The organism is Nonomuraea sp. NPDC050328 (assembly GCF_044459405.1).
GTDB lineage: Bacteria > Actinomycetota > Actinomycetes > Streptosporangiales > Streptosporangiaceae > Nonomuraea.
Window position 1 is genome coordinate 109741 of sequence record NZ_JBITIW010000005.1, and the last position, 110749, is coordinate 220489.

103 protein-coding genes, 5 tRNA genes and 1 pseudogene (2 of these 109 running past the window's edge) are annotated in these 110749 nt (G+C 72.9%); 49 read left to right on the plus strand and 60 right to left on the minus strand.

Annotated features, from left to right (window positions below; genetic code table 11):
• Window positions 1–79, plus strand: the 3' end of a protein-coding gene (locus ACIBG7_RS20185; protein WP_181613788.1) for an SsgA family sporulation/cell division regulator. Its footprint begins 338 nt before the window's first position; the window shows 79 of its 417 coding nt (coding positions 339–417); the start codon falls outside the window, past its left edge; it ends in the stop codon at window positions 77–79.
• 50 nt (window positions 80–129) lie between these two features.
• On the opposite strand, the gene ACIBG7_RS20190 is transcribed toward ACIBG7_RS20185, so the two are convergent.
• On the minus strand, window positions 130–756 hold the full coding sequence (locus ACIBG7_RS20190) for a DUF305 domain-containing protein (RefSeq protein WP_397337206.1): 627 nt from the start codon (window positions 754–756) through the stop codon (window positions 130–132).
• Between the two features lie 40 nt (window positions 757–796).
• Here ACIBG7_RS20190 and ACIBG7_RS20195 point away from each other — a divergent pair, with 40 nt between their 5' ends.
• On the plus strand, window positions 797–2173 hold the full coding sequence (locus ACIBG7_RS20195) for a beta-propeller domain-containing protein (RefSeq protein WP_357928012.1): 1377 nt from the start codon (window positions 797–799) through the stop codon (window positions 2171–2173).
• Between the two features lie 49 nt (window positions 2174–2222).
• Here the strand turns inward: ACIBG7_RS20195 and ACIBG7_RS20200 are convergent, their stop codons facing one another.
• The 3 genes from ACIBG7_RS20200 to ACIBG7_RS20210 are packed head-to-tail and all read right to left on the minus strand — an operon-like array spanning window position 2223 to window position 4985.
• Window positions 2223–3053: an aminotransferase class IV gene (locus ACIBG7_RS20200; protein ID WP_357928014.1), complete on the minus strand. Its 831-nt coding sequence runs from the start codon at window positions 3051–3053 to the stop codon at window positions 2223–2225.
• Complete coding sequence (locus ACIBG7_RS20205; protein WP_357928016.1) at window positions 3050–4057, minus strand: chorismate-binding protein; 1008 nt, start codon at window positions 4055–4057, stop codon at window positions 3050–3052. Before ACIBG7_RS20205 ends, ACIBG7_RS20200 begins: the two co-directional genes overlap by 4 nt.
• Window positions 4058–4061: 4 nt before the next feature.
• Window positions 4062–4985, minus strand: a complete 924-nt coding sequence (locus tag ACIBG7_RS20210) for a LysR family transcriptional regulator (protein WP_397337207.1) — start codon at window positions 4983–4985, stop codon at window positions 4062–4064.
• Between the two features lie 57 nt (window positions 4986–5042).
• Here ACIBG7_RS20210 and ACIBG7_RS20215 point away from each other — a divergent pair, with 57 nt between their 5' ends.
• Window positions 5043–6308 (plus strand): Rid family hydrolase, encoded by a 1266-nt coding sequence (locus ACIBG7_RS20215; RefSeq protein WP_397337208.1) that lies wholly within the window; start codon window positions 5043–5045, stop codon window positions 6306–6308.
• Window positions 6309–7062: 754 nt separating this feature from the next.
• Here ACIBG7_RS20215 and ACIBG7_RS20220 read toward each other — a convergent pair.
• From ACIBG7_RS20220 to ACIBG7_RS20230, 3 genes are all read right to left on the minus strand, one after another.
• On the minus strand, window positions 7063–7935 hold the full coding sequence (locus tag ACIBG7_RS20220) for a superoxide dismutase (RefSeq protein ID WP_397337209.1): 873 nt from the start codon (window positions 7933–7935) through the stop codon (window positions 7063–7065).
• A gap of 961 nt (window positions 7936–8896) precedes the next feature.
• Window positions 8897–10447: a histidine ammonia-lyase gene (gene hutH, locus ACIBG7_RS20225; protein WP_397337210.1), complete on the minus strand. Its 1551-nt coding sequence runs from the start codon at window positions 10445–10447 to the stop codon at window positions 8897–8899.
• Window positions 10448–10476: 29 nt separating this feature from the next.
• Window positions 10477–11157 (minus strand): ArsR/SmtB family transcription factor, encoded by a 681-nt coding sequence (locus tag ACIBG7_RS20230; protein WP_397337211.1) that lies wholly within the window; start codon window positions 11155–11157, stop codon window positions 10477–10479.
• Window positions 11158–11272: 115 nt separating this feature from the next.
• Here ACIBG7_RS20230 and ACIBG7_RS20235 point away from each other — a divergent pair.
• The 3 genes from ACIBG7_RS20235 to ACIBG7_RS20245 all read left to right on the plus strand — a co-directional run bounded on the left by ACIBG7_RS20235 (window position 11273) and on the right by ACIBG7_RS20245 (window position 11515).
• Window positions 11273–11344: transfer RNA gene (locus ACIBG7_RS20235), tRNA-Gly, on the plus strand.
• Between the two features lie 15 nt (window positions 11345–11359).
• Window positions 11360–11433, plus strand: a tRNA-Cys gene (locus ACIBG7_RS20240).
• Window positions 11434–11440: 7 nt separating this feature from the next.
• Window positions 11441–11515 (plus strand) — tRNA-Val (locus ACIBG7_RS20245).
• Here ACIBG7_RS20245 and ACIBG7_RS20250 read toward each other — a convergent pair.
• Together ACIBG7_RS20250 and ACIBG7_RS20255 are read right to left on the minus strand one after the other, a co-directional pair.
• Complete coding sequence (locus ACIBG7_RS20250) at window positions 11486–12781, minus strand: FAD-dependent oxidoreductase (protein WP_397337212.1); 1296 nt, start codon at window positions 12779–12781, stop codon at window positions 11486–11488. The genes ACIBG7_RS20245 and ACIBG7_RS20250 overlap by 30 nt on opposite strands.
• Before the next feature lie 165 nt (window positions 12782–12946).
• On the minus strand, window positions 12947–13744 hold the full coding sequence (locus tag ACIBG7_RS20255) for a tryptophan 2,3-dioxygenase (protein WP_397337213.1): 798 nt from the start codon (window positions 13742–13744) through the stop codon (window positions 12947–12949).
• Window positions 13745–13891: 147 nt separating this feature from the next.
• Between ACIBG7_RS20255 and ACIBG7_RS20260 the strand changes: the two genes are divergently transcribed.
• The 6 genes from ACIBG7_RS20260 to ACIBG7_RS20285 are packed head-to-tail and all read left to right on the plus strand — an operon-like array spanning window position 13892 to window position 19909.
• Window positions 13892–14353, plus strand: coding sequence for an Lrp/AsnC family transcriptional regulator (locus ACIBG7_RS20260; RefSeq protein ID WP_357928031.1), 462 nt, complete (start codon window positions 13892–13894; stop codon window positions 14351–14353).
• Window positions 14350–15711, plus strand: coding sequence for a dihydrolipoyl dehydrogenase family protein (locus tag ACIBG7_RS20265; RefSeq protein WP_397337214.1), 1362 nt, complete (start codon window positions 14350–14352; stop codon window positions 15709–15711). The genes ACIBG7_RS20260 and ACIBG7_RS20265 overlap by 4 nt, the downstream gene beginning before the upstream one ends.
• Before the next feature lie 41 nt (window positions 15712–15752).
• Window positions 15753–17117 carry an MFS transporter gene (locus tag ACIBG7_RS20270; protein ID WP_397337215.1) on the plus strand — a complete coding sequence of 455 codons (1365 nt, stop codon included), beginning with the start codon at window positions 15753–15755 and terminating at the stop codon, window positions 17115–17117.
• Window positions 17118–17155: 38 nt separating this feature from the next.
• Complete coding sequence (locus ACIBG7_RS20275; RefSeq protein ID WP_357928037.1) at window positions 17156–18160, plus strand: Dyp-type peroxidase; 1005 nt, start codon at window positions 17156–17158, stop codon at window positions 18158–18160.
• Window positions 18157–18954, plus strand: coding sequence for a family 1 encapsulin nanocompartment shell protein (locus tag ACIBG7_RS20280; RefSeq protein WP_357928039.1), 798 nt, complete (start codon window positions 18157–18159; stop codon window positions 18952–18954). Before ACIBG7_RS20275 ends, ACIBG7_RS20280 begins: the two co-directional genes overlap by 4 nt.
• Window positions 18955–18973: 19 nt before the next feature.
• Window positions 18974–19909, plus strand: coding sequence for a LysR substrate-binding domain-containing protein (locus tag ACIBG7_RS20285; protein WP_397337217.1), 936 nt, complete (start codon window positions 18974–18976; stop codon window positions 19907–19909).
• A gap of 127 nt (window positions 19910–20036) precedes the next feature.
• Here ACIBG7_RS20285 and ACIBG7_RS20290 read toward each other — a convergent pair whose 3' ends face one another.
• The 8 genes and pseudogenes from ACIBG7_RS20290 to ACIBG7_RS20325 all read right to left on the minus strand — a co-directional run bounded on the left by ACIBG7_RS20290 (window position 20037) and on the right by ACIBG7_RS20325 (window position 28789).
• Entirely contained in the window at window positions 20037–20885 is an 849-nt protein-coding gene (locus tag ACIBG7_RS20290) for a serine hydrolase (RefSeq protein WP_397337218.1), read from the minus strand.
• Window positions 20882–22429 carry a D-aminoacylase gene (locus tag ACIBG7_RS20295; protein ID WP_357928044.1) on the minus strand — a complete coding sequence of 516 codons (1548 nt, stop codon included), beginning with the start codon at window positions 22427–22429 and terminating at the stop codon, window positions 20882–20884. The genes ACIBG7_RS20290 and ACIBG7_RS20295 overlap by 4 nt, the downstream gene beginning before the upstream one ends.
• Window positions 22426–23355: an LD-carboxypeptidase gene (locus tag ACIBG7_RS20300; protein ID WP_397337219.1), complete on the minus strand. Its 930-nt coding sequence runs from the start codon at window positions 23353–23355 to the stop codon at window positions 22426–22428. Before ACIBG7_RS20300 ends, ACIBG7_RS20295 begins: the two co-directional genes overlap by 4 nt.
• A gap of 15 nt (window positions 23356–23370) precedes the next feature.
• A pseudogene (locus ACIBG7_RS20305) lies at window positions 23371–24159 on the minus strand (ABC transporter ATP-binding protein); the annotation flags it as partial.
• Window positions 24156–25121, minus strand: a complete 966-nt coding sequence (locus tag ACIBG7_RS20310; protein WP_357928048.1) for an ABC transporter ATP-binding protein — start codon at window positions 25119–25121, stop codon at window positions 24156–24158. The pseudogene ACIBG7_RS20305 and the gene ACIBG7_RS20310, both read right to left, overlap by 4 nt.
• Window positions 25118–25948: an ABC transporter permease gene (locus ACIBG7_RS20315; protein WP_357928049.1), complete on the minus strand. Its 831-nt coding sequence runs from the start codon at window positions 25946–25948 to the stop codon at window positions 25118–25120. The genes ACIBG7_RS20310 and ACIBG7_RS20315 overlap by 4 nt, the downstream gene beginning before the upstream one ends.
• Window positions 25945–26994, minus strand: a complete 1050-nt coding sequence (locus ACIBG7_RS20320; RefSeq protein ID WP_397337220.1) for an ABC transporter permease — start codon at window positions 26992–26994, stop codon at window positions 25945–25947. The genes ACIBG7_RS20315 and ACIBG7_RS20320 overlap by 4 nt, the downstream gene beginning before the upstream one ends.
• Complete coding sequence (locus ACIBG7_RS20325) at window positions 26987–28789, minus strand: peptide ABC transporter substrate-binding protein (protein ID WP_357928053.1); 1803 nt, start codon at window positions 28787–28789, stop codon at window positions 26987–26989. Before ACIBG7_RS20325 ends, ACIBG7_RS20320 begins: the two co-directional genes overlap by 8 nt.
• 160 nt (window positions 28790–28949) lie before the next feature.
• On the opposite strand from ACIBG7_RS20325, the gene ACIBG7_RS20330 reads away from it, so the two are divergent.
• The 3 genes from ACIBG7_RS20330 to ACIBG7_RS20340 all read left to right on the plus strand — a co-directional run bounded on the left by ACIBG7_RS20330 (window position 28950) and on the right by ACIBG7_RS20340 (window position 32549).
• Window positions 28950–30512, plus strand: coding sequence for a cation:proton antiporter (locus tag ACIBG7_RS20330; protein WP_397337221.1), 1563 nt, complete (start codon window positions 28950–28952; stop codon window positions 30510–30512).
• Between the two features lie 130 nt (window positions 30513–30642).
• The gene (locus ACIBG7_RS20335) at window positions 30643–31377 is read left to right on the plus strand and encodes an SAM-dependent methyltransferase (RefSeq protein WP_357928056.1); all 735 of its coding nucleotides are present in this window, start codon (window positions 30643–30645) and stop codon (window positions 31375–31377) included.
• Window positions 31374–32549 carry a cytochrome P450 gene (locus ACIBG7_RS20340; protein WP_357928058.1) on the plus strand — a complete coding sequence of 392 codons (1176 nt, stop codon included), beginning with the start codon at window positions 31374–31376 and terminating at the stop codon, window positions 32547–32549. The genes ACIBG7_RS20335 and ACIBG7_RS20340 overlap by 4 nt, the downstream gene beginning before the upstream one ends.
• On the opposite strand, the gene ACIBG7_RS20345 is transcribed toward ACIBG7_RS20340, so the two are convergent.
• Complete coding sequence (locus ACIBG7_RS20345; protein ID WP_397337222.1) at window positions 32539–33213, minus strand: glycoside hydrolase family 25 protein; 675 nt, start codon at window positions 33211–33213, stop codon at window positions 32539–32541. The two genes, ACIBG7_RS20340 and ACIBG7_RS20345, sit on opposite strands and share 11 nt — an antisense overlap.
• Before the next feature lie 164 nt (window positions 33214–33377).
• On the opposite strand from ACIBG7_RS20345, the gene ACIBG7_RS20350 reads away from it, so the two are divergent.
• The 5 genes from ACIBG7_RS20350 to ACIBG7_RS20370 all read left to right on the plus strand — a co-directional run bounded on the left by ACIBG7_RS20350 (window position 33378) and on the right by ACIBG7_RS20370 (window position 38626).
• The gene (locus ACIBG7_RS20350; protein WP_397337223.1) at window positions 33378–34049 is read left to right on the plus strand and encodes a GNAT family N-acetyltransferase; all 672 of its coding nucleotides are present in this window, start codon (window positions 33378–33380) and stop codon (window positions 34047–34049) included.
• A 40-nt stretch (window positions 34050–34089) separates the two neighbouring features.
• Window positions 34090–34590, plus strand: a complete 501-nt coding sequence (locus tag ACIBG7_RS20355; RefSeq protein ID WP_357928064.1) for a hypothetical protein — start codon at window positions 34090–34092, stop codon at window positions 34588–34590.
• Between the two features lie 88 nt (window positions 34591–34678).
• Window positions 34679–36199, plus strand: a complete 1521-nt coding sequence (locus ACIBG7_RS20360; protein ID WP_357928066.1) for a M1 family metallopeptidase — start codon at window positions 34679–34681, stop codon at window positions 36197–36199.
• A gap of 34 nt (window positions 36200–36233) precedes the next feature.
• Window positions 36234–37682 (plus strand): hypothetical protein, encoded by a 1449-nt coding sequence (locus ACIBG7_RS20365; protein WP_397337224.1) that lies wholly within the window; start codon window positions 36234–36236, stop codon window positions 37680–37682.
• 32 nt (window positions 37683–37714) lie between these two features.
• Window positions 37715–38626 (plus strand): SGNH/GDSL hydrolase family protein, encoded by a 912-nt coding sequence (locus tag ACIBG7_RS20370; protein ID WP_397337225.1) that lies wholly within the window; start codon window positions 37715–37717, stop codon window positions 38624–38626.
• A 16-nt stretch (window positions 38627–38642) separates the two neighbouring features.
• Here the strand turns inward: ACIBG7_RS20370 and ACIBG7_RS20375 are convergent, their stop codons facing one another.
• Together ACIBG7_RS20375 and ACIBG7_RS20380 are read right to left on the minus strand one after the other, a co-directional pair.
• Window positions 38643–41999, minus strand: a complete 3357-nt coding sequence (locus tag ACIBG7_RS20375) for a protein kinase (protein WP_397337226.1) — start codon at window positions 41997–41999, stop codon at window positions 38643–38645.
• Window positions 42000–42078: 79 nt separating this feature from the next.
• On the minus strand, window positions 42079–43080 hold the full coding sequence (locus ACIBG7_RS20380) for an alpha/beta hydrolase (protein ID WP_357928073.1): 1002 nt from the start codon (window positions 43078–43080) through the stop codon (window positions 42079–42081).
• A 40-nt stretch (window positions 43081–43120) separates the two neighbouring features.
• Here ACIBG7_RS20380 and nfi point away from each other — a divergent pair, with 40 nt between their 5' ends.
• Window positions 43121–43768 (plus strand): deoxyribonuclease V, encoded by a 648-nt coding sequence (gene nfi, locus ACIBG7_RS20385; RefSeq protein ID WP_397337228.1) that lies wholly within the window; start codon window positions 43121–43123, stop codon window positions 43766–43768.
• Here the strand turns inward: nfi and ACIBG7_RS20390 are convergent.
• Together ACIBG7_RS20390 and ACIBG7_RS20395 are read right to left on the minus strand one after the other, a co-directional pair.
• A complete protein-coding gene (locus tag ACIBG7_RS20390) occupies window positions 43691–44113 on the minus strand; it encodes a hypothetical protein (RefSeq protein ID WP_357928077.1) in 423 nt (140 codons plus the stop codon). The two genes, nfi and ACIBG7_RS20390, sit on opposite strands and share 78 nt — an antisense overlap.
• Before the next feature lie 67 nt (window positions 44114–44180).
• The gene (locus ACIBG7_RS20395; RefSeq protein ID WP_397337230.1) at window positions 44181–44975 is read right to left on the minus strand and encodes a Cof-type HAD-IIB family hydrolase; all 795 of its coding nucleotides are present in this window, start codon (window positions 44973–44975) and stop codon (window positions 44181–44183) included.
• 24 nt (window positions 44976–44999) lie between these two features.
• On the opposite strand from ACIBG7_RS20395, the gene ACIBG7_RS20400 reads away from it, so the two are divergent.
• Window positions 45000–45398: a hypothetical protein gene (locus tag ACIBG7_RS20400; RefSeq protein ID WP_357928081.1), complete on the plus strand. Its 399-nt coding sequence runs from the start codon at window positions 45000–45002 to the stop codon at window positions 45396–45398.
• Window positions 45399–45401: 3 nt separating this feature from the next.
• Here the strand turns inward: ACIBG7_RS20400 and ACIBG7_RS20405 are convergent, their stop codons facing one another.
• Window positions 45402–45671, minus strand: a complete 270-nt coding sequence (locus ACIBG7_RS20405) for a DUF6968 family protein (RefSeq protein WP_357928083.1) — start codon at window positions 45669–45671, stop codon at window positions 45402–45404.
• A 24-nt stretch (window positions 45672–45695) separates the two neighbouring features.
• Here ACIBG7_RS20405 and pcp point away from each other — a divergent pair, with 24 nt between their 5' ends.
• Both pcp and pyrF read left to right on the plus strand, forming a co-directional pair.
• On the plus strand, window positions 45696–46316 hold the full coding sequence (pcp, locus tag ACIBG7_RS20410) for a pyroglutamyl-peptidase I (RefSeq protein ID WP_357928085.1): 621 nt from the start codon (window positions 45696–45698) through the stop codon (window positions 46314–46316).
• A gap of 4 nt (window positions 46317–46320) precedes the next feature.
• Window positions 46321–47124, plus strand: a complete 804-nt coding sequence (gene pyrF, locus ACIBG7_RS20415) for an orotidine-5'-phosphate decarboxylase (RefSeq protein ID WP_397337231.1) — start codon at window positions 46321–46323, stop codon at window positions 47122–47124.
• A 4-nt stretch (window positions 47125–47128) separates the two neighbouring features.
• Here the strand turns inward: pyrF and ACIBG7_RS20420 are convergent, their stop codons facing one another.
• Window positions 47129–48028: an oxidoreductase gene (locus ACIBG7_RS20420; RefSeq protein ID WP_397337232.1), complete on the minus strand. Its 900-nt coding sequence runs from the start codon at window positions 48026–48028 to the stop codon at window positions 47129–47131.
• Window positions 48029–48092: 64 nt separating this feature from the next.
• On the opposite strand from ACIBG7_RS20420, the gene ACIBG7_RS20425 reads away from it, so the two are divergent.
• Complete coding sequence (locus tag ACIBG7_RS20425; protein ID WP_397337233.1) at window positions 48093–48659, plus strand: TetR family transcriptional regulator; 567 nt, start codon at window positions 48093–48095, stop codon at window positions 48657–48659.
• A gap of 19 nt (window positions 48660–48678) precedes the next feature.
• Here the strand turns inward: ACIBG7_RS20425 and ACIBG7_RS20430 are convergent, their stop codons facing one another.
• A complete protein-coding gene (locus tag ACIBG7_RS20430; protein WP_397337234.1) occupies window positions 48679–49677 on the minus strand; it encodes a zinc-dependent alcohol dehydrogenase family protein in 999 nt (332 codons plus the stop codon).
• Between the two features lie 118 nt (window positions 49678–49795).
• Here ACIBG7_RS20430 and ACIBG7_RS20435 point away from each other — a divergent pair, with 118 nt between their 5' ends.
• Complete coding sequence (locus ACIBG7_RS20435; RefSeq protein ID WP_397337235.1) at window positions 49796–50134, plus strand: ArsR/SmtB family transcription factor; 339 nt, start codon at window positions 49796–49798, stop codon at window positions 50132–50134.
• Here ACIBG7_RS20435 and ACIBG7_RS20440 read toward each other — a convergent pair.
• The 10 genes from ACIBG7_RS20440 to ACIBG7_RS20485 all read right to left on the minus strand — a co-directional run bounded on the left by ACIBG7_RS20440 (window position 50131) and on the right by ACIBG7_RS20485 (window position 60993).
• Window positions 50131–51012 carry a ribokinase gene (locus ACIBG7_RS20440; RefSeq protein WP_397337236.1) on the minus strand — a complete coding sequence of 294 codons (882 nt, stop codon included), beginning with the start codon at window positions 51010–51012 and terminating at the stop codon, window positions 50131–50133. The two genes, ACIBG7_RS20435 and ACIBG7_RS20440, sit on opposite strands and share 4 nt — an antisense overlap.
• Entirely contained in the window at window positions 50993–52339 is a 1347-nt protein-coding gene (locus ACIBG7_RS20445) for an ADP-ribosylglycohydrolase family protein (protein WP_397337237.1), read from the minus strand. Before ACIBG7_RS20445 ends, ACIBG7_RS20440 begins: the two co-directional genes overlap by 20 nt.
• Entirely contained in the window at window positions 52336–53475 is a 1140-nt protein-coding gene (locus ACIBG7_RS20450) for an ADP-ribosylglycohydrolase family protein (RefSeq protein ID WP_357928101.1), read from the minus strand. The genes ACIBG7_RS20445 and ACIBG7_RS20450 overlap by 4 nt, the downstream gene beginning before the upstream one ends.
• On the minus strand, window positions 53472–54476 hold the full coding sequence (locus ACIBG7_RS20455) for an ADP-ribosylglycohydrolase family protein (RefSeq protein WP_397337239.1): 1005 nt from the start codon (window positions 54474–54476) through the stop codon (window positions 53472–53474). Before ACIBG7_RS20455 ends, ACIBG7_RS20450 begins: the two co-directional genes overlap by 4 nt.
• A gap of 7 nt (window positions 54477–54483) precedes the next feature.
• Window positions 54484–55596: an ADP-ribosylglycohydrolase family protein gene (locus tag ACIBG7_RS20460; protein ID WP_397337240.1), complete on the minus strand. Its 1113-nt coding sequence runs from the start codon at window positions 55594–55596 to the stop codon at window positions 54484–54486.
• A gap of 3 nt (window positions 55597–55599) precedes the next feature.
• On the minus strand, window positions 55600–56907 hold the full coding sequence (locus ACIBG7_RS20465; RefSeq protein ID WP_357928107.1) for a sugar ABC transporter substrate-binding protein: 1308 nt from the start codon (window positions 56905–56907) through the stop codon (window positions 55600–55602).
• 13 nt (window positions 56908–56920) lie between these two features.
• A complete protein-coding gene (locus ACIBG7_RS20470) occupies window positions 56921–57739 on the minus strand; it encodes a carbohydrate ABC transporter permease (RefSeq protein ID WP_357928109.1) in 819 nt (272 codons plus the stop codon).
• On the minus strand, window positions 57736–58650 hold the full coding sequence (locus ACIBG7_RS20475) for a sugar ABC transporter permease (RefSeq protein WP_357928111.1): 915 nt from the start codon (window positions 58648–58650) through the stop codon (window positions 57736–57738). The genes ACIBG7_RS20470 and ACIBG7_RS20475 overlap by 4 nt, the downstream gene beginning before the upstream one ends.
• On the minus strand, window positions 58647–59654 hold the full coding sequence (locus ACIBG7_RS20480) for a LacI family DNA-binding transcriptional regulator (protein WP_357928112.1): 1008 nt from the start codon (window positions 59652–59654) through the stop codon (window positions 58647–58649). Before ACIBG7_RS20480 ends, ACIBG7_RS20475 begins: the two co-directional genes overlap by 4 nt.
• A gap of 163 nt (window positions 59655–59817) precedes the next feature.
• On the minus strand, window positions 59818–60993 hold the full coding sequence (locus tag ACIBG7_RS20485) for an MFS transporter (protein WP_397337241.1): 1176 nt from the start codon (window positions 60991–60993) through the stop codon (window positions 59818–59820).
• Between the two features lie 68 nt (window positions 60994–61061).
• Here ACIBG7_RS20485 and ACIBG7_RS20490 point away from each other — a divergent pair, with 68 nt between their 5' ends.
• The 3 genes from ACIBG7_RS20490 to mihF all read left to right on the plus strand — a co-directional run bounded on the left by ACIBG7_RS20490 (window position 61062) and on the right by mihF (window position 63138).
• Window positions 61062–62228, plus strand: a complete 1167-nt coding sequence (locus ACIBG7_RS20490; RefSeq protein ID WP_397337242.1) for an ROK family protein — start codon at window positions 61062–61064, stop codon at window positions 62226–62228.
• Window positions 62229–62325: 97 nt separating this feature from the next.
• Window positions 62326–62730, plus strand: coding sequence for a heme-binding protein (locus tag ACIBG7_RS20495; protein ID WP_357928118.1), 405 nt, complete (start codon window positions 62326–62328; stop codon window positions 62728–62730).
• Between the two features lie 102 nt (window positions 62731–62832).
• The gene (mihF, locus tag ACIBG7_RS20500) at window positions 62833–63138 is read left to right on the plus strand and encodes an integration host factor, actinobacterial type (RefSeq protein WP_357928120.1); all 306 of its coding nucleotides are present in this window, start codon (window positions 62833–62835) and stop codon (window positions 63136–63138) included.
• Between the two features lie 111 nt (window positions 63139–63249).
• Here mihF and ACIBG7_RS20505 read toward each other — a convergent pair whose 3' ends face one another.
• Both ACIBG7_RS20505 and ACIBG7_RS20510 read right to left on the minus strand, forming a co-directional pair.
• Complete coding sequence (locus ACIBG7_RS20505; RefSeq protein ID WP_357928121.1) at window positions 63250–63897, minus strand: response regulator transcription factor; 648 nt, start codon at window positions 63895–63897, stop codon at window positions 63250–63252.
• Entirely contained in the window at window positions 63888–65135 is a 1248-nt protein-coding gene (locus ACIBG7_RS20510) for a sensor domain-containing protein (protein WP_357928122.1), read from the minus strand. The genes ACIBG7_RS20505 and ACIBG7_RS20510 overlap by 10 nt, the downstream gene beginning before the upstream one ends.
• Window positions 65136–65290: 155 nt before the next feature.
• On the opposite strand from ACIBG7_RS20510, the gene ACIBG7_RS20515 reads away from it, so the two are divergent.
• Entirely contained in the window at window positions 65291–66610 is a 1320-nt protein-coding gene (locus ACIBG7_RS20515; RefSeq protein ID WP_397337243.1) for an acyltransferase, read from the plus strand.
• Here the strand turns inward: ACIBG7_RS20515 and ACIBG7_RS20520 are convergent.
• A complete protein-coding gene (locus ACIBG7_RS20520; RefSeq protein WP_397337244.1) occupies window positions 66594–67586 on the minus strand; it encodes a DUF4344 domain-containing metallopeptidase in 993 nt (330 codons plus the stop codon). The two genes, ACIBG7_RS20515 and ACIBG7_RS20520, sit on opposite strands and share 17 nt — an antisense overlap.
• A gap of 72 nt (window positions 67587–67658) precedes the next feature.
• Here ACIBG7_RS20520 and ACIBG7_RS20525 point away from each other — a divergent pair, with 72 nt between their 5' ends.
• Complete coding sequence (locus ACIBG7_RS20525; RefSeq protein WP_397337245.1) at window positions 67659–70160, plus strand: DEAD/DEAH box helicase; 2502 nt, start codon at window positions 67659–67661, stop codon at window positions 70158–70160.
• A gap of 125 nt (window positions 70161–70285) precedes the next feature.
• On the opposite strand, the gene ACIBG7_RS20530 is transcribed toward ACIBG7_RS20525, so the two are convergent.
• Window positions 70286–70882, minus strand: coding sequence for a hypothetical protein (locus ACIBG7_RS20530; protein WP_397337246.1), 597 nt, complete (start codon window positions 70880–70882; stop codon window positions 70286–70288).
• Between the two features lie 26 nt (window positions 70883–70908).
• On the opposite strand from ACIBG7_RS20530, the gene ACIBG7_RS20535 reads away from it, so the two are divergent.
• Window positions 70909–71400, plus strand: a complete 492-nt coding sequence (locus ACIBG7_RS20535; RefSeq protein ID WP_357928130.1) for a DUF2087 domain-containing protein — start codon at window positions 70909–70911, stop codon at window positions 71398–71400.
• Window positions 71401–71408: 8 nt separating this feature from the next.
• Here the strand turns inward: ACIBG7_RS20535 and ACIBG7_RS20540 are convergent, their stop codons facing one another.
• Together ACIBG7_RS20540 and dusB are read right to left on the minus strand one after the other, a co-directional pair.
• Window positions 71409–72227 carry a phytanoyl-CoA dioxygenase family protein gene (locus ACIBG7_RS20540; RefSeq protein WP_397337247.1) on the minus strand — a complete coding sequence of 273 codons (819 nt, stop codon included), beginning with the start codon at window positions 72225–72227 and terminating at the stop codon, window positions 71409–71411.
• Between the two features lie 49 nt (window positions 72228–72276).
• On the minus strand, window positions 72277–73380 hold the full coding sequence (gene dusB / locus ACIBG7_RS20545; RefSeq protein WP_357928133.1) for a tRNA dihydrouridine synthase DusB: 1104 nt from the start codon (window positions 73378–73380) through the stop codon (window positions 72277–72279).
• 59 nt (window positions 73381–73439) lie between these two features.
• Here dusB and ACIBG7_RS20550 point away from each other — a divergent pair, with 59 nt between their 5' ends.
• The 4 genes from ACIBG7_RS20550 to sigJ all read left to right on the plus strand — a co-directional run bounded on the left by ACIBG7_RS20550 (window position 73440) and on the right by sigJ (window position 75427).
• Window positions 73440–74072 carry an ACT domain-containing protein gene (locus ACIBG7_RS20550; RefSeq protein ID WP_357928135.1) on the plus strand — a complete coding sequence of 211 codons (633 nt, stop codon included), beginning with the start codon at window positions 73440–73442 and terminating at the stop codon, window positions 74070–74072.
• A 65-nt stretch (window positions 74073–74137) separates the two neighbouring features.
• Window positions 74138–74209, plus strand: a tRNA-Gly gene (locus ACIBG7_RS20555).
• Between the two features lie 37 nt (window positions 74210–74246).
• Window positions 74247–74318: transfer RNA gene (locus tag ACIBG7_RS20560), tRNA-Val, on the plus strand.
• A gap of 149 nt (window positions 74319–74467) precedes the next feature.
• On the plus strand, window positions 74468–75427 hold the full coding sequence (gene sigJ / locus ACIBG7_RS20565; RefSeq protein ID WP_397337248.1) for an RNA polymerase sigma factor SigJ: 960 nt from the start codon (window positions 74468–74470) through the stop codon (window positions 75425–75427).
• 70 nt (window positions 75428–75497) lie between these two features.
• Here sigJ and ACIBG7_RS20570 read toward each other — a convergent pair whose 3' ends face one another.
• Window positions 75498–76067, minus strand: coding sequence for a GNAT family N-acetyltransferase (locus ACIBG7_RS20570; protein WP_357928137.1), 570 nt, complete (start codon window positions 76065–76067; stop codon window positions 75498–75500).
• Between the two features lie 117 nt (window positions 76068–76184).
• Between ACIBG7_RS20570 and ACIBG7_RS20575 the strand changes: the two genes are divergently transcribed.
• Together ACIBG7_RS20575 and ACIBG7_RS20580 are read left to right on the plus strand one after the other, a co-directional pair.
• A complete protein-coding gene (locus ACIBG7_RS20575) occupies window positions 76185–76565 on the plus strand; it encodes a hypothetical protein (protein ID WP_357928139.1) in 381 nt (126 codons plus the stop codon).
• Between the two features lie 48 nt (window positions 76566–76613).
• A complete protein-coding gene (locus tag ACIBG7_RS20580; RefSeq protein ID WP_357928141.1) occupies window positions 76614–77075 on the plus strand; it encodes a pyridoxamine 5'-phosphate oxidase family protein in 462 nt (153 codons plus the stop codon).
• A gap of 10 nt (window positions 77076–77085) precedes the next feature.
• On the opposite strand, the gene ACIBG7_RS20585 is transcribed toward ACIBG7_RS20580, so the two are convergent.
• On the minus strand, window positions 77086–78084 hold the full coding sequence (locus ACIBG7_RS20585; RefSeq protein WP_357928142.1) for an NADP-dependent oxidoreductase: 999 nt from the start codon (window positions 78082–78084) through the stop codon (window positions 77086–77088).
• A 189-nt stretch (window positions 78085–78273) separates the two neighbouring features.
• Between ACIBG7_RS20585 and ACIBG7_RS20590 the strand changes: the two genes are divergently transcribed.
• Entirely contained in the window at window positions 78274–81087 is a 2814-nt protein-coding gene (locus ACIBG7_RS20590; RefSeq protein WP_397337250.1) for a glycoside hydrolase family 2 TIM barrel-domain containing protein, read from the plus strand.
• Window positions 81088–81098: 11 nt separating this feature from the next.
• Here the strand turns inward: ACIBG7_RS20590 and ACIBG7_RS20595 are convergent, their stop codons facing one another.
• Window positions 81099–82085 carry an aldo/keto reductase gene (locus ACIBG7_RS20595; protein ID WP_397337251.1) on the minus strand — a complete coding sequence of 329 codons (987 nt, stop codon included), beginning with the start codon at window positions 82083–82085 and terminating at the stop codon, window positions 81099–81101.
• A gap of 150 nt (window positions 82086–82235) precedes the next feature.
• Between ACIBG7_RS20595 and ACIBG7_RS20600 the strand changes: the two genes are divergently transcribed.
• Window positions 82236–83225, plus strand: coding sequence for a hypothetical protein (locus tag ACIBG7_RS20600; protein ID WP_397337252.1), 990 nt, complete (start codon window positions 82236–82238; stop codon window positions 83223–83225).
• Window positions 83226–83277: 52 nt separating this feature from the next.
• Here ACIBG7_RS20600 and ACIBG7_RS20605 read toward each other — a convergent pair whose 3' ends face one another.
• Entirely contained in the window at window positions 83278–83898 is a 621-nt protein-coding gene (locus ACIBG7_RS20605; RefSeq protein ID WP_397337253.1) for an alpha-ketoglutarate-dependent dioxygenase AlkB, read from the minus strand.
• A gap of 56 nt (window positions 83899–83954) precedes the next feature.
• On the opposite strand from ACIBG7_RS20605, the gene ACIBG7_RS20610 reads away from it, so the two are divergent.
• A complete protein-coding gene (locus ACIBG7_RS20610) occupies window positions 83955–85115 on the plus strand; it encodes an MFS transporter (RefSeq protein ID WP_397337254.1) in 1161 nt (386 codons plus the stop codon).
• A gap of 7 nt (window positions 85116–85122) precedes the next feature.
• Here the strand turns inward: ACIBG7_RS20610 and ACIBG7_RS20615 are convergent, their stop codons facing one another.
• The 4 genes from ACIBG7_RS20615 to ACIBG7_RS20630 form a co-directional block, all read right to left on the minus strand.
• Window positions 85123–85638, minus strand: a complete 516-nt coding sequence (locus ACIBG7_RS20615) for a CGNR zinc finger domain-containing protein (protein ID WP_357928153.1) — start codon at window positions 85636–85638, stop codon at window positions 85123–85125.
• Between the two features lie 9 nt (window positions 85639–85647).
• Window positions 85648–86601: a hypothetical protein gene (locus ACIBG7_RS20620; protein WP_397337255.1), complete on the minus strand. Its 954-nt coding sequence runs from the start codon at window positions 86599–86601 to the stop codon at window positions 85648–85650.
• Window positions 86602–86606: 5 nt separating this feature from the next.
• Window positions 86607–87593, minus strand: a complete 987-nt coding sequence (locus ACIBG7_RS20625; protein WP_397337256.1) for a hypothetical protein — start codon at window positions 87591–87593, stop codon at window positions 86607–86609.
• Window positions 87594–87670: 77 nt separating this feature from the next.
• Entirely contained in the window at window positions 87671–88330 is a 660-nt protein-coding gene (locus ACIBG7_RS20630) for a GntR family transcriptional regulator (protein ID WP_357928158.1), read from the minus strand.
• Window positions 88331–88451: 121 nt separating this feature from the next.
• On the opposite strand from ACIBG7_RS20630, the gene ACIBG7_RS20635 reads away from it, so the two are divergent.
• A complete protein-coding gene (locus ACIBG7_RS20635) occupies window positions 88452–89750 on the plus strand; it encodes an MFS transporter (protein ID WP_357928160.1) in 1299 nt (432 codons plus the stop codon).
• Between the two features lie 63 nt (window positions 89751–89813).
• Here the strand turns inward: ACIBG7_RS20635 and ACIBG7_RS20640 are convergent, their stop codons facing one another.
• Entirely contained in the window at window positions 89814–91130 is a 1317-nt protein-coding gene (locus ACIBG7_RS20640) for an MFS transporter (protein ID WP_397337257.1), read from the minus strand.
• Between the two features lie 160 nt (window positions 91131–91290).
• Here ACIBG7_RS20640 and ACIBG7_RS20645 point away from each other — a divergent pair, with 160 nt between their 5' ends.
• A complete protein-coding gene (locus ACIBG7_RS20645; protein ID WP_357928162.1) occupies window positions 91291–92058 on the plus strand; it encodes a hypothetical protein in 768 nt (255 codons plus the stop codon).
• A 41-nt stretch (window positions 92059–92099) separates the two neighbouring features.
• Window positions 92100–92654, plus strand: coding sequence for a GNAT family protein (locus ACIBG7_RS20650; protein WP_357928163.1), 555 nt, complete (start codon window positions 92100–92102; stop codon window positions 92652–92654).
• Window positions 92655–93533: 879 nt separating this feature from the next.
• On the opposite strand, the gene ACIBG7_RS20655 is transcribed toward ACIBG7_RS20650, so the two are convergent.
• The 6 genes from ACIBG7_RS20655 to glgA all read right to left on the minus strand — a co-directional run bounded on the left by ACIBG7_RS20655 (window position 93534) and on the right by glgA (window position 99732).
• Window positions 93534–93992, minus strand: coding sequence for a hypothetical protein (locus tag ACIBG7_RS20655; RefSeq protein WP_357928165.1), 459 nt, complete (start codon window positions 93990–93992; stop codon window positions 93534–93536).
• 38 nt (window positions 93993–94030) lie between these two features.
• The gene (locus ACIBG7_RS20660) at window positions 94031–94846 is read right to left on the minus strand and encodes a carbohydrate ABC transporter permease (protein WP_357928167.1); all 816 of its coding nucleotides are present in this window, start codon (window positions 94844–94846) and stop codon (window positions 94031–94033) included.
• Window positions 94843–95697, minus strand: coding sequence for a sugar ABC transporter permease (locus ACIBG7_RS20665; protein ID WP_357928169.1), 855 nt, complete (start codon window positions 95695–95697; stop codon window positions 94843–94845). Before ACIBG7_RS20665 ends, ACIBG7_RS20660 begins: the two co-directional genes overlap by 4 nt.
• Window positions 95694–96953, minus strand: a complete 1260-nt coding sequence (locus ACIBG7_RS20670; protein ID WP_397337258.1) for a sugar ABC transporter substrate-binding protein — start codon at window positions 96951–96953, stop codon at window positions 95694–95696. Before ACIBG7_RS20670 ends, ACIBG7_RS20665 begins: the two co-directional genes overlap by 4 nt.
• A 72-nt stretch (window positions 96954–97025) precedes the next feature.
• Window positions 97026–98504 carry an Nramp family divalent metal transporter gene (locus ACIBG7_RS20675; RefSeq protein ID WP_397337259.1) on the minus strand — a complete coding sequence of 493 codons (1479 nt, stop codon included), beginning with the start codon at window positions 98502–98504 and terminating at the stop codon, window positions 97026–97028.
• Between the two features lie 58 nt (window positions 98505–98562).
• A complete protein-coding gene (gene glgA, locus ACIBG7_RS20680) occupies window positions 98563–99732 on the minus strand; it encodes a glycogen synthase (protein ID WP_357928174.1) in 1170 nt (389 codons plus the stop codon).
• A gap of 72 nt (window positions 99733–99804) precedes the next feature.
• On the opposite strand from glgA, the gene glgC reads away from it, so the two are divergent.
• Complete coding sequence (gene glgC, locus ACIBG7_RS20685; protein ID WP_357928176.1) at window positions 99805–101040, plus strand: glucose-1-phosphate adenylyltransferase; 1236 nt, start codon at window positions 99805–99807, stop codon at window positions 101038–101040.
• Window positions 101041–101050: 10 nt separating this feature from the next.
• On the opposite strand, the gene ACIBG7_RS20690 is transcribed toward glgC, so the two are convergent.
• On the minus strand, window positions 101051–101995 hold the full coding sequence (locus tag ACIBG7_RS20690; protein WP_357928177.1) for a Gfo/Idh/MocA family oxidoreductase: 945 nt from the start codon (window positions 101993–101995) through the stop codon (window positions 101051–101053).
• A gap of 124 nt (window positions 101996–102119) precedes the next feature.
• Between ACIBG7_RS20690 and ACIBG7_RS20695 the strand changes: the two genes are divergently transcribed.
• The 4 genes from ACIBG7_RS20695 to ACIBG7_RS20710 all read left to right on the plus strand — a co-directional run bounded on the left by ACIBG7_RS20695 (window position 102120) and on the right by ACIBG7_RS20710 (window position 106778).
• Window positions 102120–103391: a hypothetical protein gene (locus tag ACIBG7_RS20695; RefSeq protein WP_357928178.1), complete on the plus strand. Its 1272-nt coding sequence runs from the start codon at window positions 102120–102122 to the stop codon at window positions 103389–103391.
• Window positions 103392–103444: 53 nt separating this feature from the next.
• Window positions 103445–104512: a GNAT family N-acetyltransferase gene (locus ACIBG7_RS20700; protein WP_357928180.1), complete on the plus strand. Its 1068-nt coding sequence runs from the start codon at window positions 103445–103447 to the stop codon at window positions 104510–104512.
• Between the two features lie 4 nt (window positions 104513–104516).
• Entirely contained in the window at window positions 104517–104945 is a 429-nt protein-coding gene (locus ACIBG7_RS20705) for a protein-tyrosine phosphatase family protein (protein WP_357928181.1), read from the plus strand.
• A gap of 228 nt (window positions 104946–105173) precedes the next feature.
• Window positions 105174–106778 (plus strand): hypothetical protein, encoded by a 1605-nt coding sequence (locus ACIBG7_RS20710; RefSeq protein ID WP_397337262.1) that lies wholly within the window; start codon window positions 105174–105176, stop codon window positions 106776–106778.
• 3 nt (window positions 106779–106781) lie between these two features.
• Here the strand turns inward: ACIBG7_RS20710 and ACIBG7_RS20715 are convergent, their stop codons facing one another.
• The 3 genes in view from ACIBG7_RS20715 to ACIBG7_RS20725 are tightly spaced (at most 12 nt apart) and all read right to left on the minus strand, a layout consistent with a single transcriptional unit that may run on beyond the window.
• The gene (locus ACIBG7_RS20715; protein WP_357928185.1) at window positions 106782–107858 is read right to left on the minus strand and encodes a mechanosensitive ion channel domain-containing protein; all 1077 of its coding nucleotides are present in this window, start codon (window positions 107856–107858) and stop codon (window positions 106782–106784) included.
• A 12-nt stretch (window positions 107859–107870) separates the two neighbouring features.
• Window positions 107871–108866 (minus strand): ribonucleotide-diphosphate reductase subunit beta, encoded by a 996-nt coding sequence (locus tag ACIBG7_RS20720; RefSeq protein WP_357928367.1) that lies wholly within the window; start codon window positions 108864–108866, stop codon window positions 107871–107873.
• Window positions 108866–110749, minus strand: the 3' portion of a protein-coding gene (locus tag ACIBG7_RS20725) for a ribonucleoside-diphosphate reductase subunit alpha (protein WP_357928186.1). It continues 267 nt past the right edge of the window; only the last 1884 of its 2151 coding nucleotides appear in the window; the start codon falls outside the window, past its right edge; its stop codon occupies window positions 108866–108868. Before ACIBG7_RS20725 ends, ACIBG7_RS20720 begins: the two co-directional genes overlap by 1 nt.

The following is a 110749-nucleotide window of genomic DNA, read 5'->3' on the forward strand; positions in this document are numbered from 1 at the left end:
CGAGCTGGTCCCGGCGGGGCGGGAGACCGACTTCATGGACCTGGACGCCGAGCTGACCAACATGCTCTGGCCGTCCTGACCGGCTGAGACGCACCACGGCGAGGCTCCCATCGGGGAGGCTCGCCGTCGTCATGTCAGGGCTCGCATGCGCGCGACCTCGATGCCCTGGTCGGTGTAGACGTCGCGGGCTATCATGAGCATCCGGTGGTCGTTGCCCGCGGCCAGTTCCTCCTCGGCCATCTTCATGGCCCCCTCGTGATGCTTGATCATGAGCTCGACGAACAACCGGTCGAACTCCCGCCCCCGCGCCGCCCGCAACGCGGCGAGCTGCTCCTCGGACGCCATGCCGTACGCCTGGCCGGAGGTGTGCCCGTGCGCGCCGGGGGCGCGCCCGAGGGCGGCCAGCCACTCGGTGAGCAGGCGGATCTCGGGCTCCTGGGTGAGCGCGATGCGCTCGGCCAGGGCCCGCACCGGTTTCGATCCGGTACGGCCGGCAGCCAGCCCCGCCATGTCGAGGGCCTGCCGGTGATGCGGGATCATCCCCTCGGCGAAGCGCACGTCCGCGGCGACCGGCTCGCGGCTGCTGGCGAGCCGTTCGCCAGGGGTGGCGGTACGGCCGGGCGACCCCGGAGCCCCCGGGACGATCACCGGCGGGCCGGTGCCGACGACGCCGGTGGGCTCTTCGGCACACCCGGTGCAGCCAACTGTCAGCAGAACTGTGACAATTACCCAACCGGTCTGGAACCTTCCTGCCATAGCTTCCATAGTGCTGCACTCACGTCGAAGGGGAGCTCAGGTGATCTTCACCAAGGTGTCCGCCGCGGTCTGCGCGGCGCTGCTCGTGCTGAGCGCCTGCGCTCCGGGCGAGTCCGATCCGCCCACGGCCGAGCCGCAGGCCCAGTCGCAGTCGGCGGGGACGAGCGCCCCGGCGGCCAAGGAGATCACCACCAGCCCGAACGTGAAGCTGGTGGCCAACCTGCCGCGGCCCGCGCCGCTCAACGGGCCGCTGGCCTGGAACTCCGACCTGGCCTTCCAGGGCGACTACGCCTACGTGGGCAACTTCGACGGCTTCAGCGTGGTCGACATCGCCGATCCGGCCAAGCCGAAGGTGGTCAGCACGGTCTCGTGCCCCGGCCAGCAGAACGACGTGTCGGTCTACGGGAACCTGCTGATCCTGTCGGTGGACGAGACCCGCACCGACGAGACCTGCACCTCCAAGCACGGCGACGCGTGGGAGGGGCTGCGGCTGTTCGACATCACGGACAAGAAGCAGCCGAAGTACATCTCCTCGGTCGCCACCAAGTGCGGTTCGCACACCCACACGATGGTCCCGGGCAAGGACGGCCAGACGCTGTACGTCTACGTCTCCTCCCCCGGCCCGGCCCCGTCGGTGAAGACCTGCCCGCCGCCGCACCGGATGATCCAGGTGGTGGCGATCCCGCTGCAGGACCCGCGCTCGGCCAAGGTCTCCAGCAGCGAGGACATCTTCCCCGACGGCCAGGAGAGCGGCGGCTTCACCGGCTGCCACGACGTCACCGCCTTCCCGGAGAAGGATCTCGCCGCGGCCGCCTGCTTCGGCGACGGGGTGCTGCTGGACATCGCCGACCCGGCCAAGCCCAAGGTGCTGCAGCAGATCCGCGACACCGAGAACTTCGACCTGTGGCACTCGGCGACCTTCAACAACGACGGCACCAAGGTCGTCTTCGGCGACGAGCTCGGCGGCGGCGGGATGGCCACCTGCGACTCCAGGACGCCGGCCACCAAGGGCGCCAACGCGATCTACGACGTGGTGAACGGCAAGCTGGAGCGGCGCGGCTACTTCAAGATGCCGCGCGAGCAGACGGCACGGGAGAACTGCGTGGCGCACAACGGCTCGCTGATCCCGGTCAAGGGCAAGGACATCATGGTCCAGGGGTGGTACCAGGGCGGCGTCTCGATCTGGGACTTCACCGACTCGGCCGCGCCGCGCGAGATCGGCTTCTTCGACCGCGGGCCGAGCACCGCCGGGACGCCGATCGCGGGCTCCTGGTCGGCGTACTACTACAACGGCTACATCTACTCCAGCGACATCCTGGAGGGCCTGGACGTCATCCAGATCGACGACCCGCTGACCGACCCGGCCAAGCAGGTCAAGATGGACGACTTCAACGTCCAGACGCAGAAGACGTACTGAGCACGCGGTTGAGCCGCGGCCCCGGGACTCCCGGGGCCGCGCAGGCTCGTCACGGGTCGAGGTCGCCGGCGGCGCGCTCGGCGAAGACCTCCATGGCCTTCTTGGTGACCGGTCCGGGGGCGACCGGCAGCAGCGTCTGGTCGACCATCCGGATCGGCTGCACGTCGCGCGTGGTCGAGGTGAGGAAGGCCTCCTCGGCCTCGTAGAGCGCCTGGAGCGGCACGTCGGTCTCCTCGGCGCCGAACCACTCCAGGACCAGCGCGCGCGTCACGCCGGCCAGGCAGCCCGACTCGAGGGTGGGGGTGACCAGCCGCCCACCGTGCACGAGGAAGATGTTCGAGCCGGTGCCCTCGCACAGGTTGCCCGCGAGGTTGCCGAAGATGGCCTCGCCGCCGCCACGGGCCTTGGCGTAGGCCAGGGCCTTGGCGTTGTCCCCGTAGGAGGTCGACTTCACGCCGGACAGCGCGCCACGCTCGTTGCGCGGCCAGGGCACGACGGTGACGTCGGCGGTGGCCGGGAAGGGCGGCTGCTCGTCGACGATGACCACGCTGGTGGCGCCGATCTTGCCGCGGTCGGAGCCGAGCGGGCCGGGGCCGCTGGTGTAGGTGATGCGGATGCGGCCGAGCGTCCAGGCCGGGGCGGAGTCGAGGAGCTGGCCGACGCCGTCGGCGATCGCCTCCAGGTCGGGGGCGGGCAGGTCCATGCGCTGGGCCGACAGGGCGAGCCGGTCGAGGTGCCGGGTGAGGGCGAACGAGCGGCCGTTGACGATCTTGATCGTCTCGAAGACGCCGTCGCCGACCATCAGGCCGTGGTCCCAGACCGAGACCTTGGCCTGTTCCGGGTCGAGGAGTGCCCCGTTGACCCAGACGGGAGTTGTCATGCCGAACCTCCTGAAGAAGAAGCGAGTGCGATGAGTCGCGAGGCTTTCAGCTCGGTCTCGCGCCATTCGCGACGGGGGTCGCTGCCCCAGGTGATGCCCGCTCCGGTGCCGAAGCGGATCTCGTCGCCGGACGTCCAGAACGTCCTGATGCCCACGGCCAGCGCCGCCGCCTGCCGGTCGGCGTCGACCCAGCCCACTGCCCCACAGTAGGGCCCGCGCGGCTCGGGTTCGAGCGCATTGATGATGCGCAGAGCCGAAGATTTGGGCGCCCCGGTCACCGAGCCCGGGGGGAAGGTCGCCGCGAACAGCTCCGGCCAGCCGTACTGCGGGGCCAGCCGGGCGCGGACCGTGGAGACCAGGTGCACCGAGCCGGGGTAGTCCTCGACCGCGCACAGCTCGGGAACCTCGACCGACCCGACCTCGGCGACGATGCCGAGGTCGTTGCGGACCAGGTCGACGATCATCACGTTCTCCGCGTAGTCCTTGTCGAGCAGGTCGGCGGCGGTGACGCCGGTGCCCTTGATCGGCCTGGACTCCACGACCGCGCCCGCGCGCGACAGGTACAGCTCGGGCGAGGCGGACACGACGGCGAGCCCGGGGAGCACGATCGTCGCGGCGTAGGCGGCGGGGTTGCCCTCCGCCAGGCGGTGCGCGAGGGCGAGCGGGTCGGCGCCGCGGCGCAGCGGGGCGCTGAGCACGCGGCACAGGTTGGCCTGGTAGACCTCGCCCTGCTCGATGAAGGCGCGGATCCGCTCGACGCCGGCCTCGTAGGCGGCCTGGTCGAGAGAGCTGCGCCACTCCTCCGGCCTTGGACCGTGCCAAGGCGTCGTGGCAGGCGGCAGCGGCGCCCGCCGTACCTCCTCGAAGCGGGCGCAGGTGACCTTGCCCTCGTAGTCGACGACCACCGCCCACCAGCCCGCGGAGTCGAGCGCCGACAGGTCGGTGGTCACGTCGCGCAGGCCGGTGGCGAGCAGGCCGCCCACGTGGGCGAGACTGTCGTGCACGTGCCTATTGTCCCAGGAAATCCGAGCCGTCTGGGCCTTGCTCCCGCAGGCCCGCCGCCGCCCGCTCCAGCTCGGCGACCAGCTCCAGAGCCGCCGGCAGGGGCCGCTCGGGCAGCGCGGCGTAGACCCGCCGCACCGGCCCGCGGGTCAGGGGCCTGGTCACCACATCAGCCGGTACGGCACGCGCAGCCAGCCTGGGCACCAGCGTGAGGCCCAGCCCGGCGGCGACGAACCCGAACTTCCCCGACCATTCGGCCACCCGGGGACCGCTGCGCGGGGTGAACCCGGCGGCGGCGCAGGCGGCGAGGAGCTGGGTGGGCTGGCCGCGCGGCGCGGCCTCGATCCAGGACTCGCCGGCGAGCTCTGCCAGGTCGAGGCGCTCGCGCCCGGCCAGCGGGTGATCGGCCGGCAGGGCGACGAGCAGTTGGTCCTCGATCAGCTCGACCAGCTCGGCGTCGCCGCTCACCAGGCCGGAGGGGTAGTCGCTGACCACGGCCACGTCCAGCGCCCCCGCGCCCAGCCGCTCGAACAGCCGCCCGCTCAGCGCCTCGGTCAGCCGTACCCGCACCTGCGGCCGGGAGGTCGCGTAGGCCCGGATGGCCTTGGGGACCAGCTCGATGTTGGCCGTCGCGAACGCGCCGACCCGCACGGTGCCGCCCAGGCCGGCGTGGATGGCCGCCAGGTCCTCCTCCGCGCGTTCCAGGCGGTCGAGTACGGCTGTCGCGTGCCGGTGCAGGGCCTCGCCGGCCGGGGTCAGCCGGACGCCCCTGGCCAGGCGCTCGAACAGCGGGCCGCGCGCCTCACGCTCCAGCCCCGCGATCCGGCGCGAGACCGCCGACTGGGTGTAGCCCAGCAGTTCGGCGGCGGCGGTGAACGAGCCGCTGCGCGCGATCTCGTCGAACAACCTCAAGGTATTCGTGTCAATCATGGCTGGCATGAAATCTAGTCGGTTGTGGAATGTCTCGCGAGGGACTTACATGGTGCCGTGATTGCTTTCCTTGGACAGGGGCGCATGGGCGTCCCCATGGCGCGGCGGCTGGCCGGCGCCGGACATGACGTGACGACGTGGCGGCGTGGGGCCGAGCTGCTCCCGGTGGTGGAGGGGGCCGACGTCGTCATCACGATGCTGAGCGACCCCGCGGCGGTGCTGGAGGTGCTCACCGCCGCCCGGCCCGGGCTCCGGCCCGGCTGCACGGTGATCGAGATGTCCACCATCGGCCCCGAGGCCGTGGCCGAGCTGCGCGCGTTGCTGCCCGACTCCGTGCGGCTGGTCGACGCCCCCGTGCTCGGCAGTGTCCAGCCCGCGGCGGGTGGCACGCTCACCGTGCTGGCCGGAGGCGACCTCACCGGGGTGCGGGACATCCTGTCCGTCTTCGGCGACGTGCGCGAGGTGGGGCCCCTGGGGACTGGGGCGGCCATGAAGCTCGCGGTGATGAGCGTGCTTCTGCCCGCCCAGGTGCTGGTGGCCGAGGCGCTGGCCGGGGTGCCCGATCCCGAGGCGCTGCTCGACGTGCTGGCCGCCACTCCCCTGGGCGGCATCGCCGACCGGCTGCGGCAGCCCGCGGCCGATACGCGCTTCTCCCTGGCCCTTGCGGCCAAGGACCTCCGCCTGGCCGTCCGCCCCGCCGACACCCTGGCCGCCGCCGCGCTGCGACGGCTGGAGGAGGCCGAGTCGGCCGGCTACGGCCCGCGCGACGTCACCTCCATCGCCCCCTACCTGGCCGCCCACTCCTCACCGCCGGCCGGCACTCCTGAGGGCTCGGGAGACGTACCTCACGGCTTGGGCGTGGCTCCTGTTGGCTCGGGCGCGGCTCCTCTCCCTTCGGGTGACGACGCCGAGCCGACGACCACGCCTCATCTCGAGCCCCTGAACCCGCCGGACATCCCGGCCACCAACGGCTTCTACTCCCACGCCGTGCGCACCGGCCAGACCCTGTACATCTCCGGCCAGGCCGCCTTCGACGAGAACGGCAAGGTCGTGGGCGAGGGCGACATGGGCGTCCAGGCCGAGGTGGTCTTCTCCAACATCGCCAAGATCCTCGCCTCCCAGGGGGCGGGCTTCGAGGACGTCGCCTTCATCCGCACCTACCTCACCGACATGGACGACCGCGCCGCCTACGGCGCCGTCCGCCGCCGCTACATCACCGGCCCCCCTCCGGCCAGCACCACGGTCGAGGTATCACGCCTTTTCATGCCCGGCTTGCTGCTCGAGGTCGACGTCATCGCCACCCTCCCCACCCAACCCGCCTAACCTTTACCCGCCCAACCTCCCAATGGCTCTCGCCTCACTGGGCCTCACCTCACTGGGCCTCCGCTTCAGTGACCCCCGACCTCCCTGGGCGCCGCGTCAGTGACCCCCGACCTCACTGTGCGCCGCTTGACTGGGCGCCGCTTGACTGGGCGCCGCTTGACTGGCCGCCGCTTGACTGGCCGCCGCCTCCGCGAGACCGCCACCCCCGGCCAGGCCCCCGCCGCGCTGGGCTCCCGCCCGGCTGGGTTCCCCGCCCGGCTGGGTTCCCCGCCCGGCGGGGGCCTCGGCCGGCGGCGCCCACGGGTCCGCCCCGCTGGCTCCCACCTGCCAGCGCCTCCGCCTCCCGCTGCGGCGCCCAACCCGGACCACCCAGCAACCCCGCTCGCCAGCCACCCCATGACCGACTTCCCCTCCCGCTCATCCGCCCCTGGGTGCTGGATGGTTTCGGGTGGCTCGGTCCACGGGTGTGGCTCTGGGTCTACGGCGGGCTCGGAAGCATCGGCGGGCTTGGGCTCGATGGCGGGCCCGGGTTGCGACGACAAGCTCGGGTTCGACGGAGTGCAGACGTTCGGACGGCGGCTCAGGTTCGACGCCGGGATCGGGTCCTCTGAGAGGGCGTGAGTTCGGCTGGTTCGGCTGGCTGGTTCTGCGGGTTCCGCGGGTTGTGCGGGTTCCGCGGGTTCCGCGGGTTCCGCGGGTTCAGCAGGTTCAGCAGGTTCAGCAGGTTCAGCAGGGTCGAAGGTGCGGTGAGGGGTCAGCCGGCGGGGCGCTTGACGGCGACTACGGTGTAGTCGGTCTCCGGGGTGGGGGGCGTGGTGAAGCGGGCGTTCGGCAGGTACAACCGTCCACGGAACGCCGCAACCGTCGTGGGGACGTCGAAGCGCGGGTCGGTGATGCGCGAGACGACCGTCCCCTTGCTCCCGTCCGGCGAGAGTTCGATGACGGCGATGGTGTTGAGACGGTTCTGCACGACGTAGAGGGTGTTGCCACGCAACAACAGCCCGTCGCCGTTGGTCAGGGCCGCACCGCCCAGGTCCACCTCGGTGGTCGCCCCGGTCGAGGGGTTCACACGGAAGAGCTTGCCTGTGTTGGACTGGACGATGAGCAGGCCGGTCCGGTCGGGGGTGACCTCGATGCCGTTGGCGTTGATGCCCGTGCCGTACTGGATGGCTCCGGAGAGCGGGACTGACTGGGCGGAGTCGGGGAGGGCGCCCTTGCGGCCCAGGGTCAGCTTGTAGAGCACAGGGTTGGTCGAGTCGGTGAACCAGACGGTTCCCCGGCTCAGGACGACGTCGTTGATGAAGGAGGGGCCGGTTGCTAGTTGGTAGCTCTTGAGGACCGCGCCGGTGGCCGTGTCCACGACCCGGGCGTTTCCGGCGTTCCCGCCTGAGACGAACAGGCGGTTGCGGTGGTCGCTCTTCAACCCCAGGGACGGGGTGCCCGGGCCCTGGCTGAAGACCGTTCCCTGGCCGGTGCGCAGGTCTGCCCGGTAGAGGGAGCCGGTGGCGCGGGAGCCGAAGTAGGCCACCGGGCCGGGGCCGATGGCGATGCCCTCTGGCTGGAAGCCGTCCGGGAGGGGGAAGGAGGTGGGGAAGGTCTTGGTGTTCTCGGGCTTCTCACGGTCCACCGCTTCAGTTTTGACCGGCTTCGCGTGGGTGTTCCCGGATTGGGTTGCTCCGGCTGGGCCGGTTGCGGCTTGGGTGGTGTTTCCGGGGTGGGCCTGGGCTGGTGTTGCGGCCAGCGCCAGGAGGGTGGCGCAGGCTGCGGTGGTGAGGAGCCTTGGGGTCATTGGTCCACGATCGCTGTCCCGATGTGGTCGGTGGAAGGGTGCGCGGGCAACCTCACAGGCACTTGCCAGCCTCACGTCCTCGCTTGGCCGGGTGCCCAGCCGCATCCTCTCTCGGGTGGGCTGCGCGCCTCGCCCTGGGGGTGTCCGGAGTGGGCTCGCGGGCGGGACCTTTGGCGAGGATTCCTCCGCGCGGGTCCTTGGCCTCGCGGGGCCGCCGTAGGAGCGCCCGAGGGGGCCGGTAGAGGCAACGGCCGGTAGAGGGGCCAGTAGCGGCTGGCAACCGGTAGGGGCGGGAACCGGCAGAGGCCGGTGATCGGTAGAGGCTGGCACCGGTAGAGGCCGGTAGCCGGTAGGGGCCGACGAGGGTGAGGAGGCCAGCCTCATCCAGCTGCAGCCGACCCAGCACGCGAGCCCCGCACACCGAGCCCCGCACGCCGGCCCCGAACGAGGACCTCGCCGCGCGGGGCTCGCGGAACGAGGACCTCGCCGCGCGGGGCTCGCGGAACAGGGACCTCGCCGCGCGGGGCTCGCCGCACGAGGACCTCGCCGGGCGGGGGCACGCGCGGGTCTCGCCACGTCGGCCTTGCCACCCAGCAAGCCCCGCCCCCGCAGCACTGCCACCCGTGCACTGGTGCGGGGGCACTGGTGCGGGGGCACTGCTGTGGGGGCACTGCCGCAGGGCGTCCGCCACGACCGGGGCCGCCCAGGCCCAGCGCCGGTCGGGGCACCGTCGGCCAGGTCCAGGGCCGGTTGGGGCAGTCGTCGGCCAGGTCCAGCGCCGGTTAGGGCATGGCGCCGGCTAGGCCAAGGGGCCGGTGATGGATTCGGCGGCGGTCAGGACGGTGCCGTCGGCGACGAGGTGGACGACGGACTCGATCTCCGGCGCGAGATACCGGTCGGTGCCCGGACCCGGGACGGTCTCGCGGAGGGCGGCGACGACGGCGGCGGTGGCCGGGGCCGGGGTGAGCGGGGCGCGGAGGTCAAGGCCACGGGCGGCGGTGAGGATCTCGACGGCCAGCACCCGGGTGAGGCCGTCCACGGCCCGGCGGAGCTTGCGGGCGGCGCTCCAGCCCATGGAGACGTGGTCCTCCTGCATGGCCGAGGACGGGATGGAGTCCACGCTGGCGGGCACGGCCAGGCGCTTCATCTCGGAGACGATCGCCGCCTGGGTGTACTGGGCGATCATGTGGCCGGAGTCCACGCCGGGGTCGTCGGCGAGGAAGGCGGGCAGCCCGTGGTTGCGGGAGACGTCGAGGAAGCGGTCGGTCCGCCGCTCGGACATGGAGGCCACGTCGGCGGCGACGATGGCGAGGAAGTCGAGCACGTACGCCAGGGGCGCCCCGTGGAAGTTGCCGTTGGACTCGACCCGCCCGTCGTCGAGGACGGCGGGGTTGTCGACGGCGCTGGCGAGTTCCCAGGCGGCGACGTTGGCGGCGTGCGCGACGGTGTCGCGGGCGGCGCCGGCGACCTGGGGGGCGCAGCGCAGGGAGTAGGCGTCCTGGACGCGGGTGCAGTTCTCGGGGTCGCGGTGGCTGGCCATGATGCCGGAGCCGGCCAGCAGGCGGACCATGTTCGCGGCGGCGAGGGCCTGGCCGGGCTGCGGGCGCAGGGCCTGGAGCTCGGGGGCGAAGACGCGGTCGGTGCCGAGCAGGGCCTCGACGCTCATGGCGGCGCTGAGGTCGGCCGTCTTGAGCAGGCGGGTGAGGTCGTCGAGGGCGAGGATGAGCATGCCGAGCATGCCGTCGGTGCCGTTGATGAGGGCCAGGCCCTCCTTGGCGGCGAGTTCGACGGGCTCGATGCCGGCCTGCTTGAGCGCCTCGGCGGCGCTGGTGACCTGGCCGGAGGCGTCGCGCACGGAGCCTTCGCCCATGAGCGCCAGGGCGACGTGCGCGAGCGGGGCCAGGTCGCCGGAGCAGCCGAGCGAGCCGTACTCGTGCACGATCGGGGTGATCCCGGCGCTGAGCAGCCCGGCGAGGGCCTTGGCGGTGGTGGGCCGCACGCCGGTGTGGCCGGTGGCGAGGGTGTGCAGGCGCAGCAGCATGAGCGCGCGCACGACCTCGGTCTCGACCTCGGGGCCGCTGCCCGCGGCGTGCGAGCGCACGAGGGAGCGCTGGAGCTGGGCGCGCAGGGCGGGGTCGATGTGCCGGGTGGCGAGCGCGCCGAACCCGGTGGAGATCCCGTAGGCGGGCACGGGGCTCTCGGCGAGTTCCTCGACCCGCTGCCGGGCTGCCGCGATGGCGGCGACGGCGTCCTCGGTGAGCCGGACCGGCGCACCGCCTCGGGCAACGCGGATGACGTCGGCGAAGCTCAACGGCTCGGGACCGACGTTCACGACTTCGTTGTCGCGCATATCGCACTCTTTCGCTCTCAGGTAACCGGCTAAGGCGATGTTAGCTCCTTACAGGCGAACCATGTCGCGAGCCCCTCCCTACCCCGCTCGGTGACCACCACCGCACGCGGCGAGGATCCGGGTTCGATCCAGCCGGAGGCGAGCATCGCCCTGGTCAGCGCCGCACCCAGGGCGCCGCCGAGGTGGGCGCGGCGTTCGGTCCAGTCGATGCACTCGGGCGCGAAGTGCCGCCGGGCCCGGCGCGCGCCGGGCACGTCCACGTCGAGCTCGGTCAGCACCTGCTCGCCGCGCTCGCTCAGCTCGCCGCCGCGCAGGTAGCCCTGGGCGACCATGCCGTCCAGCAGCCCGACGCCGGCCCGCCCGGCCAGGTGGTCGTAGCAGGTGCGGGCCTCCTCCAGCCGCCGCGCCTCGCGTGACTGCTTGAGTGACCGTACGGCGGGGCGGTTGCTGATCCGCGACAGCGTCTCCAGCACCTCGGCGATCTCGTGCCCGGCCAGCCGGTAGTACCGGTGGCGGCCCTGCCGTACGACCTCGACCAGGCCGCCGTCCAGCAGCTTGGCCAGGTGGGAGCTGGCGGTCGGCGCGCTGACCCCGGCGAGGCGGGCGAGTTCGCCCGCGGCCAGGGCCCGCCCGCCCACCAGGGCGTTGAGCATCGCCGCGCGGGCCGGTTCGGCGATCAGCGCGGCGACGGGTGCGATGTCGGCGTCCATCTCTCGAGCGTAGGCGAGGCACGTTTCGAGCCCGGTCGAAGGATCGGCCCATCCGGTTTGGGGAGTCGGCCGGTTTTCGCTACAGTTCTCTACGTCGCCGCGAACAAGCGGCAACGCGGAAGTGGCTCAGGGGTAGAGCATCACCTTGCCAAGGTGAGGGTCGCGGGTTCGAATCCCGTCTTCCGCTCGGAACTTCCTGCTCGGTGGAGTGGCCGAGAGGCGAGGCAACGGCCTGCAAAGCCGTCTACACGGGTTCGAATCCCGTCTCCACCTCCATGATCCCGGACGATTAGCTCAGCGGGAGAGCGCTTCCCTGACACGGAAGAGGTCACTGGTTCAATCCCAGTATCGTCCACCACGCCACGGCGAGCACGATCGCGCTCGCGACGGCCGCCACCCATCTGTTCTGCCGCGCGATGCGGCGTTCGACCTCCGCGTACGGCACGGTCGTGAACGAGATGAGCTCGTAGCGCGAGACGTACTTCCCGGGGAACAGCCGCTCCAGCAGGTGTTCGGCCTTCTTGCGCGCCAGGAAGGCGCGGGAGGCGACCTTGTCCCGCATCTCCACGAAGTTGTCCAGCGCCAGGCGGGCGATGGTGTCGGCGTTCGGCTTGCGGCGGCGCTCGAACAGGGTCAGCGCGGCGTCGAAGCCGTCCGCCTCCTCCAGGCAGCGGTCGAGCTCGACGCAGTCCTCGAAGCCGCAGTTGGCGCCCTGCCCGTAGAAGGGGACGATGGCGTGCGCGGCGTCGCCGATCAGCGCGACCGTCATGCGCTCGCCGCGCCGTACCCAGGGGGCGGTGTGCACGGTGAGCAGGCTGCCGACCGGGTTGGCGGCGTACTCCTGGGCGAGGTCGGGCATGAGGGCGTGCGCGTCGGGATAGACCTGCGCGAAGTGCGCGGAGACGCGCTCGGGGGTGTCGAGCGCGGCGAAGTCGGTCTTCGGCCAGAACAGGGTGCAGGTCAGCGAGCCGTCCGGGTTGGGCAGGGCGATCATCATGGAGCTGCCGCGTGGCCAGATGTGCAGCGCGCCCGGCTCGAACGGGTGCGGGGCCGGGATGGTCAGCTCCTTGTAGCCGTGGTCGAGCTGGTCGCGGGTGGCGGGCAGCTCGGCCAGGGCGCGGACCGCGCTGTAGGCGCCGTCGGCGCCGATGACCAGCGTGGCCTGCTCGGTCCGGCCGTTGTCGAAGGTCAAGGTGCCCTGGTCGGGGTCGAGGCCGGTGAGCTTGTGGTCGAAGCGCACGGTCACCGAGGGGTGGGCGTCGGCGGCCTCCAGGAGGACGCGGTTGAGGTCGCCGCGGCTGATGGAGTTGATCGCGCGGCGGCGGTCGGCGCTGTAGGGCTGGAAGGTGAGGGTGCCGTCCACGGCGTGCATCATGCGGCCGGGCATCGGGATCGCCTCGGCCAGCACCCGCTTGTCCAGGCCCAGGCGGCGCAGGGCGTCCAGGCCGCGTTCCGACAGGGCCAGGTTGATCGAGCGGCCTCGCTCCGCGCCGGCCTCTCTGGGGTCGGGGCGGCGTTCGTAGAGGGTGACCTGGTGGCCGCGGCGGGCGAGGAAGCAGGCGAGCAGGCAGCCGACCAGGCCGGCTCCGACGATCGCCACCTCCTGGGGGGCTCCATCTCGCATGGCTGGCTCCTTCCCTTCTGGGGTGGGGTCTCACTTGGGTGGGGGGTGAGTTGGCATGCTCGCCGACTTCGGTGCCCGGGGCGGCCGACGGTGCCGGGCGCGGGGGTACAGGTGGATCAAGGAAGAGAGAAAAAGAAGGGAGGAGACCCTGAGGTTCCGGGCCGGTCAGAGGTGGGTGCGGGCCTGCCAGAGGGCGGGGAAGATCTCGCGGCGGAGGTTCTCCTCCAGGAAGCGCAGCCCGTTGGAGCCCCCCGAACCGGGCTTGGCGCCCATGGAGCGGCGGACGGACATGACGTGGCGGTGGCGCCAGTCGGCGAAGCCGGTGGCCAGGTCGAGCAGTGCCTCGGCGAGCTCGTGCAGGTCGGGCCGGTCGGCGGCGTGGATGGCGACCCAGGCCTGCGGCCCGGTGAAGCCCTCGCGCTCCAGCAGGGCCGCGGCGCTGTCGTACAGGCTGGGCCCCTCGAAGGCGGCCAGGAGCTCGGGGTAGGCCGGGCTGCGCCGGTGCGGCCGGAGCATGGCCTCGCTCTTCTCCCCCAGCAGGAACTCCACCTGCCGGTACTTAGCCGACTGGAACCCCGACGCCTCCCCCAGCGCGTCGCGGAAGGCGTTGAACTGCCGCGGCGTGAGCCAGCTCAGCGACGCCCAGGCGGCGTTCAGCGCCTCGACGTGCCGCGAGCTGCGCCGCAGCGTGATGACGGCGGCGGCCGCGTCACCCGCGTCGAGCTGCTCCTGCGCGAGGGTCCATTCGGCGCACAGCAGCCCGAAGTACAGCTCCATCACCTGGGTGGTCACCAGGAAGGCCCGCTCCTCGGGGAGCCCGGTGACCGTGTTCTGCAGCCCGTGCAGGACCTCGGTCCCGACGTAGTCGTCGTACGGCGTGCCCCGCGAGAACTCCAGCGTGGGCCGTCCCTCGTTGGCCGCGGCGCGCTCGGCGCGCTGCTCGGCGTTCACCGGTCTGATCATCAGCTCTCCCTGGTACGGCTCGGCACCCACTATGGTCGTGGCCATCGAGCCGCTTCCGAAGTCCGGACCGATGGCACATCGCCCGTACGGCTTGCCGTTCACAAGGCTCTTGGCGGAAAGGCTTTCACCATGACAGGGAGTGACCGCATGGACGCGATGGACTGGCAGATCCTCGCCGAGCTCCAGGCCGACGCCCGGTTGTCCTACAGCGAGCTGTCGCGCCGGGTGCACCTGTCCTCCCCCGCGGTGGCCGAGCGGGTACGCCGGCTGGAGCAGGCGGGGATCATCGCGGGCTACCACGCGCGGGTGGACGCGGTGGCGGCCGGGCGGCCGGTCTCGGCGATGATCCGGATGAGCTGCTACGGCGCGCGCTGCGTGTTGCGCGACGAGTCGGTGCCGGGGTGGGCGGAGATCCTGGAGATCCACCGGGTGACCGGCGACACCTGCTGCCTGATCCGGGTGGCGACGACCTCGATGGCCGCCTTCGAGGCGCTGATCGACCGGCTGTCGGCCTACGGTCAGCCGTCGAGCATGATGATCTTGTCGAGCCCGCTGGGCTGGCGCGCCCTCTCGTCCCCCGATGGCGCAAGCCGTACCGTCAGAACATGACAGAAGCGGATGTGATCATCGTCGGTGCGGGTCCGGCCGGAGAGAACGTGGCCGGGCGGGTGGCCGCCGGCGGGTTGAGTTGTGTGGTCGTGGAGTCGCACCTGGCCGGGGGCGAATGCTCCTATTACGCGTGCATGCCGAGCAAGGCGTTGCTGCGGCCGATGGAGCTGGCCGACGAGGTGGGCCGGTTGCCGGGGCTGGAGCTCGGGCCGGTCGACGTGGCGAAGGTGCTGGCGCGGCGCGACGAGGTGATCGCCCACCTCGACGACAGCTCCCAGGTCGAGTGGATCACCAAGCAGCCGGCGACCTTCGTGCGCGGCAGCGGGCGGGTCAGCGGCGAGCGCGAGGTCGAGGTGACCGCGCCGGACGGCTCGGTGACGACCGTGCGCGCCCGGCGGGCGGTGGTGCTGGCCACCGGCAGCGTCCCGGTCCTGCCGCCGATCAAGGGGCTGGCCGAGGCCCGACCGTGGGGCAGCCGCGAGGCGACCACGGTCAAGGAGGTGCCCGCGCGGCTGATCGTGCTCGGCGGCGGCGTGGTGGCGTGCGAGATGGCCCAGGCCCTGCACGCGCTGGGCGCCGGGCACACGACGATGATCGTGCGCGGCGGGCGGCTGCTGGAGCGCAACGAGCCGTTCGCCGGTGAGCTCCTGGCCGAGTCGATGCGCGGCAAGGGCATCGAGCTGCTCTTCGGCGCCGAGGCGAGCGAGGTGAGCCGGGCCGCCGACGGCACCGTGCGGGTGACGCTCAAGGACGGCCGCACGCTGGAGGCCGACAAGCTGCTGGTGGCCACCGGGCGCAAGCCCGCCAGCCACGACGGCAGGCCGATCGAGGTGGACGAGTCGCTGCGGGTGCCGGGCAGCGACTGGCTGTACGCCGTCGGCGACGTCAACGGCCGCAACCTGCTCACCCACATGGGCAAGTACCAGGCCCGGATCTGCGGCGACGCGATCGTGGCCCGGGCGCGCGGCCAGGAGCCGTCGGTGCTGGACGAGGCGGACAAGTACGGCGCGCCGCAGGTGGTCTTCACCGACCCGCAGGTGTGCGCGGTCGGCAGGACCGAGGAGGCGGCCCGCGCCGAGGGCTTCGACGTGCGGGTGGTGGAGTACGACCTGGGCCAGGTGTCCGGCGCCCACCTGCTCGGCGACGGGTACCAGGGACGGGCCAAGGCGGTCGTGGACGAGGGGCGCAAGGTGCTGCTCGGGGTGACCTTCGCCGGCCCGGGCGTCGCCGAGCTGCTGCACGCGGCGACGATCGCGGTGACCGCCGAGGTGCCGCTGGAGCGGCTGTGGCATGCCGTACCCGCCTACCCGACGGTCAGCGAGATCTGGCTGCGCCTGCTGGAGGAATACGGCCTCTGACGTGAAGGTCGGCATACCCGTCGCGGGGCATAGGACGAGGCATGTCGGATACTCGGCGGAAAGCCCTGGGCGTCTGTCTCGTCGCGGCCTTCATGACCGGGCTCGACGTGAGCATCGTCAACGTGGCGACCCCCTCCATCGAGGAGGGGCTGCACGCCACGGAGGACGGGCTGCAGTGGATCCTGTCCGGGTACGCGCTGACCTTCGGCCTCTTGCTGGTTCCGGCGGGGCGGCTCGGCGACGCCCGTAGCCGCCGCGCGGTGTTCATGACCGGCGTGGCGCTGTTCACGCTGGCCAGCGCGGCCTGCGGGCTGGCCGGCAGCATGCCGGTGCTGATCGTCGCGCGGCTGCTGCAGGGCGTGGCGGCCGGCGTGCTGAACCCGCAGGTGTCGGGCCTGATCCAGCAGATGTTCCAGGGCTACGACCGGGCCCGGGCCTTCGGCGCGCTGGGCGCGACGATCGGCATCTCGACCGCCGCCGGGCCGCTGATCGGCGGCGCGCTGGTCACCGCCTTCGGCCCGGACCTCGGCTGGCGCTGGGTCTTCCTGGTCAACCTGCCGATCGGCCTGGTGCTGCTGCCGCTGGCCCGCCGGTGGCTGCCCGCGCCGGTCATCGGGCCGCAGCAGAGCATGGACCCGGTGGGCGTGCTGCTGCTCGGCACCGGCGTGGCCGGGCTGCTGCTGCCCTTCATCCAGCAGCACCAGTGGCCGGGGCCGGCCAAGTGGCTGCTCATCCCGGCGGCGCTGGTCGTGCTGGTGCTGTTCGTGCTGTGGGAGCGGTCCTACCGGCGCGAGCCGCTGGTGGACCTGTCGTTGTTCGCCAAGCGCTCCTACAGCCTCGGCAGCGCGGTGGCGCTGCTGTACTTCGCCGGTTTCACCGGCATCTTCTTCATCTACACGCTCTACCTGCAGAGCGGGCACGGCTACAGCGCGCTGGAGGCGGGCCTGGCGATCACGCCCTTCGCGCTCGGCTCGGCCGGGGCGTCGGTGGTGGGCGGGCGGCTGGTGACGCGGCTCGGGCGGCCCCTGGTGGTCGGCGGGCTGCTCCTGGTCGTGGCCGGCATGGGGCTGACCATCCTGGCCACCACGCTGGTGCCCGGCGCCTCGGTGGGCCTGGCGACCGCGGTGCCGCTGCTGCTGGCCGGGATCGGCAGCGGGCTGGTGATCTCGCCGAACCAGGCGCTCACCCTGTCGGAGGTGCCTCCGCTGCAGGGCGGCGCGGCGGGCGGGGTGCTCCAGACCGGGCAGCGGCTGGGCTCGGCGATCGGCATCGCGGCCTGCGGGTCGGTCTTCTTCGGCGCGCTGCGGAGCGGCTGGGGACCGGCCTTCCAGCACGGCCTGTGGGTGGTCACCGCGTTCGTGGCCGCCGCCCTGGTCGTGGCGCTTTACGACCTGCGGGCGCACTGAACGGTTTTCCCATACCGGGACCCGGCAACGGGCGGGATGTGTATCAGCCGTTCCAGCCGCTTCAGGCGGTCCTGACCCCGCTCACCCGCTCGGCGATCTTCCTGGTGGCCACCGTACGGCACGACCGCGAGGCGCACGCGGCGGTCCGCGCGTTCTGCGGCGACCTGCCCGCGCTGGTGCGCACCGTGGGCTTCCGCGACCTGGAGGGCTACCTCACCTGCGTCATGGGCATCGGCTCCGAGCTGTGGGACCGCGCCTTCGGCCTGCCGCGGCCCGCGCTGCTGCACCCGATGCGGGAGGTGCGAGGCGTGCACTACGCCCCCTCGACCCCGGCCGACCTGCTCTTCCACATCCGCGCCGAACGCACCGACCTGTGCTTCGAGCTCGCCCAGCTCATCATGGCCGGCCTGCGCGGCTCGCTGTCGTGGGTCGAGGAGGTGCAGGGCTTCCGCTACTTCGACACCCGCGACCTGCTCGGCTTCGTCGACGGCACGGAGAACCCGCAGGGCGCGCTGGCCGAGGCGTCGGTCTTCGTCGGCGACGAGGATCCCGGGTTCGCCGGCGGCAGCTACGTCACGGTGCAGAAGTACCTGCACGACCTCGACGCCTGGAACGCCGTCTCCGTCGAGGAGCAGGAGCGGGTGATCGGCCGCTACAAGCTCTCCAACGTCGAGCTGCCCGACGACGTCAAGCCTTCCGACGCGCACAACGCGCTCACCGTCATCGAGCAGGACGGCGAGGAGCTGAAGATCGTCCGGGACAACATGCCGTTCGGCAACAGCGGCCGGGGCGAGTTCGGGACCTACTTCATCGGCTACACCCGCACGCCCGAGGTGCTGGAGAAGATGCTGGACAACATGTTCATCGGGGACCCGCCCGGCAACTACGACCGCATCCTCGACTTCTCCACCGCCCTGACCGGCTCGTCATTCTTCGCGCCCGCGCCCGACCTGCTGGAGGAGCTGGCCGACCGGGTCCCGGTCGCCACCGCCGCCGCCGGCTCGCTCGGGATCGGCTCGCTCAAGGGGGAAGCAAGCGTATGAACAACCTGCACCGCGAGCTCGCGCCGATCTCCGACGAGGCCTGGGCGCAGATCGAGGAGGAGGCGGCGCGGACCTTCAAGCGCCACCTGGCCGGCCGGCGCGTGGTCGACGTGCGCGGCCCGGCCGGTCCGGAACTGGCCGCGGTCAGCACCGGCCACCTCAGCACGCTCGCCCCGCCCGCCGAAGGGGTACGGGCCTGGCGGCGCGAGGCCGCAGGACTGGTCGAGCTGCGCCGGCCGTTCGAGCTGAGCCGGCAGGCCATCGACGACGTGGAGCGCGGCTCGGGCGACAGCGACTGGCAGCCGGTCAAGGACGCGGCCAAGGGCCTGGCGATGGCCGAGGACCGGGCGGTCTTCGACGGCTACGCGGCGGCGGGCATCACCGGGCTGATCGCGGCCAGCAGCAACCAGCCGATCGCGCTGCCCGGCTCGGTCGACGGTTACCCCGAGGCCATCGCCCAGGGGCTGAGCGCGCTGCGGATGGCCGGCGTCGACGGCCCCTATTCGGTCCTGCTCAGCGCCGAGGCCTACACCGGGGTGGCCGAGACCAGTGACCACGGCTACCCGGTGCTGGAACACCTCCGGCGGCTGGTCACCGGCGAGATCATCTGGGCGCCCGCGCTGACCGGCGCGCTCATCGTCTCCACCCGCGGCGGCGACTTCGACCTGCACCTCGGGCAGGACGTCTCGATCGGCTACGACAGCCACACCTCCAACACGGTCACGCTGTACCTGCAGGAGTCGTTCACCTTCCTGCCCTACACCGCCGAGGCCGTCGTCCACCTGCGCCCCTAGCAGGGGCTATGGTCGGGCCATGTTGAGCACCACCCGGCTGAAAGTCCTCCTGGAAGTCTTCCGCGCCGGCAGCATCGCGGGCGCCGCCCGCACCCTGAAGCTGTCGCCGTCCGCGCTGTCGCACCAGCTCGCCAAGCTGGAGGAGGAGGCCGGCGTCGGGCTCGTCGAGCGCGGCGCGCAGAGCCTGCGGCTGACCGCCGCCGGGCGGCGGCTGGCCATGCGCGCCCAGGAGGTGCTCGACCTGCTGGAGGCGACCGAGAAGGACCTGCTGGAGCTGGCCAGGGCCGACTCCGGGCACCTGCGGGTGGGGTTCTTCGCCTCCGCCGGGTACCGGTTGCTGCCGCTGGCCCTGGCGCGGTTCGCGGCGCGCCATCCCGGGGTGGAGCTCGACCTGGAGGAGGGGCAGCCGCACGAGCTCATGCCTGAGCTGGAGCGCGGGGAGATCGACCTGCTGGTGGTCTTCGAGCACCCGCTCGATCCCTGGCGGGCGCCCGTGGGGGTCGAGGTGGTGCCGCTCTTCGACGAGCCGCAGCTCGTGGTCGTGCCCGCGGGGCACCCCGCGGGGCGGCGGGATCGGGTACGGCTGGCGGAGCTGGCCGGGGAGGCGTGGATCACCTCCTACGGGACGGGGTCGCCCGTGCTGTCCGTGCTGGAGCGGGCGGCGGCGCTGGAGGGGTTCACGCCGCGGATCCGGTGCCGGAGCGACCACTACGAGGTGACCATCGGGCTGGTGCGGGCGGGGCTGGGTGTGGCGCTCGTGCCCAGCCTGGGGGTGCACGGGGCCACCGGGGTGGAGGTGTGCCGGGTGGTGGGTGATCGGCTGCACCGGCGGATCGGGGTGGCTATGCGGCCTACCAACCCCAATCCGGCTCTTCGCACGTTTGTGGCTTACCTGCGGAATGCGGCCACCCAGCTTCGGGGGGCCCTGCCCGGGCCCGCCCGCTCCACCGGTTGACCGGGCGCCCGGGCTGGGGTCCTTTGGGTAGGGGCGGGCCGCCCGGGCTGGGGTCCTCTGGAGGGGGCGGGCGGGTGCTCGGGCTGGGGTTCTTCGGGGGGTACGGCAGGCGGGCCCGGTCAGTGGGTCATGTGGCTAGGTGGGAGATGAGGAGGCCGGCCTGCCGTACGGAGTCGACGAGGGCGGGTTCGGAGCCGGGCGGGCCGGAGGCGAGCACGGCGTAGGCGACCCGGCGGCGGCCGGTGAAGACGCCGACGTCGGCCCGGGTGCCGACGTCGGTGCCGGTCTTGTTGGCCACCCACACCTCCCCCGGCACCGCGGCCCGCGCCTCGGGGTCGTGCGGGACGAGGGCGGCGGCCAGGCCGCGGTCGGTGTTGGCCGCCATCCAGCCGAGCATGATCCGCGCCCAGGGCGCGTCCCCGGCGGCGAGCGCGGCCAGACGGGCCAGTTCGGCCGCGGTGCCCAGGGCGAAGGCGGGCGGGTGCTCGGGCAGCCGCGGCTCGCGGATGCGGTCGAGCAACCGGGTGCGGGCCAGCCCCAGGGCGGCGGCCCCGGCGTTCACCCGGGCCAGGCCGATGCGCCGCAGGAGCGCGTTGGTCGCGGTGTTGTCGCTGACCGCGGCGGTGAGCAGGGCGAGGTCGGCCACGGTCCAGCGGCGCTGGGACAGGCCGGTGAGCAGGCCGGAGCCGGGGCAGTAGTCCTCGTCCAGCAGGTCCACGGGCTCGTCGGGGGCCAGGGCGCCGGCGTCGAGTCCCATGGCGGTCTCGGCGAGGAGCAGGAGCTTGCCGGTGCTGGCCAGGGGAAGTTCGAGGTCGCCGTTGACGCCGGGGCCGCCGTCCACGGCGACGGCGAGCGTCCCGGGACAGGCGGCGGCCAGCGCCCCGAGTTCCGCGGCCAGTCCACCGAACCACGAGCCAGGCTCGGATCCAGGGTCCAGGTGGGGGGCTGGGGAGAGGTCGGGGTGGGGGGAGGTCATACGCGGAGCACCTTTCCCGGCAGGGCCCCGGTGGGCGCGCCGTCACGGACGACGATCTCACCCGCGACCGCCACCAGGGCGATCCCGGCCGGCGGCAGGAGGGGTTCGGCGTAGGTGGCGCGGTCGGCGACGGCGGCCGGGTCGAAGACGACCAGGTCGGCGTGCGCCCCGTCGCGCAGCACCCCGCGGTCGCGCAGCCCGAAGCGTTCGGCGGCCAGCCCGGTCATCCGGCGCACCGCCTCCGCCACCCCGAGCAGGCCGAGGTCGCGGCCGTAGTGGCCGAGGACGCGGGGAAAGGTCCCGGCCCAGCGCGGATGCGGCCGCCCCGGCTTGGGCACCCCGTCGGAGCCGATCATCGTGTACGGCCGGCCCAGCACCCGCTGGACGTCCTCCTCGACCATGGAGTGGCTGATGATGGTCACCTCGCCCCCGGCCAGCAGCTCGGCGACCAGGTCGAGGGGGTCGAGCCCGCGGTCGGCGGCCAGGTCGGCGATGACGCGGCCCTCGTCGGCGGGCCGGTGCTCGGCGCAGGCGATGGAGATGCGGTCCCAGCCGCCGTTGCCGACGGTGTTCTCCCAGCCGGGCACGCCGTCGGCGATGGCCCGGCGCATGAGCTCGCGCTGGGCGGGGTCGGCCAGGCGGGCGGCGAGCGCCTCGGATCCGCCGTCGTTGGCCCAAGGCGGCAGCATGGCCGACAGCGAGGTGCTGCCGGCGGTGTAGGGGTAGACGTCGCAGGTCACGTCGAGCCCGGCGGCGCGCAGCTCGTCGAGCCGGGCCAGGGTCCGCTCGGTGCGTCCCCAGGCGTGCTTGCCGGCGGTCTTGTGGTGGGAGACGTGCAGCGCGGCGCCGCTGCGCCGGGCGATCTCGACCGCCTCCTCCAGGGCCTCCTCCACGCGGGCCATCTCGTCGCGCAGGTGGGTGACGTACGGCTTGCCGTGCCGGGCGGCGACCGCGGCCAGGGCGACGACCTCGTCGGTGCCGGCGTAGGTGCCGGGGGTGTAGATGAGCCCGGTGGACAGCCCCGCCGCCCCCGCGCGCAGGTCGGCGTCGAGCCGGTCGGCCATCGCGGCCAGTTCGGCGGGGGTGGCGGGGCGGTCGGCCTCGCCGATGACCGCGGCGCGCAGGGTGCCGTGCCCGGCGAGCGCGGCCAGGTGGTTGGCCCGTCCGGCCCGCTCGTGGGCCTCGGCGAAGGCGGGGAAGCCGGTGAAGATCGCGGCCCGGTCGTCGGTGCGTCCGGGCCCGGCGGGGAACATGCTGGAGCCGCAGTTGCCGCAGATCTCCACGGTGACGCCCTGCCGTACCGCGGCCAGGGCCAGGTCGGTCAGCGGCCCGAGCAGGGCCGTGCCGTCGGAGTGGGTGTGCACGTCGATGAAGCCCGGCGCGACGACCGAGCCGGTGACGTCGACCTCGGCGCGGGCGGTGGCGGGCGCGCCGGGCGGGAGGAGGGTGAGCCTGCCGGAGGAGGCGGCCAGGTCGGCGGCGCGCAGGGGCGCGCCGGTGCCGTCCGCCAACTGCCCCCCGCGCAGCAGCAGGTCATAGGTCATGCGAGCACCGGCTCCAGGAAGGTGAGGGTGCCCGCGCTGGCGTCGAGCCGGGCGCGCACGCCGATCGGGTAGGTCTGCTGGGCGATGCCGTGACCGATGTCCGCGCCGGCCAGGACCGGCACGCCGAGGTCGCTGAGCCGGTCGACCAGCATGCGCTCGACCTCGCGCGGCTCGCCGCAGTCGGTGAAGGTGCCCAGGATGATGCCGGCGACGCCGTCGGTGTAGATCGAGCGGCGGAGCTGGGTGATGATGCGGTCGAGCCGGAAGAGCTCCTCGTCGACGTCCTCCAGGAACAGGATCGCGCCGCGCGCGGGCAGGCTGGTGTCGGTGCCGAGCGAGGCGGCCAGCAGGGTCGCGGTGCCGCCCAGGGTGATGCCCTCGGCGACGCCGGGCACGACGGCCTGGCCGTCGAGGAAGGTCAGGCCGGTGACGGTCTCCGGCTTGAACAGCAGGTTGGTGAGGAAGTCGAAGTCGTAGCGGCCCGGCCCCTGGTAGAAGCCGTTGCAGGCGACCATCGGGCCGAAGAAGGAGACCCAGCCGAGCTTCACCGCGATCGCCTCCAGCAGCGCGGTGACGTCGGAGTAGCCGACGACCACCTTGGGCTGGAGCGGGTCGATGCGGGTCCAGTCGACGCGCTCCAGGGTGCGCTGCATGCCGTACCCGCCGCCGGCCAGGAAGACCCCGGCGTAGGCGGGGTCGGACAGCGCCCGGGTGAGGTCGGTGGCGCGCAGGGCGTCGTCGCCGGCCAGGTAGTCGAAGTCGCTGCCGGTGTCGCGGGCGGAGGTGAAGGTGTCCGGCTTGAGGCCGATCTCCTCCAGCGCGCGCAGGCCGAGGTCGAGCTGGACCTGGTTGACCGGGCTGCTGGCGGCCAGCACGGCGACGCGGTCGCCCTCACGCAGGGCACGGGGGCGGCGGTAGACGGTCATCTAGTGGTTCCTCCGCAGGAGCAGGCGGGTGTAGTCGTGGGCGGGCTGGAGCAGGACCTGCTCCACGGGGCCGGTCTCGACGATCCGGCCCTCGCGCATGACCGCGACGCGGTCGGCGATGTTCCAGGCCAGGCCGAGGTCGTGGCTGACGACCAGGGCGGACAGGCCGAGGCTCTGGCGCAGGTCGAGGATGAGCTTGAGGATCTCGCCGCGCACGGAGGCGTCGAGCGAGGCCACGGGCTCGTCGGCGACCAGCACGGCGGGTTCGAGGGCGAGCGCGCCGGCGATGACGACGCGCTGGAGCTGGCCGCCGGACAGCTCGTGGGGGAAGCGGCGGACGAACTCGGCGGGCGGGCGGAGGCCGGCCTTGGCGAGGGCCTCGTGGACGCGTCCCGGGAGGTCGTCCTTCATCCCGTGCAGCCGGGGGCCTTCGGCGACCGCGTCGAAGACGTGCTGCCGCGGGTTGAGCGCGCCGTACGGGTCCTGGAGCACGAGCTGGACGCGGCGGCGGTGGGCCCGCAGGGCTCGGTAGTCCAGCGGGGCGCCCTCGGCCAGGACCTGCCCGGCCGTGGGCTTGACCAGGCCGACCAGGGCGCGGGCCAGGGTCGACTTGCCCGAGCCCGACTCGCCGATCAGCGCGACGATCTCGCCGGGCGCGACGTGCAGGTCCACGCCGCGCAGCGCCTGGAATCCCTGCTGCCCGCGCCGCCGCGCCGGGTAGGCGACCTCCAGCGCGCGGGCCTCCAGGACCGGCGCCGCCCCCTCGGGCGCCGCCGTCGCGGGCGTGTCCACCTCGGCGCTCATGCGGGCTCTCCTTCCGGCACGCGCAGGCAGGCGGCCAGGTGGTCCGGCCCCGCGGGCCGGAGGGAGACGGGTTCGGTACGGCAGGCGTCCCCCGCGTGCGGGCAGCGCGGCGCGAAGGCGCACCCGGGCAACTGCTCGGTCAGCCGGGGCGGATCGCCGGGCAGCCCCGCCGGGGCGTAGCGCGAGGCGGGGTCCCCGATGACCGGGAAGGCCCGGCACAACGCCTCGGTGTAGGGGTGCGCGGCCTGCCCGACCAGGCGCTTGGACGGCCCGATCTCGACCAGCCGCCCGGCGTACATGACCGCCAGCCGGTCGCAGGTCCCGGCCAGCACCGACAGGTCGTGGCTGATCATGATGACCGCGATGCCGGCGTCGCGCACCAGCTCCGACAGCAGCTCCAGCACCTGGGCCTGGACCACGGCGTCGAGCGCGGTGGTCGGCTCGTCGGCGATGATCAGCTCGGGGCGGCAGGCGAGCGCCATGGCGATCATCACGCGCTGGCGCTGGCCGCCGGAGAACTCGTGCGGGAAGTCCCCCGCGCGGGCCGCCGGGACGCCGACCTTGTCCAGCAGCTCGGCGGCCCGCTTGCGGGCCTCGCGGCGCGAGACCCGCTCGTGCAGCAGGATCGGCTCGGCGATCTGCTCGCCGATGGCCCGGACCGGGTTGAGCGCGCTCATCGCGCCCTGGAAGACCACCGACGCCCCGGCCCAGCGCACCGCGCGCAGCCGCGACCAGCGGGCGGTCAGCAGGTCCTCGCCGCGGTAGCGCACCTCGCCGGTGACCCGCGCGCCGGGCGCGAGCAGCCGCAGCAGGCCGAGCGCCATGGTGGACTTGCCCGAGCCGGACTCCCCCGCCACGCCGAGCGTCTGGCCGGCGTCGAGGGTGAAGCCGACCCCGCGCACCGCGCGCACGTCCGGCCGGTAGGTGACCGTGAGGTCTCTGACCTCCAGCAGCGGGCTCATGAGACCATCCGCGGGTTGAGGACGTGCTCGACGGCGCGTCCGGTGAGCGTGAAGCCCAGCACCACCAGCAGGATGGCGATGCCGGGCGGCAGCAGGTACCACCAGGCGCCCGCGGTGACCGCGCCGCCGGAGAAGGCCATCTGCAACATCGCGCCCCAGGTCACGCTGGTCGGGTCGCCGAGGCCGAGGAAGGTCAGGGTGGCCTCGCTGAGGATCGCCGAGGCGACGGTGAGCGTGCTGGAGACCAGGATCAGCGGCAGCACGTTCGGCAGCACCTGGCGCAGCATGATCTGCGCGTTGCCCGCGCCCAGCGCCCTGGCCCGCTCGACGAACGGCCGGGCCTCGACGGCGAGCGTCTGGGCGCGCACCAGGCGGGCGGTCGCCGTCCACGAGGTGACCGCGATGGCGATGGTGATCGAGGCCGCGCCCTGGCCGAGCACCGCCGACAGCGAGATCGCCAGCGGCAGGCTGGGCAGCGCGATGAACCAGTCGGTGACGTGCATGAGCGCGTTGCCGACCCGGCCCGGGTAGTGCCCGGCCAGCAGGCCGACCGCGCTGCCCAGCAGCACGGTGAGCACGGTGGCGATCAGGCCGATGGCCAGCGACTCGCGCGCGCCCCAGATGGTCAGCAGCAGGATCGAGCGGCCCGCCTGGTCGGTGCCCAGCGGGTAGCCGTCGACCGGCGGGGACAGCCGCGGGCCGTCCACGCGGGTGACGTCGAGCTGGTCGGGGCCGATGAACAGCGGCGCGGCGAGGGCCAGCAGGCCGAGGACGGCGAGCACGGCCAGGCCGGCGAGCCCGGCGGGCCGCTTCAGCAGGGCCCTCATGCCGCCCGCACCCGGGGGTCGAGCAGCCGGTAGACCAGGTCCGCCAGCAGGTTCATGATGATCACACTCGCGCTGAAGACGATGAAGGTGCCCTGCAGCAGGGGCAGGTCGGGGATCTTGAGTGCCTCGTAGGTCAGGTGGCCCAGGCCCGGCCAGGAGTAGACCGCCTCGACGGTGATCGCGCCGCTGACCAGGGTGCCGAGGTGCATGAAGATCACGGTGACGCTGGGGAGCAGCGCGTTGGGCACGGCGTGGCGGCGCCGCACCTCCGCGTCGGTCAGGCCCTTGGCGCGGGCGGTCAGCAGGTACGGCGAGCCGAGCTCGTCGATGATCGACGAGCGCATGATGGTCACGTACTGGGCGAAGACCACCAGGACCATGGTGAGGCAGGGCAGCACCAGGTGGTTGGCCACGTCGATCACGTAGTCGAAGCCGGTGGCGTTCAGGGCCGGGTCGCTCATGCCGCCGGCCGGGAAGATCCCGATGCAGAGCACGAGCAGGATCATGCCGAGCCAGAACGTCGGGACCGACCACAGGGTGAGCGAGGCGGCCGAGGCCACCCGGTCGAGGGCGCCGCCGTGCCGCCAGCCGCTGTGCACGCCCAGCCACAGGCCCAGCACGATGGAGACCGCGGCGGCGGTGCCCATGAGGAGCAGGGTGGGGCCCAGGCGCTCGCCGACCAGGCTGGCGACCGGCTGTTGGAACTGCCAGGAGTAGCCGAGCTCGCCGGTGAGGGTGTCCTTGAGGAAGCTCAGGAAGCGCATCCAGACCGGGTCGTCCAGGCCGAGTTGCAGCCGGAGCTGTTCGAGCTGGGCCTCGCTGGTGGGGCGGCCCCGGGTGAGGGTCCGGACCGGGTCGGCGGGCATCAGGTTGAAGATGACGAAGCCGATGACCAGGGTGACCAGGAAGCTCACCGCGGCGGCCACCAGCCGGCCGGCCAGGTAGCCCGGCAGGCCGGCGCTGCGCTTCGACCCCCCGGCCACCCCCTTGGCCGGGGTGGCGGGGGTGGCGAGGGTCACCGGGGCGGCCGGGCCGGGTTCACTCACGGTCGCCTGCCGTACGGCGGCGGGCGACGATCACGCCGCCGCCGGCCAGGAGGAGGACGGCGGCGCCGAGCCCCCACCACAGCCCGCTGCTCCCGCCCGAGGCGGAGGCGGCTGCGGAGCCGGGCTGGGCGGCCGCGGGCGGCGCGGCCTTGAGGTAGCTCCAGAACGACGACTGCACCGGGTAGAGCCCGTTGGCGTCGGGCTTGCCCTCGATGACGCCGGTGACGGTGTCGGTCCGGGCGACCAGCAGCCGGTTGGCGTAGTAGTAGATCTGGTTGACGTTGGCGTCGTAGAGGATCTGCTGCATGTCGCCCACGATCTTGGCCCGCTCGGCGGGGTCGAAGGCGGTGCGCTGCTTGGCGAACAGCTCGTCGTAGGCCTTGTCGCAGAAGAAGGAGTCGGTGTTGCCCGCGCTGCCGTCGTCCTTGGGCAGCACGGCGCAGGTCTGGATGCCGAGCAGGTAGGTCGGGTCGGGCCCGGTGGACCAGGCGTCCATGAGCAGGTCCCAGTCGCCCTTGGCCAGGTCGCTGTTGAGCGCGCTGAAGCTGAGCGACTGGATGGTGGCCTTGATGCCGATCTCCTTGAGCCAGCCGGCCAGGTAGGTCGAGATCGCCGCGTCGGCGGAGTCGTCGGAGTGGATGCCGAAGCGGAAGGCCAGCGGCTTGCCGCTCTTGGGGTCGACGCGGACGCCGTCGGCGCCCTTCTTGTAGCCCGCCTCCTCCAGGATGCGGTTGGCCTCGGCCGGGTCGTACGGGGTGACCTGGGGCGGCGTCCAGTTCCACTGCGGCCAGGCCGGCGGCAGGTAGCCCTGGCCGACGGTGCCGAGGCCGTCCAGGACCTTGTCGACGAGGGTCTTCTTGTCGGTGGCCAGCGCGATCGCCTTGCGCACGACCGGGTCGCCGAGCGCGGGGTGGCCGGTGCCGATCTTCTTGCCGGTGCGGGTGCGCGCGTTGTGGTTGATCTCCAGGCCGTACCAGCCGTTGCCCGCGGTCTGCGCGGTGAGCAGGCCGGGCTGGCCCTGCAGGGCCTTGAACTGGGTGGCGTTGACGCCTTCGACGAAGTCGAGCTGGCCGCTGCGCAGCGCGGCGACGGCGGAGTCGCTGGCCTTGAAGACCTGCTGGATCATCTTGTCGAACTTGGGGCCTCCGAGCACGAACTCCTTGTTGGCGCTGTAGCGGGCGTACTGCTCGGGCTTGTACTCGGTGAGGGTCCAGGGGCCGTAGCCGACGACGGGGAAGGCGTCGTTCTTCTCCGTCTTGATCGTCTTGCCCTCCCAGACGTGCTTGGGCACGATCGGGATGCCGCGCTTGGGGATGCTCACGTAGAGCACGTTCGACTGCGGTTCCTTGGTCTTGATCACCAGGGTGGCCGGGTCGGGGGCGGTGACCTCGGCGAAGTTGCTGACCAGGGAGCCGTTGGCGGTGGCCGCGACCTCGTCCTTCATGATCAGGTTGAGCGTCCAGGCGGCGTCCTCGGCGGTGATCGGCTGCCCGTCGCTCCACTTGAGCCCCTGGCGGAGCTTGAAGGTCCAGGTCAGCTTGTCCTCGGAGGTGCTCCACTCGGTGGCCAGGTAGGGGCCGGGGGTGCCGTCCGGCTCCAGGGAGTTCAGCGTGGGGTAGATCGAGCCGAAGATCTCCAGCGCGCCGTCGTAGTAGGCCAGGAACGGGTTGAGCGTGTCCACGCCGGAGCCGTCCATGAGCACCCTGAGGGTGGTGTCGGCCGGGGCCGCCGAGGCTGGCGCGCCCGCCAGGACCGTGCAGGCGGCGAGGGCGCCGGCGGCCAGGAGTCTGCGCATCGGCTCTCCTTCGGGGAGGTCAGAGGGGGTGGGGTGTGGACGAATGCTGGCGAATTCCGTTCGGCCTCCCAACGTTCGTGAGTGCTTCACGGGCTGAGCATCGAAAACTTCGATGGTGTCTTGCCAGGGGCGGAGAAGCCGCAGGTGGGAGGATGGGCGGGTGCTCGGGCAGCTCGCGGTGGTCCTCGGCCTCATGCTCGCCACCGCCCTGCTCGTCGCGGTCGGCGAGCGCGTCCGCCGGCCGTACCCGGTGCTGGTGCTCCTGCTGGGCGTGGCGCTGGCGCTGATGCCCGGCGTGCCCGACGTGCGCATCGATCCCGAGCTGATCCTGCCGATCTTCCTGCCGCCGCTGATCTTCGCCGCGGCGCAGCGCAGCTCGTGGGGGATGATCCTGGCGCACCGCCGCACGGTCGTCTGGATGGCGCTGGTGCTGGTGCTGGTCACCGTCGCGGCGGTCGCCTGGACCACCTGGCTGGTCATCCCCGGCGTCACCGCCGCGGCCGCCATCGCCTTCGGCGCGCTCACCGCGCCGCCCGACCCGGTCGCCGCCGAGGCGGTCGCCGAGCCGCTGCGCCTGCCCCGCCGCCTGGTCACCACCCTGCAGAGCGAGGGGCTGTGCAACGACGCCACCGCCCTGGTGGTGTACGGCGTGGCGGTCCAGGCCATGCTCAGCGGCACCTACTCGGTTCCGGTCGCGGTGCTCGACTTCTGCTACGAGGCCGGGGCGGCGGTGCTGCTCGGCCTGGGCGCCGCGTGGCTGGCCCGCTGGCTGCTGGCGCGCATCGCCGAGGAGACCGCGCGCAACGCGCTCACCCTGGTCGTGCCGTTCGCCACCTACCTGGCGGCCGACGCGATCGGCGCCTCCGGCGTGCTCGCCGTGCTGGCCGCCGGCCTCACCCTCGGCCGCTCCACCGACCAGGACGCCGGCGTCAAGGACCGGCTGTACGGCGGCGCCTTCTGGGACACGCTGGAGCTGCTCATCACCGGCCTGGCCTTCGGCCTGATCGGGCTGGAGCTGCGCGCGGTGCTGGAGGCGGGCGTGGACCTCAAGGTCGCGGCCTGGCACGCGGCGGCGATCTGCGTGGTGATCGTCGGGGTGCGGTTCGCGTGGATGGCGGTGTCCGGGCCGATGGCCAGGCGCTCCGGCGACCCCGACCTGGTGCCGGCCAACTGGCGCGAGGACCTCGTCCTGGCCTACTGCGGCATGCGCGGCCTGGCGACGCTGGCGCTGGCGCTGGCCCTGCCGCTGGACACGCCCGCCCGGGGCGAGCTGCTGCTGGCCGCCTTCGCGGTGATCGCGGTGACGCTGGTGCTGCCGGGCCTGACGTTGCCGCCGCTGGTCAGGGCGCTGGGCGTGCAGGCGGACGCGGACGCCGAGCTGGCGGCGACGAGGCCGCTGGCGATCCGCGCCGGGCGGGCGGCGCTGGGCCGGCTGAACGAGCTGGCCGAGGGCGACGAGCTGCCGGACGAGGTGGTCGAGCGGTTGCGCGAGCGGCACCGCTCGATGCTGGTCCAGCTCGGCGACGAGCCCGGCTCCGACGACTACCAGCAGGTGCTGCGGGAGCGGGTGCGGCAGGTCAAGCTCTACCGGCAGGTCGAGGACCAGATGGTCATGGCGGCGCGGGCGGAGATCCTGCGGGCCCGGCGCGAGCCCGGGGTGGATCCGAAGGCGGCCGACCAGGTGCTGCGCCGGCTGGATCTGCAGAGTTCGGCCCGCGCCTGAAATCCCGCCGCCCGCGGCCATTCACCATGAGATAGTGACACGAATCATCTTTTATCGCGCTATCCGGTGTTAGTGGAGATAAGGGGGAGACGTGTCGGGATTTGACCCTGATACGCCTAATGTCGCGCGGATGTATGACTATTACCTCGGGGGCAAGGACCACTTCGCGGTCGACCGGGAGGCGGCCGAGCAGGTCCTCCAGGTGGCGCCGCAGACCCCCGCCCTCGCCCGTGCCAACCGAGCCTTCCTGCGGCGGGCCGTACGCCACCTGACCAGCGCCGGGATCCGCCAGTTCGTGGACATCGGAGCCGGTCTGCCCACCCAGGGCAATGTGCACGAGATCGCGCCCGAGGCGCGGGTGGCCTACCTCGACCACGACCCGTCGGTCCTGTCGCACGCGCGGGCCCTGCTCGCCACCACCCCGAATACGCTGGCGCTGCCCGGCGACCTTCGCAACACAGTTGAAATTTTGAAAAATCAGGAGTTACGGAATTTCCTGGATTTCACCGAGCCGATCGGGCTGCTGCTCGTGGCGGTGCTGCACTGCCTCACCGAGGAGGACGACCCCTACGCCCAGATCGCCGAGCTCCGCGAAGCCGTACCCTCCGGAAGCCACCTGGTGATCTCGCACATCAGCGCGCGCGAGCAGGTCGAGTCGGCCCGGCAGGGCGCGGCGGTCTACCGGCGGGCCAGCACCACCATGACGTTGCGCGACCGCGAGCAGATCAGCCGCATGTTCGACGGGTTCGAGCTGCTCGAACCGGGCCTGGCCGACCTGCAGGACTGGCGGCCCGATCCCGACGAGCTCGACCTGGACGGCCGGCTGCCGGGCTGGTTCCTGTGCGGCGTGGGGCGTAAGCCGTGAGCCCGTCGTTACCCTTCCCCAGCGACCCGGCGGCCTTCACCCCGATCGCCGGGCAGCAGCCGGCCGGGCTGGCCATCCCCCGCCTCGACCTGATCCGCGAGGAGCACCGCGCCTTCCGCTCCGAGGTCGGCGGCGGCTTCTGGGTGCTGACCCGCTACGAGGCGATCGTGGCCGCGTTGCAGGACCACGAGCTGTTCAGCAACGCCGCGGTCAGCGTCTTCGACCCCGAGCCCCGCTACCGGTGGATCCCCGAGATGCTGGACCCGCCCGAGCACACCGAGTGGCGACGCCGGCTGCGGCCGCTGTTCGCGCCCGGCCGGATCGCCGCCATGGAGACGCACATCCGGGCCACGTGCGCGGCGCTGGTGCGGGAACTGGCCGGGCGCGGCGAGTGCGACTTCGTGCCCGACTTCGCCCGGCGCTTCCCGACCACGATCTTCCTGGAGCTGATGGGTCTGCCGGTCGAGCGGCTGGAGACCTTCCTGGCCTGGGAGGACGCCATCCTGCACGCGCCGCCGGCGCCGGACCGGCGCGAGGCGCGGATGGCGGCGATGGGCGAGGTGAGCGCGTGCTTCGCCGAACTCATCCGCGAACGCCGCGCCGAGCCGCGCGACGACCTGGTGAGCGTGGCGGCGGGCTGGGACGTGCCCGAGGAGGACCTGCTCGCCCTCTGCCTGCTGCTGTTCCTGGCCGGGCTCGACACGGTGACCGCGCAGCTGTCCTTCGCCTTCTGGCACCTCAGCGAGCATCCCGCCGAACGGGCGGCGCTCGTCGCCGAGCCGGCGCGCATCCCGGCAGCGGTCGAGGAGTTCGTGCGGGCGTACTCGATCGTGCTGCCCGGCCGCAAGCTCACCCGGGACGCCGTTGTCGAGGGCTGCCCGATGCGGGCGGGCGAGATGGTGCTGCTGCCGCTGACGATGGCCAACCGCGACCCCGGCGCCTTCCCGGACGCCGCCGAGGTGGTGCTCGACCGGGCCAAGAACCGGCACCTGGGCTTCGGCGCGGGCGTGCACCGATGCCTGGGCGCGCACCTGGCCCGCGCCGAGCTGCGCATCGCCCTCGAGGAGTGGCATCGGGTGATCCCCGACTACCAGGTGTCCGGCGAGGTGGTCGAGCACGTCTACCAGTTGCTCGGGCTCGACCACCTGCCGTTGCGCTGGGCTACGGGCTGACCGGGGCGGGCGCCTTGACGCCCAGGGCCCGCAGCTCCTGCGGGCTCACCCGGCTGACGTTCCAGTCGTGGTCGGTCGAGGCGTACTGGTGCACCACCCACTCCCTCCACGGCCGGGGCGGCTCGACCTCGCCCTTGGACTTGCCGTAGTGCGCGACCCAGAGCGGGTACTCGCCCAGGCCCTCGCCGTACTGGCCGGCGAAGGACCACGAGCTGTAGAAGAACGGCTTGACGCCGGTCTGCTGCTCGACCCGCTCCAGCCAGCGCCTGGCCCAGGCGTTCACCTGCTCGACCGAGCGGCCGTCGGCCACCTCCAGGTCGAGGGCGAGCAGGTCGCCCTGGACCAGGCCCTGCTGCCGCACCACCGTCAGGAAGTGGTCGGCCTCGCGGACCGGGTCGGTCCCGGGGTGGCCGTAGTGGTAGGCCCCGCGGACCAGGCCGTTGCCCCGCATCTCCCGCCAGTGCCGGGCGAAGGCCGGGTCGGTGCCCCGCTCCCCCTCGCTCGCCTTGGCGAAGCCGAACTCCACGCCCGGGGTGCCCCAGTCGAAGGTGGCGTCGTAGCGGGAGGCGTCGACGCCCTTCACCTGCCCGTCGGCCTGGGCGGCCACGGCCGGGACGGCCGCCACCGCGGCGGCCAGAGCCAGTGTCACCATCGTTCGCCGCATGGCGCAGCTCCCTTCCTGTGCTTGGACTCCTTCCAGCCTCGGCGGAAAAAGCCCAGGTCACATCGGGTGTCCGGGGGGTTGGGCGGGACCGAGGGGGTGAGGCGCGGGTCAATCGATCGGTTGACCGGTTCGCCTTCCTGTTGATACCCCCCTAAGGTATGCATATGACACCGGAACGTCGTCTCGAGGAACACCTGGCCCGCTGGCTCGGGCAGTGGCCGCCGCCCGCAGCCGGGATCACCGTCGTCGGGGAGCCGCGCCGCCTGGCGCCCGGCTGGGACGGGCGGCTGCACCCCGTCCTCGGTGTCGCCCGGCCCGGCGGCGACGGGGTCCTCTCCGTCCCGCCGCCGCACGTCGCCGCGGTCACCCGGGAGTACGGCAGGCCAGCCGGCGCCGCGATCCCCGAACTGGTCGGCTTCCCGGGACGCGGCTGGTTCACCGCGCTCTTCCGCTGGAGCGCCAAGCCCGCCGAACTGCCCGACACCGGCGTCTGGGTACCCGCCGACGGCGACGGGGTACCGGCCTGGCTGCGCCCGTTCGGCGGCGAGGTCCTGGTAGCCCGCGACCCGGACACCGGCGAGCACCTGGCCGGCGTGGGCGTCAAGCGGCACGACGAACACGGCCACGAGCTGGCCGTGGTGACCGAGCCGCAGGCCAGGGGCCGGGGCCTGGCCCGGACGCTGGTGGCGCAGGCCGCCCGGCGGGTGCTGGACGAGGGCGCGGTGCCCACCTACCTGCACGATCCGGGCAACCACGCCTCGGCCGCCACCGCCGACTCCGCCGGCTTCCCCGACCTCGGCTGGACGGCGTTCGGGCTCACCGAGGCGCGGGAATGAGGGGCCTCGTGCCGGACCGCCCGGGGAGTAGCGTGAGGCCATGCGCCATTGGATCGGAGCGATCGCGGGGCTGCTGCTGACACCGGTGCTCTTCGCCGGGCTGACCTACGGGGCGGGCCGGGCGGTCAGGGGGTGGTCGCTGCACTACCTCCCGTGGATCGGGCTGAGCGCGCTGCTGGCCACCGCGGTCGTGGCCGGGATCCTGGCCGGGTCGCGGATCTCGCCGCTGGCCTCGCTGGTGCCGGGGCTGGCGTTGCTGGTCGTGGGGGTGATGCACCAGCTCTCGGTGCTGGTGGGCGGGCTGCCGGTGGCGGAGCTGGAACGGGCCTTGCCCACCGACCTGCGCAACGGGTACCTGGCGACGGCGCGGTCGGGGATGATCGTCCTGGTGGGGGCGCTGCTGGTGGTGGCCTCGACGGCCCCGGCGCGCTGGCGGAAGGCGCCGGTGGCGGCTCCGCCGTACCGGCCGGAGGCAGGGGAACGGGCGCGGTCCGAGGGGGCGGAGCGGGAGCAGCCGACCCGGCCGTTCCACCGGGAGTGACCCGTCCGGTCCCGGCCGTCGCGCCGCCTTTCCTCACCGGGCGCTTTGACATACCGTCACGGGCGACGGACACCCACGAGGAGGGCACGTGCACACGCGCTCGTTCTGGCGGGCGGCCCTGGCCGCCGCTCTCGGCTTGACCCTCGTCCCAGCACCCGCCGCCGCGACCGCCGCGGCGCCGGGCGCCCCCGGCATCGGCGACGCGTACTTCCCCGACTACGGCAACGGCGGCTACGACGCCAAGCACTACAGCCTGCGCCTGGACTACCAGCCCGGCGCCGACCGGCTCACCGGCAAGGCCACCGTCGTGGCCACGGCCACCCAGTCGCTCACCCGCTTCAACCTCGACTTCCTGCTCGACGTGCAGCAGGTGAAGGTGAACGGCCGCAGCGCGAGCTTCGCCCGCAGCGGCACGCACGAGCTGGAGATCACTCCCGCCCGGCCGCTGCCGAAGCACCTGCCCTTCACCGTCGAGGTCGGCTACACCGGCGTGCCCGGCTCGATCGAGGTGCCCGGCGTGGTCCGGCCGTGGATCCCCCGGCCCGGCGGGGCGCTCGCGCTGGGCCAGCCGGAGATCGCCTGGTGGTGGTTCCCCAGCAACGACCACCCGGCCGACAAGGCGACCTACGACATCGCGGTCAGCGTGCCCGAGGGCACCGAGGCGATCAGCAACGGCATCCTGGCCGGAAAGCGCACCTCCGGCGGCAAGACCACCTGGCACTGGGTGATGGACAAGCCCATGGCCAGCTACCTGGCCACGCTGTTCATCGGCGACCTGGAGGTACGGCGCGGCAGGTCCTCCGGCGGCCTGCCGGTGACCACCGCCTACGACCCGACGCTCGGCCCGCGCGAGCAGTTCGCCAAGGACAGCGTCGAGCGCACCCCGGAGATCGTCGACTGGCTGGCGAGCCTGTTCGGCCGCTACCCGTTCTCCTCGATGGGCGGCTCGGTCGTCAACGAGAACGTCGGCTTCGCGCTGGAGACCCAGACGCAGCCGGTCTACGACTCGGTCTTCTTCGAGACCGGCCCCGACTTCAGCGTCGTGGTGCACGAGAACGCCCACCAGTGGTTCGGCGACAGCGTGGCGCTCAAGCGCTGGCAGGACATCTGGCTGAACGAGGGCTTCGCCACCTACGCCGAGTGGCTGTGGTCGGAGAAGGAGGGCACCGGCACCGCCGCCGAGCTGGCCAACGCCCTCTACGACGACATCCCGGCCGACCACCCGCGCTTCTGGTCGCGCGTGCCCGGCGACCCGACGCCCGCCTTCCTGTTCTACGCCTCGGTCTACTGGCGGGGCGGCATGACGCTGCAGGCGCTGCGCAGCGAGGTCGGCGACCAGACCTTCTTCAGCATCCTGCGGACCTGGGCGCAGACCAAGAGGCACGGCAACGGGGAGACGTCGGAGTTCGTCTCGCTCGCGGAGAAGATCTCCGGCCGCCAGCTCGACGCGCTCTTCCAGACCTGGCTGTACACGCCGAGCAAGCCCGCGACGCGGCCCGCCCCGGACGCCGCGACGGCGAGAACGGCGCAGGCGGCGGCCCGGCCGGCCAGTTTGGAGGCCTTTGTCCAGCGGCACCGCAAGTTGCACGGAGGAATCGACGCAGAGTAACAACCTTTCTCCCGCGCGGAGCGACAAAGCACTTGTGAGGGTGACAGCGCTGCGCGCGGGAGATCCGGCGCGCCTGGGACAGTACTGGCTGGCGGGACGGCTGGGCGACCGGGGTGAGGTCTTCGACGGCTACGACGAGCAGGGACGCCGGGTGGCGATCACCCTGGGCGGCGGCGACGCCACGTCCGTGGCCGGATTCTGTACGGCACGCATGATCGAGGCGCGGCCGGAGCACACGCCGCCGTTCACCGTGAGTGAGTTCGTGCCCGGCCCGGACTTGACCGAGGCCGGGGTCTTCGGCGGGGACCGGTTGCGGCGGCTGGCCATCGGCACCGCCACCGCGCTGGTCGCCATCCACGAGGCGGGGCTGGCGCACGGGGCGCTCAAGCCGTCCAGCGTCGTGCTCGGGCCCGCCGGGCCGCGGGTGGTCGGCTTCGCCGGGGGCGGCGTCCCGGCCTACCCCGCGCCCGAGACCCGGGCCTCCCGCGCCCGCCTCGACCTGGCCGACGACGGCCCGGCCCGAGGCACCCGCCGCGACGGCCCGGGACGAGAGCCCGGGACCGGCCGCGGGATCCCCTCCGCGCGGGAGACCGGTAGAGGCGAGCCGTTCGGGCGGGAGACCGGTAGAGGGGAGCCGTCCGTGTGGGAGAGCGGGCACGGCTCCGTGCCGCCGGCGCCGGGGTGGACGCTGGGGCCGGCGGCCGGGACGCTGGCCGGGTCGATGGCCGAGCGGTGGTTCCCCTCCTCCGGCCGCCGCGCGCCCGAGGCCGCCGCCGACGTCTTCGCCTGGGGCGCGCTGATGATCTACGCCGCCACCGGCCGCGACCCCATGCCCGCCGACCCGGCCGCCGTGCCGGAGATCCCGCGCGAGCTGGAGTTCCCCGAACCCCTGCACACCCTGGTGGCCGCCTCCCTGTCCCGCTCCCCCGCCCAGCGCCCGACCGCCCGCGAGCTGCTGCTGGCCCTGCTGGGAAGCTGGGACCTGCACCGCGGCGTGCGCGAGGCGGCCCCGCTGGCCACCGCGCCCGAGCCGCCGCTGGGCGAGCGGGCCGAGGAGCTGTTCGCCGCCCTGCCCGAGGCGGTCCAGCGCCAGGCTCCCAGGGCCTTCCTGCGGCTGGTCTCGCCCCGCGACCTCAGCGCCCGGCGGGCCCCGCGCGCCGCGCTCCCCCGCCAGCTCCTCGACGCCTACCGCGAGGCCGGCCTGCTGGCGGTCGAGGGCGAGACGGTCAAGGTCACGGCCCCCGCGCTCCCGCACGCCTGGCCCCGCCTGCGCGCCTGGCTGGCCGACGAGCGCGAGCGCCGCGCCACGCGCCGCCGGGTGGCCGAGGCACAGCGCCGCCGGCACCGCAGCCGGTTGCGGCAGGCGGTCGCGGTCGCGCTCATGGTGGTGCTGGCCGTCGCGGTGGTCGCCGCCGCGCTGGCCGACCTGCGCAGCCGCGAGCTCACCCAGATGTTCCCGCACACCACCGCGTGGACCAGCTGAAATAACGCAGTGTATAGATCACAATACGGAGTGTGCTGCTTCCTCTGATCCTCATCGCCGGGCTGCTGGCCGCGCCCGGCCCCCGCTACCGGGAGTACGTCGCGCTCGGCGACTCCTGGAGCGCGGACGTGACCCTGACCAACGTCTCGACCGAACACGCGCCGAGCGGCTGCCTGCAGGCGAGCTACAACTATCCCAAGCAGGTGGCGCGGGCGCTCGGCGCGACCACCTTCCGCGACGCGACGTGCAGCGGGGCCACGACCGAGGAGATGACCAGGCCGCAGCCGGTGCGCCTGGTGCCGAGGCTGTACGACGGGGTGAACGCGGCGCAGTTCGACCGGCTGACGCCGCGGACCGACCTGGTGACGCTGGGCATCGGCGGCAACGACGCCAAGCTGGCCGCCGCCGCGCTGAGCTGCATCAACATCCTGCCGACGCTGACGCTGCTGCCCGGGGTGGTGCTGCCCGCGCCGCTGGGGGCGCCGTGCAAGGCCAAGTGGGTCACCGCCGAGGGCGACGCCATGTCGCGCAACATCCGGCGCACCGGGCCCAAGGTGGCCGCGACCGTCCGGGCCATCCGCGCCCGGGCGCCGCACGCCCGCATCCTGCTCGTCGACTACCTGGCCGGGCTGCCCGCGACCGGCGGCTGCTACCCGTACGTGCAGATGACCGACCAGGACGCCGACTGGCTGGGCGACAAGCTGGACGAGCTCAACCGCATGCTGCGCCGGGTGGCGAAGGCGGAGAAGGTGACGCTGGTCGACACCTACAGCGGGAGCGTCGGGCACGACGCCTGCCAGCGGCCGGGCGTCAAGTGGGTGGAGGGCGTGCTGCCGGTGACGACCGATCCGCTGGGGCCGGCCGTACCGCTGCACCCGAACCGGCTCGGCGCCGACCACCAGGCCCGCTCGGTGCTGGCGACACTGGCCAACAGCGACCTCTAGCGACCTCGATCGACCTCTAGCGGCCGGCCCCGCCGGGGCAGGTCGCGCGGTAGGGGACGTCCGGGAGGTGGTCACGCCACTCCCGCTCCCCCAGGCCGCCGCCCGCGCGGTCGCAGACGGCGCGGGCGGCGAGGTCGCCGTCGACGGCCAGGACCGGACGCCCCCCGGCGTACAGCCACCCGCCGGCGAACCGCACCGCGCCGGAGGCGCCCTGGACCGGCAGGCCGAGCAGGCGCCGGCCGGCCACGTCCCACAGCCGCAGCTCGGGGTCGTTGCCGGTGGTGGCGAGCAGGGCGCCGTCGGGCGAGAAGACCAGGTGGCCGATGTCGTCGGTATGGCCGCCCAGGACCGGACCGGTGCGCCGCCAGGTGGTGGCGTCCAGGAACTGCAGGCGGCCGTCGTTGTCGCCGACGGCGACGGTGCGCCCGTCGGGGCTGAAGGCGGCGCCGCCGAGGTAGCCGAGCGGCAGCGCGGTGACCGCACCGGTCGAGGTGTCGAGGCCGACGCCGCTCCACAGGCCCTGGCCGCCGCCGTTGTAGGCGGTGTCGAGCCGGTTGGCCAGCGCCCGCCCGCCGGGCCCGAGGGCGACGATGTCGCTGAGGCCGGGGAAGGTCCGCAGCAGCTTGCGGCCGGGCACGTCCCACAGGCTCGCGTCGGCGGCCAGCAGCCGCCCGTCGGGGCTGAAGCGCAACGCGCCCACCCCGGCCGGGCCCTCCAGGACGCCGGTCTCGCGGCGGGTGCGGGCGTCCCACAGGTGGATCCGGTTGCCCTCCGCCTCGCCGTAGGCCAGCAGCGAGCCGGCCAGCGCGTAACGGAAGCTCGCCTGCGGGCTGGAGGCGCGGAACTCGGCGAGGGTCCGGCCCCGTTCGGTGACGACGAGCCGGCCGTCGCGCTCGGCGACGTCGAGCGGCCCGTTCCCGGCGCCGGGCGGGTCGAGGACCGGCGCCAGGTCGATGGTGGTGACCTGGCCGGAGGTGGTCAGGTAGCGCGCGCGGGCGCCGTCGAGCCGGACGTGGTGCGGGTAGTCGTAGCCGAAGGACAGCTTCCACGGCCGCCCGGCGAGCTCGCCCAGCCGCCACACCGCCAGGGCCTCGAAGCTGTGGCCGAGCGAGTCGGACTGGGTGACCAGCAGGTGGCGGCCGTCGGCGCTGAAGGCCAGGAGGCTGCCGCGCGGCTGGTGCAGGGTGAGCGCCTCGCGCCGGGCTCCGGTGGCGGTGTCGTAGAACCGGATCTCGCCGCGGAAGGAGACCGCGAGCAGGTCGCCGCGCGGCGACAGCGCCGAGGCGTGCAGGTCCTGGCCGGTCTCGACGCGCCGCAGCAGCTCGCGGCGGGCGGTGTCCCAGATCTCCACGGCCCGGCCGCGCTCGACGGCCAGGCGGGAGCCGTCCGGCGAGGGCGACAGGTCCCAGCTGCTGACGCCCGGCCAGTCGGTGCGGTGTTCGCCGTCCCAGGTGGCGGCGCCGGTGGGCGCGGCGCCCGGCTGCCCGGTGCTGAGCACCAGGAGCGGTCCGGCCGACTCGACCGAGAGCGCGCCGTCGAAGGCGCCGCCGCCCTGCCGTCCGGTCGGGTCGTGCAGGGTGACGCGGCCCTTGGCCAGCAGCGCCAGCCGTCCTTCGGCGTCGACGGCGGCCTGCTCGACCGGGTGCTCGGCGCGGAAGTCGCCGAGCGCGCGGCGGCCGGGCACGTCCCAGACGCGCACCCGCCGGCCGGCCGCCGAGACCAGCACCCGGCCGTCCGGCGACAGCGCCCGCACGCCGTGGGCCAGGTCGGGTTCGGTGAAGACCGCCACCTCCGGCTGCGTCTGCGCCCGGTAGAGCGCCGAGCGGGCCTCGGTCACCGGGGCCAGGCGCCAGGCGGCGACGCTGAGCCGCATGGCCAGTTCGGGGTCGGTGGCGCGCAGGCTGTCGGCCCGCCGGGCGACGTCCTTGGCGACCGCCTCGTCGCGTTGCTCGGCCACGATGCGGCGCTGGTACTCGGCGAACCCGGCCGCGCCCAGCGCCGCCACCAGCAGCAGGGCGAGCGAGGCCGAGACCACGCGCCGGCGGGTGGTGCGCCGCCGGGCCAGCCGGGCGGCCGCGCCGAGGAACTCGGTCTCGACCCGGTTGAGGCTCAGGCGCCGCCGGCCGGTGGCCGCCCAGCCGAGCGCGTCCTCCAGCGCGGAGCCCTGGTAGAGGTCGCCGTCGCGGCGCCCGCCGGTGTGCCACTGGCGGGCCGCCCGGCTCAGGCCGCGGTGCACGACCAGGCCCGCGCGCTCGTCCTCCAGCCACAGCCGCAGTTGCGGCCAGGCGCGCAGCAGGGCGGGGTGGGCGATGGCGACCGAGTCCTGGCCCTCGGTGATCAGCCCGGCTCCGGCGAAGGCGCCGATCACGCTGTCGGCCTCGCGGCGGCCGTCGGTGAGCTCCTCCCGGCTCACGCGGCGCACCGCGTCGGCGCCCTCCTCGTCGGCCTCGACCATGCGCAGGAAGACCTCGGGCACCAGGTCGCGCTCCGGGCGGCCGAGCCCGGCGTAGACCTCCTCGGCCAGCTCGCCCAGCGCCCGTTCCGACACCCGCGGCGCGGCCAGCCCGGCGGCGGCCCGGCTGCCGCCGGCCAGGTCGTCGCCGCCGACCAGCGCCCACAGCAGCTCGCCGGCGTCCGGCCGGCTGCGGGGGTCCTTGGCCAGAGCCGCGTGCACCAGCCCGCGCAGCGGCTCGGCCAGCATGCCGGTGTCCGGCTCGCGGCTGAGCACCTGGTACATGACCCCGCCCAGGCTCTCGGCCTCGAACGGGTCGCGGGCGGTGGCGGCGAAGAGCACCACCGCGCCCCAGGCGAAGACGTCGGAGGCCGCGGTGGCGCGCTCGCCGGCGAAGACCTCGGGCGCCATGTAGGTCGGGGTGCCGGCCATGACGTGCGCGGTGGTGAGCGACATCTCGGCGGTGCGGGCGATGCCGAAGTCGATCACCCGCGGGCCGTCCGGGCCGAGCAGCACGTTGGCCGGTTTGAGGTCGCGGTGCACCACGCCGGCCTGGTGGATGGCGGCCAGCGCGGTGGCGATCCCGGTCGCCAGGCGGCGCAGCTCGTCGGGGCCGAAGCGGCGGCCCCGCTGCACCGCCTGGCGCAGGCTCGGGCCGTCCACGAACTCGCTGACGATGTACGGGCGCGGCCCGTCCAGGCGGGCTTCGATGATGCGGGCCGTGCAGAAGGAGGCCACCCGGCGGGCGGCCTCCACCTCCTTCGCGGTGCGGCTGGCGTCGCCGTGCAGCAGCTTGATCGCCACCCGGTCGCCGGCCTCGTCGTAGGCCTCGTAGACCACGCCCTGGCCGCCCGCGCCGAGGCGGCCGGCCAGCCAGTAGCGGTCCAGCCGTTGCGGGTCGCCCGGGGCGAGGGTCGTCATGCCTTGTTCGACGCGGCCGGGGCCGGACGGGTTCGGCGTGCGGCCCACCTCACCTCGGGGCTCGTCGGGCGTGGTCCGCTCACCTCAGGGCGCGGGCGATCGCCACCGCCGTGGTCTGCCAGATCGGGGTGCGCGGGTCGATCACCGCGAAGTGGTCGCCGGACATCTCCAGGTGGGTCACGTCGTCGCCGGCCTCCTTGGCGGCCCGGGCGTAGCGGCGGCCGAAGTCGACCAGGTCGAGCTCGTCCCCGGAGCCCTGCACGATGAGCTGGCGGACGCCGAGCGGCACCCGGTGCAGGGGGCTGGCCTCGCCGTACGGCAGGGCGCCCAGCGCGGCGCGGACGGCGCCGGAGCTGAGCCAGCGCCGCTCGCCCTCGGCCAGGTCGAGCACGCCGGCCAGCGAGACGGCCAGCGCGACCCGGGCGCCGTCGGCCGCGGCGCACAGGGCGAGCTGCCCGCCCGCCGAGTGCCCGGCGACGGCGACCCGGTCGAGGTCGAGCGGGGCCGGCGCCTCGGCCAGGGCGGCGAGGCCCGCGGCGATGTCGGCGCAGGTCGCCGCCCAGCCGTACCGGTCGGGGCCGCGGTACTCCAGGTTCCAGGCGGCCAGGCCGCGCCGGGCCAGGTCGGCGCAGAGCGCGTCCATGACGTCGGCGCCCCAGTGGGAGCGCCAGTAGCCGCCGTGGATCAGGGCCACCACCGGGTGCGGGCCGCCGCCCTCGGGCAGGTGCAGCTCGGCCCACTGCTCGGGGGCCCCGCCGTACCGGATGCGCTGGGGCGCGTGCCGCCGCAGGTGCACCGCGCGCCGGATGGCCCAGAGCAGGCCCTCGATGCCCCGGCCGTAGATGCCGGGAGCGTCCTCGCGCCGGTCGAAGTCGGCCCAGACCGCCGAGGGGTCCAGTTCGGCCATCGCCGCCCTGGTCCCGGGGTCGGGTCCGGGCACGAGCACGAGGGCCTCGCCCTTGCCCGCGTCGAGTTCTTCCGACCACACGCCCGTGACCCCGAGCGCGTCGAACTCGCGCTCGGCGATCTCGCGCAGCAGTGCCGCGTCGGCCGCCACGTCAGCGCCGACAATGATTCGCACGTCCGCCATGATCTCGACATTACGGGTCTACCCTCTATTGGTGCACCCTTGGCCGAAGACCGCCGAGGAGGCGGAGGAGATCCAGCGCCGCCTCCGTCCCCTGGTCCGTTTCGACGGGCCCGACCGGTTCGCCACCGTCGCCGGGCTCGACGTGCACTATCACGGTGACGACGAGCTGTCGGCGGCCGTGGTGGTGCTGGACGCGAGCACGCTGGAGGTGGTGGAGCAGTCGCTGGTGCGCGGGAGCGCCGCCTTCCCGTACGTGCCGGGGCTGTTCGCCTTCCGGGAGATCCCGGCGCTGATCGAGGCGCTGGAGCGGCTGAGCGCGCCGCCGGAGCTGCTCATCTGCGACGGCCACGGGCTCGCGCATCCGCGCCGCTTCGGGCTGGCCTGTCACCTGGGCGTGCTGACCGGGCTGCCGGCGCTGGGGGTGGGCAAGACGCCGTTCGTCGGCGAGTTCGAGGATCCGGCCCCCGCGCGCGGGTCCTGGTCGCCGATCCGGCTGGAGGGCGAGGAGGTGGGCCGGGTCCTGCGGACCCAGCCCGGGGTGCGCCCGGTCTTCGTCTCGCCTGGGCACCGCATCGGCGTGGCCGCCGCGTGCGAGCAGGTGCTACGCGCCGCTCCCCGCTACCGGCTGCCCGAGCCGGTCCGGCTCGCCGACCATCTGGCCCGGTACGGCACGCCGTGACCAGGCCCAGACGGTCGCCCAGACGCTGAGCCCGAAGACCGTGACGCCGAGCGGCACGTGCACGGCGACCGCGCCGCTGCCGCCGGTGGCCGACTGGGCGAATCCGGCCAGCAGGATGACCAGGCTGACGACGGCGGGCCAGGCCGGGCCGCGGCCCGGGCGCCACAGCAGCACGGCGGCGACGAGCTGGCCGAGCTGCACGAGGTGGACGGCCCCGGCGCCGATGCCGTGCATGGCGGTGGAGCCGCCGTCGACGAGTTGCCCGGCGGTGATCGCCTGCACCATGACGGCGACGCAGCCGAGGGTGGCCAGGTAGGCGAAGGCGGTGTGGAAGCCTCTGTTCATGCCGCCCATGCTCGCGGCGCGGGCGGGGCCGGGGCATCCGCCGGTGGTCGTCGTGGCGGGTACTCCCTCAGGAGTACAGCGTTTCGAGTACGGCGGCGACGCCGTCCTCGTCGTTGCTGAGCGTGTGCCGGGGGATGGCGGCCAGCACGGAGGGATGGGAGTTGGCCATCGCGTACCCGTGCCCGGCGAAGGCGAGCACGGCCAGGTCGTTGGGCATGTCGCCGAAGGCGACCACCTGCTCGGGGGCGATGCCGAGCTCGGCGCAGAGCGCGGCCAGCGCGGTGGCCTTGGTGACGCCGGGCGCGCTGATCTCCAGCACGCTGCTGATGCCGGAGTAGGTGATCTCGGCGAGCTCGCCCACGGCGGCGGTCGCGGCGGTGAACAGCTCGTCGGAGGTGTGGCCCTCGCACCGGACCAGCAGCTTGGCCACGGGTTCGGTCTCGGCCCACAGGTCGGCGACATGCCGGCGGTTGGGCGCGTCCTCCGGCACGAGCACGGGGTAGCCGGGCTCCATCAGCACGCCGTGCCCGGTCTCGATGGCGTACAGCGGGTCGGGCAGGGCCTCGCGCAGCAGGTCGCGGAGTTTGCCCACGGTGGCGGGCTCCAGCGGGGAGGCGGCGGTGACGGTCTTGGCGGTCAGGTCGTAGCGCAGGGCGCCGTTGGAGCACAGGGCGAGGCCGCCGACCCCGGCCTGTTCGGCGATGGCCAGGATGTTGCGCGGAGGGCGGGCGGTGATGATGACGATCTGGGCGCCCGCGGCGGCGGCCCGCTGCAGGGCGGCACGGGTGCGGGGGCTCACCTGCCGGGCCGAGTCGAGGAGGGTTCCGTCCAGATCGGTGGCGACAAGGCGCGGCGCAGTCACCGTTCGATCATAGGATGTCAGCCTATGTCGGATAGAGCAGGTCCCCTGACGGACAGCGCGGCCAAGGCCAAGACCGTGGCGATGGGCGTCGATCGCGGCTCGGCGCTGCGCTTCGCCACCGAGGTGGTCGCGTGGGTGGCGACGCCGTGGGCGTTGTGGTCCACCTCCGTGCCGCTCGCGGTGCTCTCGGTGCTGCTGCTGATCGGCCTGCCCACGGTCTTCGCCACGCCGGGTTCGCGTCCGCACGTCCTGGTCCCGGTGCCCGGCTGGGTGACCGTCGGGCTGGTCGTGCTGCAGATCGCCGCGGCGGTGGTGTGCGCCTGGCTGATCTGGATCCCGCTGCTGGCCTCGGCCACCACGCTGCTCGCGGCGGTCACCGTGGCCTCCGAGCTGCCCCGCTGGCGCTGGCTGCTCGAGCGATAGCCGCTAGTCGGGGTCGTCCAGGTCGAGCAGGCCCTCGCGGGCCTCGTGCGAGTCGATCAGGGCGACCTTGACCACCGACAGCACCGCCTCCAGGGCGTCGACCGCGTCGTAGCCGGCCACCTTGCGCTCGTGCTCCCACCCGTCCAGCCCGTCGATGCGGTAGGGGCAGGCCCACTCCCCCGAGGGCTCCTCCACCGGCAGGCCGATCGACACCACGACCTCGCGTGGCGGCGCCGAGTGCAGCCACAGCGTGCGCCGGGCGATCTCATACATGCGGATGATCTACCCTTCCTGGTTGTGCGCACTCTTCTGACCGGTTTCGAGCCGTTCGACGGATCCGACGTCAACCCCTCCTTCGAGGCGGTCCGGCTCGTCCCCGGCGTCGCCGTCGCCGAACTGCCCTGCGTCTTCGCCACCTCGCTGGCCGCGCTGCGGGCCGCGATCGACGAGCACCGGCCGGACCTGGTGCTCTGCGTCGGCCAGGCGGGCGGCCGGGCCGGGATCACCGTGGAGAAGGTCGCGGTCAACCTGATCGAGGCGCGCATCCCCGACAACGCCGGCGCCCAGCCGCTCGACGAGCCCGTGGTGCCGGGCGGCCCGGCCGCCTACTTCGCGCACCTGCCGGTCAAGGCCATGGTCGGCGCGGTCCGCGCCGCTGGCCTGCCCGCCGCGGTCTCCTACTCGGCCGGGACGTTCGTCTGCAACCAGGTCGCCTACGGCCTGGCCCACCTCATCGAGACCGAGCTGCCGCACCTGCGCGGCGGGTTCGTGCACGTCCCCTACTCCCCCGCCCAGGTCGTCGCGGGCGACCAGCCGAGCATGGCGATCCCGGAGATCGCGCGGGCGCTCGACTTGTTGGTTCGGACGGCCACGACCGTCCAAGTAGATGTCCAGGCCGTCGCCGGCGAGATAGCCTGATGTGATGCGTGAGCCATTCGGGACCAGGCTGCGGGCGGCCATCGACAAGCGCGGGCCGCTGTGCGTGGGCATCGACCCCCACCCGGCGCTGCTCGACGCGTGGGGCGTGGGCGACTCGCCGGCCGGGCTCGAACGGTTCTGCCTGACCGTCGCCGAGGCCGCCGCCGACCTGGCCGCCGTGGTCAAGCCGCAGTCGGCCTTCTTCGAGCGCTGGGGCAGCCGGGGCGTCGCCGTCCTGGAACGGCTGCTCGCCGAGCTGCGCGAGGCCGGCACGCTGGTCGTGCTCGACGTCAAGCGCGGCGACATCGGCAGCACCATGGCCGGCTACACCGAGGCCTACCTCGACCACGACAGCCCGCTGGCCTGCGACGCGATCACCGTCAGCCCCTACCTCGGCTTCGGGTCGCTGCGCGGGGCCGTCGCCGCCGCGCACGCCGCCGACGCCGGGCTGTTCGTGCTCGCCCGCACCTCCAACCCCGAGGCCGCCGAGCTCCAGGACCTGGTCGCCGGGCAGATCTTCGACGGGGTCGGCGCGGCCAACGCCGGGCGCGAGCCGCTCGGCTCGATCGGCGTCGTGGTCGGGGCCACGCTGTCCTCGGCCGGTTACCCGCTGGAGCGGCTCAACGGGCCGGTCCTGGCGCCCGGGCTCGGCGCCCAGGGCGCCTCGGCCGCCGACGTCGCCCGGCTGTTCTGGCCGGTACGGCAGGCGGTCCTGCCCTCGGTGTCGCGTGCCGTACTCGAAGACCCGGCGAAGGTCCGCGAGCGCGTCATGACCTTCCGCGACGAGTGCGCGGAAGCGCTGGCCTGAGCGCTCACCGCCCGACCGGCACGGTGACGCCGGTCAGCTCCTCCGAGAGCGTCCAGAGCCGCCGGGCCGTCTCCGGGTCGGTGGCCGAGCGCACCGGCCGCACCACGGCGGGCCAGCCGCGCATCCCGCGGTGCGGGCCGATGAACTGCCCGCTCTCGGCCTCCTCGGCGACCGCCGCGTAGACCTGGCTGAGCGCGCCCATGTCCACGCTCTGGGCCAGCAGCAGGTTGCCGAGCCGCCCGCCCAGGTTGATCAGGCCGCGCGGCCCGCTGGTCTGCAGGTTGGTGGCCGAGTAGCCGGGGTGGGCGAGCAGGCTGCGCACGGCCGAGCCGGCGGCGCGCAGCCGCCGGTCGAGCTCCAGCCCGAACAGCACGTTGGCGAACTTCGACTGCGCGTAGTGCCGCAGCGGCGAGTAGGAGCGCTCGCCGTTGGGGTCGGCGAAGTCGAGGCGGCCGCGGCGGTGCAGGTCGGAGCTGACCGTCACCACCCGGCCGTCGGAGCTCAGCCGGTCGAGCAGCAGGCCGGTGAGCGCGAAGTGGGCCAGGTGGTTGGCGCCGAACTGCAGCTCGAAGCCCTGCTTGGTGAGGGTGCGCGGCGGCATCATCACCCCGGCGTTGTTCATCAGCACGTCGATGGGCTCGTCCACGCCGGCGGCGAAGGCGTGCACGGTGTCGAGGTCGGCCAGGTCGATCCGGCGCACCTCCAGGGCGGCGCCCGGCACCGCGGTCTCGATCTCCGCTTTGGCCCGGCGGCCCTTGTCCTCGTCGCGCACGGCCATGATCACCCGGGCGCCCCTGCGGGCCAGTTCGCGGGTGCTCACGTAGCCGAGCCCGCTGTTGGCGCCGGTCACGATCATCGTCTTGCCGGTGAGGTCGGGCAGGTTCGCGTACGTCCAACGGTCCATGCGTCCCAGAGTGCCTCTGATGGCACTCAGTGTCAAGGAGTGCATGCGGTGCTATCCTGGGCCGGTGAGTTTCCTCGAACGCAAGCGCCAGCTCGTCAAGGACGAGCTCTCGCACACCGCCGCCCAGCTCATCGCGCGCAACGGCTACGAGGAGACCACCGTCGAGCAGATCGTCGAGGCGGCCGGGGTGTCGCGGCGGACCTTCTTCCGCTACTTCCGCTCCAAGGAGGACGTGATCGTCGAGGTGCTCACCGCCGTCGGCGAGCACACCCGCGCCATCGTCGCCGCGCGTCCGGACGGCGAGCCGCCCGGCGCGTCGGTCCGGCACGCGCTGGAGGAGCTGACGCGGCACTACCTGGAGTTCCCGGAGAAGGCGCTCGCGCTCACCCGGCTCATCCTCGGCACGCCCGCGCTCCGGGCCCGCTACCTGGACCGGCAGTTCGAGTGGCGGCAGGGCGTGGCCGCCGAGCTGCTGCCCCGCTGCGCCGGCGACCGGCTCCGCGCCGAGCTGATCTCGGGGGTCGGCTTCGCCACGCTGGACGTGGCCATGGCCGGATGGGCCGAGGCCGGGGACGATCTGCCGCAGGTGCTCGCCCGCGCCCTGGAGCTGTCCCGGCTCGACCAGCTCTGACCGGCCGCCCCCGCCGAGGTCAGCGGCCGACGGTGAGCACGATCTTGCCGATCTGCTCGCCCGCCTCCATGTACCGGTGGGCGTCGGCCACCCGCTCCAGCTCGAAGGTGCGGTCCACCACCGGGCGGAAGGCCCCGGCGGCCAGCCCGGAGGTGACGAACGCCTCGGCCCGGCGCAGCCTCGCCGGGTCGCGCGTCGTCTCGTGCATCGTGTAGGTGCGGATGTTGAGCGCGGGCATGCCCAGGTCGAAGCCCGGATACGGGGTCACCTCGCCGCTGACCGCCCCGTAGAGGAACAGCGTGCCGCCGGGGGCGACCGCCCTGGCCAGGTCGAGCACGCCCGGTCCGGCGACGGCGTCGAAGACCAGTTCCGCGCCGCGCCCGCCGGTCAGGCCGAGCACGCGCTCGGACACGCTCTCCTCGCCGGTGACGACGACCTCCTCGGCGCCCGCCTCGATCAGGGCCTGCTTCTTGGCCGGCGTGCGGGTGGTGGCGATCGGCCGCGCCCCGACCCGGCGGGCGACCTGGATGGCCGCCAGGCCGACGCTGCTGGAGGCCGCGGTGAGCACCACCGTGTCGCCCGCGCGCATCCCGCCCACCTCGACCAGCGCGCCGTAGGCCGTCACGTACGGCATCCAGACCGCCGCCGCCTCGACCGCGTCGAGCCCCTCCGGCCGGTGCAGCACCGCCGCGGCGGGCACGATCGCCCGCTCGGCGTAGAGCGGGTAGTCGTTCATCGAGAAGGCCGGCACCACGCTGACCGGCCGGCCGGGCTCGAACCCGCCCACTCCGGGGCCCACCGCCTCGACCACCCCGGCCGCCTCGGCGCCCAGCCCGGCCGGGAGGCTCCTGGCCGCCTCGATGTAGTGCCCGCTGCGGAACAACACCTCGGCCCGGTTGACGCCGATCGCCTCCACCGCGATCCGGACCTCGCCCGGCCCGGGCTCGCCCACCGCCACCTCCTCCAGCCGCAGCACCTCAGGCCCGCCGTACTCGTGGAAGCGCACCGCTCTGCTCATCGCCCGCACCTTTCTCGTCATCGGTGCCGCCGACTCAAGCACGAAAGGACGATCGCCGTCAAACTTCGATCGTCATGGTACTTTGATGGCTGCCGGACCAACCACAGGAGGCGCCCCGATGCCCCGAGCGCAGCAGGCCGAGCGGGTCCCCCCGCACCCCGACCTCGCCGACGTCACCTTGCAGCAGGTGCTGGAGGCGCTGGTCGACCCGGTGCGGCGGCTCATCGTCACCGCGCTGCACGCCGCCGAGACGGACGTCGCGTGCGGGGCCATCGACCTGCCGGTCGGCAAGTCCACCGCCACCCACCACTTCCACGTGCTGCGCGAGGCGGGCCTCATCCGCCAGCACTACCGGGGCACCTCCCGGCTGAACACCCTGCGCCGGGAGGAGTTCGAGGCCGCCTTCCCCGGCCTCCTGGACCTGGTCGTGCGCGCCTCGCAGCCGCGGGCGGACTAGCGGGCGGCGTCGATCTCGGCGCGGTGCGGCATGGAGGTGCTGGCCCCGGCCTTCTGGACCGACAGCGCGGCGGCGACCGAGGCGAAGCGCAGGGCCTCGGCCGGGACGAGCCCCTCGGCGCGGGCCACGGCCAGGGCGCCGACGAAGGTGTCGCCGGCGGCGGTGGTGTCCACGGCCTGCACCGGGATGGCGGCCACGCGCAGGCGGTCGCCGGTGCGGGAGCCGTACAGGGCGCCCTTGGAGCCGAGCGTGACGACCGCCTCGGGGACCCGGTCGAGCAGCAGGTCGAGGGCCTGAGCCGGGTCGGGGGAGCCGGTGAGGTCGGCGGCCTCGTGCTCGTTCGGGACGAGCAGGGTGACCGCGTCGAGCAGGGCGTCGGGCAGCGGCTGCGAGGGGGCCGGGGTGAGGATGACCGGCACGCCCGCCGCGCGGGCCGCCAGGGCCGCCTCGGTGACGGCCTCCATCGGCAGTTCGAGCTGGAGCAGCAGCGCCTGCGAAGCGGCGATCATCGCCTCGTCGGCCGGGGTGAGGCTCTTGACCTCGCCGTTGGCCCCCGGCACCACGATGATCGAGTTGGCGCCGCCGCCGTCGACGACGATGTGCGCGATGCCGCTCGCGCCGGGGAGCTGCCGCAGCAGGCTGACCTCGATCCCGGCCTCGACCAGCACGGCGCGCAGGGCGATGCCGAAGCCGTCGTCGCCGACGGCCCCGAGGAAGGCGACCTCCGCGCCGGCGCGGGCCGCGGCGATCGCCTGGTTGGCGCCCTTACCGCCGGGGATGGTGTGGAAGGCCCGGCCGGTCACCGTCTCGCCAAGCTTGGGCGCTTGGTCGACGTAGGCGACGAGGTCCATGTTGGCGCTACCGAAGACCGAGATCATGCGTCCATCCTCCCAGCTCAGTGAGGCTGATGCCGTCGAAGCCGGTCAGGCTGCTGGCCAGGCTGTCCCGCATCCGCCACTGCTCGGGCACGCCCCAGAGCGCCCCTGCGACGGAGCCGGCGGTGGCGCCGGCGGAGTCGGTGTCCCAGCCGGCGGCGACCGCCCCGGCGATGGCGGTGGTGAAGTCGCGGGCGTGCACGAGCGCGGCGGCCACGACGGCGGCGTTGTTGATCGTGTGCACCCAGTGCAGGTGGCCGTGGCGCTGGTAGAGCCGGTCCACGACCTCCTCGAAGGAGGCGAGCGAGGAGGCGTCCTCGACCGCCTGCCGTACGGCTCGCGCCAGCCGGGAGGCGGGCGGGATCACGGCCAGGCCGGCCTCGACGACCTCCAGCGCGGAGCCGGCCGCCAGCGACCGGGCGCACATGGCCGCGGCGAACATGGCCCCGTACAGGCCGTTGGCGGTGTGAGTGAGGCGGGCGTCGCGCCAGGCGTGCTCGGCCGCGGTCCACGGGTCGCCCGGGTTGGTCCAGCCGTACACGTCGGTGCGGATCAGCGCGCCGATCCACTCGCGGAACGGGTTGCGGTAGGTCGCGACCTGCGGGATCTCCAGGCCGTCGAGCAGGTTGCGGTAGGCGACCCGCTCGGCGGTGAAGGTCCGCCCGGCCGGCAGCTCGTCGAGCCAGAGCCCGGCGACCTGCTCGGTGGTGAACTCGCGCCCGTGCCGGCGCAGCACCGACAGCGCCAGCAGCGGGTAGTTCAGGTCGTCGTCCTCGGGGATGCCGTCGATGTTCTCGGCCAGCGAGTTCACCGCGCTGCGCCGGTTCCACGGCCAGCGCCGGGCGATCTCCTCCGGCAGCCCCTCGGCGGTGAACCAGCTCCGGAGGGGCCAGTTGCCGGTCGCCTCGGCGATTTCGCGGATCGCCTCGCGCGGCAGCTTCTCGACCGGCTTGCCAAGGACGCACCCGGCGGCGCGGCCCTGCCAGGCGGCCAGGATCCGCTCCCGGTCCACCGGCACCCGCCCCGGCCGCTCCGCGGGCCAGTGCGCGGTGATCCCGGCCAGGTCGGACGGCTCCTGCTCGGCCAGCGGCGAGGGGATGGCGGCCAGCTCGTCGAGCAGGTCCTCGGCCAGGCCGCGCAGGTGGGCGGCCTCGCCGGTGGAGGCGCCGGCGCGCGGCGGGGCGTCGTGCCCGCCCGCCGCGTGCCACCGCTCCGCGATCCGCGCGACCCGCCCGTCGCCCCCGTCGGCCGGGTGACGGCCGTCCTCGGCGGCCTGGCGCAGCTCGTGGCCGATCAGGTCCTCGGGCTGGACCCAGGTGAGCCGGATCACTCGCCCGCCAGGTGGGCGAAGGTCTCCTCGTGCGCGCGCCGCCGCCGCAAGTCCAGGGCGTACACCTGGCGAGCGACCCGGGCGATCGCCAGGCCGGGCTCCACCAGGTCGGTACGGCTGGCCTCGGCGACCTGCGCGAGCCAGTCGGACGGCACCCCGGCCAGCCCGCCGAGCGCACCGGCGATGGCCCCGCCCATCGAGGCGATGGAGTCGGCGTCCCGCCCGTAGTTCACCCCGCCCAGCACCGTCTCACGGAAGTCGCCCTTGGCGATCACCAGGAAGGCCAGCGCCAGCGGCAGTTCCTCGATGCTGTGCAGCCGGCTCGGCCGCCGGGCGCCGAGCCCCTGGTCGCGGTAGGTGTCGGCGACCGTGTCGTAGGGCCGGACCGCCTCGCGCAACGCCTCGAAGGAACCCTTCCAGTGCCCGAGGTCGCGGGCGCGGGAGCAGACGGCGTCAATGGCCGCCTTGGTCCCGTCCTTGGCCAGGGCCAGGCAGGCGGCGACCACGGAGTCGGCGGTCGCGCCCGGCCGCATGGCCTCGGCGACCGCGGCGGCCATGACGCCGGCCGCCTCGCGGCCGTAGCTCGACTGGTGGGCGCCGGCCAGGTCGATCGCCTCGGCGTAGGCCCGCTCCGGGTTGCCCGCGTTCACCACGCCCACCGGCGCCATGTACATGGCCGCGCCGCAGTTGACGATGTTGCCCGTGCCGGCCTCACGCGGGTCCACGTGCCCGTAGTGCAGCCGGGCGACCAGCCACTTCTCGGCCAGGAAGATCCGCTGCAACGGCAGCGCCTCGGCCTCCAGCTCCGGGATCCACACCTTCGAGCCCATCAGCTCCGGCACCAGGTGATCGGCGGCGGAGTAGGCGTCGAGGTGGTCGCCGGCCTTCTCATACACGCGGATCAGCGCGTGCGTCATCAGGGTGTCGTCGGTGATGTGCCCGTCACCCTTGTGGTAGGGCGCGATCGGCCGCGCGTTGCGCCAGTCGGCGTTGTACGGCGGGACGATCCCCTCGACCAGCCCCCCGTAGCGCGTGACGATCTGCTCGGGCGTCCACCCCTCGGTCGCCCCGCCCAGCGCGTCGCCGACCGCCGCTCCCGCCACGCATCCGGCGGCCTTGTCCTCAAGCGGCGTCATGCGATCCCCTCCACGATGTCCAACAGATCTCTCCCACCCAGGTCGGGCAGGCAGCAGCCGGACAGTCTCCGTGCCGCGGCCGCCCATTGCTCAGGTATCACGCTTGCTCCCCCGCAGGCTCCCACGAGCGCGCCGGTCAACGCGGGCGCGGAGTCGGCCGTCGCGGCCAGGCAGGCCGCCGCCGGGATCGCGGCCACCGTGCCGCCGGACACCTCGGCCAGCGCCAGCGCGATCGGCACGGTGACCGAGGCGGCCACGCCGTAGCTGTAGACGTGGTCGATCAGCTCGGCGTCCAGCGCCGGGAGCGCGGCGAAGGCGTCCCCGGCGGCTCTGGCGGCCTTGAGCGCGCGGCGGGCGTTGAGCCCGATCGCGGTGTCCTCCGGCAGCACGTCCAGCGCCGCCCGCACGGCCCGCCGCACGTCGCCGCAGGCGATCGCCTCGCGGACCGCCGCGGCCATGGCCAGCGCGCCCAGCACGCCGTCGCCGGAGTTGGTCACCGCCGCGTCGGCGGCCGGGTCCAGCCCGCGCACGCCGAAGGCGACGGCCCGCACCGCGGCGGCGTCGTCGAAGAAGTGCGGGTTGTCGTGCCCGCTGGCCGGCGGCTCCAGGCCCCGCGCCAGGTTGTCGAGGGCGGTCGCCACCGAGATGCGCGCCCGCACCTCCTCGCGCCCGGCCAGGGCGCGGAAGGCCGCCACCCGCGCCCGTCCCCCGGCCGGATCGGCGCCGGCGTCTTTGGCGGCGGCGTCGAGGGTCAGCAGGGTCCAGGCCACCCACTCGGCGTCGTCGGACGGCCCCAGCGCCAGCGGCGCGGTGGGCTGGTTGAGCGCGAAGGGCACCGGCAGCGTCGTGACGCGGTGCTCCTCGGCGAACGTCTCGAGCTCGCGATACAGCCGCCTGCTCCACGGCGCGTGCGCCAGCGACCGGTGGCGCGCGGCGGGCCAGCCCGCGGCGTCGCCGACGGCCAGGCCGAGCACCGCGCCGGCGGCTCTCTCCCCCGACATGATGGTTCTACAGTCCTTTCACCAGCTCGTCGGCGACGTCCAGCACGTGCCGACCGGCGACCACCGGCAGGCACTTGCCCGCCACCGGCCCGATCTGAGCGGCCCAGCGGCCCGGCACCCCCGACTCGCCCTGCCCGGCGCCGGCCAAGGCGCCGGCTATGGCGCCGATGGTGTCGGCGTCGCGGCCCAGGCTGACGCCGAAGACCACCGAGGTCTCGACGTCGCCGCCGCCGGCCAGGTAGGCGGCGAAGGCCAGGGCGACGGCCTCGGGGGCCAGGTCGGTCCAGGGGTAGTGCCGGACGACCACCGCCTCGTGCAGCGCCTCACCCAGCGCGGTCGCGCCTGCCGTACCGGCCTCGAAGAAGGCACTCGCCGTTCCCACCTGGAAGTCAGCTCCCGCCCCACCAGCCCGGGAGTCGGCTCCCGCCCCACCAGCCCGGAAGTCGGCTCGCGCCTGGTCGGCCAGTGCGGCGGTGACCAGGTCGACGGCGCGGCGGAGGGAGCGGCCGGTCCACGAGTCGGCGGGCACCGCCGACAAAGCGGCCTCGGCCGCCTGCGCCGGGGTGGCCCCGCCCATCGCGGCCGCCACTCCGGCGGCGACCGCACGACCGCCGAGGATGCCCTCGCCGGCGTTGCTGACCCGCCCGTCCTGCTCCACCAGCCGGGCCGCCTCCAGGGGCTCGCTCGGGCAGAACACCCCGTAGGACGCGGCCCGCATGGCCAGCCCGTCGGACCAGCCGTGCTGGTGCCAGAGCCCGGTCAGGGGCGGTTCGAGCCCGCGCCTGAGCGCCTCGACGGCGCCCAGCTCGGAGAAGCCGGCCCCCTTCATCGGCCCGCTGATCAGCGGCAGGACCGACTCGCGGTAGGCGGCCACCACGTCCTCGGAGGTGAGCCCCCGCCCGTGCCGCACCAGCAGTGAGGCGGCGAAGATGGCGTATTCGGTGTCGTCGGTCCCGCCGCCGGTGACCTCGGTCAGCCGGCCCCAGCGGGCGGTGATCTGGGCGGGCGTGAGGTTCTCCGCGGGCGCCCCGAGGGCGTCGCCGGCCGCGAGGCCGAGCAGACACCCCCGGGCGCGGTCCCGGAGCACGCTCGCCGGAATGGCGCTGTCCCCGATGGTCATGGGCTAGTACCGCTCCAGGACCTTGTTCCCTTCCTCGACGAGCTTCTTGGCGGCCTCGTCGAGGGAGATCTTGCCGGCGTAGTACTCCTGCAGGGCCGGCGTGGCCACCTTGCTCTTCCACTCGTCGTACCCGTTGACCTTGAGGAACGGGGCGACGACGAGCGACTTGACCGAGGCGGTGGCGACGTCCCAGCCGTTCTCCTTGCCGGTGATGGACGGGTCGGAGGCGGCCTTGACCGAGGTCGGCAGGAGCCAGTCACCCTTGGCCAGCTTGGCCTGGTTGGGGCCGTTGAGGAAGAACTCCATGAACTTCAGCGCCTCGTCCGGGTGCTTGCTGTCGGCGGCCACCGACAGGGTCTGCGAGACCGCGCCCTGGTTGGTGCTGGTGCCCTTCAGCGGCGGCAGGGTGATCCACTCGAAGCCCTCGGGCGCCTGCTCGACGACCTGCTGGCGCAGGTAGACGCCGACCGGGAGCATCGCGTACTCGCCCTTGTAGAAGCCGGGTAGCGGGTCGGCGGTGCCCATGCCGAGGGTCTTGGGGTCGGCCGACTTGTCCACGTGGATCTGGTTGTAGATCCGCTGCAGGACCTCCTTCTCCTCCGGGCCGACCTTGACGGTGGTCTTGCCGTCGGCGTCGGTCTGGAAGAAGGTGCCGCCGAAGTTGAGCGCCAGGTTCAGCGTCTTGTTGACCGGCGACTTCATCGGCCAGGCGACGCCGAAGGCGCCGTCCTTGGTCAGCTTCTTGCTCACCTCGGCGAACTCGTCCCAGGTCCAGGGGTTGTCCGTGGTCGGGATGCGCACCTTGGCGGCGTCGAGCAGCTTCTTGTTGGCGATGATGACCTGCGACTCCTGCAGGAAGGGCACGCCGTAGACGCCGCTCTCCTTGCCGAAGGTGACGGTGTCCCAGGCGGCCTGCGGGATGTCGCTCTTCAGCTCGGCGGGCAGCTTGTCCTTGAGGTCGAGGAGGTAGCCGCGCGAGGCGAAGTTGGACAGCGCCGGGGAGTCGTTGTGGATGACGTCTGGCGGGTCGCCACCCTCGAACTGGGTCACGAGCTGGTCGTTGACGTTGTCCCAGGAGCCCTGGACGTAGGTGACCTGGATGCCGGGATTGGCCTTGTTCCACTCCTCGACGATGGCCTTGTTGGCCTCGACGGACTCCTTCTGCCACGCGAGGGACAGGAAGTCGAGCTTCACCGGCTCGGCGGCCTTGGGCGCTTCGCTCGAGGTGCCGCCCTGGGGGGAACCGCCACTGCCGCACGCGGCGGCGAGGGCGAGCAACGCCGCTGCCGCCACGGCAGATTTGATGCGCATATCGCGACTCCTTCTAGCCCTTGACGGCTCCGGCCATGAGGCCGGACTTCAGCCGTCGCTGGATGATTGCGAAGAAAATCAGACTGGGGATCGTCGCCATGAGTGAGGCGGCGGCGAGCGGGCCGAGCCTGGCCACCCCCTCCGGGCCGGTGAACCGCGCCAGCATCAGAGGGAGCGTCATCACGTCGGGGTCCTTCAGGACCACGAGCGCGAAGAGGAACTCGTTCCAGGAGGAGATGAACGAGAAGAGCAGGGTGGCCACCACGCCGGGGGCCAGCAGCGGCGCGACCACGCTCACGATCGAGCGCAGCCGTCCCGCGCCGTCCACCGCCGCGGCCTCCTCCAGCTCGCGTGGTACGGCACGCACGTAGCCCTGCAGCATCCACAGCGCGAACGGCAGCGTGAAGGTGACGTGCACGACCACCACACCGGCGAGCGTGTTGGTCAGCTCCAGGTTCCGCAGCACCATGAAGAGCGGGATGATGATCAGGATGAACGGGAAGACCTGGCTGACCAGCACCCATCCGGTGGCCACCCGGCTGAGCGCCCCGCGGATGCGCGCCATCGCGTAGGCGGCCGGCAGCGCCAGCACCACCGTCAGCAGCGCGCTGGCCAGCGCCACGATCAGCGACCGTACGGCGGCGCCGACCAGGTCCTGCTCGGTGAAGGCGGCGGTGAAGTTGGCCAGGGTGGGGTCGTCCGGGATCCACGCCGGGTCGGTGGAGGCCATCTCGCGCGGCGTCTTGAGCGCCGTGGACAGCAGCCACGCCAGCGGGAAGGCCAGGAAGACCATGTACGCGGCCAGCGCCACGTACTGCGAGAACCGCTTCACGAGCTCGCCTCCCTCATCTGCCGCCACAGGTAGACGCCGAGGAGGGCCAGCACCACGACCATGATGGTCAGGCCGAAGGCCGCCGCCGAGCCGAAGCGCCCGTAGCGGAAGGCCTCCTCGTAGGCGAAGAGCATGGGCAGCCGGGTGCGGCCGCCCGGCCCGCCCTGGGTCAGCACGTAGACCAGGGTGAACTGGTTGAAGTTCCACACGAAGTCGAGCGAGGTGATCGCCACGATCACCGGCTTGAGCTGCGGCAGCGTGATGTTCCTGAAGCGCTGCCAGGTGCCCGCGCCGTCGATCTTGCCCGCTTCGTACAGCTCGGCCGGCACGTTCTGCAGGCCGGCCAGGAGCACCACGGTGGTCTGGGGCATGCCGCTCCAGACGCCCATGAGGATGATCGCCGGCAGCACGAAGGTGAAGTCGGCCAGCCAGTCGATCTCGGTGCCGAGGATGCCGTTCAGGATGCCGGCGTCGGCGTGGTAGACCAGGCGCCACATCAGGCCGATGACGACCGGCGGCATCGCCCAGGGCACCACGGCCAGCACCCGGCCCACCCCGCGGAAGCGCAGCTTCTCGTTGAGCAGCAGCGCCAGGCCGAGGCCGAGCAGGAAGGTGAGCACGGTGACCGAGACGGCCCAGATCAGGCCGACGAGCATGGACTGCCAGAAGTCGGAGTCCTCGAACAGCCGGGTGAAGTTGTCGAAGCCGATGAAGCTGTAGGTGACGTTGCGCCCGGCCTTGGCGTCGGTGAAGGCCAGGGCCATGCCGTAGAGCAGGGGCCCGACGCTGAACAGCAGCACCGGCACCAGGGCCGGGAGCATCAGGACCAGCGTGTCGCGGGCCTGCTTGCCGCGCGCGGCCCGGCGGGCCGGGGTGTCCTGCTTCGGCGGTCGGGTTGCGGTGGCGGTCATGCCGGCCCCCCGGTGGATTCGCGGATGACGAGTCTGGGTTCGACGGTGACCACGCTGGGCGTGCGGTCGCCTTCTTCGAGGCGGGCCAGCAGCAGTTCGGCGGCGGCCCGGCCGCGTTCGGCCGAGCCGAGCGAGACGCTGGTCAGCGTGGGCCAGGAGGCGGCGGCCAGGTCGGTGTCGTCCATGCCGACCACCGCCACGTCCTCGGGGACCCGCCGGCCGGAGGCCCGCAGCACGTCCAGCGCGCCGAGGGCGATCAGGTCGTTGGCGCACATCAGCGCGTCGACGCCGGGCGAGCGGGCGAGCAGTTCGCGGGCCGCGCCCGCGCCCGCCTCGCGGTAGAAGTCGCCGATCTGGACCAGGCTCTCCTCGTACGGCAGGCCGAGCTCGTCGAGCGCCTCGCGGTAGGCGGCCTCGCGGGCCGCGCCGGGGACGGTGTCGAGCGGGCCGTTGAGGAAGCCGATCCGGCGGCGGCCGAGCGAGTGCAGGTGGTGGACGGCCAGCCGGACGCCGGCGCGCGAGTCGGCGCGCACGTTGTCCACCTGGGTGCCGTCCGGGACCAGGCCGATGATCACCACCGGCGCCCGTGCGGCGGCGATCATCTTGAGGTGGTCGTCGGTCACCCGGATCGGGCACATGATCAGCCCGTCCACGTACCGTTCGCCGAGGCTGTGCAGCACGTCGATCTCGTCGGCCACTACCGCGTCGGTCGAGTGCAGCACCAGCCGGTAGCCGGCCGCCTTGAGCACGGGCTGGATCTGCCGGACCATCGCCAGGTAGACCGGGTTGCCGATGTCGGCCATGGCGAAGGCGATCTGGTGGGTGCGGCGCGACTTGAGCGAGCGGGCGACGGCGTTGCGCACGTAGCCCAGCTCGTCGGCGGCCTTCATGACCTTGCGCTCGGTGTCGGGACGGGTGGGCAGCCCGTTCAGCACTCGTGACACCGAAGCGATCGAGACACCCGCGCGTTCGGCGATCGTGTTGATCGTGGGTCCGTCGGCCACCCCTGCCCCTTTCGCCTGGCGAGCCACGCTGTAAACGTTTACCGTGTGGCTCTCATGAAACCGGGCGGTAACCTAGCGGTCAAGTCACAGTCACATAACGCCACGTGACTCAGGGTAGTACTCCGCCGACAGTGTCCCGCCCGGGGGCGGCCCGGCTACCGGGCTACACCGGCACCCTCTCGCGCGAGCGGCGGGTGAGCTCCCGCACCGCCGGCACCCCGGTGATCGCGATGATCGCGGCGAAGGCGGCGGGGATGAACAGCGAGACCCGCAGCGAGGTCTCCTCGGCCACGAACCCGAGCACCGCCGGGCCGAGCAGCAGGCCGGTGTAGCCGAAGGCGGTCACCAGCGACAACGCCTTGCCCACCGCCGCCCCCGAGGCGCCCACGGCGCTGAAGATGACCGGCACCACCGTCGCCAGACCCACGCCGGCCAGTCCCCAGCCGGTCCAGGCCAGCGGCGTGCCGCCGAAGACCGGCGACAGCAGCACCAGGACGTACCCGGCGGTGGCCACCACCCCGGCCAGGCCGATCGTGGCCACGCTGCCCAGCCGGGCCCGGATCGGGTCGCCCAGGAAGCGCACGACGGTCATCGCGGTCGAGAAGATGGTGAAGGCCATCGGGGCGATCGCCGGGTCGCCGCCGAGCACCGTGCGGGTGTGCAGGGCCGCCCAGTCCATCGCCGCGCCCTCGGCCAGGTGCCCGGCGAAGGCCGCCACGCCCAGCACCAGCACCAGGCCCCAGCGGATGCCGCTGCCCTTGGCCTCCTCGCCCTTCGCCTCGCGCACCGGCGGGGGCAGCAGGGTGCCGCCCATCGCCAGGTAGAGCAGCGGCGTCACCAGCGCCCCGCCGACCAGCAGCGCCTGCGGGTCGAGCCGCGCGGTGAGCGCGAGGGAGGTGATGCCGCCGCCGACCGCGCCGCCCAGGCTCCAGGTGCCGTGGAAGGCGGAGATGATCGGCCTGCCGTACAGGCGCTCGACCTCGACGGAGTGGGTGTTGATGGCCACCTCGACGACGCCGATGCCGAGGCCGAACACCACGGCGGCGACGGCCAGGGTGAGGTAGTCGGGCGCCAGCGCCGGGCCGAGCAGGGCCAGCGAGCACAGCGGGCCGGCGACCCGGCTCATCGTCCGGCTCGACCAGCGGTCCACCAGGTGGCCGGCGGCCAGCATCGAGACCAGCGCGCCCACCGAGACCAGCAGCAGGACGGTGCCCAGCCGCGCGGGGCCGAGAGCCAGCCGGTCGTTCAACGAGGGCAGCCCGGCGGCCCACAGGCCGATGGTGACGCCGAGGAAGAAGAAGTAGCCGAACATGCCCCAGCGGGCGCGCCTTTTGTTCACGACTAGAGCATAATCAGAGGATGATGCCCACCGTAAGTGGCGATCTGCGAGCTCTTAACCGGATTCGGGTGCTTCGCGCCGTGCACGACTGCGGGGGCAGCCGGACCCGCGCCCAGCTCACCCGCGAGCTCGACCTGGCGCGCGGGACCGCGTCCGTGCTGGTCGGCGAGCTGATCGAGAGCGAGCTGCTGGCCGAGACCCCGGCCGCCGAGCACGCCCGAGGCCGGCCCACCCTCGTGCCCGGACCGCACCCGCGCGGGCCGCAGGCGCTGGCGGTGGACCTGCGCGAGGACGAGTGGGAGATCGCGGTCTGCGAGCTCGGCGGGCGGGCGACCACCCTGGAGGTCCGGCCGCACGACGGCACCCCCGAAGGCGCCTTCCTGCCGATCGGCGCCGCCCTGCGCGCGCTGGTCGGCCCGCGCACCGTCGGCGTGGGCGTCGCCGTCGCCGGCCCGGTACGGCAGGCCGCACCCGGCGAGGACCCCCTGGTGGACATCGCGCACCTGCGCTGGCGCGACGTCCCCGTGGGCGAGTTGCTCTCGCTCGGCGCGGTCCCCCTGCACCTCGGCAACGACGCCCGCCTGGCCGCCCTCGCCGAGGCCAGGCGCGGCCAGATGCGCGGCGTCGAGGTGGGCCTGCACCTGCACATCGCCTTCGACCTGGGCGGCTCACTGCTGGTCGGCGGGCGGCCACTGACCGGCGCCTCCGGCACGGCCGGCGAGTTCGGGCACATGCCGATGGCCGGGGACGACGAGCCCTGCCTGTGCGGGACGAGCGGGTGCTGGGGGGTGCAGGTCGGCTCCAACGCGCTGCTGCGCCGGCTCGGCCTGCCGTACGGGGGCGGGAAGGGACGCGCGGAGGCGGGACGGATGCTGGCGCGCGCCCGATCCGGCGACCGGGCGGCGGCCGAGGCGCTGCACGCCGTCGCCCGCGCCCTGGGCAAGGGCGCCGGGGCGCTGGTGAACGCGCACGACCCGGCCCTGGTCACCCTCTCCGGCTTCGGCGAGGACCTGCTCGGCGAGTCGCTGCGGGAGGCCTACGTGGCGGCGCTGATGGAGATGCGCCGCCCCGCGCCCCCGCCGGTGGTCGCCTCCGCGCTCGGCTGGCGCGGGCCGCTTCTCGGCGCGATGGAATCGGTGTTCGATGCCTTTCTGACCCCGAATGGGGTGGAAAGGTGGCGACACGCCCGGATGCACGGTGTGATGTACACCACGTCCGCCTCCGCCCCCGTATAGCCGCACAAAGGGGTGAAAGCCCAGGTCAGGACGGCTCTTGCCGCCGATCGGGCGGCAGGGTACGGATTGCGGCGTTGCCGACCGATCTGGAGGACATGTGGACCTCGAACTGGCCCTGCGCATGTGCGAGGCGGCCGTCAAGCAGGCCGCCCGGGAGGGCGCGCTGGTCAGCGTGGCCGTGGTCGATTCGGGCGGCCACCTGGTGGCCTTCCAGCGGATGGACGGGGCCGAGATCGCCGGGCCGGTGCTGGCGCCGGGCAAGGCCTACACCTCGGTGGCGAACCGCACGTCAACAGCGGTTTTGGCGGAGTTGACCAAGCCGGGAGGTGAGCTGTTCGGGCTGGCCGGCGAGCGTTTCATCTGCTTCGGCGGCGGGGTCCCGCTGTGGGCCGGCCGGGAGGAGGACGGACGGGTGGCGGGCGGCGTCGGGGTCAGCGGCGGGAGCGTCGCGCAGGACGTCGCGTGCGCCGAGGCGGCGGCTCTGGTATGGCGAACCCGCTGAGCACCGCTTTTGGTAACACGACCCGCTGGTATCCGCCATGATTAGCCGTTGCAATACGGGTAACAGAGTCCCGGAACGAAACTCCCCGAGGAGAGATACACGATGGCACTTCCCACACTGACCCCCGAGCAGCGCAAGGCGGCTCTGGAGAAGGCCGCGCAGGCCCGCGCCGAGCGGACGGCCCTGCTGGGCAAGGTCAAGTCGGGCGAGCTGACCTTCGCCCAGCTCCTTGAGCGTGACGATGACATCGCCAAGAAGATCAAGGTCTCCCAGGCGCTTCGCGCGGTCAAGGGCATCGGTCCCGCCAAGGCGACCGCCCTGATGGAAGAGGCGGGCGTGGACGAGAAGCGCCGTCTCGGCGGCCTCGGCGCCCAGCAGCGCAAGAAGCTGGTCGAGGCGCTCGGCTAGATCCGTTTTTCCGGGGGGAAGGGCAGGGGTCCGGGGTAGGGTCCCGGGCTGTTCGTGCGGGGGAGCGACGCTCCCCCGCCCCCTTGGCCGCCCCCTGGCGCTCGGGAGCGCTCAGCTCCTGAGGTAGGCGAGGACGGCGAGCACCCTGCGGTGCTGGTCGGAGTCCTCGGCGTGCAGGTCGAGCTTGGCGAAGATGCTGCGGATGTGCTTCTCCACGGCGCCGTCGCTGATCACCAGCGCCCGGCCGATCGCCGGATTGGACTTGCCCTCCGCCATCAGCCCCAGCACCTCGCGCTCGCGCGGGGTCAGCGAGGCCAGCGGATCGTTCTTCCTGCGCCGGACCATGAGCTGGGAGACCACCTGCGGGTCGAACACCGTGCCGCCCGAGGCCACCCGGCGCAACCCCTCCAGGAACTCCTCCACGTCGATGACGCGGTCCTTCAGCAGGTAGCCGACCGCCCCGCGGGCATCGGCCAGCAGGTCGTCGGCGTAGGACACCTCCACGTACTGCGACAGGATCAGCACCGGCGCCCCCGGCACGCGGCTGCGCACCTCCACCGCGGCCCGCAGGCCCTCGTCGGTGAAGGACGGCGGCATCCGCACGTCCACCACCGAGACGTCCGGCCGGTGCTCCACGACCGCCTCCACCAGGCTGTCGCCGTCACCGACCGTCGCCACGACCTCGTTGCCGAACTCCTCCAGAAGCCTGACCAGGCCTTCCCGGATGAGAACGGCGTCGTCGGCCACCACTACCCGCACGGAACCTCCGCCACGATCATCGTCGGCCCGCCGTCCGGCGATTCCACCGCGAGCTCGCCGTCGACCGCGCGCAGCCGGTCGGCGAGGCCCTGCAGGCCGTGTCCCTTGGCGACGTGTGCGCCGCCGACCCCATCATCGCCGATGGTGAGCAGCAACGAGGAACCGGTCTTCATCAGCGTGATCGTGGCGAGCTGGGCGCGGCTGTGCTTGGCGATGTTGGTGAGCGACTCGGCGACGACGAAGTAGATCGCGTTCTCGACGGCGGCCTGGAAGCGGCCGACGACCTGGATGTCCAGCTCCACCGGGACGGTGCAGCGGCCGGCGAGCGCGGCCAGCGCGGGGGCCAGGCCCCGGTCGGACAGGATGGGCGGGGCGATGCCGCGCGACAGGGCCCGCAGTTCGTCGAGGGTCTCGCGGGTGGCGCTGATCGCCTCCTTGATGGTGACCTGGGCCGCCTCGGGGTCCTTGGCGAGCTGGCGCTGCGCCCGCGACAGCTCCATGGCCAGCGAGACCAGGCGCTGCTGCGGCCCGTCGTGGATGTCGCGCTCCAGCTTGCGCAGCGCCGCGGCCTCGGCCGACACGGCGGCGGCGCGGCCCTCGGCCAGGTCGTCGATGCGCTCCTGGAGCTCGGCCACCCGGGTGAGCAGGAGCCGGCCGTACCCGGCGCGCAGCAGGGCGCCGCCGCGCACGAGGTAGGGCAGCATCACCAGGCCGAGCACGCCGATGCCGAGGTTGATGACCAGGTTGGGCCCGTAGCCCGTCCCCACCCGGAGCACCTCGGCCAGCCCCGCGTTGCCGGGGATGCGGCTGGTGACCAGGCCGTGGATCGGATAGGTGAGCGCCGTGACCGGGATCGCCCACGCGACCAGGGTGAGCACGAAGGAGATGATCGCGAACGGCAGCAGCAGGACGCCGTGCAGCAGGTCGAGCCAGGACTGGCCGCTGGTCATCGGGTTCACCAGGCGGCGCACCCGGCCGGCGTCGGCCGGCGCGGCGCGGTAGCGGGGCCGCACCAGCGGGCGCTGCAGCACGTCGGCCATCCAGGCGCGCTCGCCGTCGGCCAGCCCGCGCGCCAGCATCAGCGTGCCGGCCAGCAGGGGCACCCCGACCCACACCACGAGCGTGCCCACGCCGGCGGCGAAGCCGACGAGCAGCAACGCGAAGCCGAGCACGGCGGTGGGGAAGCCGACAATCTGGTAGCGCGTGTCGAGGGCGACGCGCCGGATCCTGGAACGCATGACCTCAACGCTACGGGCCGCGAGGGACGGGATCGACCCGGCGGACCCGCCTGCCGTGGTAGGGCCTGCCCTACCCCCCACCCTGCGGGGATGTCCACCCGAAGACGGTGGTCTGCGGCAGTGTGCCGGAGTCGCTCAGTCACAAGGCTAGACACATGACGCAAACCGCCCTGCTCGGCCGTGCCCGGCCACAGACCCCCCGGGACCCTTTCATCGACCTGCTGCGGGTCTTCGGCATGGCCCTGGTCGTGCTCCAGCACTGGAGCATCCCCGTGCTGGGCTTCGACGGCGCCCGGCTGAGCACCGGCAACGCGCTGGCCACCCCCGGCGTCTGGGTGGTCACCTGGATCAGCCAGGTGATGCCCCTGGTCTTCTTCGCCGGCGGCGCGGCCAACGCCATCAGCTTCCGCCGCGCCCGCGGCAGCTCCCCCGCCTGGCTCGGCTCGCGGCTGCGCCGGCTGGCCTGGCCGCTGCTGCCGCTGGCGGCGGTCTGGATCCCGCTCCCGCACGTGCTCGGCGCGCTCGGCGTGCCCGAGCAGCCGCTGGAGACCGGCTCGCGGCTGACCGGCCAGCTCCTGTGGTTCCTGGCCGTCTACCTGATCGCGGTGACGGCCACGCCGTACCTGCTCAGGCTGCACGCGCGGTACGGCTGGCGCGTCCCGGCCGTGCTGGGGCTGGGCGCGGTCGCCACCGACGTGCTGCGCTTCGGCACCGGTGCCGAGATGCTGGGCTACGCCAACATCGTGTTCGTCTGGCTGGCCGTGCACCAGCTCGGCTTCTTCTACGTCGACGGCCGGCTGCGCCGCACCGGGCTGCTCGCGCTGGCCGGGTACGGCGCCGCCGCGCTGCTGGTCGGCTTCGGACCCTACCCGGGCAGCATGATCGGGCTGCCGGGCGCCGAGATGTCCAACATGGCGCCGCCCACGCTGGCCATGCTGGCCGTCTCGGCCGGGCAGATCGGCCTGGCGGTGCTGCTGCGGCCGCTGATCGTGCGGCTGCCCACCGAGCGGCTGATGGGCTGGGCCGGGCCGCGGATCATGACGGTGTACCTCTGGCACATGCCCGCGCTGTTCGCGGTGACCGGGGTGGTCGTGGTGCTGTTCGGGGTGGAGACGCCGCAGCCGTTCAGCGGCGGGTGGCTGGCCGGGTGGCCGCTGTGGCTGGGGCTGCTCTCGGTGGTCATGGCGTGGCTGCTGCGGGGGTTCGCGCGCTTCGAGGAACCGCCTGCCGTACCGGCTCGGGAGCTGGGATGGGCGGCGGCGCTCGGCGCGGCGGTGCTGGTCGGTGGCGGGCTGCTCACGCTGACGGCGGCGGGGTTCGCGCCCGGGATCGCGCCGGTGGCCGGGACGGCCGCGCTGGTCGGCGGCCTGCTCCTCACCCGCGCCGGCCGCCGCCCGTCCGCCGCGGTCGAGCCGCCGGCGGGCCCGGCCGAGCCGCCCGCGGCCGAGCGGCTGCCGGTCAGCTCGTCGGCGTGAGCTCCGGCGCGGGCACCGTCGCCGGGTCCTCGGGCGGGGTCGAGGTGGGGAGTCCGGTCGGCGGACCGGTCGTGGACGAGGTCGGGGAGGCGGTGGGGGTGGGCGGGTCGGTGCGCATGTGCGGCGCCAGCAGCCGCCCCCACGAGTCGGCCATCTTCGCGTACTCCTGCTCGCACCGTTGAGCCCGCGCCACCGGCAGCTCCCCCTCCGCCACCAGCGGCAGGAAGGCGTTGTGGTCGGAGCCGTAGAGGTAGCACATCATCGTGTAGTACCGCTGCCCGCTGAGCGAGTGCTCGTCGGCGTAGTCCTCCTTGCCGAGCGCGCCCTCCTCGCTCTCGGCCATCCGCCCCCAGGCGCCGATGGTGGCCAGGATGCCGGTGTAGTCCTTGCTCTCCTCCGCCTCCCCGATGAGCACGAGCGCCGAGAGCTGGTCGACCGCGTCCTCCTCCTTGCCGGTGGTCGGCAGGTCGTACAGGTCGATCAGGCCGTGCCCGAGCTCGTGGAAGAAGATGCCGTTGAGCGCGCCCACGACCCGCTCGTCGACCTCCTCGGCCGGGGGCGGCTCCTCGCCCTTCTCCGGCTGGGCGAACAGCTTGCCGAGGTAGGCGGCCATCTCGTAGCACATGGTCAGCGAGCGCTCCTCCGGGTCGTAGAAGGCGTTGACCATGTCGCACTGCTTCGCCACGATCGGCACGTCCACCGGCGGCGCGAATCCGGCGTTGGCCGCCGCCGCCCACTCCTGCACCAGGTTGCGGCCGCTCATCAGCGCCGCCGCCGGCCCCAGGTCGCGGTTGCCGGGCCGGACGTAACCGGCGGTGAAGCGGTAGGGCGACCCGGCACTGGGGCTGGTGCTGGGGCTGGTGCTCGGGCTGGGCGGGGGCACGGACGCCCCGCCGGCCGCGGGCCTGGCCGGCCGGAACGGGGCCACGCAACCGGCCAGCATCAGCGCGAGCACCCCGAGCACGATCAGTCTCATAGCAGTATGTAATCAGGCGCATGCGAACAGTCGCCTTACTGGGGCCGGTCAAGTCGATGAGATTATGGACGGGTGGACAACCTCCTCATCGACCGCCTCCCCGAGGACATCGACGCCGGGCCCGACGACATCTTCGAGGCCTTCTCGGCCTGGAACGCCGAGCGCGGCCTCACGCTCTATCCAGCGCAGGAGGAGGCGCTGATCGAGGTCGTCTCCGGCAACAACCTGATCCTGGCCACGCCCACCGGCTCGGGCAAGTCGCTGGTGGCCGCGGGCGCGCACTTCACCGCCCTGACCCGCGACCAGCGCACCTTCTACACCGCGCCGATCAAGGCCCTGGTGTCGGAGAAGTTCTTCGACCTGTGCGCGATCTTCGGCACCGAGAACGTCGGCATGATGACCGGCGACGCCAGCGTCAACGCCGGCGCCCCGATCATCTGCTGCACCGCCGAGATCCTGGCCAACCTGGCCCTGCGCGACGGCGCCCGCGCCGACGTGCAGCAGGTGGTGATGGACGAGTTCCACTTCTACGCCGAGCCCGACCGCGGCTGGGCCTGGCAGGTGCCGATCCTGGAGCTGCCGCAGGCGCAGTTCGTCCTGATGTCGGCGACGCTCGGCGACGTGGCGATGTTCGAGCGCGACCTGACCCGGCGCACCGGGCGCGCGACCTCGGTGGTCAAGCACGCCGAGCGGCCGGTCCCGCTGGTCTACTCCTACCGGATGACGCCGCTGCACGAGTCGCTGGAGGAGATGCTCTCCACCGGCCAGGCGCCGGTCTACGTGGTGCACTTCACCCAGGCCGCGGCGATGGAGCGGGCGCAGTCGCTGATGTCCATCAACATGTGCAGCAAGGCCGAGAAGGAGGCCATCGCCGCGCTGATCGGCCGCTTCCGCTTCACCACCAAGTTCGGCCAGGCCCTGTCCCGGCTGGTACGGCACGGCATCGGCGTGCACCACGCGGGCATGCTGCCGAAGTACCGCCGGCTGGTCGAGCGGCTGGCGCAGGCCGGGCTGCTGAAGGTCATCTGCGGCACCGACACCCTCGGCGTCGGCGTCAACGTGCCGATCCGCACGGTGCTGTTCACCGCGCTGTCGAAGTACGACGGCACCAAGGTGCGCCGGCTGCGCGCGCGCGAGTTCCACCAGATCGCCGGCCGGGCCGGCCGGGCCGGGTTCGACACCATCGGCTACGTCGCCTGCCAGGCGCCCGAGCACGACATCGAGAACCACCGCGCGCTCGCCAAGATCGGCGACGACCCCAAGCGGCGGCGCGGCTACGCGCGCAAGAAGGCGCCGGAGGGCTTCGTCGGCTGGAGCGAGGAGACCTTCGCCAAGCTCCAGGAGGCCGAGCCCGAGCCGCTCGGCTCGCGCTTCAAGGTCAGCAACGCGATGCTGCTGGCGGTGATCAACCGGCCGGGCGACTGCTTCCAGGCGATGAAGCACCTGCTGACCGACAACCACGAAGAGCGCAAGTGGCAGCGCCGGCACATCAGCCAGGCCATCGCCATCTACCGCTCGCTGCTGGCCGGCGGCATCGTCGAGCAGCTCGCCGAGCCGGACGAGCAGGGCCGGCGGGCGCGGCTCACCATCGACCTGCAGGAGGACTTCGCGCTCAACCAGGCGCTGTCCACCTTCGCGCTGGCGGCGATGGAGCTGCTCGACCGCGAGTCGCCCACCTACGCGCTCGACATGGTCTCCATCGTCGAGTCGATCCTGGACGACCCGCGGCAGATCCTGTCGGCGCAGCTCAAGAAGGCGCGCGGCGAGGCCGTGGCGCAGATGAAGGCCGACGGCATCGAGTACGACGAGCGCATGGAGCTGCTGGCGGAGGTCATGTACCCGATGCCGCTGGAGACGCTGCTGCTCGGCGCCTACGAGACCTACCGGCGCGGGCACCCGTGGGTGGCCGACTACACCGTCAGCCCCAAGTCGGTCATCCGCGACATGTACGAGCGGGCGATGACCTTCTCCGAGTACATCTCCTTCTACGAGCTGCCGCGCTCGGAGGGCACGGTCCTGCGTTACCTGGCCGACGCCTACCGCACGCTGTCGCGCACCATCCCCGAGCACCTGAAGACCGACGACCTGGTCGACCTCATCGAGTGGCTGGGCGAGCTGGTGCGGCAGGTCGACTCCTCGCTGATCGACGAGTGGGAGAAGCTGGCCAACCCGGCCGAGGCGCTGGAGCGGCAGGAGGAGCTGGAGGCGAAGGTCCGCCCGGTCACCGGCAACCCGCGCGCCTTCCGCGTCCTGGTGCGCAACGCGATGTTCCGGCTGGTGGAGCTGGCCGCCTACGACCGGCAGGAGGAGCTGGAGGAGCTCTACCCCGACCTCGACTGGGCCGCGATGCTCGACGCCTACTACGACGAGCACGACGAGATCGGCACCGGTCCCGACGCGCGTGGGCCGGGGCTGCTGCGCATCGCCGAGGAGAGCGGGCTGTGGAAGGTGCGCCAGGTCGTGCTCGACCCGGAGGGCCACGGCGACTGGGGCTTCGACGCGGAGGTCGATCTGGCCGCCTCCGACGAGGAGGGCCGGGCCGTGCTGCACGTGCAGGGGCTCAACCGGCTCTGAGGTCCGGAGGGCGCGTGTGCCGGAGCGGACTGGCAATGGACGCCCCGGCACACGTCCACATCTCAGTCTCGGCCGGGCATCGTCCCGGTCACGTCATGGGAGTGTCGCAAGATCCGGACATTCGCTCAGTCGCAGGCCGCGACGGCGCAGATCTTGGCGAGCATGGCCTTGGCGTCCTTCTGCTGCCGGGCGTAGTCGGTGCCGGCCGGACGGCCCCACTCGCCGCTCTGGGAGTAGATCACGATCGCGTTGGCGCGGCGGGCCACGACCGCCCGCTCGCCGCCGATCGCCGGCTTGCGGCCCTGGTAGAACTGCCCGAGCACCAGGAGAGCCTCGTCACCCAGCGCGGCCGGGACGCCCTTGAAGCGGTAGGAGGCCGAGCCGTGGTCCTTGCGCACCGCGCAGGTGGTCAGGGCGGTCCGCAACGCGGTCATGCTCTCCTGCGCGGCCTGCGTGGAGGCGTACACGATCACCTGCTCCGACTTGGCGTAGTCGGGGACCGCGGTGTAGGTGATCGTCTTGGCCGCGGTACGGCCGGCCTGCCCGAGGGCCTGCTTGTTGCACGGGTTCACCGTGAAGCGAGCGGTCTTGGCGGCGCTCACCTGCCAGCTCGTCTCCGGGTTGGCGTCCTTCTGGGCCGCGGCCTTCTCGTACAGCAGGAACCCCTTGGGGATCGGCGCGGCCAGGCCGGTGGCGACGGCTAAAAATAGGATGAGCTTCATTCGGCACATCCTGCCAAAATGGGCGGGTGAACGACGAAGAAATCCGCCGCGTGCTCGGCCTGCTCTACCAGGAGGACACGCTGCGCGCCCTGGCGGCGCTCGTGCTCGGCCAGGACGCCGCCTCCCCCGACGCGCTCGCCCGGCTGGAGCGGGGCGGCCTCGCCGAGCGCGACGCCGGCGGGAGCTGGCGGGCGCGGCCGGAGCGGTTCAAGGAACTGCTCAAGAGCGTGGCGCCGGAGCCGGTCAAGCTCACCGGCGAGGAGCGCGTGCTGCGGACCTTCCTGGTGGACGGGCGGCTGCGCGAGATGCCGATGAAGCACGAGAAGCGCATGGTGGTGCTCCGGTACATCTCCCAGGTCTTCGAGCCCGGGGTGCGGTATCCGGAGAAGGAGGTCAACGTGGCGTTGCGGGCCTTCCACGACGACTACGCGGCGCTGCGGCGCTACCTCATCGACGCCGAGCTGCTGTCGCGGGAGGACAACGTGTACTGGCGCAGCGGCGGGCCCACCTCGCTCTGATCGTCGCTCTAGTCGCCCGGGCGGATCGGCGGGAGCGGGCGCAGGATCGCCCGCCGGGTGCCGGTCAGCCCGGCCAGCCATTTCTCGTCGTAGGCGTAGCCGTACCGGCTGGAGCCCCACACCGGGCCGTAACGGTAGATGACGACGCGGCGTTCGCCGGGGTTGGTCCGGGTGGCGCCGCCGTGCAGGAGCGCGTCCACGAACAGCAGCGCGTCGCCCGCCCGCAGGTGCATCGGCTCCGCGCCGGGCAACTCCTCCATGGGCAGGTGCGCCAGCGGGTGCGGCAGGTTCGCCTTGTGCGAGCCCGGGACCAGCATCGTCGGGCCGTCGCCCGGGCCGACGTCGGTCAGGGCCAGGATGATGTTGACCATGCCGCAGCGGAAGGCGCCGTGCGCGTAGCCGTACTGGTTGCGCAGCGCCGCCCGGTGGCCGCCGGAGTGCAGCGGGTGGCGGCCGCCTGGGCCTCGGGCGGAGGCGATCGACTCGTCGATGAAGACGCCTTCGACGTAGCTGCCCTGCTCGCCGGCGAACCTGGTGACCAGCGGGAGCCAGCTCGGGTGGTCGATCAGCTCCTCGAACGGCTCGCCCGCGGCGACCGCCTGGTGGAGCTCGAAGCCGGTCTCGGGGGTGTAGTCGCGGCGTTGCGCGCCGCGGTGCCACTCGCCGCGGGCCAGGTGGCGGGGGAAGGCGTCGAACTCGGCGTTCAGCCGGGCCAGCAGCCCGGGCTCCACCGCGCGGCGCAGGACCAGGTAGCCGGTCAGGTCGAACAGGAAGTCCGCCAGCGGCCCGTCGAGGACAGGGCCGCTCGGGTGGGGTTCTGCGGTCACTCTCGCACTGTCGCCCGGCCGGCGGGCGGCGGCAAGGGCGGGAGCGGGGTCAGCCGCCCGAGACGTCCGACTCCTCGCTCACCACGGCGTCGTCCTGGTCGTCCAGCCAGCCCTCGGGCAGCAGCACCTTCGACCGCTCCCCCGACTTGCCGCGCGGGGTGTCGGTGTTCGGCGGCCACGGCTGGTCGCCGTCGACCCGGGCCAGGATCTCGCGCATCCGCTCGATCGACTCCGCCGCGGTCAGCTCCCGGCGCAGGTCGCCCCCGACGGTGAAGCCCTTCAGGTACCAGCCCACGTGCTTGCGGAAGTCCACGACCGCCGCGCGCTCGCCGCCCAGCGACCACACCAGCGCCTCGGCGTGCCGGACCATCACCTCGGCCACCTCGCCGAGCGTCGGCCGGGCCCGCTCGGCGCTGCCGTTGAAGGCGTTCTCCAGGTCGCGGAAGAGCCACGGCCGGCCGAGGCAGCCGCGTCCCACCACCACGCCGTCGCAGCCGGTCTCGGCCACCATGCGCAGGGCGTCGTCGGCGCACCAGATGTCCCCGTTGCCGAGCACCGGGATCTCGGTGACCACTTCCTTCAGCCGGGCGATGCGGCTCCAGTCGGCGGTGCCGCCGTAGTGCTGCCTCGCCGTACGGGCGTGGAGCGCGACCGCGGCCACGCCCTCCTCCTGCGCGATCCGGCCGGCGTCGAGGTAGGTCAGGTGGTCCTCGTCGATGCCGGTGCGCATCTTGATCGTCACCGGCAGCGGCCCGGCGTTCGCCACCGCGCTGCGCAGGATCCGGCGCAGCAAATTCCTCTTGTACGGCAGGGCGGACCCGCCCCCGCGCCGCGTCACCTTGGGCACCGGGCAGCCGAAGTTGAGGTCGACGTGGTCGGCGAGGTCCTCCTCGACGATCATGCGCACCGCGCGGCCGACCGTGTCCGGGTCGACGCCGTAGAGCTGGATGCTGCGCGGCGACTCCTCCGGCCGGAACCGGATCATCCGCATCGTCTTCGGGTTCCGCTCCACCAGCGCGCGGGTGGTGATCATCTCGCACACGTAGAGCCCGGCGCCCTGCTCGCGGCAGATCACCCGGAACGCCGCGTTCGTGATGCCCGCCATCGGCGCCAGCACCACCGGCGGCCACACCTCAATCGGCCCAATCTTCACTCCCACAGTTGTAGCGCAGCTCCGGTCGTGAGCGTTATTCGCGGCTACTCTTGGTCGTGATGCTTCTACGACTGCGGCTCACCCTCCCCGACCGGCCAGGCTCGCTCGGGCACGTGGCCCGCGCCCTGGGCGGCGCCGGAGCAGACATCACGCAGCTCACCGTCCTGGAGCGCGGCGCCGGGCGCGCGATCGACGACCTCACCGTCTTCTGCCCGGACGGCACCTCCCGCGAGTCGCTGGCCAAGTCGCTGGAGAGCGTCGACGGGGTGAGCGTCGACGGCGTCTGGCCCACCCGAGAGGCGCCGGGCACCTATCCCGAGCTGGAGATCCTGAAGTACATCACCACGGCGGGCGAGCGCGGGCTGACCACCCTGATCGACTCGCTGCCCGTGCTGTTCAGCGCCGACTGGGCGGCCGTCGTCACCGACCGCGCCGTCTACTCGAGCTGGCGGGCCCCGCGCGAGGTGCCCATCCCCGCCGAGGTCCCGCCCCGGCCGGTGGCCGCCACCCTGGACGGCGGCCTGCACGCGGTCACCGCCCCGCTGCCGCCGCTGGCCCTCACCCTCCTGCTGGCCCGCACCGAGGGACCGGCCTTCCACCGGATCGAGGTGCACCGGCTCACCCGGATCCTGGAGATCTTCCTGTCCCTCCCGGCCACCGAACGCGCCCTGACCCGCCAGCCCCGGACCTGACCCCGGCACGAGGAGCGGACACGAGGACCCTCCGGAGTCGGGTAAAGTATTCACTGCGGCAACGCGCGGAAGTGGCTCAGGGGTAGAGCATCACCTTGCCAAGGTGAGGGTCGCGGGTTCGAATCCCGTCTTCCGCTCTGCGTCAGGTGAGACCTCTGGTCTCCGGTGACGTTGGGACGATTAGCTCAGCGGGAGAGCGCTTCCCTGACACGGAAGAGGTCACTGGTTCAATCCCAGTATCGTCCACGGCAAGCCCCAGCATCGGGATTGGACCCCCGAGGCTGGGGCTTTTCGCTGTGCGCGTGGCACCCCCGCGTTCGGGGGCGATGTCACAGTTCGGCAGGATGGCTCGTCCCATGGGACAGCCGCGGCCGACAGAGGGAGTTGCCGAGATCATGACCAGCGGATCCACCGGCGGGCGGCCACCCGAGACGTCCGGTGCACCGGCGGCGCCTGAGCCGGCTGCGATCGCGGGTGAGCGGCGGCATCTGACGAACCTGGCCTACCGGCTGCTGGGGTCGCTGGCCGACGCCGAGGACGTGGTGCAGGAGACCTACGCCCGCTGGTACGCCATGACCCCGCAGGAGCAGGCGGCCATCCAGGTGCCGGCCGCGTGGCTGACGAAGGTGGCGGGGCGGATCTGTCTCGACGTGCTGGGCTCGGCCCGAGTACGGCGGGAGCGGTATGTCGGCGAGTGGGTGCCCGAGCCGCTGCCGGACGGCACGGAGTGGGTGAGCGGGCGGCTGGGCGGCGCGGCGGTGGACCCGGCCGACTCGGTGACGCTGGACGAGTCGCTCACCATGGCCTTCCTCGTCGTGCTGGAGGCGATGACCCCGGCAGAGCGGGTGGCGTTCGTGCTGCACGACGTGTTCCGCTACTCCTTCGCCGAGATCGGGGAGATCGTCGGGCGTAGCGAGGAGGCCTGCCGCCGGCTGGCCTCCTCGGCGCGGCGCCGGGTACGGCAGGAGCACGCGCCGGGGGTGCCGGTGGCCCGGCAGGCCGAGGTCGTGCGGGAGTTCAAGCAGGCGTGGGAGGCCAAGGACATCGGGGCGCTGGTCGGGCTGCTCGATCCCCGCGCCCTGGCGGTCGCCGACGGCGGCGGCGTGGTCAGCGCGGTGCTCAAGCCGATCGAGGGCGGCGAGCGGATCGCCCGCTACGCGGTCGGGCTCACCGAGCTGGCGCCGGGGCTGGAGCTGCTGGAGCACGTGGTCAACGGGCGGCCCGGGCTGGTGCTGCGGCGGGAAGGGGTGACCGTGGCGGTCATGGCCTTCGAGCTGGCCGGCGACCGCATCACGCGGCTCTGGGCGGTGCGCAACCCGGAGAAGTTGCGGTCGTGGACGAGCGAGCCGGCCTGACCGCGGTGCACCGGCCCGGCGAACGGCCCGACCGCGGCTCACCGGCCGGGCGGGCGAGCATGACCACCGTTCACCGGCCGGCTGTGTCGCTCTGGATCGGCTGCGCCGTACCGGCCAGGTAGTCGGGCCGGGTGACCGCGAAGACGCGGGCCCGGATGTCGTAGGCCGGGACGACGGTGACGCGGTCCTCGCGCATCCCGAGCTTGGTCATGATGCGGGCCGAGGCGTGGTTGTCGACGTGGCAGATGCTGACCACGCGGTCCAGCCCCGCCTCGGTGAAGCCGAAGCGCAACGCCGCACGCGCGGCCTCGGTGGCCAGGCCCTGACCCCAGAACGCGCGCCCGAAGCGCCAGCCGATCTCGACCGCGGGCAGGATCTCCGGCAGGAAGAGCGGGACGGACAGGCCGGTCCACCCGGCCAGTTCCCCGCTGTCGCGGTGCTCGACGGCGAACAGGCCGAAGCCGCGTTCGTCCCAGCCCTGCTCCATGCGCGCGATGGTCTCCGCGGTCTGCTCGCGGGTGCGGACCGAGCCGTCGCCGATGAACCGCATCACCTCGGGGTCGGCGTCGATCGCGGCCAGCGCGTCGAGGTCGCTCTCCCGCCAGCGGCGCAGGATCAGCCGCTCGGTGCCCAGTTCCATCGTGCTCTCCCCCTCGGTGCGGTTGCCCCGACACTTTAGAGGGAGCCGCGTGACATCACGATTCCGGGCGCTGCGTCGTCAAAGGGGATGAAGCACCCGACCGCATGAGGAGCCCCCGTGTTCTTGCGCATTGTGATCATCCTGCAGACCGTCGCGCTGTTCGCGGCGCCGGTCACCGCCGGGCTGATGTTGTCCACGTCCTACGGGCACTACTGGCACAGCGGCGCGTCCTACACCGTCTTCGTGATCGCCGTGGTGCACCTGGTCACCGCGGTCCTGGCTTGGCGGCCGGGCGGCGGCTCGCCGAAGCCGATCCGGTTCGCCGCCGTGTTCCTGGCCTTCACGCTGGCGCAGGTGGCGCTGGGTCTCGCGCACGTCACCGTCGTGCACGTGCCGCTGGGCGTGCTGATGTTCGCCTTCAGCCTGCTGCACCTCAGCCGGGTCCTGGCCGAGCGCCGCGGCGCGGGGGACCAGGTCACGGCCACCGCGCGGGGCTGAGTAGCATCGCCGCGTAACGCGTCCATCCGTCCCGCCGAGGAGCCCCGCATGAGCCTTCCCCCCGCCCGCAGCGCCGCCCGGCGCAAGGCCGACACGCTGCACCGGCTGGAGCACGACGTGGACGCGTGGATCGCGACGGCCGGAGCGGAGGGCGGCGAGCCGTACCTGGTGCCGCTGTCGTTCCTGTGGGACGGCCGCGAGCTGCTGATCTCGACGGCGGCCGCCGCGCCGACCTCGCGCAACCTGCTGGCGGGCGGGAAGGTCCGGATCGGCCTCGGCCTGACGCGGGACGTGATCCTGGTCGAGGGCGTGGCCGAGGCCTTCCCGGCCACCGAGATCTCCGCCGAGGAGGGGGACGCGTTCGCGGTCAAGACCGGGTTCGACCCCCGCGAGCTGAGCAGCCCCTACACCTACTTCCGCGTCCGGCCCGAGACGATCCAGGCCTGGCGGGAGGTCAACGAGCTGGCCGGCCGCGTGCTGATGCGCGACGGGCGCTGGCTCGTGGACTAGGCCCGGCCGCTCACCCGCCCAGGCGGACGAGCATCTTGCCGGTGTTGGCCCCGCGCAACATGCCGAGGAAGGCGTCCACCGCGTGGTCGAGGCCGTGGACCACGGTCTCCTCGGCGTGCAGGTTCCAGCCGGCGGCCCGCTGGGCGTATTCGCCGGCCAGGTGGCGGAAGTCGCCGACCAGGAAGCCGCGCAGCGTGAGCCGCTTGCCGACGGCCAGGCCGAGGTTGTTCGGCCCGGGCACCGGCTCGGTGGCGTTGTAGACGGAGATCGCCCCGCACAACGCGACCCGGCCGTGCACCCGCAGGGCCGAGAGCGCGGCCTGGAGGTGGTCGCCGCCGACGTTGTCGAAGTAGACGTCGATGCCCTCGGGCGCGGCGGCGCGCAGTTGCCCGGGCAGGTCGCCCGCGCGGTAGTCGATCGCCGCGTCGTAGCCGAACTCGTTCAGCAGCTTCTTGGCCTTCTCCGGCCCGCCCGCCGAGCCGACGACGCGCGAGGCGCCCAGGCGGCGGGCGATCTGGCCGGCCAGCGAGCCGACCGCGCCCGCGGCGCCGGAGACGAACACCACGTCACCGTCATGCACCGGGGCGACCTGAGTGAGCCCGGCATAGGCCGTCAGCCCGGTCATGCCGAGCACGCCCAGGTAGGCCTGCGGCGGCGCGAGGCTGGTGTCGAGGACGCGGGCGGCCCCGGCGTCGAGCAGGGCGTGGCTGCGCCAGCCGTACCCGTGCAGGACGGTCGCGCCGACCGGCACGTTGGCCGCCTCCGAGCGCACGACGGTGCCGACCGCGCCGCCCTCCATCGGCTGGCCGAGCTGGAACGGCGGCACGTAGGAGGGCACGTCGTCCATCCGGCCGCGCATGTACGGATCGACCGACATCCAGTCGTTGCGCACCAGGATCTGACCGTGGCCGGGATCGGGCAGCTTGGTCTCGACCAGCGAGAAGTCGGCGGGCGTCGGCTCGCCCACGGGACGGGCGACGAGCAGGATCTCCCGGCTGGACACGGGCATGGCGCGGCTCCTTCGGTTGCGTGGGCCCCTCCACGGTGCTCCGGCGCGGGCGCGCTGGCAACGCGACGCGGCGGTCGCTTACCAGCCGTTTGCGGCGCGCCCGGCCTCACACCGAGGGTTGGGCAGGTTGTGCGAAGATCGTCCTGGGTTACGCTGCGGCGAAGACCCCTGGCCGAAGGATCGGATCCCATGCGCGATCACCTGTCCGCCTTCCTCCCCGGCACGGGCCGCCGCAACCCGCGCGCGGCCTTCAGCTCCGACGCCCCGCGCCTCGACCTCGGCGGGCCGTGGCGCTTCCGGCTGTCGCCGACCGCCGAGGGCGAGCCCCTGACCGCCGACTTCTCCGGCTGGGACGAGCTGCCGGTGCCGTCGATGTGGCAGCTCCACAGGTACGGCAAGCCCGCCTACACCAACGTGAACTACCCCTTCCCCATCGAGCCGCCGCACGTCCCGGACGCGAACCCGACCGGCGACTACCGGCGCGAGTTCGACCTGCCGGCCGGCTGGGCGGGGCGGGCGGCGGTGCTGCGCTTCGAGGGAGTCGACTCGTGCTTCACCGCCTGGCTGAACGGCGTGGAGCTCGGCTTCTCGACGGGCAGCCGGTTGCCGGTCGAGTTCGAGGTCGCCCCACGCGAGGGCCGCAACGTGCTGGCGGTCCGGGTGCACCAGTGGTCGCCGGGCAGCTACCTGGAGGACCAGGACATGTGGTGGCTGTCGGGCATCTTCCGCGAGGTGACGCTGCTGGCCCGGCCGGTGCTGGACGACTTCTTCGTGCACGCCGGCTTCGACCCGGCGACCGGGCTGGGGGCGTTGCGGGTGGAGTGCGCGACGCCGGGGGCCGTGGTGTCCGTGCCGGAGCTGGGGCTGCATGCCGTACCGGCCGGGGAGGAACGCACGGCGGCGGTCGAGCCGTGGTCGGCGGAGCGGCCGCGGCTCTACGACGCGACGCTGGCGGGCGGCGGCGAGACGGTACGGCTGCGCATCGGGTTCCGGCGGGTCTCGGTCGAGGGCGGGGTGCTGATGGTGAACGGGCGGCCGGTGCTGCTGCGGGGCGTCAACCGGCACGAGTTCCACCCGCGCACCGGCCGCACGCTCGACGAGGCGACCATGCGGGCCGACCTCGAGCTGATGAAGCAGCACAACGTCAACGCGGTGCGGACCAGCCACTACCCGCCGCACCCGCGCTTCCTGGAGCTGTGCGACGAGTACGGGATGTGGGTGATCGACGAGTGCGACCTGGAGACGCACGGGTTCGCGGTCGTGGGCTGGCGGGACAATCCGAGCGCGGATCCGCGCTGGCGGGAGGCGTATCTCGACCGGATGGCGCGGATGGTCGAGCGGGACAAGAACCGGCCGTCGGTGATCATGTGGTCGCTCGGCAACGAGTCGGGAACCGGGGACAACCTGCGGGCGATGGCGGAGTGGGCGCGGGAGCGGGATCCGTCGCGGCCGATCCACTACGAGCACGACCTCGAATCCGGATATGTCGATATCTACAGCCGGATGTACGCCTCGGTGGCGGAGGTCGAGCTGATCGGGCGGCGGGAGGAGGCGCCGCTCGACGACCCGGCGGCCGACGCGCGGCGGCGGGGGTTGCCGTTCGTGTTGTGCGAGTACGCGCACGCGATGGGGAACGGGCCCGGCGGGCTCGGCGAGTACCAGGAGCTCTTCGAGCGGTATCCGCGGCTGGCCGGCGGATTCGTCTGGGAGTGGATCGATCATGGGCTGGCTCATCCGGTGTACGGCTTCGCCTACGGCGGGGACTTCGGGGAGGAGCTGCATGACGGGAACTTCGTCACCGACGGACTGGTGTTTCCCGATCGCAGGCCTTCGCCGGGGTTGGTGGAGTTCAAGAAGGTCGTCGAGCCGGTGCGGATCGAGGTGCGGGACGGGGTGGCGGTGATCTCGAACCGGTACGACTTCGCCGACCTCTCGCACCTGGTCTTTCGGTGGAGGGTCGAGGAGGAGGGGGTGGAGGTCGCCTCGGGGGTGCTCGACCTGCCGGGGGTGGTGGCCGCCGGGGCGACGGCCGAGGTCTCCCTACCGGACTTTCCCGATATTTCACGAGAAAGCTGGGTGACCGTGCGGGCCGAGCTCGCCCAGGACGAGCCCTGGGCCCCGGCCGGCCACGAGGTCGCCTGGGGCCAGGCCCAGCTCGACCCGGGCCCCGACCCGGCCGCCCCGCCCGGTGCCGGACCTCGGGAGTGGCCCGGTGGGGCGGTGTTCGAGCCGGCCACGGGGCGGTTGGCGCGGCTTGGAGAGCTCGACCTCGACGGGCCGCGGCTGGAACTGTGGCGGGCGCCCACGGACAACGACCGCCTGTCCCCCGACGCCTGGAACTGGCGAGCCGCCGGGCTCGACCGCCTGCACGAACGCGTCCTGGAGCAGACCCGCACCGACACCGGCCTCACCATACGAACCCGGACGGCCGCGGCCGCCCACGACCGCGCCATGCTCGCCGCCTACCACTGGACAGCCGCCGAGCACGGCCTCCACCTGACCGTCGAGATCACGCCCACCGGCGACTGGGAGACCTTCCCCCTCCCCCGCCTGGGCCTCCGGCTCACCCTGCCCGGGGACGTCTCCACCGTCGAGTGGTTCGGCCGCGGCCCCGGCGAGGCGTACGCCGACTCCTGCCGCGCCGCCCGCGTGGGCAGGTTCCGCGCCACCGTCGAGGAGCTCCAGACCCCGTACGTGCTGCCCCAGGAGAACGGCAGCCGGGCCGACGTCCGCTGGGCCGAACTGCGCACCCCCGGCGGCACCGGCCTGCGGGTGCGGGGTGTCGACCGGTTCGCGCTCACCGTGCGGCGGTGGAGCACCGAGGCGCTCGACCGGGCGAGGCACCGCACCGACCTGGTGCCGGACGACCGGGTGCACGTCAACCTCGATCTGGCCCAGCACGGTCTGGGGTCGGCCTCGTGCGGGCCGGGCGTCCTGCCGCGGCACCGGCTGAGCGCCCGTCCAGCCGTCCTCCGCCTGCTGTTCGAGCCGCTCCGCCCCTGAGGGGCTCCCGGTCAGCGGGCCGCGTCGAGGCGGGCCCGCTGGTCGGCGGTCAGCTCCAGGTCCACCGCCGCGAGGTTCTCCTCCAGTTGCGCCACCGAGGAGGCCCCGGCCAGCGGAATGATCGGGAACGGCCCGCCGATCTGCCAGGCCAGCACGACCTGCCCCGGCGTCGCGCCGGTCTCCTTGGCGACCTCCCGCAGCACCGCCAGCCGCGCCGCCGTACCCGGGTGCTCGTAGTCGTACGGCAGAGCCTTGTCCTCGCGGGCGTAGACCCCGCCGAGCAGCGGCGAGTACGCGACCAGGGTCAGCTCCGGCTCGGCGCGCAGGTAGCTCAGCAGTTCGGCGCCCGCGTGCCCGAGGCTCCCGTCCTCGAAGATCGTCTCAGGCACGTCGAACCGCGGCCGCAGCAGGCTGTGCTGGTACTGCAGCACCTCGTAGCCCGCCACCCCCGCCGCCTTGGCCAGCGCCCGGGCCCGCTCGACCCGCCAGATGGCGTGGTTGCTCACCCCGAGCAGCCCCACCGTGCCCTCCTCGACCAGCGCGCCGAACCCGGCCACCGTCTCCTCGAGGTCGACCGCGCGGTCCTCGATGTGCGCGTACAGCAGGTCGATGCGCTCCACGCCCAGCCGCTCGCGGCTGCGCTCGGCCGACTCCCTGATCATCGCTGCGGACAGGCCTTCGGCGTTGTCGGTGTAGCTCGTCCCCGGCGCGAGCGGACGGGCGCCGAGCTTGGTCGCGATGACCACCTCGTCGCCGATCCCCCGGCTGCGCCGCCAGCGGCCCAGCAGTTCCTCGCTCTGCCCGCCCTGCCCGCCGTCGTGCCAGAAGGCGTAGTTGTCGGAGGTGTCGATGAAGGTGCCGCCCGCCTCGACGTAGCGGTCGAGGATGGCGAAGGAGGTCTGCTCGTCGGTGAAGCTGCCGAAGAGCATCGCCCCGAGCGCCAGGACGCTGACGTCGCGACGGGTCTCCGGGGTGGTGCCGATGCTGCGATATTTCATGGCTGGGAGTGTGGATCCTGGAGTGCACTCCAGGTCAAGCGGCGAACTAATCGAACTAGTGATCTAATTCCTCTAGCGGTCTGACACCTCGCCTTACTACGATCTTGCTACCCGCCCCCCGGGGTTCGTCCAAGGGAAGAGAGATCGCCTATGAGGCGTGCAGTGATCGCGCTGGGAACCGGCTTGAGCCTGGCGGCTTCGGCCCTCACCGCCACACCGGCCCAGGCCACGGGCGTGTGGATCGAGCCGCTGGCCCCCATGCCGGCCGAAGCGCAGGCGGTCGCGAGGTTCTGGCTCGGCGACGGCGGGGCCAACCTGGCGGCGGCCACGCCGTACACCGTCCGGAGCGCGGTCGGCGCGGAACGCGCGGCGGCCGAGATCGTCCCGGACGGCAAGCCCGGGACCGTCCCCGCCACGGAGGCGCTCGACCCGCCCAAGGGCAAGACCCCGACCACCACGGGGAAGGTGTACTTCCTCGGCAGCGACCTGCGGCCGCACTGGTGCGCCGGCACCTCGCTGCAGGCCAACTACCGCAACCTCGTGGCCACCGCCGGGCACTGCCTGCTCGACGTCGAGGCCCCGATGGGCTCGCTCGGCAAGTGGGTCTTCGTCCCGGACCAGGCCGACGACACGGCGCCGCTCGGCGTGTACGTCGGCAAGCAGGCGAGCGTGCCGGCCGCCTACGAGAGTTCCAGGACACCGGCCCTGGACTTCGCCTTCGTCACCGTGTTCGACCGGGTCAGCCTCGCGCCGGGCGACGTGCTGGTCAGCGGCGGACGGCTGGGCGACAACGCCGGCAGCCAGGGCTTCGCCTGGAACCAGCCGCTCGGCGAGCGGCGGGACGTCTTCGACCACTCCGGCGGGCGGGCGGACGGCTCGACGTTCACCGTGAGCAGGCCGGGCCGGCCCGAGGAGCGGATGGTCGGCATCGGCACGCCGGACGCCGGTTTCCCCGGCTCCTCGTGGCTGGCGCGGTACTCGCCCGGCAGCCGCCTCGGCCACCTCGACGGTGTCACCTCCGGCGTCGCCGACCTCGACGGTGACGGCATCCCCGACACCGCGGTGGCGGCCTACTTCGGCGCCGCGGCGGTCGAGGCCTACCAGGCGGCCCGCAACACCGCCAGCGGCCGGATGATCTGATCCCCGGCTTCCGGCCGGACCACCTGACAACGGGGCCAGGTGGTCCGGCCGGTCAGCGGACGCCGCGGGGACGGAACTGGATGCTGATCCGGGGGCCGACCGCGGCCGAGGACTTGGGGATGGCGTGTTCCCAGGTGCGCTGGCAACTGCCGCCCATGACGATGAGGTCGCCGTGCCCGAGGTCGTAGCGCAGCGAGGCCCCGCCGCCGCGGGGACGCAGGTGCAGGGCGCGCGGGGCGCCGACGGAGACGATGGCGACCATGGTGTCCTCGGCGCCGCCCCGGCCGATGGTGTCGCCGTGCCAGGCGACGCTGTCGCGGCCGTCGCGGTAGAAGCACAGGCCGGCGGTGACGAACGGCTCGCCGAGCTCGTGCTCGTAGTGCGCGTTGAGCGCCTGGCGGGCCTCGTCGAGCGCGGGGTCGGGCAGCGCCTCGCCCTCGCGGTAGAACTTCAGCAGGCGCGGGACGTCGACCACGCGGTCGTACATGCGGCGGCGCTCGGCCTGCCAGGGCACGTCGGCGGCCAGCCGCTCGTAGAGCGCGTCGGCGCCCGACATCCAGGCCGGGCGCAGGTCGATCCAGGCGCCGTGGTCGAGGGTGATCCTGCGCACGGCCGGGCCGAGCTCCCCCGGCGCGGTCGGCGTGTCGAGGTCGAGCAGCGAAGCCTGGAACATGCAATCGAGTATACGTTCGAAACGGCGGTGGCGGTCAATCCGGTAACGTCTCGGGCGTGCTAGGACGTTACATGGCCGGAGCCGTCGCCGCCCGGACCGGGAACGAGATGGCCGGACCCGCGTTATTGCTGCTCGGGCTGGCGGTGACCGGATCGGCCTCGGCCGGGGCGTCGCTGCTGGCCGGGCTGACCGTCTCGGCGGCGGTGGGCGGGCCGCTCCTCGGGGTCTTCCTCGACCGGGTGCGGCGGCCCGGTCTGGTGCTCGCGGCGAGCATGGGCGGGTACGCCGCCGGGCTCGCGATCATCGTCGCGGGCGTGGGACGGCTGCCGCACGGCGTCCTGGTCGGGGTGGCGGTGCTGGCCGGGCTGCTCGGACCCGCGCTGGCCGGCGGGTGGACGGCCCAGCTTCCGCTGGTCGCCGAGCCCGCCCGGCTGCCCAGGGCCAACGCGCTCGACGCGATGACCTACAACGTGGCCGGGCTCGCCGGTCCGGCCGTCGTGGGCGCCTTGGCCTCGGTGGCCGGGGCGCAGGTGGCCGCCCTGAGCGCCCTCGCGCTCGTGCTGGCGGCCGTGGGCGGTGCCTGGTCCCTCCCGAAACGTCGCCCGCCGGACGCCGACGAGGCGGCGCCCGCCTCGAAGGGCGTGCTGCGGGAGCTGACCGCCGGTTTCGTGGCCATCGCCCGGCCCGGCTCGTTGCGGCGCGCCACGGTGGTCTCGATGATCTCGATGGGCGGCGTCGCCATGCTCGTGGTCGCCGCGCCGCTGCTGGGCCAGCGGCTGACCGGCCAGACCGGGCACGGGGCGCTGCTGCTCGCGGTGGTCGCGGTGGCGGGCCTGGCCGCCAACGGGGTGCTCGCCAGGCGGACCTTCGACCCCGACCGGGTGCTCCTGCTGTCCACGCTGGTGATCGCCGCCGCGCTGGGGCTGGCCGCGGTGGCGCAGTCGATGCCGGTGGCGATCCTGGCCGCGGTGCTGGCCGGGGTGGGCGAGGGCCCGCAACTGACCGCCCTGTTCGCGGTACGGCACCGCGAGGCCCCGGCGCACCTGCGCAGCCAGATCTTCACCACCGGAGCCAGCTTGAAGATCACCTCGTTCGCGCTGGGCTCGGCCGCGGCCGGGCCGCTGGTGGACCGGTCGGTCGAGGCCGCCCTGCTGGCCGGGGCCGGGATCATGCTCCTGGCGGCCCTCGCCTACGCCCTGCTGTCCCCCCGCTCCTGACGCCCGGCTAGCCGCCGCGCGCGGCCCGGTGGGCGGCGACCCGTTCGCGGGTGGCGCAGCGGCTGCTGCAGTAGCGCCGCGCGCTCCCGCCCCCGAGGTCGAGGTACGGCCGCCCGCACGAGCGGGCCGAGCAGAGCCCGCCCGGCAGCCGCTGCAGGTCGGCCAGGAGCACCGCCAGCGCCATCGCCGAGGCGGAGGCGAACCACTGCGCCCACCCCGCCGAGGGCGTGTCCACGTGTAGGTGCCACGCGGCGGACCCGTCGTGGTCGGTCAGCCGGGGCGGCCGGGCGTGCTCGGCGAACAGGCCGTTGAGCAGCCGGGCCGCCTCGGGCACGCCGGGGGCGGCGAAGACCTCCACGATCCGCTCGGCCACCTGCCGGAGCGCCGCCAGGTCGGCGACGGAGACCGGGTCCGCCTCGCCGTACCTGCGCAGGATCTCCGGGACGCGCTCCGGCTCGCGCAGCAACGCCCACGACAGATCGGCGGCGCGGGCGGCCATGACCCGGGTCGAGTGAACCTCCACCCGGCCAAGCTAGCCGCCGCAGGCGGCGAAGGTGTAGCTGTCGGTGCGGAGCCGGTAGCGGTCGCGGAGCTTGAGCTTGCCGGTGAGCACGTCGAGCCGGTGGACCGACATGATCGACGGCCGGTCGTCCCTGGCGTGGACGAGGTGGACGGTGACCTCGTTCACCCCGGTCCAGTCGAGGGCGTGCAGGTCGTGCCCGGCGGGCAGCTTGACCGGCACGCGGGAGGTGACCACGTCGGTCCTGGTGTCGTACAGGACCAGTTCGGGCCGGTCGCCCGTGACGAGGCTGGCGGTGGTGCGCCCGTCGGCGGCCAGGGCCTCGGGGCTGTTGGCGGCGACGAGCTGCGGCGGGGAGACGTCGGCCAGCCGCTGGCCGGTGTCGGTGTAGACGCGCAGGTCGTAGGTGCCCTCGTCGCCGTCGTAGGAGGTCAGCACCTCGTCGCCGTCGCCGCTGAAGTCGACGAAGGTCTCGGCGCCGGGCACGGTGCCGAGCCGGCGGCCGGTGGCGGTGTCGAAGAGGCGGGTGGCCCGCGGCTTCTCGTCGCCGAAGACGGCCGCGAGCCGGGAGCCGTCGCCGGACAGGTGCAGGGTGATGGAGTACTGGGCGATCCGCGGCAGGGCGTCCCCGGGCAGGAGCCGGACGCCGCCGCCGACCGTGCGGACCGCCAGCCGGCCCTGCCGGGTGAGGTAGGCGATCTTCAGGCCGTCGCCGCTCACCGCCAGCGGCGCGGCCTGGTACACCGAGGACTTGCCGTCGGCCTCGCGGGCGACGACCGCGGCGTCCTTGAGCAGGCGCGTCCGCCCGTCGTGCGTGGTCAGCTGCCAGAAGCCGCAGGGGTGGTAGGCGTCGTCGTCGCCGCAGCCCTTGACCGAGGCGTAGCGGACCGCGTCGTGCGCGGGCGAGGCCTGGGCCGGCACGGCCAGCAGGCCAAGCGCCAGCGCGGCGGTGAGGAGGATCTTCATGGCCGTTATTCCCCCGCGATGGTGTAGGAGTAGCTGTCCTTGGGCACGCGCACCCGCCAGGAGGGGCGCGTGGCGCCGGTGGCCGCGTCCACGGTGAGCACCCGTATCACCGTCGAACCGCGGTCGGAGGCGTGGACCTGGTAGATCGCCAGCCGGTCGTCGTCGAGCCAGCGGGCCCGGTCGGGGCCGTCGGCCGGCTTGAGCGGCAGCGGCCGGGCCGCCGACAGCTCGCCGGTCGCCAGGTCGTACAGCCGCAGGCCGGGAGGCTTGCGCCTGTCCTCGTGGCCGGGCACGAAGGCGGCGACCGTACGCCCGTCGCGCGCCAGCGCCAGGACGGTGGCGCCCATGACGACCTGCGGCGGCGTCCGCTCCAGGCCGGTGCCGTCGAGCCGGCGCGCGACCAGCTTGGTGGTGTTGTCCGGCAGGTGGCGCCGGACCAGCACCTCGTCGCCGTCGCCGCTGAGCGCCTCGACCTCGTCCTCGACCGGCAGCTTGGTGATGCCTCCGCCGCGCAGGTCCACGATGCGGGCGGGGACCGGCGGGTCGGCGTCGGGGAAGGCGACCACGAGCCGCTCCCCGCGCGGCGACAGACGCAGTTCGACCGGGTCGGTGCCGGTCCGCTTCGGCACCAGCGACGCGGGTAAGACCTTGGCCGCTCCACCGACCCGGCGCACCACCAGGCGGTGGTCGCCGGCCCGCTCGTAGGCCAGCCACCGGCCGTCGGCGCTCAGTGTGAGAGCCGACTCGAACAGCGCCTTGGCGCCGTCGCCGCCGATCCGGTTGGTGGCCGAGTCCTTGACGGTGAGCGTGCGGCCGTCGGACAGGACGAGCCGCCAGCGTCCGCAGGCCTGCTCGACGGCGTCCCGGTCGGGACAGGACTTGATCCAGGCCAGCCGGGCGACCGGTGGTCCCTGGGCGGCGGCGGGCGCGGCTCCGGCCGCCGTGACGGCGGTCGCGAGCGCCGCCGCGAGTGCCGCTGAGGTGATCCTCATCGTGGTGAACTCCTTCCGTTCACCCCGTTGGACCGCCCGCCGAACCGGGCGGTTGATCACAGGTCCGTCACGAAAGCTCAGTCGCGGAAGCGCTCCGGCTCGTAGTCCTGGAGCAGGAGCTTCTCGGCGTCGTCGAGGTAGGACTCGAGGTAGCGGCCCGCCTCCTCCGCCCGGCCGGCCTCGATCAGGTCGAGCAGCTCGCGGTTGCGCTCGACGAAGGGCTCGTGCAGCGAGCGCTGGTTCTTCATCACGTGGAAGACCAGGCGCAGCTCGGCCAGCAGGTGCCGCATCGACTCGTCCAGCCGCGGGCTCTGGTTGAGGGTGACGATCGCCTGGTGGAAGCGGCTGTTGGCGGTGCCGACCGCGGTCCAGTCGTCCTGCTCGGCGGCGCGCAGCGCGTCGGTCACCGCCTCGCGGATGGCGGCCAGGGCGGCCGGGGAGGGGGTCCGCCGGACTCCGGCGCCCTCGATGACGCGGCGCACGCGGTAGAGGTCGGCCACGTCGGCGGCGGACAGGATCCGGACGAACACCCCCTTGTTGCGCCGGTGTTCGAGCAGCCGCTCGTGGCCGAGCAGCCGGAAGGCCTCGCGCAGGGTGTTGCGGGAGACCTGGAGCGCCTCGGAGATCTCGCCTTCGAGCAACTGGGTGCCGGGCGGGAGCACGCCTTCGATGATGCGCTCGCGCAGCACGTCGGCGACCTCCTCGGCCACGCTGGCCCGGCCGATTCTGGATCGCACACCTTCGAGGCCGGCTACCGCGTTGCGCACGGTCACCATGAAATCAGCGAACAAACCCCTTGTCGAATTGTTGAACAATTTTTATGGTGAGGTCAGCCCCCCGATCCCAAGGAGCGATCACATGCACCAGACGCGGCGCGTGATCACCGCCAGCCTGATCGGCACGTCCCTGGAGTGGTACGACTTCTTCCTCTACTCCACCGCGGCGGCCGTGGTCTTCAACAAGCTCTTCTTCCCCAGCCTCGACCCGGTGGCGGGCACCCTGGCCGCCTTCGCCACCAACGCCGTCGCCTTCGCCGCCCGCCCCATCGGCGGCATCGTCTTCGGCCACTTCGGCGACCGCGCCGGCCGCAAGACCGTGCTGGTCGTCACGCTGCTCATGATGGGCATCGCGACCGTCCTGATCGGCGTCCTGCCCACCTACGCCAGCATCGGCGTCGCCGCGCCGATCCTGCTGGCCGTCCTCCGCTTCGTCCAGGGGCTCGGCCTCGGCGGCGAGTGGGGCGGGGCGGTGATCATGTCGATGGAGCACGGCACGAAGGAGCGGCGCGGCTTCAACGCGAGCTGGCCGCAGGTCGGCGTGCCGGCCGGCAACCTCATGGCGGCCGGCCTGCTCGCGCTGATGAGCGCCACCCTGTCGGAGGAGGCGTTCCTGTCGTGGGGCTGGCGGGTGCCGTTCCTGCTGTCGGCGGTCGTCGTCCTGGTCGGGCTCTGGATCCGGCTGAAGATCACCGAGTCGCCGCTGTTCGAGCGGGTCGAGCAGCAGGGCGTCAAGGCCAAGATGCCGCTGGCCGAGGTGATCCGCCGCCACCCGCGGGCGCTGTTCTCCGCCTTCACCGCGCGCATCGGCGTGGACGTGGCCTTCTACACTTTCACCGCCTACATCCTCGTCTACGTCACCGAGACCCTCGGCATGGACCGGCAGACCGGCCTCAACGCGGTCTTCATCGGCTCGGCCTGCCAGCTCGCGCTGATCCCGCTGTTCGGGGCCCTGTCCGACCGGTACGGCAGGCGGCTGGTCTACCTGGGCGGCGTGGTCGCCGCGGCGGCCTGGGTGTTCGCCTTCTTCCCGCTGCTGGCCACCCGCTCCTTCCCGCTCATGGCCCTGGCCACGGTGGTCGCCCTGGCCACGCACGCCGCGATGTACGGCCCGCAGGCCTCCTTCATCGCCGAGCTGTTCAGCACCCGGCTGCGCTACAGCGGCGCCTCGATGGGCTACCAGGTGGCGGGGATCTTCGGCGGGGCGCTCGCGCCGATCATCGCCATCGCGCTGCTGAAGGCGTACGGCACGACGCTGGCGGTCTCGCTCTACGTGCTGGCCGCGCTCGCGATCACCGCCGTCGGCCTGGCGATCGCCCCGAAGGCCGACGACTTCGAGGAGCCCGCGGCGGCCGGCTCCAAGCGGCCGAGCGCCGTCTGACCACCCTGGTGATCGCCGCGAGAGGGCGGGCGGCGGCTGCCACCGCCGCCCGCCGGCGCCGGGTCAGTCGTCGTGCCGAGCCGCGGGGGCCGGTGCGGGGGCGGGTATGCGGGCCGTACGCCAGGAGCCTCTGAAGAACGGCAACGAGGCCAGGAAGAGCACCTGACCGGCCAGCGCGATCAGCAGCCAGGTGCCCCAGCCGGAGCCTTCGGCCACCGCCGTGGCGGTCACCAGGAGCACCACCACCATGATCCGGACCACCATGCCCCACAACCCGAGCGCCGCGCCCTGCAGCCGGGAGTCGACGTCCTCGGCGTCCTCGGAGAAGGCGGCCATCCACGGCACGTACGCCACCCCGAGGAAGACGAAGAGCAGCGCGTAGACCACGGCGATGTGCGCCGCCCCCGGCCGCTCGCCGACCAGCGAGATGAAGTAGGCCAGGGTCGCGATGGTCAGCACCGTGCCGCCCAGGATGTACGGCTTGCGCACCTGCTGGCGGTCCGACAGCCGCCCGACGCCGATGACCACGACGGCGTTGAGCACCAGCCCGAGCGCGACCACCCCGTTGGCGGTGGCGGTGTCCAGGCCGAACGCGCCGAACAGGATGGTCGGCCCGAAGATGGCGAAGGTCCAGTAGAGGACCTGCCAGCCGGTGTTGCCGAAGACGTGCGCCCACAGGTGCGGGTGGCGCAGCAGCTCGCGGACCTTGCCGGGGTCGACCTTCTCCTCGGCGCTGACCGCGCTCTCGGCGGTGAGCACCTGGGCGCGCAGGGCCGCGCACGGCTCGGCGATCTGCCAGATGATGATCGCGCACAGGATCAGCGAGACCACGCCCATGATGATCGCCTGCGACTGCCAGGCGTAGCCGAACATCGGCAGGGTCAGCCCCGCCAGCCCCGAGGCCAGGAAGCCGGCGCCGACCGGCCCCCAGGTCCAGAAGCCGAAGGACTGAGCGCGGCCCATCCGCGGGGAGAAGTCGCGCACCAGGCTGGCGGTGATGGTGATGCCCGCGCCCTCGATGAAGAGCATCAGGCAGCGCACCGCGAAGAGCTGGCCGGTCGTCTCGACCATGGCCAGCAGGAAGTTGCAGGCGGCGGTGACGGTGAGGGTGGGCACCAGGATGGTCACCCGGCCCCAGCGGTCGGACAGGATGCCGCCGAAGCCGGCCGAGATGCCGGCCACCAGCACCGAGGCGGCGGCGATCAGGCCGTAGGTGCTGAGGCTCATCTTCAGGTCGCTCATCAGCAGCGGAAGGATGGTGCCCAGCGTGGTCTCGAAGTTGGCCACCAGGCTGGCCAGCACGGCCACCGCCAGCAGGCGCACGCGCCGGGCGCCGACGGGGTAGACGGTCAGCTCACGGACATAGAACGGTCGTGCCATCCGTCCTCCAGCAGAACGTATTTCTAGTACACGATTCGGAGGGAAGGCACGGAAGTCAACGAGGCGGCCGATCACGATGTGATGTCGATCACACACGCCCGGGGCAGGTGGGACCGGTTTTGGCCACCGTTACCGGCGAATAGTCATAAAATGCGCATCCATGAGCCTCCCCGTTCGCCAGCGAGCTCCGAGACCGGGCGGCGGCCGCCACCGGGCGCCCGTCCCCACCAGCCTGCCCTCGGACGCTCCCGTGCTGGTCCTGGCGGTGGCCGGTGAGACCGAAGGCGTGCCGGCCGACATCGCCGCCGTCGTCCGGGTGGACAACCCGCAGATCGACGTTCGCCTCAGCGCCGTCGACCACCTGGCCGACGCCCTGCCCGCCGACCGCCCCTCGGTCATCGTGCCGCTGATCACCTGGCCCGACCCAGCCCCCCTCGCCGAGATCGGCAAGCAGGTCGCCGCCGGCGGCGCCGACGCCGTCGTCACCGAGCCCCTCGGGCCGCACCCGCTGCTGGCCGAGGCCCTGCACATCCGGCTGGCTGAGCGCGGCCTGGCCCGGGCCGACCGGGTGCGGCTGATCAACGTCTCCAGCCCGGTCGACGCCGTCATCCTCGGCGTCGCCGGCGGGCCCGCCGCCGTCCAGGCCGCCCAGCCCACCGCCGTACTGCTGGCCTCCCGGCTCACCCTGCCGGTCGTGGCCGCCTGCATCGACGGCGAGCCCAGCCTGGACGCCGCCGCCACCCGCCTGCGCGAAGCCGGCGCCCAGCGGCTGGCCCTGGCCCCGTGCCTCATCGGCCACGAACTGCCCGCCGCCGTCATCGCCGAGGCCGCCGCCGGCGTCGACGCCGGGCACGCCGAACCGCTCGGCGCGCACAGCCTCCTGGCCGACCTTGTCGCGCGAGCTTACGGTAGTCAGCTGGCTACTTGACAGGCTTGTAAAGATCGGCTTGGGCGCGTTAGGTTCTCCCCATGCGTTGCGTCCAGGTCACCGGGCCGCGGCTGGGCCTCAGAGAGGTCACGCCCGCCGATGTGGACGCCTTACACGCCGTCTACGGTGACCCGGCCGCGACCGAGCACCTGCCCTTCAACCCCCGCAGCCGCGACGAGGTCGCCGGGATGGTCGACGAGGCGCTGGGCGCGGCCCTCACCGAGCCGCGCCGCCTCTACCTGCTCGCCGTCACCGACGTCCACGACGGCAAGGTCATCGGCGTCTCCCGGCTGCACATCGAGGCCGACCACCCGCACAGCGCGGAGATCGGCCTCGGCCTCCGCTCGGACCTCTGGGGGCGGGGGCTGGGGACGGACCTCATCCGGCTGACCCTCTTCTTCGGGTTCAAGCGGCTTGGGCTTCACCGGATCTGGGGGGCGCGGTCGCCCCTTAACGTGCCGGCGCAGCTGGCGATGCTCATGGCCGGGATGGTGGAGGAGGGGCGCGTCCGCCACCATGTCTTGACGCCTGAGGGGTATCGGGACTCGATCGTCCACTCGGCCATCGCCAGCGAATGGCGCGACTCCCCTGCCTGACCTTTTTCGGAGGCGGTCACCGACCTCCCCTGCCCGCCGCACAGGATCACCACCCACCGCCTGCACTACTCGCCGCATCGGTGGAGGGGGCCAGTTCGGCGGCCGTTGCCAGGCCGACCGGGCCGACGCCCGATCGGCGCCCAACCACAGCACCATCCACCGACCCCCGCCCAACCTGCCGCACAGGATCACCACCCACCGCCCGCACTACCCACCGCACCGATGGACGTGCCAGCCCCAGCAGCCGACGCCAGCTCGGCGCGGCCGATACCAAGCCGGCGGCCAACCGCAGCACCACCCACCGGCCCCCGGCCAACCCGCCGCACAGGAGCACCACCCACCGCCCCCCACTACCCACCGCACCGGTGGACCGGGCGGGGTCGGCGACCGGCCGCAGTTTCGCCCGCCGACCCCCGCTGACCACCGCACAGGGTCACCACCCAGCAGTTGGGCTGCTCGCCGCATTGGTTGACGGGGCCGGTGTCCGCGGCCGCCTACCCTGCCCTCGGCCCCCACCCGATCCACCCCGTGCCCCGTCCCGGTGCCCGGCCCCTGTGCCCGGCACATCCCGCGCTCAGCTCCGTTGCCCCGCCCACGCCGCGCTCAGCTCCGTTGCCCCACCCACCTCGCGCTCAGCTGCGTTCCCGGCACACCCCGCGCTCGGGTGCGTTGTCCGGGGCGCATCGCGTCCGGCTTTGTTGCCTGGCGCGCCTTGTTATGCCCGGTTCGCTCCGTTGCCGGCCGCTGTGCTCGGCCCGCCTCGTGCCGGACCGTCCCCGACGGCTGGGGTGCTGCGGAGGTGTGCGGCTGGGAGTCCGGCGGTGGGGCGTGATCCTGGGCGGTGGGGTGGGGGGGTCGGCGAGGTCGCGTGAAAAGGGGCTAGAGGTAGGCGCGGGTGGCGGTGGCCAGGTCGGCGGTGGGGTCGGGGGTGGAGACCGGGAGGGCGTCGTCGGGGGTGCGCTCGCGGACGTCGCGGTCGCGGATGGCGAGGACGGCCGGGGCCGGGGCGCCGGTGGCGCCGAAGCGGTCGGAGACCGCCACGCCGACGACCCGGCGAACGTCGGCGACGACCTCACGAGCGGTGTGGTCGCCGCCGGACACCGCCAGGTGCCCCAGCAGGGCGGCGAAGCGCAGTTCGCCCTCGGAGGCGGGCCGCTGGCCGGGCACGACGGGACGGTCGAGCCAGAAGACCTTGCCCGCCAGGAGGGCGTCGTAGGGCCGCCCCTCGCGCGAGAGCGCACGGACGGCGCCGGTGACCACGGCGCCGAAGTCGGCGAGGTCCGCCTCGGGCGGCAGGTCGGTGGTCACCAGCAGCGGCACGATGAGCGAGTCGAGCATGGCGCACATCGTAGAGGCGGCCACCGACAAACCGCGGCCTACTTGAGTCCGGAGGTGGCGATGCCTTGGACGAAGAAACGCTGCAGGAAGAGGAAGAGCACCAGGATCGGCGCCACGACGATCATGGCTCCCGCCACGAGGAGGTTGTAGTGGGTGCCTTCCTGGCCGTTGAGGATGTTCAGGGCCACGGGCAGGGTGTAGATGTCCTCCGACTGGGCGACGATGGCCGGCCACAGGAAGTTGTTCCACGCCCCGAGGAAGGTGATCAGCCCCAGGGTGGCCATGGCGGGCCGGCACAGCGGCAGGACGATGGTGAAGAAGATCCGGAATTCGCCGGCTCCGTCCACCCGGGCCGCGTGCAGCAGTTCGTCGGGGATCTCGGCGATGAACTGCCGCATCATGAAGACGCCGAGCGGCGTGATCAGTCCCGGCAGGATGATGCCGAGGAAGGTGTTGACCAGCCCCAGCTTGGCGATGAGCACGAACTGCGGCGTCATCAGCACGATCGCCGGGATGGCCATCTGCACCAGCACCAGCCCGAACAGCACGTTCCTGCCGCGGAAGGGCAGCTTGGCGAAGCCGTACCCGACCATGGAGCAGAACAGCAGGTTGCCCGCGACGATCACGGCCGCGACCAGCACGCTGTTGAGGAACGCCTGCCCGATCTGCACGCGGTCGAGCAGTTCGGCGTAGTTGTCCAGGGTGAAGGTCTCCGGCCAGAGGGTCGGCGGGTCGCGGCGGATCTCGGCCTCGGGCTTGACCGAGCTGAGCCCGGCCCACAGGAAGGGCCCGACGACCAGGAGCAGGCCGAGGCTCAGCCCGAGGTAGGTGATCAGCCGTTGCGCGCGGGTCATCGTCGCCTCCCGATCCGGAGCTGGAGGACGGCCAGCGCCACGATCACGGTGAACAGCACCGTGGCCGCGGCCGAGGCGTAGCCGTAGTTGCCCACTCCGAACTGCTTGAAGATCGCCAGCGAGGCCGACAGCGTGGAGTTGAGCGGCCCGCCCCCGGTCATCACCAGCGGCTCCTCCAGGAACTGCAGGAACCCGGTGGTGCTGTAGACGGTGCAGAAGAGGATCACCGGCCGCAGTTGCGGCACGGTGATGTCGCGGAAGCGCCGCCAGCGCCCGGCCCCGTCGACGGAGGCCGCTTCGTAGAGCTCGCGCGGGATGCCCTGGAGCGCGGCGAGGAAGACGACCATGTCGAAGCCGAAGCTGCGCCAGGCGGTCATGACGATGATGGACGGCAGCGCGGTCGAGGTGTCCTGCAGCCAGCGCGGCCCGCCGCCGAGCAGGGTGTTGACCAGCCCGGCGTCGGGTTCGAGCAGGAACTTCCAGGCCACCGCGATGCCGATGATGCTGGTCACGTGCGGCAGGTAGTAGCCGAGCCGGAAGAAGGCGGCCGGCAGCCGCCCGATGCCGGAGTTGAGCGCCACCGCCGCCAGCAGGCCGAGCCCGATGGTCAGCGGCAGCGCCGCGACGACGAAGATCGCGGTGTTGACTGCGGCCTTGCGCATCGCCTCGTCGTCGGCGAGGCGCAGGTAGTTGTCCAGCCCTACGGGGTCGACGGCCAACGGGTCGGCCACGTCGGTGCTGCGCATGTCGGTGAAGCTCATGCCCAGGCCGGCCAGCAGCGGGCCCAGGTAGAACACGGCGAACATGAGCACGAAGGGCAGGACGAACACCCAGCCCAGGGTGCGTCTCACAGGCCGGTCCCGATCGTCTCGGCCTGCTGCTGGATGGCCTTGGCGGTCTGTTCCGGCGTGGACTTGCCCAGGGCGAGCTTCTCCAGCTCGGTCTCCAGGACCTTGGCCACCTGCTCCCAGGTGGGGAAGGGCGGCGGGGTCTTGGCGTCCTTGAGCTGCTCGCCGAAGACCTTCAGCCGGGCGTCGCCGGCCAGGGCGCTCTCCTCCCAGGCGGCCTGCACCGCGGGCAGGGCCTTGACCTTGGTGTACCAGTCGGCCTGGACCTTCGGCTCGGTCAGCCAGGAGATCAGCTTCCAGGCGGCGTCGCGGTTCTGTGCCTTCTTGAAGACGGCCAGGTCGGAGCCGCCGACGAAGCTCGTGGCGCTGACCGGGCCCTTGGGGTAGGGCGCGAGCTCGATCTTGTCGCCGAAGCCGGCGCCGCCGTCGTTCTCCAGCACGCCGACCATCCAGGGGCCGGAGAAGAAGCCGCCGACCTCGCCCTTGATGAAGTTCTGCGGGAAGGCTCCGCGCGGGGTGTCGTTGGGGGCGAGCTTCTGCTGGAAGAGCGAGGCGTACTGCTTGAGGCCGGTGACCGCCTCGGGGGTGTCGAAGGTGTAGGCGCCGTCCTTGACGATCTCGCCGCCGGCCGACCAGATGAGCGGGAGCGCCTCCTGCCAGGCGGCGCCCTCGGTGAAGGCCTGGTTGAAGCCCTTGGCCGCGCCGCCCTTCTCCTTGAGCGCGCGGGCGAAGGCGGTCAGCTCCGCCCAGGTCTTCGGCGCGCTCACGCCGGCCTTCTCGGCCTGGTCCTTGCGGTAGTAGAGGACGCGCGTCTCGACGTACCACGGCACGCCGTACGCGGTGCCGCCCACGTCGACGGTCTGCCAGGCGCCGGGGAAGAAGGCGGCCTTGTCGAAGAGGTTGCCGGGCGTGGGGTCGAGCGCCCCGGTCTTGGCCAGTTCGCCGGACCAGGTGGAGCCGATCATGCTGACGTCCGGGGTGGCGTTCCCGGCGATGGCCGAGGTGATCTTGTCGTGCGCGACGTCCCACCCCATGGGGGTGACCTCGACCTTGATGCCGGGGTTGGCGGCCTCGAACCCCTTGACGAACTCGCCCAGGGCCTTGCCCTCCTCCCCCATGGCCCAGACCGTCACGCGGCCGGCCGCCTTGTCGGTGGCGACGTCCTTGGCCTGCTCGGGGGTCTGCTCGGCGCCGCGTCCGCAGGCGGCGGCGGCCAGGGCGAGCAGCAGCACGCCCGCGGCGGCACGGGTGTTCGGCATGGGTTCCTCCCGGGGGGTGGTTCTGTAAGCGCTTACTCCCTGCCCCGGCAGGCGGATTCATGCCTGCGGATATCAGAACGTGACCAACGGGTCGCCCACGAGGTCGGCGACGAAGTTGACGAAGAAGAAGCCGAAGAACAGGAAGTTGAGCACGAGGATCACGTAGTGCCACGGCCGGGGCCGCGCCGCCTTCGGCAGCCGGCTGTTGAGGTAGATCAGCAGGAACGGGTAGATCAGCGCGCCCAGGTTGGACATGTTCGCCGACCAGTTGACCAGGTTCTGCGGCAGCGTGAAGTGGATGATCACCGAGATGGCGACCAGCAGCACCAGCATGAAGGGGTAGTAGAAGCGCCGCGGGTCGCCCTCGATGAGCCGGCGCAGCCGGGGGCTGGTGGCATGCGCGGCGTCGGTGGTCACCCGCACCATCGCCTCGAAGATGCCGAGCTGGGTGGAGAACAGGATCAGCACGCCCAGCACCAGCGCCAGGTAGAACATGCCCCTGCCGTACTCCTCGTCGAGCGCGGCGGCCACGAAGGTCGAGACGTCGGCGTCGGTGGGCTTGTCCCCCGACAACCGCACGGCCTGCGCCATCAGGATGGCCGGCAACAGCATGCCGAGCATCGCGCCGACGAAGAAGACGCCCCACATGTCCACCAGCAGCAGCCGGTACCAGCGCCGCCAGCGGGCGGTGTTCTCCGGGGAGTCGTCGAAGGTCACGCCGCTGGCCAGGATCTCCCGCTTCTCGCCGCGCAGGCCGGAGAGGTACCCGGCCCGGTGGCCCATGCCGTACCCCTTGTCGCGGTAGTGGCCCATCACGTACCAGTTGAGCCCCGAGGCCAGCGCGGTGAAGCCGGCCAGCGCGCCGAGCTGCGTCGCGGTGATGCCCGGCGGCGGCGCGGCCGGGGTGAAGAAGCCCCTGATGCCCTCCCACCACAGCTCGAAGGGCACCACGAACAGGTCGATGAGCAGCAGCCCGGCCAGGATCGCGCCGATCATGCCCCAGTTGGCCAGCTCCAGCGCCCGGCTGACCCGGCGGGCCGCGGCCGTGATCGCGAAGACCAGCAGGAGCAGCGCGATCGCCCACAGGCGCGGCTCCTCCGCGCCGCGCGGCGGCACCACGCCGTGCACCAGCGCGTACAGGCCCTGCCCCGCCGAGGCCGCCCAGCCGCCGGCGATGAAGGCGAACAGCACGATGAAGACCGACAGCGGCACCCACAGCTTCCAGCCGGGCGGCACCCGCCCCCAGCCGACCACCGGCGTCTCGCCGGTGGCCAGCACGTAGCGCGAGCACTCCACGTTGTAGAAGGTCTGCAGCACCGCCGAGACGACGATCACCCAGCCGACCCCGACGAAGCCGTACTCCCCGACGGTGCGCGGCCCGATCAGCCACTCACCGCTGCCGATCGAGATGCCCAGCGCGATCAGGCTGGGCCCGACGGCGTACTTGACCAGCTCCTTCGGGCCGATCCTGCCGACCTTGAACACCTCTTCCGGGGTGGGCAGGTCGGCGACGTCGAGATCCGGGCGGCTGACTCCGAGTCGGTACGGCATGGCACGCCTCCTCGGTGCCAGGGTGATCCCGTACCGAGGAGCCGACAAGACCTATTTGTCAGGCTATCGAGGCATAGAGCGCCAGAGTCCGCTCCGCGATCCGCTCCCAGGAGAAGTGCTCGACCGCCCGCGCCCGCCCCGCCGCGCCGAGCGCAGCGGCCCGGCCCGGGTCGCCGAGCAGCGCGTTGATCCGCTCGGCCAGGTCGGCCGCGAACCGCTCCGGATCGTACGGCTCGCCGTCCCCGCCCTGGTCGATCGGCACCAGCAGCCCGGTCTTCCCGTCGGCGACCACCTCCGGGATGCCCCCGGTCGCGGTGGCGACCACGGCCGTCTCGCAGGCCATCGCCTCCAGGTTGACGATGCCCATGGGCTCGTAGACCGACGGGCAGACGAAGACGGTGGCGTGCGTGAGGAGCTGGATGACCTCCGGCTTGGGCAGCATCTCGGAGATCCACACCACCCCGTCGCGGCGCAGCCCGTCGACCAGGCCGCGGATCTCGGCGGCGATCTCGGGGGTGTCCGGCGCGCCCGCGCACAGCACGAGCTGGGCGCCCGGGTCGAGGTCGCGGGCGGCGCGCAGCAGGTGCGCCAGGCCCTTCTGCCGGGTGATCCGGCCGACGAAGACGACGTAGGGCCGGTGTGGGTCGATGCCGTGCTTCCGCAGCACCTCGACGCCGGGGTCGGGGCGGTACTCGACGGTGTCGATGCCGTTGTGCACGACGCTGACCTTGCCCGGGGAGATCTCCGGATAGGCGGCCAGCACGTCGGCGCGCATGCCCTCGGACACCGCGATCACCGCGTCGGCCGAGGCCAGGGCGGTGCGCTCGGCCCAGGAGGAGACGGTGTAGCCGCCGCCGAGCTGCTCGGCCTTCCAGGGGCGCAGCGGTTCGAGGCTGTGCGTGGTGACCACGTGCGGCGTGCCGTACAGCAGCTTGGCCATATGCCCGGCGAAGTTGGCGTACCAGGTGTGGCTGTGCACCACGTCGGCGCCCTCGCAGGCCGCGGCCATCTCCAGGTCGACGCCGAGCACCTGCAGCGCGGCGTTGGCCGTCTCCAGGCCGCCCGGGATCCGGTAGGCCGAGACACCCGGTTGCTCCCGGTCGGCGCCGAAGCAGTGCACCCGGACGTCGGCCAGGCGGCGCAACTCGCGGGAGAGGTATTCGAGATGCACCCCGGCTCCGCCGTACACCTCGGGCGGGTACTCGCGGCTCAGCAGATCCACACGCATGACACAGACCCTAGCCAGGCGGGCGAGCCGCCGCACTTCGATAGGCACGGCGTTTCGGGGTAGCTTCTGACCATGACGTCGCCCAGGGTCCTCGCAGTCGTGCTCGCAGGTGGAGAAGGCAAGCGGCTCATGCCGCTGACGGCGGACCGGGCGAAACCCGCGGTGCCTTTCGGCGGCATGTACCGGTTGATCGACTTCGTGCTGTCCAACCTGGCCAACGGGCACTACCTGAAGATCGTCGTGCTGACGCAGTACAAGAACCACAGCCTCGACCGGCACGTCTCGCAGACGTGGCGGCTGTCGGCGATGCTGGGCAACTACGTGACGCCCGTCCCGGCGCAGCAGCGCCTGGGTCCGCGCTGGTTCTCCGGCAGCGCCGACGCGCTCTACCAGAACCTCAACCTGATCTACGACGAGGAGCCGGAGCACGTCATCGTCTTCGGCGCCGACCACATCTACCGCATGGACCCCCGGCAGATGGTGGCCCAGCACGTCGACTCCGGGGCGGACGTCACCGTCGCGGCGATCCGGCAGCCGCTGTCGCTGGCCGACCAGTTCGGCGTGATCGAGACCGACCCGGCGGGCAACAAGATCGTCGCCTTCCGCGAGAAGCCGAAGGACGCCGTCGGCCTGCCCGACGCCCCCGACGAGGTCTTCGCCTCGATGGGCAACTACGTCTTCAAGACCCAGGCCATGATCGAGGCCCTGCGCGAGGATTCCCTCGACCCCACCAGCAAGCACGACCTGGGCGGCAACATCATCCCGATGCTCGTCAAGTCGGGCGGCGCGGAGGTCTACGACTTCGCCGACAACCTGGTGCCCGGCTCCACCGAGCGCGACCGCGGCTACTGGCGCGACGTCGGGACGCTCGACGCCTACTACGAGGCGCACATGGACCTCATCTCGGCGCACCCGGTCTTCAATCTCTACAACGACCGCTGGCCCATCTACACCGGCCACGACCCGCTGCCGCCGGCCAAGTTCGTGCACAACGAGGGCGACCGGGTCGGGCACGCGATCGACTCGCTGGTCTCCCCCGGCGTGATCATCTCCGGCGGTACGGCGGAGCGGTCCATCCTGTCGCCGCGCACCGTCCTGCACTCGCACTCGCTGGTGGAGGACTCCGTGCTGATGGACAACGTCAAGGTCGGCCGGGGCGCGATCGTGCGGCGGGCGATCATCGACAAGAACGTGGTCATCCCGGACGGCGCGCGGATCGGCTTCGACCTGGAGCACGACCGCTCCCGCTTCGCGGTGACCCGCGGCGGCATCGTGGTGATCGGCAAGAACGAGATCGTCGAGCGCTAGGCCGCGTGGCTCAGAGGGCGCCCAGGCGCTCTCTGACCGTCTCCATCAGCCGCATGACGCCCAGGGTGGCCTCCAGCGGCATGATCGCGCTCTCCGTGCGTCCCTCGGCCAGTGCCAGGGCGACCTCGCGCGCCTGCGCCTGGTAGCCGCCCTCGGCCGGGTCGAGCACGTGCTCCTGCTCGCCGACGACGATCCGGCCGGGCGCCCAGAACGGCGCCGGGATGTCGGCCCGCCCCTCGGTGCCGACCACGGTGGCGCTGTTGGCCATCGGGCTGCGCAGCGAGGTGTCCAGCAGCGCCCGCGCGCCCCCGGCGTAGCTGAGCAGGATCCCGGCCTCGGCGTCCACGCCGGAGGGCGCCAGGGTGCCGGTGACGTGGATCTCCTCGGGCTCGCCGAGCAGCAGGTAGGCCAGCGCCAGCGGGTAGACGCCCAGGTCGAGCACGGCCCCGCCGCCGAGCGCCGGGTCCCAGAGCCGGTGCGCGGGGTCGAAGGGCAGCGGGAAGCCGAAGGTGGCCTGCACCGAGCGGATCTCGCCCAGCCGCTCGTCGCCGGCCAGCCGCCGGATGAGCGGGTTGAAGCGCATCCACATGGCTTCCATGAGGAAGACCCCGGCCTCGCGGGCCAGGGCGACCATGCGCTCGGCGTCGGCGAGGGTGGCGGCCAGCGGCTTCTCGCACAGCACCGCCTTGCCCGCGGCGATGGCCGCCTCGGCGACCGTCAGGTGCTGGGCGTGCGGGGTGGCGATGTAGACCGCGTCGACCGCCGGGTCGGCGCAGAGCTCGGCGTAGGAGGCGTAGGCGCCCGGCGCGCCGAGGTCGTCGGCCAGCGCGCGGGCCCGGCCCAGGTCGCGCGAGCCGACCGCGGCCACCCGCATCCCCGGCTCGGCGGCCAGCACCGCTCCCACCGTGCGCGCGATGCCGCCGGTCGCGGCGATGCCCCAGCCGAGATCAGTCATGACGAGGGAGTCTGGCACACCGGCAGCGGCCGGGAATCCGCAGGGGTCATGAAAAAGGGTGATGTAGGCCACGGGCATGGCGAGCTGAAAGCCCGGTGCAAGGCCGGTGTGCCAGGATGCGATCATGTCCAGACTCCGCACCGAGCTGCGCAACCCCCTGTTCCTGCAGGGATACGCGCTCATGGCCAACACCGCGATCACCGCGGTGCTCGGGCTCGGCTACTGGATGCTGGCCACCCGCCTGTACTCCCCCGACGCCTTCGGCGAGGGCCAGGCGATGATCAGCGCGATGCGGCTGTTCGCCTCGCTCACCGGTCTCGCCTTCGCCGGCATGCTGGCCCGGTTCATCCCGGTCGCCGGCCGCCGCACCGGCGAGCTGGTGGGCCGCGCCTACGCCGTGGCCGGCGCGATCGGCGTGCTGGCCGCGCTCGTCTTCCTGCTCACCCTGCCGATGTGGGGCACGGCCTACGCCTCGCTCGCCGGGCTGCTGCCCGGGCTGCTCTTCCTGCTGGCCGTGCTGGTCTGGACGGTCTTCACGCTCCAGGACGTGGTGCTGACCGGGCTGCGCCGGGCGGTGTGGGTGCCGGCCGGGAGCCTGGCCTTCGGGCTGGTCAAGATGGCCCTGCTCGGCGTGCTCGCGGTCGCGCTGCCCTCCGGTGGCGTGCTGGGCGGCATCTTCGTCTCCTGGATCATCCCGACCGCGCTCGCCCTGATCCCCGTCAACTGGTACATCTTCCGGGTGCTGGCGCCCCGCGCCGCCGACCCCGCCGCCCAGCCCGCCGTCCCGCTCTCCGCCCGGCGGATCGGCCGCTTCCTGGCCGGCGACTTCCCGGGCGCGCTCTCGGCGCTGCTGGTCATCTTCCTCGTGCCGGTGCTGGTGGCCGGCTGGGTCGAGGACGTGGCGCACTTCGGCTACTTCACCGTCGCGCACAGCCTCGGCTGCATGGTCGCGCTGCTCGCCAACAACCTGGCGCTCTCGCTCACCGTGGAGAGCTCGCTGGACGCCGGCTCGCTCGCCCGCAACCTGCGCGCCACGCTCCGCCGCGCCTTCCTGGTCCTGGGCCCGATCGTCGGACTCACCGTCCTGGCCGCCCCGCTCCTGCTCGGCGTCTTCGGCGGGGAACTGGCAGAGTACGGCACGCCGTTGCTCAGGTTGATGGCGCTCGCCGTGATCCCCGGCATGCTGATCGAGGTCCACCTCGCCACTCTCCGCGCCCGCAGCGCGGCACGGAGGCTGGCGGTGACCCAGATCGGCCTGGCTCTGCTGGTGCTGGGCTCGGTCACGGTGGCCTTCCCCCTCTGGGGCATCACCGGCGTCGGTCTCGCGCTCCTGGGCAGCCAGGTGGTCGTGGCCGCGCTGGTCTTGCCCCACATACTGAAGGATTGCTGTGAATGAGAAGTCCGCTGACAGAGCACCCTCCCGCACCACATAGGTTGGGACGTCCAACCATGAACATTTATGTCATCCACCCCCGCGAGCTGGGGGACACCGAGATCACGGCGTGGCGGGCGATGCAGGCTGCGCAGCCGCACCTCGCCAACCCCTTCTTCAGCCCTGAGTTCACCATCGCCATGGGCGAGGTCACCCCGCGGGCCCGCGTCGCCGTCCTGGACGACGGCTCACCGGCCGGGTTCCTCCCCTTCGAGCTGCAGAGCCGCGGCGTCGCCTCGGCGCTCGGCATGTGGGTCTCCCTCGCCCAGGGCATGATCCACCGGCCCGGCCTGGAGATCTCCGCCGAGGCGCTGCTGCGGGGGGCCGGGCTCGACGTCTTCGAGTTCGGCACGCTGGTCCCCCAGCAGCCCTGGTTCCAGCCGTACGAGACGCTGTCGCAGGAGAGCGTGATCGTCGATCTGACCGGCGGCTTCCAGACCTACCTGAGCGGGCTCAGCAAGCAGTTCGTCAACAACACCTTCCGCAAGGAGCGCAAGCTCGGGCGCGAGGTGGGCGAGGTCAGCCACGAGTTCAACGTCCGCGACGAGGCCCAGTTCAAGCTGCTGCGGGAGTGGAAGACCGGCCAGTACCTCGCGATGGGCCGGACCGACCGGTTCTCGCGGCGCTGGGTGGTCGAGCTGGTCGAGCGGCTGTACGCGATCGACACCCCGCTGTTCGGGGCGCCGCTGTCGATGCTCTACGTGGACGGCAAGCCGATCGCCGGGCACTTCGGCGTGCGCTCGGGCTCGGTGCTGGTGGACTGGTTCCCCGCCTACGACCCCGAGTACTCGCGCTACTCCCCCGGGCTGATCCAGCACCTGCGCATGGCCGAGGGCGCCGCCGAGCTGGGCATCACCAGCTTCGACCTCAGCGTCGGCACCGGCTGGCAGTACAAGGCCTCGTTGCGCAGCCACGGCATCCCGGTGGGCGAGGGCATCGTCCGCCGCCGCACCGCCGGCGCGGCCCTGCACTGGGCCCGCACCGCTCCGGTACGGCGGGCCCGGCGCTTCATCCTGGAGACGCCGGCGCTGTACAACCTGGCCGACCGGGCGATGCGCAAGAGCGCCGAGCTCCGCCGGCGCTGACGCCGTGACGACGTGGGACCCCGCGGACGCGGGCGTGTTGCGGCTGCCGTCCGGGCGGCTGGTGCGCGGGCGGGGGCTGAGCCGGCCCCGGCCCGGCGGGCCGCCCCCGGACTTCGGGCTCTACCTGCTGGGGCGCAGGCCCGAGCCGGTGGACTGGGAGCATCGCTGGCTGCGCTGGCCGGACTTCCGGCTGCCCGCCGACCGGGCCGAGGCCGTCGAGGCCTTCCGCCAGGCCTGGGAGCGGGCCGCGGCCGAACGGGTCGAGGTGGCCTGCGCCGGCGGGCGGGGCAGGACCGGCACCGCGCTGGCCTGCCTGGCGGTCCTCGACGGGGTGCCGGCGGCCGAGGCGGTGGCGTACGTGCGGGCGCACTACTCGCCGCACGCGGTCGAGACGCCGTGGCAGCGCCGGTACGTCAGGCGCTTCACGGGCTGAGCGGTTCATGCCCGGGGTCGCGGCTGGCGTGGGCCGCGCCCCGGGCGGTGAGCTCCGTGGTCCAGCCGGGGGTTCGCCGTTCCCGCCGCCCAGATCGAGCCCTCGCCCCTTTCGGGGAAAGCCGGAGAACGCTTATTCGCCGATTTGGATTAATCGGGAATATGCCTTCTTCACGGTTACACGGTAATAAGTACGGCTTGCCGTACGCCACCGATTAAGGTGCGAACTGTGCGACGACCGAGGCGGCTGACGGCGGCGGAACGGCGGATCTGGGACGCTTTCCCGGCCGGGGAATGGGTGGATCTGCGGACCGGGGACCCCGAACTCGACGACCCGGCGAAAAGCGCCGAATGGCCGCGCGAACGCGAGGTCCGCGCCGAGATCCTGAGGGCTCTGCTGCTGGGCGCGGTGGAGCGCCAGCCCGGCCAGGTCCCGGCGGTACGGCTGGCCGGCGCGCGGATCACCGGGACGCTCGACCTGTCGGAAGGTTCGGTGTCCAGCACGCTGCACCTGCTCAACTGCCACCTGCCGGAGGCGCTCGACCTCACCGACGCCGGCACGCGCAGCATCCGGTTACGCGGCTGCGACCTGCTGCGGCTGCGCGGCTCGCGGGCGAAGATCGACGGCCTGCTGGAACTGGACGCCTCGACCGTGCGCGAGGGCGTGCGGCTGGACAACGCCCGCATCGAGGGGCAGTTCCGGATGAACCGCAGCACGGTCCGCGCCCCGCCGCGCCGCGAGCGGATGTCGGAGTCGGGCGTCGAGGACGTCCTGGACCCGTCGGTGCCCGCGCTGGCCAGCCCGTTCGCCTGGGTGCAGCAGGAGTGGGCGCTGTGGGCGGGCGGCCTGAGCGTGGGCGGCGGGGTGTTCCTGCGCTCGCTGCGCGCCCGGGGCGGGCTGCGGCTGATCGGCGCGGTCCTGCCGGGCGGCCTCTACCTCCAGGGCGCGACCGTCGAGGCGACCGGCGTCTACGCCGTGCACGCCGACTTCATCACCGCCGGGACCATCGAGATGAGCGCCGGGTTCCGCGCCGAGGGCACGGTACGGCTGCGCAGCGCGACGGTGGCCGGGGTGCTCTCCTTCGACGGCGCCGACCTCAGGCCCGGCGAGCACCGCCACACCTCCCGCGAGCGCGACGACCAGCCGGTGGACCGGGCGCTGCACCTGAGCCACAGCACCGTCGACGAGCTGATCTGGCTGCCGGCCGCGATCGAGGGCGAGGTCAACCTGCGCTACTCGCGGATCGGCGTGCTCCTCGACCACCCGGCCGCCTACACCGACCGGGTCCAGCTCAACGGGCTGACCTACGAGTCGGTGCGCGGGCTGTGGAGCGTCGCCGAGCGCGTCTCGTGGCTGGCCCGCGACCCCACCGGCTACCGGCCGCAACCCTACGAGCAGCTCGCCGGCTGGTACCGCCGCATCGGCCACGAGCCGGACGCGCGCCGGGTGCTGCTGGCCAAGCAACGCCGCCGCCGGGAGACCCTGCGCCCGATGGGCCGGGGCGTCGGGCGGCTGCTGGACCTGGTCGTCGGGTACGGCTACCGCTCCTGGCTGGCCGGGCTCTGGGCGGTGGTCCTGCTCGGCTTCGGCACCGCGGTCTTCGCGCGCGTCCCGCCGGTCAAGGTGGACCCGGACGAGCAGCGCACCTTCCACGCCTTCGTCTACACCCTCGACCTGCTGGTGCCGGTGAGCGTCTTCGAGGTGCGCGGGGCGTGGGAGCCGGTCGGCTGGACGCAGTGGGTGGCCTGGGGGCTGATCGTGTCCGGCTGGGTGCTGGCGACCGCGCTGATCGCCGGCGCTGCGCGGGTGCTCAGGCCGGCCTCGGGCCCCTGACGGTCAGGCTCCTCCCGCGCGGGCGGGCGGGTCCATCTCGACCCGGAAGCGCGGCAGCGCCTCCGGGTAGCTCCGGCGGACGAAGTCGACGAGGTGCTCGCGGGCGTCGGCCTTGAGGTCCCAGACCGAGGCCGAGTCCGCGGCGCTCATCAGCGCCCGCAGCTCGACCAGGCCGTTGGGCAGGATGTCGGTGACCTGCAGCGTCCAGTCCGTCTGATCCCACAGCGGGTGGTCCTGGATGAAGCGGTGCAGTTCCTCGCGCAGTTCCTTGACCGGGACCGACCAGTCCACCCGCAGGTAGACGTGGCCGATGACGCGGCTGCCGTGCCGGGTCCAGTTCTCGAACGGGTTCTGGGTGAAGTAGGAGACCGGGAACACCAGCCGCCGCTCGTCCCACGATCGGACCACGACGTAGGTCAGGGTCAGCTCCTCGATGCGGCCCCACTCGTTGTTCACCACCACCACGTCGTCCAGGCGCAACGCGTCGCTGAAGGCGAGCTGCAGGCCGGCCAGCAGGTTGCCGATGGTGGACTGGGCGGCGATGCCGACGATCGCGCCCGCGATGCCGGCCGAGGCGAGCAGACCGGTGCCGAGCGCGCGCACCTGGGGGAAGGAGAACAGGATCGCGCCGAGCGCGATCACCACGATCACGGCCGCGGCGACCCGGCGGACCAGCGCGATCTGCGTCCGAATCCGCCGCGCCCGCCGGTCGGCGGCACTGGTGACGCTGTCGCCGTTGATCTGTTCGAGCCGCACGAGCACCACGTCGGTCACCGCGTAGGCGGCCTGGATCACCAGCCACGTGACCGCCACGATGGTCAGCAGCCCGAGCACGCGGTCGACGGTGTCGCCGACCTCGCGCTCCTCCGGGCCGTAGCCGAACATGGCCGGAAAGTAGACCGTGTTGAAGGCCACCAGCGCGGCCACCGCGAAGCCCGGCCACACACAGCGGCGCAGGAACGGTTCGGCCCCCGGCCAGCGGCGGGTGGCCTTCATGAGCGCCCGTCGGATCAGTTCGACGATGATCACAGCCCCCACGACGGAGACGATGAGGACGAGCCAATTCGACGAGGCGCTCATGCCCCTAATCTCTCAGAAAGCCTCGTCGAAGGTCACGTTCCCCTCGACCGCGACCTGGTAGGCCGAGACCCGGCGTTCGAAGAAGTTGGCCAGCTCCTGCACGTCCTGCAGCTCCATGAACCCGAACGGGTTCGCCGTGCCGTACCGCGGCTTGAAGCCGAGCCGGGCGAGCCGCTGGTCGGCGACGTACTCCAGGTACTGCCGCATCTGCCCGGCGCTCATGCCCGGCATGCCCTCGCCGCACAGGTCGCCGGCGAAGGCGAGTTCGGCGGCGACCGCCTCCTCCAGCATCTCCACGACCTGCGACTCCAGCTTGTCGTCGAAGAGTTCGGGCTCCTCGGCGCGCACGGTGTCGACCACGCTGAAGGCGAACTCCATGTGCATGGACTCGTCGCGGAAGACCCAGTTGGTCCCGGTGGCCAGCCCCTGGAGCAGGCCGCGGGAGCGGAACCAGTAGACGTAGGCGAAGGCGCCGTAGAAGAACAGCCCCTCGATGCAGGCGGCGAAGCAGATCAGGTTGAGCAGGAACGCCCGCCGGTCGGCGGCGCTCTCCAGCCGGTCCAGGCCGCCGAGCGAGTCGATCCACTTGAAGCAGAACTCGGCCTTGTCGCGGATGGAGGGGATGTTGTCCACCGCGGCGAACGCCTTGACCCGCTCGTCGGGGTCGGGCAGGTAGGTGTCCAGGAGCGTCAGGTAGAACTGCACGTGCACGGCTTCCTCGAAGAGCTGCCGGCTGAGGTACAGCCGCGCTTCGGGGGCGTTGACGTGCTGGTAGAGGTTGAGCACGAGGTTGTTGGCGACGATGGAGTCGCCGGTGGCGAAGAAGGCGACCAGCCGGTTGATCAGGTGCCGCTCCTGGGCGCTCATCCTGGGCAGGTCGGCCAGGTCGGTGTGCAGGTCCACCTCCTCGACGGTCCACGTGTTGCGGATGGCGGCCCGGTAGCGCTCGTAGAAGTCGGGGTAGCGCATCGGGCGCAGGGTCAGGTCCATGCCGGGGTCGAGCAACATCACTGGCACGCCTCGCAGTACTCGGGGTTCTCCAGGGAGCAGGCCACGGCTTCCTGGGCGGTGGGGGTCACGGTCGTCTGCGCGATCCGGGTGGCCGGTCGCGAGCGCAGGTAGTAGGTGGTCTTGAGGCCCTGCTTCCAGGCGTAGGCGTACATCGAGGAGAGCTTGCCGATGGTCGGGGTGGCGAGGAAGAGGTTGAGGGACTGGCTCTGGTCGATGTACGGCAGGCGGGCCGCCGCCAGGTCGATGAGCGCCTTCTGCGGCAGCTCCCAGGCGGTGCGGTAGAGCACCTTGAGGTCGTCGGGGATGCCGGGGATGTCCTGGATCGAGCCGTCGGCCCGCTTGATCGCGTCGCGGAGCTGCTGCGTCCAGAGCCCCCGGGCCTGGAGGTCGGCCACGAGGTAGCGGTTGACCTGCAGGAACTCGCCCGACAGCGTCTCGCGCTTGAAGATGTTGGACACCTGCGGCTCGATGCACTCGTAGCAGCCGGCGATCGAGGCGATCGTCGCGGTGGGCGCGATGGCGATCATCAGCGAGTTGCGCAGCCCGTTCGCGGCGATCTTCGCGCGCAGTTCCCCGGGCACGGGGACGCCGAAGTGGTCGGGGTGCAGCACCCCGTCGTACGCACGGGTCTGGTCGTAGGCGGGGTGGACGCCCCGCTCGACGGCCAGGTCGGCGGAGGTGTCGTAGGCGGCGAAGGCGATCTCCTCGGCGATCCTCGTGGAGAGCGCGAGCGCCTCGGGCGAGTCGAACGGCAGCCGCAGCGCGAAGAAGACGTCGGCCAGGCCCATCACGCCGAGCCCGATCGGCCGCCACTTCCTGTTGGCCGCCTCCGCCTCGGGCGTCGGGTAGAAGCCCAGGTCGATGGTGCGGTCGAGGAAGCGCACGGCGGTCCGGACGGTCCGGCGCAGCTTCGTGAAGTCGACCTCGGCGCCGCTCAGGTGGGCGGCCAGGTTGACCGAGCCGAGGTTGCAGACGGCGGTCTCCCCGTCGCTGGTGACCTCCAGGATCTCGGTGCAGAGGTTGGACAGGTGGATGACGTTGCCGGGCCGGGCGGTCTGGTTGGAGGTGCGGTTGCTGGCGTCCTTGAAGGTCATCCAGCCGTTGCCGGTCTGGGCGAGGGTGCGCATCATCCGGCCGTACAGGGTGCGGGCCGGGATGGTGCGGGTGGCCAGGCCCTCGCGCTCGGCGGTGCGGTAGGCCTCGTCGAAGGCCTCGCCGTACAGGTCGGTGAGGTGGGGCACGGTCTTGGGGTCGAACAGCGACCAGTCGGCGTCGGCCTCGACGCGGCGCATGAACTCGTCCGGCACCCAGTTGGCCAGGTTGAGGTTGTGCGTACGGCGGGCCTCCTCGCCGGTGTTGTCGCGCAGCTCCAGGAACTCCTCGATGTCGGCGTGCCAGGTCTCCAGGTAGACGCAGGCCGCGCCCTTGCGGCGGCCGCCCTGGTTGACCGCGGCGACGCTGGAGTCGAGGGTGCGCAGCCACGGCACGATGCCGTTGGAGTGGCCGTTGGTGCCGCGGATGAGCGACCCGCGCGAGCGGACCCGGCTCCACGCGATGCCGATGCCCCCGGCGTACTTCGACAGCCGCGCGACCTGGCCGTAGCGGTCGTAGATGCTCTCCAGCTCGTCGCGCGGCGAGTCGAGCAGGAAGCACGAGGAGAGCTGCGGGCGGCGGGCGCCGGAGTTGAACAGCGTGGGCGAGGAGGGCAGGTAGGACAGCGTCGTCATCAGCGCGTACAGCTCGGCCGCCTCGGCGACGCTCTCGGCCAGGCCGCAGGCCACCCGCAGGAAGAAGTGCTGCGGGCGCTCCAGCACCGCGCGGGTGCTTGGGTGGCGCAGCAGGTAGCGGTCGTAGACGGTGCGCAGGCCGAAGTACTCGAA

Bases quoted from the DNA above. Each gene is read 5' to 3' on its own strand.
- ACIBG7_RS20190 (WP_397337206.1), bottom strand. From the start codon at position 756: ATGGCAGGAAGGTTCCAGACCGGTTGGGTAATTGTCACAGTTCTGCTG.
- ACIBG7_RS20200 (WP_357928014.1), bottom strand. From the start codon at position 3,053: ATGACAACTCCCGTCTGGGTCAACGGGGCACTCCTCGACCCGGAACAG.
- ACIBG7_RS20210 (WP_397337207.1), bottom strand. From the start codon at position 4,985: ATGATTGACACGAATACCTTGAGGTTGTTCGACGAGATCGCGCGCAGC.
- hutH (WP_397337210.1), bottom strand. From the start codon at position 10,447: ATGCGCGACAACGAAGTCGTGAACGTCGGTCCCGAGCCGTTGAGCTTC.
- ACIBG7_RS20230 (WP_397337211.1), bottom strand. From the start codon at position 11,157: ATGGACGCCGACATCGCACCCGTCGCCGCGCTGATCGCCGAACCGGCC.
- ACIBG7_RS20250 (WP_397337212.1), bottom strand. From the start codon at position 12,781: ATGCGAGATGGAGCCCCCCAGGAGGTGGCGATCGTCGGAGCCGGCCTG.
- ACIBG7_RS20255 (WP_397337213.1), bottom strand. From the start codon at position 13,744: ATGATCAGACCGGTGAACGCCGAGCAGCGCGCCGAGCGCGCCGCGGCC.
- ACIBG7_RS20260 (WP_357928031.1), top strand. From the start codon at position 13,892: ATGGACGCGATGGACTGGCAGATCCTCGCCGAGCTCCAGGCCGACGCC.
- ACIBG7_RS20265 (WP_397337214.1), top strand. From the start codon at position 14,350: ATGACAGAAGCGGATGTGATCATCGTCGGTGCGGGTCCGGCCGGAGAG.
- ACIBG7_RS20270 (WP_397337215.1), top strand. From the start codon at position 15,753: ATGTCGGATACTCGGCGGAAAGCCCTGGGCGTCTGTCTCGTCGCGGCC.
- ACIBG7_RS20280 (WP_357928039.1), top strand. From the start codon at position 18,157: ATGAACAACCTGCACCGCGAGCTCGCGCCGATCTCCGACGAGGCCTGG.
- ACIBG7_RS20285 (WP_397337217.1), top strand. From the start codon at position 18,974: ATGTTGAGCACCACCCGGCTGAAAGTCCTCCTGGAAGTCTTCCGCGCC.
- ACIBG7_RS20290 (WP_397337218.1), bottom strand. From the start codon at position 20,885: ATGACCTCCCCCCACCCCGACCTCTCCCCAGCCCCCCACCTGGACCCT.
- ACIBG7_RS20295 (WP_357928044.1), bottom strand. From the start codon at position 22,429: ATGACCTATGACCTGCTGCTGCGCGGGGGGCAGTTGGCGGACGGCACC.
- ACIBG7_RS20300 (WP_397337219.1), bottom strand. From the start codon at position 23,355: ATGACCGTCTACCGCCGCCCCCGTGCCCTGCGTGAGGGCGACCGCGTC.
- ACIBG7_RS20310 (WP_357928048.1), bottom strand. From the start codon at position 25,121: ATGAGCCCGCTGCTGGAGGTCAGAGACCTCACGGTCACCTACCGGCCG.
- ACIBG7_RS20315 (WP_357928049.1), bottom strand. From the start codon at position 25,948: ATGAGGGCCCTGCTGAAGCGGCCCGCCGGGCTCGCCGGCCTGGCCGTG.
- ACIBG7_RS20325 (WP_357928053.1), bottom strand. From the start codon at position 28,789: ATGCGCAGACTCCTGGCCGCCGGCGCCCTCGCCGCCTGCACGGTCCTG.
- ACIBG7_RS20335 (WP_357928056.1), top strand. From the start codon at position 30,643: ATGTATGACTATTACCTCGGGGGCAAGGACCACTTCGCGGTCGACCGG.
- ACIBG7_RS20345 (WP_397337222.1), bottom strand. From the start codon at position 33,213: ATGCGGCGAACGATGGTGACACTGGCTCTGGCCGCCGCGGTGGCGGCC.
- ACIBG7_RS20350 (WP_397337223.1), top strand. From the start codon at position 33,378: ATGACACCGGAACGTCGTCTCGAGGAACACCTGGCCCGCTGGCTCGGG.
- ACIBG7_RS20355 (WP_357928064.1), top strand. From the start codon at position 34,090: ATGCGCCATTGGATCGGAGCGATCGCGGGGCTGCTGCTGACACCGGTG.
- ACIBG7_RS20375 (WP_397337226.1), bottom strand. From the start codon at position 41,999: ATGACGACCCTCGCCCCGGGCGACCCGCAACGGCTGGACCGCTACTGG.
- ACIBG7_RS20390 (WP_357928077.1), bottom strand. From the start codon at position 44,113: ATGAACAGAGGCTTCCACACCGCCTTCGCCTACCTGGCCACCCTCGGC.
- ACIBG7_RS20400 (WP_357928081.1), top strand. From the start codon at position 45,000: ATGTCGGATAGAGCAGGTCCCCTGACGGACAGCGCGGCCAAGGCCAAG.
- ACIBG7_RS20405 (WP_357928083.1), bottom strand. From the start codon at position 45,671: ATGTATGAGATCGCCCGGCGCACGCTGTGGCTGCACTCGGCGCCGCCA.
- pyrF (WP_397337231.1), top strand. From the start codon at position 46,321: ATGCGTGAGCCATTCGGGACCAGGCTGCGGGCGGCCATCGACAAGCGC.
- ACIBG7_RS20420 (WP_397337232.1), bottom strand. From the start codon at position 48,028: ATGGACCGTTGGACGTACGCGAACCTGCCCGACCTCACCGGCAAGACG.
- ACIBG7_RS20430 (WP_397337234.1), bottom strand. From the start codon at position 49,677: ATGAGCAGAGCGGTGCGCTTCCACGAGTACGGCGGGCCTGAGGTGCTG.
- ACIBG7_RS20435 (WP_397337235.1), top strand. From the start codon at position 49,796: ATGCCCCGAGCGCAGCAGGCCGAGCGGGTCCCCCCGCACCCCGACCTC.
- ACIBG7_RS20440 (WP_397337236.1), bottom strand. From the start codon at position 51,012: ATGATCTCGGTCTTCGGTAGCGCCAACATGGACCTCGTCGCCTACGTC.
- ACIBG7_RS20450 (WP_357928101.1), bottom strand. From the start codon at position 53,475: ATGACGCCGCTTGAGGACAAGGCCGCCGGATGCGTGGCGGGAGCGGCG.
- ACIBG7_RS20455 (WP_397337239.1), bottom strand. From the start codon at position 54,476: ATGTCGGGGGAGAGAGCCGCCGGCGCGGTGCTCGGCCTGGCCGTCGGC.
- ACIBG7_RS20460 (WP_397337240.1), bottom strand. From the start codon at position 55,596: ATGACCATCGGGGACAGCGCCATTCCGGCGAGCGTGCTCCGGGACCGC.
- ACIBG7_RS20465 (WP_357928107.1), bottom strand. From the start codon at position 56,907: ATGCGCATCAAATCTGCCGTGGCGGCAGCGGCGTTGCTCGCCCTCGCC.
- ACIBG7_RS20475 (WP_357928111.1), bottom strand. From the start codon at position 58,650: ATGACCGCCACCGCAACCCGACCGCCGAAGCAGGACACCCCGGCCCGC.
- mihF (WP_357928120.1), top strand. From the start codon at position 62,833: ATGGCACTTCCCACACTGACCCCCGAGCAGCGCAAGGCGGCTCTGGAG.
- ACIBG7_RS20510 (WP_357928122.1), bottom strand. From the start codon at position 65,135: ATGCGTTCCAGGATCCGGCGCGTCGCCCTCGACACGCGCTACCAGATT.
- ACIBG7_RS20515 (WP_397337243.1), top strand. From the start codon at position 65,291: ATGACGCAAACCGCCCTGCTCGGCCGTGCCCGGCCACAGACCCCCCGG.
- ACIBG7_RS20520 (WP_397337244.1), bottom strand. From the start codon at position 67,586: ATGAGACTGATCGTGCTCGGGGTGCTCGCGCTGATGCTGGCCGGTTGC.
- ACIBG7_RS20530 (WP_397337246.1), bottom strand. From the start codon at position 70,882: ATGAAGCTCATCCTATTTTTAGCCGTCGCCACCGGCCTGGCCGCGCCG.
- ACIBG7_RS20550 (WP_357928135.1), top strand. From the start codon at position 73,440: ATGCTTCTACGACTGCGGCTCACCCTCCCCGACCGGCCAGGCTCGCTC.
- sigJ (WP_397337248.1), top strand. From the start codon at position 74,468: ATGACCAGCGGATCCACCGGCGGGCGGCCACCCGAGACGTCCGGTGCA.
- ACIBG7_RS20570 (WP_357928137.1), bottom strand. From the start codon at position 76,067: ATGGAACTGGGCACCGAGCGGCTGATCCTGCGCCGCTGGCGGGAGAGC.
- ACIBG7_RS20580 (WP_357928141.1), top strand. From the start codon at position 76,614: ATGAGCCTTCCCCCCGCCCGCAGCGCCGCCCGGCGCAAGGCCGACACG.
- ACIBG7_RS20585 (WP_357928142.1), bottom strand. From the start codon at position 78,084: ATGCCCGTGTCCAGCCGGGAGATCCTGCTCGTCGCCCGTCCCGTGGGC.
- ACIBG7_RS20590 (WP_397337250.1), top strand. From the start codon at position 78,274: ATGCGCGATCACCTGTCCGCCTTCCTCCCCGGCACGGGCCGCCGCAAC.
- ACIBG7_RS20595 (WP_397337251.1), bottom strand. From the start codon at position 82,085: ATGAAATATCGCAGCATCGGCACCACCCCGGAGACCCGTCGCGACGTC.
- ACIBG7_RS20600 (WP_397337252.1), top strand. From the start codon at position 82,236: ATGAGGCGTGCAGTGATCGCGCTGGGAACCGGCTTGAGCCTGGCGGCT.
- ACIBG7_RS20605 (WP_397337253.1), bottom strand. From the start codon at position 83,898: ATGTTCCAGGCTTCGCTGCTCGACCTCGACACGCCGACCGCGCCGGGG.
- ACIBG7_RS20620 (WP_397337255.1), bottom strand. From the start codon at position 86,601: ATGAAGATCCTCCTCACCGCCGCGCTGGCGCTTGGCCTGCTGGCCGTG.
- ACIBG7_RS20625 (WP_397337256.1), bottom strand. From the start codon at position 87,593: ATGAGGATCACCTCAGCGGCACTCGCGGCGGCGCTCGCGACCGCCGTC.
- ACIBG7_RS20635 (WP_357928160.1), top strand. From the start codon at position 88,452: ATGCACCAGACGCGGCGCGTGATCACCGCCAGCCTGATCGGCACGTCC.
- ACIBG7_RS20640 (WP_397337257.1), bottom strand. From the start codon at position 91,130: ATGGCACGACCGTTCTATGTCCGTGAGCTGACCGTCTACCCCGTCGGC.
- ACIBG7_RS20645 (WP_357928162.1), top strand. From the start codon at position 91,291: ATGAGCCTCCCCGTTCGCCAGCGAGCTCCGAGACCGGGCGGCGGCCGC.
- ACIBG7_RS20650 (WP_357928163.1), top strand. From the start codon at position 92,100: ATGCGTTGCGTCCAGGTCACCGGGCCGCGGCTGGGCCTCAGAGAGGTC.
- ACIBG7_RS20655 (WP_357928165.1), bottom strand. From the start codon at position 93,992: ATGCTCGACTCGCTCATCGTGCCGCTGCTGGTGACCACCGACCTGCCG.
- ACIBG7_RS20660 (WP_357928167.1), bottom strand. From the start codon at position 94,846: ATGACCCGCGCGCAACGGCTGATCACCTACCTCGGGCTGAGCCTCGGC.
- ACIBG7_RS20670 (WP_397337258.1), bottom strand. From the start codon at position 96,953: ATGCCGAACACCCGTGCCGCCGCGGGCGTGCTGCTGCTCGCCCTGGCC.
- ACIBG7_RS20675 (WP_397337259.1), bottom strand. From the start codon at position 98,504: ATGCCGTACCGACTCGGAGTCAGCCGCCCGGATCTCGACGTCGCCGAC.
- glgA (WP_357928174.1), bottom strand. From the start codon at position 99,732: ATGCGTGTGGATCTGCTGAGCCGCGAGTACCCGCCCGAGGTGTACGGC.
- glgC (WP_357928176.1), top strand. From the start codon at position 99,805: ATGACGTCGCCCAGGGTCCTCGCAGTCGTGCTCGCAGGTGGAGAAGGC.
- ACIBG7_RS20690 (WP_357928177.1), bottom strand. From the start codon at position 101,995: ATGACTGATCTCGGCTGGGGCATCGCCGCGACCGGCGGCATCGCGCGC.
- ACIBG7_RS20695 (WP_357928178.1), top strand. From the start codon at position 102,120: ATGTCCAGACTCCGCACCGAGCTGCGCAACCCCCTGTTCCTGCAGGGA.
- ACIBG7_RS20700 (WP_357928180.1), top strand. From the start codon at position 103,445: ATGAACATTTATGTCATCCACCCCCGCGAGCTGGGGGACACCGAGATC.
- ACIBG7_RS20715 (WP_357928185.1), bottom strand. From the start codon at position 107,858: ATGAGCGCCTCGTCGAATTGGCTCGTCCTCATCGTCTCCGTCGTGGGG.
- ACIBG7_RS20720 (WP_357928367.1), bottom strand. From the start codon at position 108,866: ATGTTGCTCGACCCCGGCATGGACCTGACCCTGCGCCCGATGCGCTAC.